Source organism: Chromobacterium sp. Panama (assembly GCF_003052555.1).
In the GTDB taxonomy this organism is placed as follows: domain Bacteria; phylum Pseudomonadota; class Gammaproteobacteria; order Burkholderiales; family Chromobacteriaceae; genus Chromobacterium.
Genome location: NZ_QARX01000001.1, coordinates 2821258 through 2930317, shown reverse-complemented (window position 1 = coordinate 2930317; position 109060 = coordinate 2821258). Strand labels below are relative to the sequence as shown.

Annotated in this window: 110 protein-coding genes and 4 tRNA genes (2 of these 114 running past the window's edge); 59 read left to right on the top strand and 55 right to left on the bottom strand. The window is 64.2% G+C overall.

Going from position 1 to position 109060, the window contains the following annotated elements:
• The 10 genes from DB032_RS23740 to DB032_RS13200 all read right to left on the bottom strand — a co-directional run.
• Positions 1 to 61 carry the start of a hypothetical protein gene (locus DB032_RS23740; RefSeq protein ID WP_146176668.1) on the bottom strand. It extends 554 nt beyond the left edge of the window, so 61 of the gene's 615 nt are visible here — the first part of the coding sequence; the start codon lies at positions 59 to 61; its stop codon lies beyond the left edge, outside the window.
• A 317-nt stretch (positions 62 to 378) separates the two neighbouring features.
• On the bottom strand, positions 379 to 1509 hold the full coding sequence (locus tag DB032_RS23735) for a hypothetical protein (RefSeq protein ID WP_146176667.1): 1131 nt from the start codon (positions 1507 to 1509) through the stop codon (positions 379 to 381).
• A 127-nt stretch (positions 1510 to 1636) separates the two neighbouring features.
• Positions 1637 to 2317 carry a hypothetical protein gene (locus DB032_RS24420; protein WP_199225889.1) on the bottom strand — a complete coding sequence of 227 codons (681 nt, stop codon included), beginning with the start codon at positions 2315 to 2317 and terminating at the stop codon, positions 1637 to 1639.
• A 41-nt stretch (positions 2318 to 2358) separates the two neighbouring features.
• On the bottom strand, positions 2359 to 3033 hold the full coding sequence (locus DB032_RS13230) for a hypothetical protein (protein ID WP_107799906.1): 675 nt from the start codon (positions 3031 to 3033) through the stop codon (positions 2359 to 2361).
• Positions 3034 to 3166: 133 nt separating this feature from the next.
• Complete coding sequence (locus DB032_RS13225; RefSeq protein ID WP_107799905.1) at positions 3167 to 4762, bottom strand: 5-guanidino-2-oxopentanoate decarboxylase; 1596 nt, start codon at positions 4760 to 4762, stop codon at positions 3167 to 3169.
• Positions 4759 to 5961: a pyridoxal phosphate-dependent aminotransferase gene (locus tag DB032_RS13220; RefSeq protein ID WP_107799904.1), complete on the bottom strand. Its 1203-nt coding sequence runs from the start codon at positions 5959 to 5961 to the stop codon at positions 4759 to 4761. The genes DB032_RS13225 and DB032_RS13220 overlap by 4 nt, the downstream gene beginning before the upstream one ends.
• A gap of 175 nt (positions 5962 to 6136) precedes the next feature.
• Positions 6137 to 6832 carry an ABC transporter permease gene (locus DB032_RS13215; protein ID WP_107799903.1) on the bottom strand — a complete coding sequence of 232 codons (696 nt, stop codon included), beginning with the start codon at positions 6830 to 6832 and terminating at the stop codon, positions 6137 to 6139.
• A gap of 13 nt (positions 6833 to 6845) precedes the next feature.
• A complete protein-coding gene (locus DB032_RS13210) occupies positions 6846 to 7559 on the bottom strand; it encodes an ABC transporter permease (RefSeq protein WP_107799902.1) in 714 nt (237 codons plus the stop codon).
• A 40-nt stretch (positions 7560 to 7599) separates the two neighbouring features.
• Positions 7600 to 8370, bottom strand: a complete 771-nt coding sequence (locus DB032_RS13205) for a transporter substrate-binding domain-containing protein (protein WP_107799901.1) — start codon at positions 8368 to 8370, stop codon at positions 7600 to 7602.
• Between the two features lie 19 nt (positions 8371 to 8389).
• Positions 8390 to 9181, bottom strand: a complete 792-nt coding sequence (locus DB032_RS13200) for an ABC transporter ATP-binding protein (RefSeq protein WP_107799900.1) — start codon at positions 9179 to 9181, stop codon at positions 8390 to 8392.
• 490 nt (positions 9182 to 9671) lie between these two features.
• Between DB032_RS13200 and DB032_RS13195 the strand changes: the two genes are divergently transcribed.
• The 3 genes from DB032_RS13195 (at position 9672) to DB032_RS13185 (ending at position 11976) form a co-directional block, all read left to right on the top strand.
• Positions 9672 to 11090, top strand: a complete 1419-nt coding sequence (locus tag DB032_RS13195; protein ID WP_107799899.1) for a sigma-54-dependent Fis family transcriptional regulator — start codon at positions 9672 to 9674, stop codon at positions 11088 to 11090.
• A gap of 283 nt (positions 11091 to 11373) precedes the next feature.
• The gene (locus tag DB032_RS13190; RefSeq protein WP_107799898.1) at positions 11374 to 11556 is read left to right on the top strand and encodes a type II toxin-antitoxin system HicA family toxin; all 183 of its coding nucleotides are present in this window, start codon (positions 11374 to 11376) and stop codon (positions 11554 to 11556) included.
• A gap of 9 nt (positions 11557 to 11565) precedes the next feature.
• Positions 11566 to 11976, top strand: a complete 411-nt coding sequence (locus DB032_RS13185) for a type II toxin-antitoxin system HicB family antitoxin (RefSeq protein ID WP_107799897.1) — start codon at positions 11566 to 11568, stop codon at positions 11974 to 11976.
• Positions 11977 to 12147: 171 nt separating this feature from the next.
• Here the strand turns inward: DB032_RS13185 and DB032_RS13180 are convergent, their stop codons facing one another.
• Positions 12148 to 13086 (bottom strand): PDR/VanB family oxidoreductase, encoded by a 939-nt coding sequence (locus DB032_RS13180; RefSeq protein ID WP_107799896.1) that lies wholly within the window; start codon positions 13084 to 13086, stop codon positions 12148 to 12150.
• A 15-nt stretch (positions 13087 to 13101) separates the two neighbouring features.
• Entirely contained in the window at positions 13102 to 14247 is a 1146-nt protein-coding gene (locus DB032_RS13175; RefSeq protein ID WP_107799895.1) for an aromatic ring-hydroxylating dioxygenase subunit alpha, read from the bottom strand.
• Between the two features lie 320 nt (positions 14248 to 14567).
• Here DB032_RS13175 and DB032_RS13170 point away from each other — a divergent pair, with 320 nt between their 5' ends.
• From DB032_RS13170 to DB032_RS13145, 6 genes are all read left to right on the top strand, one after another.
• Positions 14568 to 15509, top strand: coding sequence for a GlxA family transcriptional regulator (locus tag DB032_RS13170; protein ID WP_233246704.1), 942 nt, complete (start codon positions 14568 to 14570; stop codon positions 15507 to 15509).
• 195 nt (positions 15510 to 15704) lie between these two features.
• Positions 15705 to 17231, top strand: coding sequence for a fumarate hydratase (locus DB032_RS13165; RefSeq protein ID WP_081551201.1), 1527 nt, complete (start codon positions 15705 to 15707; stop codon positions 17229 to 17231).
• A 284-nt stretch (positions 17232 to 17515) separates the two neighbouring features.
• Complete coding sequence (locus tag DB032_RS13160; RefSeq protein WP_107799893.1) at positions 17516 to 19234, top strand: sensor histidine kinase; 1719 nt, start codon at positions 17516 to 17518, stop codon at positions 19232 to 19234.
• Positions 19231 to 19965 carry a two-component system response regulator BtsR gene (gene btsR / locus DB032_RS13155; RefSeq protein ID WP_233246703.1) on the top strand — a complete coding sequence of 245 codons (735 nt, stop codon included), beginning with the start codon at positions 19231 to 19233 and terminating at the stop codon, positions 19963 to 19965. Before DB032_RS13160 ends, btsR begins: the two co-directional genes overlap by 4 nt.
• 71 nt (positions 19966 to 20036) lie before the next feature.
• Entirely contained in the window at positions 20037 to 20813 is a 777-nt protein-coding gene (locus DB032_RS13150) for a hypothetical protein (RefSeq protein ID WP_146176666.1), read from the top strand.
• A gap of 258 nt (positions 20814 to 21071) precedes the next feature.
• Positions 21072 to 22880: a carbon starvation protein A gene (locus tag DB032_RS13145; protein ID WP_107799891.1), complete on the top strand. Its 1809-nt coding sequence runs from the start codon at positions 21072 to 21074 to the stop codon at positions 22878 to 22880.
• Between the two features lie 119 nt (positions 22881 to 22999).
• On the opposite strand, the gene DB032_RS13140 is transcribed toward DB032_RS13145, so the two are convergent.
• Complete coding sequence (locus DB032_RS13140; protein ID WP_107799890.1) at positions 23000 to 23320, bottom strand: hypothetical protein; 321 nt, start codon at positions 23318 to 23320, stop codon at positions 23000 to 23002.
• Positions 23321 to 23443: 123 nt separating this feature from the next.
• On the opposite strand from DB032_RS13140, the gene DB032_RS13135 reads away from it, so the two are divergent.
• The 9 genes from DB032_RS13135 to DB032_RS13095 all read left to right on the top strand — a co-directional run bounded on the left by DB032_RS13135 (position 23444) and on the right by DB032_RS13095 (position 29348).
• Positions 23444 to 23896 (top strand): flagellar hook-length control protein FliK, encoded by a 453-nt coding sequence (locus DB032_RS13135; RefSeq protein ID WP_233246702.1) that lies wholly within the window; start codon positions 23444 to 23446, stop codon positions 23894 to 23896.
• 17 nt (positions 23897 to 23913) lie between these two features.
• Positions 23914 to 24357 carry a flagellar basal body-associated protein FliL gene (gene fliL / locus DB032_RS13130; RefSeq protein WP_107799889.1) on the top strand — a complete coding sequence of 148 codons (444 nt, stop codon included), beginning with the start codon at positions 23914 to 23916 and terminating at the stop codon, positions 24355 to 24357.
• A 6-nt stretch (positions 24358 to 24363) separates the two neighbouring features.
• A complete protein-coding gene (locus tag DB032_RS13125; RefSeq protein WP_107799888.1) occupies positions 24364 to 25056 on the top strand; it encodes an RNA polymerase sigma factor FliA in 693 nt (230 codons plus the stop codon).
• 17 nt (positions 25057 to 25073) lie between these two features.
• The gene (gene motA, locus DB032_RS13120; protein WP_107799887.1) at positions 25074 to 25940 is read left to right on the top strand and encodes a flagellar motor stator protein MotA; all 867 of its coding nucleotides are present in this window, start codon (positions 25074 to 25076) and stop codon (positions 25938 to 25940) included.
• A 13-nt stretch (positions 25941 to 25953) separates the two neighbouring features.
• The gene (locus DB032_RS13115; RefSeq protein WP_227104202.1) at positions 25954 to 26937 is read left to right on the top strand and encodes a flagellar motor protein MotB; all 984 of its coding nucleotides are present in this window, start codon (positions 25954 to 25956) and stop codon (positions 26935 to 26937) included.
• Between the two features lie 223 nt (positions 26938 to 27160).
• Positions 27161 to 27853: a Crp/Fnr family transcriptional regulator gene (locus DB032_RS13110; protein ID WP_107799885.1), complete on the top strand. Its 693-nt coding sequence runs from the start codon at positions 27161 to 27163 to the stop codon at positions 27851 to 27853.
• A gap of 102 nt (positions 27854 to 27955) precedes the next feature.
• Positions 27956 to 28225 (top strand): flagellar biosynthesis anti-sigma factor FlgM, encoded by a 270-nt coding sequence (flgM, locus tag DB032_RS13105; RefSeq protein ID WP_048415766.1) that lies wholly within the window; start codon positions 27956 to 27958, stop codon positions 28223 to 28225.
• Positions 28226 to 28651 (top strand): flagellar export chaperone FlgN, encoded by a 426-nt coding sequence (gene flgN / locus DB032_RS13100; protein WP_107799884.1) that lies wholly within the window; start codon positions 28226 to 28228, stop codon positions 28649 to 28651.
• Positions 28632 to 29348: a glucosaminidase domain-containing protein gene (locus tag DB032_RS13095; RefSeq protein ID WP_107799883.1), complete on the top strand. Its 717-nt coding sequence runs from the start codon at positions 28632 to 28634 to the stop codon at positions 29346 to 29348. The genes flgN and DB032_RS13095 overlap by 20 nt, the downstream gene beginning before the upstream one ends.
• 507 nt (positions 29349 to 29855) lie before the next feature.
• On the opposite strand, the gene DB032_RS13090 is transcribed toward DB032_RS13095, so the two are convergent.
• From DB032_RS13090 to DB032_RS13080, 3 genes are all read right to left on the bottom strand, one after another.
• Positions 29856 to 30263, bottom strand: a complete 408-nt coding sequence (locus tag DB032_RS13090) for a VOC family protein (RefSeq protein WP_107799882.1) — start codon at positions 30261 to 30263, stop codon at positions 29856 to 29858.
• Between the two features lie 122 nt (positions 30264 to 30385).
• A complete protein-coding gene (locus DB032_RS13085; RefSeq protein WP_199225888.1) occupies positions 30386 to 31564 on the bottom strand; it encodes an MFS transporter in 1179 nt (392 codons plus the stop codon).
• Between the two features lie 15 nt (positions 31565 to 31579).
• On the bottom strand, positions 31580 to 32314 hold the full coding sequence (locus tag DB032_RS13080; RefSeq protein WP_107799881.1) for a hypothetical protein: 735 nt from the start codon (positions 32312 to 32314) through the stop codon (positions 31580 to 31582).
• A gap of 441 nt (positions 32315 to 32755) precedes the next feature.
• Here DB032_RS13080 and DB032_RS13075 point away from each other — a divergent pair, with 441 nt between their 5' ends.
• The 3 genes from DB032_RS13075 to DB032_RS13065 all read left to right on the top strand — a co-directional run bounded on the left by DB032_RS13075 (position 32756) and on the right by DB032_RS13065 (position 35306).
• On the top strand, positions 32756 to 33055 hold the full coding sequence (locus DB032_RS13075; protein WP_107799880.1) for a hypothetical protein: 300 nt from the start codon (positions 32756 to 32758) through the stop codon (positions 33053 to 33055).
• 188 nt (positions 33056 to 33243) lie between these two features.
• On the top strand, positions 33244 to 33795 hold the full coding sequence (locus DB032_RS13070) for a GNAT family N-acetyltransferase (RefSeq protein ID WP_107799879.1): 552 nt from the start codon (positions 33244 to 33246) through the stop codon (positions 33793 to 33795).
• A 185-nt stretch (positions 33796 to 33980) separates the two neighbouring features.
• Positions 33981 to 35306, top strand: a complete 1326-nt coding sequence (locus tag DB032_RS13065) for a PAS domain-containing methyl-accepting chemotaxis protein (RefSeq protein ID WP_107799878.1) — start codon at positions 33981 to 33983, stop codon at positions 35304 to 35306.
• Positions 35307 to 35529: 223 nt separating this feature from the next.
• Here DB032_RS13065 and DB032_RS13060 read toward each other — a convergent pair whose 3' ends face one another.
• On the bottom strand, positions 35530 to 36993 hold the full coding sequence (locus DB032_RS13060) for a hypothetical protein (protein WP_107799877.1): 1464 nt from the start codon (positions 36991 to 36993) through the stop codon (positions 35530 to 35532).
• Between the two features lie 295 nt (positions 36994 to 37288).
• On the opposite strand from DB032_RS13060, the gene DB032_RS13055 reads away from it, so the two are divergent.
• From DB032_RS13055 to frdD, 5 genes are read left to right on the top strand one after another with little or no spacing between them, the layout of a single operon-like run.
• Positions 37289 to 38614 (top strand): anaerobic C4-dicarboxylate transporter, encoded by a 1326-nt coding sequence (locus DB032_RS13055; RefSeq protein WP_107799876.1) that lies wholly within the window; start codon positions 37289 to 37291, stop codon positions 38612 to 38614.
• Positions 38615 to 38627: 13 nt separating this feature from the next.
• Entirely contained in the window at positions 38628 to 40412 is a 1785-nt protein-coding gene (gene frdA / locus DB032_RS13050) for a fumarate reductase (quinol) flavoprotein subunit (protein ID WP_107799875.1), read from the top strand.
• On the top strand, positions 40409 to 41155 hold the full coding sequence (locus DB032_RS13045; RefSeq protein WP_107799874.1) for a succinate dehydrogenase/fumarate reductase iron-sulfur subunit: 747 nt from the start codon (positions 40409 to 40411) through the stop codon (positions 41153 to 41155). The genes frdA and DB032_RS13045 overlap by 4 nt, the downstream gene beginning before the upstream one ends.
• Complete coding sequence (locus DB032_RS13040) at positions 41152 to 41550, top strand: fumarate reductase subunit C (protein ID WP_107799873.1); 399 nt, start codon at positions 41152 to 41154, stop codon at positions 41548 to 41550. The genes DB032_RS13045 and DB032_RS13040 overlap by 4 nt, the downstream gene beginning before the upstream one ends.
• The gene (gene frdD / locus DB032_RS13035) at positions 41547 to 41909 is read left to right on the top strand and encodes a fumarate reductase subunit FrdD (RefSeq protein ID WP_107801848.1); all 363 of its coding nucleotides are present in this window, start codon (positions 41547 to 41549) and stop codon (positions 41907 to 41909) included. Before DB032_RS13040 ends, frdD begins: the two co-directional genes overlap by 4 nt.
• An 80-nt stretch (positions 41910 to 41989) precedes the next feature.
• Here the strand turns inward: frdD and DB032_RS13030 are convergent, their stop codons facing one another.
• Entirely contained in the window at positions 41990 to 42235 is a 246-nt protein-coding gene (locus DB032_RS13030) for a hypothetical protein (RefSeq protein WP_107799872.1), read from the bottom strand.
• A gap of 131 nt (positions 42236 to 42366) precedes the next feature.
• On the bottom strand, positions 42367 to 43269 hold the full coding sequence (locus DB032_RS13025; protein ID WP_107799871.1) for a LysR family transcriptional regulator: 903 nt from the start codon (positions 43267 to 43269) through the stop codon (positions 42367 to 42369).
• Positions 43270 to 43378: 109 nt separating this feature from the next.
• On the opposite strand from DB032_RS13025, the gene DB032_RS13020 reads away from it, so the two are divergent.
• Both DB032_RS13020 and DB032_RS13015 read left to right on the top strand, forming a co-directional pair.
• Positions 43379 to 44758: an MFS transporter gene (locus DB032_RS13020; RefSeq protein WP_107799870.1), complete on the top strand. Its 1380-nt coding sequence runs from the start codon at positions 43379 to 43381 to the stop codon at positions 44756 to 44758.
• Between the two features lie 15 nt (positions 44759 to 44773).
• A complete protein-coding gene (locus DB032_RS13015; RefSeq protein WP_107799869.1) occupies positions 44774 to 45172 on the top strand; it encodes a DUF4440 domain-containing protein in 399 nt (132 codons plus the stop codon).
• Positions 45173 to 45196: 24 nt separating this feature from the next.
• Here the strand turns inward: DB032_RS13015 and DB032_RS13010 are convergent, their stop codons facing one another.
• Positions 45197 to 46039: a LysR family transcriptional regulator gene (locus tag DB032_RS13010; RefSeq protein ID WP_107801846.1), complete on the bottom strand. Its 843-nt coding sequence runs from the start codon at positions 46037 to 46039 to the stop codon at positions 45197 to 45199.
• 248 nt (positions 46040 to 46287) lie between these two features.
• Here DB032_RS13010 and gloA point away from each other — a divergent pair, with 248 nt between their 5' ends.
• Positions 46288 to 46683, top strand: coding sequence for a lactoylglutathione lyase (gloA, locus tag DB032_RS13005; RefSeq protein ID WP_107799868.1), 396 nt, complete (start codon positions 46288 to 46290; stop codon positions 46681 to 46683).
• 56 nt (positions 46684 to 46739) lie between these two features.
• On the opposite strand, the gene DB032_RS13000 is transcribed toward gloA, so the two are convergent.
• The 3 genes from DB032_RS13000 to DB032_RS12990 form a co-directional block, all read right to left on the bottom strand.
• Entirely contained in the window at positions 46740 to 48368 is a 1629-nt protein-coding gene (locus DB032_RS13000; protein WP_107799867.1) for a methyl-accepting chemotaxis protein, read from the bottom strand.
• Positions 48369 to 48604: 236 nt separating this feature from the next.
• The gene (locus DB032_RS12995) at positions 48605 to 49156 is read right to left on the bottom strand and encodes a hypothetical protein (protein WP_146176665.1); all 552 of its coding nucleotides are present in this window, start codon (positions 49154 to 49156) and stop codon (positions 48605 to 48607) included.
• Positions 49157 to 49753: 597 nt separating this feature from the next.
• Positions 49754 to 50935: an MFS transporter gene (locus tag DB032_RS12990; RefSeq protein WP_107799865.1), complete on the bottom strand. Its 1182-nt coding sequence runs from the start codon at positions 50933 to 50935 to the stop codon at positions 49754 to 49756.
• A gap of 206 nt (positions 50936 to 51141) precedes the next feature.
• Here DB032_RS12990 and DB032_RS12985 point away from each other — a divergent pair, with 206 nt between their 5' ends.
• The 3 genes from DB032_RS12985 (at position 51142) to DB032_RS23730 (ending at position 54512) form a co-directional block, all read left to right on the top strand.
• Positions 51142 to 52515 carry a PLP-dependent aminotransferase family protein gene (locus DB032_RS12985; RefSeq protein ID WP_107799864.1) on the top strand — a complete coding sequence of 458 codons (1374 nt, stop codon included), beginning with the start codon at positions 51142 to 51144 and terminating at the stop codon, positions 52513 to 52515.
• A gap of 1410 nt (positions 52516 to 53925) precedes the next feature.
• Positions 53926 to 54228, top strand: a complete 303-nt coding sequence (locus tag DB032_RS12980) for a DNA-binding transcriptional regulator (RefSeq protein WP_107799863.1) — start codon at positions 53926 to 53928, stop codon at positions 54226 to 54228.
• Between the two features lie 5 nt (positions 54229 to 54233).
• Entirely contained in the window at positions 54234 to 54512 is a 279-nt protein-coding gene (locus tag DB032_RS23730; RefSeq protein WP_146176664.1) for a hypothetical protein, read from the top strand.
• A 271-nt stretch (positions 54513 to 54783) separates the two neighbouring features.
• Here the strand turns inward: DB032_RS23730 and DB032_RS23725 are convergent, their stop codons facing one another.
• On the bottom strand, positions 54784 to 55206 hold the full coding sequence (locus tag DB032_RS23725; protein WP_146176663.1) for a hypothetical protein: 423 nt from the start codon (positions 55204 to 55206) through the stop codon (positions 54784 to 54786).
• Between the two features lie 576 nt (positions 55207 to 55782).
• Entirely contained in the window at positions 55783 to 56151 is a 369-nt protein-coding gene (locus DB032_RS12970) for a hypothetical protein (protein ID WP_107799861.1), read from the bottom strand.
• A 488-nt stretch (positions 56152 to 56639) separates the two neighbouring features.
• On the opposite strand from DB032_RS12970, the gene DB032_RS12965 reads away from it, so the two are divergent.
• Positions 56640 to 57095 (top strand): hypothetical protein, encoded by a 456-nt coding sequence (locus DB032_RS12965; RefSeq protein WP_107799860.1) that lies wholly within the window; start codon positions 56640 to 56642, stop codon positions 57093 to 57095.
• Positions 57096 to 57298: 203 nt separating this feature from the next.
• Here the strand turns inward: DB032_RS12965 and DB032_RS12960 are convergent, their stop codons facing one another.
• Positions 57299 to 57589, bottom strand: coding sequence for a putative quinol monooxygenase (locus DB032_RS12960; RefSeq protein ID WP_107799859.1), 291 nt, complete (start codon positions 57587 to 57589; stop codon positions 57299 to 57301).
• A gap of 382 nt (positions 57590 to 57971) precedes the next feature.
• Entirely contained in the window at positions 57972 to 59756 is a 1785-nt protein-coding gene (locus tag DB032_RS12955; RefSeq protein ID WP_107799858.1) for an acyl-CoA dehydrogenase C-terminal domain-containing protein, read from the bottom strand.
• Positions 59757 to 59952: 196 nt separating this feature from the next.
• Here DB032_RS12955 and DB032_RS12950 point away from each other — a divergent pair, with 196 nt between their 5' ends.
• From DB032_RS12950 to folE, 7 genes are all read left to right on the top strand, one after another.
• Complete coding sequence (locus DB032_RS12950) at positions 59953 to 60504, top strand: DUF2062 domain-containing protein (RefSeq protein ID WP_019100393.1); 552 nt, start codon at positions 59953 to 59955, stop codon at positions 60502 to 60504.
• A 9-nt stretch (positions 60505 to 60513) separates the two neighbouring features.
• Positions 60514 to 61071 (top strand): NUDIX domain-containing protein, encoded by a 558-nt coding sequence (locus DB032_RS12945; protein ID WP_048415843.1) that lies wholly within the window; start codon positions 60514 to 60516, stop codon positions 61069 to 61071.
• Complete coding sequence (locus DB032_RS12940) at positions 61058 to 61375, top strand: PilZ domain-containing protein (protein WP_081545720.1); 318 nt, start codon at positions 61058 to 61060, stop codon at positions 61373 to 61375. Before DB032_RS12945 ends, DB032_RS12940 begins: the two co-directional genes overlap by 14 nt.
• 398 nt (positions 61376 to 61773) lie before the next feature.
• Positions 61774 to 63702: a PrkA family serine protein kinase gene (locus tag DB032_RS12935; protein ID WP_081545718.1), complete on the top strand. Its 1929-nt coding sequence runs from the start codon at positions 61774 to 61776 to the stop codon at positions 63700 to 63702.
• Positions 63703 to 63852: 150 nt separating this feature from the next.
• Complete coding sequence (locus DB032_RS12930; RefSeq protein ID WP_107799857.1) at positions 63853 to 65136, top strand: YeaH/YhbH family protein; 1284 nt, start codon at positions 63853 to 63855, stop codon at positions 65134 to 65136.
• A 158-nt stretch (positions 65137 to 65294) separates the two neighbouring features.
• Complete coding sequence (locus DB032_RS12925) at positions 65295 to 66809, top strand: SpoVR family protein (RefSeq protein WP_107799856.1); 1515 nt, start codon at positions 65295 to 65297, stop codon at positions 66807 to 66809.
• A gap of 228 nt (positions 66810 to 67037) precedes the next feature.
• The gene (folE, locus tag DB032_RS12920) at positions 67038 to 67676 is read left to right on the top strand and encodes a GTP cyclohydrolase I FolE (protein WP_107799855.1); all 639 of its coding nucleotides are present in this window, start codon (positions 67038 to 67040) and stop codon (positions 67674 to 67676) included.
• A gap of 4 nt (positions 67677 to 67680) precedes the next feature.
• On the opposite strand, the gene DB032_RS12915 is transcribed toward folE, so the two are convergent.
• The 4 genes from DB032_RS12915 to DB032_RS12900 are packed head-to-tail and all read right to left on the bottom strand — an operon-like array spanning position 67681 to position 70605.
• Positions 67681 to 68460, bottom strand: coding sequence for an ATP-binding cassette domain-containing protein (locus DB032_RS12915; protein ID WP_107799854.1), 780 nt, complete (start codon positions 68458 to 68460; stop codon positions 67681 to 67683).
• The gene (locus DB032_RS12910) at positions 68453 to 69427 is read right to left on the bottom strand and encodes an iron ABC transporter permease (RefSeq protein ID WP_107799853.1); all 975 of its coding nucleotides are present in this window, start codon (positions 69425 to 69427) and stop codon (positions 68453 to 68455) included. Before DB032_RS12910 ends, DB032_RS12915 begins: the two co-directional genes overlap by 8 nt.
• Before the next feature lie 36 nt (positions 69428 to 69463).
• Positions 69464 to 70276 (bottom strand): 4-hydroxy-tetrahydrodipicolinate reductase, encoded by an 813-nt coding sequence (gene dapB, locus DB032_RS12905; protein ID WP_107799852.1) that lies wholly within the window; start codon positions 70274 to 70276, stop codon positions 69464 to 69466.
• Positions 70273 to 70605, bottom strand: a complete 333-nt coding sequence (locus DB032_RS12900; protein ID WP_233246701.1) for an outer membrane protein assembly factor BamE — start codon at positions 70603 to 70605, stop codon at positions 70273 to 70275. The genes dapB and DB032_RS12900 overlap by 4 nt, the downstream gene beginning before the upstream one ends.
• 144 nt (positions 70606 to 70749) lie before the next feature.
• Here DB032_RS12900 and fur point away from each other — a divergent pair, with 144 nt between their 5' ends.
• From fur to DB032_RS12885, 3 genes are read left to right on the top strand one after another with little or no spacing between them, the layout of a single operon-like run.
• Positions 70750 to 71175: a ferric iron uptake transcriptional regulator gene (gene fur, locus DB032_RS12895; protein WP_019101530.1), complete on the top strand. Its 426-nt coding sequence runs from the start codon at positions 70750 to 70752 to the stop codon at positions 71173 to 71175.
• Entirely contained in the window at positions 71172 to 71873 is a 702-nt protein-coding gene (gene aat / locus DB032_RS12890) for a leucyl/phenylalanyl-tRNA--protein transferase (RefSeq protein WP_107799850.1), read from the top strand. Before fur ends, aat begins: the two co-directional genes overlap by 4 nt.
• Positions 71860 to 72597, top strand: a complete 738-nt coding sequence (locus DB032_RS12885; RefSeq protein ID WP_107799849.1) for an arginyltransferase — start codon at positions 71860 to 71862, stop codon at positions 72595 to 72597. The genes aat and DB032_RS12885 overlap by 14 nt, the downstream gene beginning before the upstream one ends.
• 121 nt (positions 72598 to 72718) lie before the next feature.
• On the opposite strand, the gene DB032_RS12880 is transcribed toward DB032_RS12885, so the two are convergent.
• The 8 genes from DB032_RS12880 to DB032_RS12845 all read right to left on the bottom strand — a co-directional run bounded on the left by DB032_RS12880 (position 72719) and on the right by DB032_RS12845 (position 78777).
• A complete protein-coding gene (locus DB032_RS12880) occupies positions 72719 to 73186 on the bottom strand; it encodes a glycine zipper 2TM domain-containing protein (RefSeq protein ID WP_048415794.1) in 468 nt (155 codons plus the stop codon).
• A gap of 112 nt (positions 73187 to 73298) precedes the next feature.
• Positions 73299 to 74327: a quinone-dependent dihydroorotate dehydrogenase gene (locus DB032_RS12875; protein ID WP_107799847.1), complete on the bottom strand. Its 1029-nt coding sequence runs from the start codon at positions 74325 to 74327 to the stop codon at positions 73299 to 73301.
• Positions 74328 to 74384: 57 nt separating this feature from the next.
• Positions 74385 to 74975 carry a malonic semialdehyde reductase gene (locus DB032_RS12870; protein WP_107799846.1) on the bottom strand — a complete coding sequence of 197 codons (591 nt, stop codon included), beginning with the start codon at positions 74973 to 74975 and terminating at the stop codon, positions 74385 to 74387.
• A gap of 28 nt (positions 74976 to 75003) precedes the next feature.
• Positions 75004 to 75840: a flagellar motor protein MotD gene (gene motD / locus DB032_RS12865; protein WP_019101524.1), complete on the bottom strand. Its 837-nt coding sequence runs from the start codon at positions 75838 to 75840 to the stop codon at positions 75004 to 75006.
• Between the two features lie 19 nt (positions 75841 to 75859).
• Positions 75860 to 76801, bottom strand: coding sequence for a S49 family peptidase (locus DB032_RS12860; protein ID WP_107799845.1), 942 nt, complete (start codon positions 76799 to 76801; stop codon positions 75860 to 75862).
• A gap of 41 nt (positions 76802 to 76842) precedes the next feature.
• Entirely contained in the window at positions 76843 to 77205 is a 363-nt protein-coding gene (locus DB032_RS12855) for a Rieske 2Fe-2S domain-containing protein (protein WP_107799844.1), read from the bottom strand.
• Positions 77181 to 77840: an HAD-IA family hydrolase gene (locus DB032_RS12850; protein ID WP_107799843.1), complete on the bottom strand. Its 660-nt coding sequence runs from the start codon at positions 77838 to 77840 to the stop codon at positions 77181 to 77183. Before DB032_RS12850 ends, DB032_RS12855 begins: the two co-directional genes overlap by 25 nt.
• A 1-nt stretch (position 77841) precedes the next feature.
• Positions 77842 to 78777: an RluA family pseudouridine synthase gene (locus tag DB032_RS12845; RefSeq protein WP_107799842.1), complete on the bottom strand. Its 936-nt coding sequence runs from the start codon at positions 78775 to 78777 to the stop codon at positions 77842 to 77844.
• Between the two features lie 522 nt (positions 78778 to 79299).
• Here DB032_RS12845 and DB032_RS12840 point away from each other — a divergent pair.
• The 4 genes from DB032_RS12840 to DB032_RS12825 all read left to right on the top strand — a co-directional run bounded on the left by DB032_RS12840 (position 79300) and on the right by DB032_RS12825 (position 85716).
• Positions 79300 to 82245 (top strand): Rne/Rng family ribonuclease, encoded by a 2946-nt coding sequence (locus DB032_RS12840; protein WP_107799841.1) that lies wholly within the window; start codon positions 79300 to 79302, stop codon positions 82243 to 82245.
• Between the two features lie 95 nt (positions 82246 to 82340).
• Positions 82341 to 82416 (top strand) — tRNA-Asn (locus DB032_RS12835).
• A 253-nt stretch (positions 82417 to 82669) separates the two neighbouring features.
• Positions 82670 to 84112 carry a PAS domain S-box protein gene (locus DB032_RS12830; RefSeq protein WP_199225887.1) on the top strand — a complete coding sequence of 481 codons (1443 nt, stop codon included), beginning with the start codon at positions 82670 to 82672 and terminating at the stop codon, positions 84110 to 84112.
• Positions 84109 to 85716: a diguanylate cyclase domain-containing protein gene (locus DB032_RS12825; protein WP_107799840.1), complete on the top strand. Its 1608-nt coding sequence runs from the start codon at positions 84109 to 84111 to the stop codon at positions 85714 to 85716. The genes DB032_RS12830 and DB032_RS12825 overlap by 4 nt, the downstream gene beginning before the upstream one ends.
• A gap of 54 nt (positions 85717 to 85770) precedes the next feature.
• Here the strand turns inward: DB032_RS12825 and DB032_RS12820 are convergent.
• The 3 genes from DB032_RS12820 to DB032_RS12810 form a co-directional block, all read right to left on the bottom strand.
• Positions 85771 to 85846, bottom strand: a tRNA-Ala gene (locus DB032_RS12820).
• An 8-nt stretch (positions 85847 to 85854) separates the two neighbouring features.
• Positions 85855 to 85930: transfer RNA gene (locus tag DB032_RS12815), tRNA-Glu, on the bottom strand.
• Between the two features lie 7 nt (positions 85931 to 85937).
• Positions 85938 to 86013 (bottom strand) — tRNA-Ala (locus DB032_RS12810).
• A 417-nt stretch (positions 86014 to 86430) separates the two neighbouring features.
• Between DB032_RS12810 and DB032_RS12805 the strand changes: the two genes are divergently transcribed.
• A complete protein-coding gene (locus tag DB032_RS12805) occupies positions 86431 to 86775 on the top strand; it encodes an H-NS family nucleoid-associated regulatory protein (RefSeq protein ID WP_107799839.1) in 345 nt (114 codons plus the stop codon).
• A gap of 171 nt (positions 86776 to 86946) precedes the next feature.
• Here DB032_RS12805 and DB032_RS12800 read toward each other — a convergent pair whose 3' ends face one another.
• On the bottom strand, positions 86947 to 87711 hold the full coding sequence (locus tag DB032_RS12800; protein WP_107799838.1) for an FCD domain-containing protein: 765 nt from the start codon (positions 87709 to 87711) through the stop codon (positions 86947 to 86949).
• Positions 87712 to 87874: 163 nt separating this feature from the next.
• Here DB032_RS12800 and DB032_RS12795 point away from each other — a divergent pair, with 163 nt between their 5' ends.
• From DB032_RS12795 to DB032_RS12775, 5 genes are all read left to right on the top strand, one after another.
• Positions 87875 to 88615, top strand: coding sequence for a (Fe-S)-binding protein (locus DB032_RS12795; RefSeq protein ID WP_107799837.1), 741 nt, complete (start codon positions 87875 to 87877; stop codon positions 88613 to 88615).
• A complete protein-coding gene (locus DB032_RS12790; RefSeq protein ID WP_107799836.1) occupies positions 88612 to 89319 on the top strand; it encodes a lactate utilization protein in 708 nt (235 codons plus the stop codon). Before DB032_RS12795 ends, DB032_RS12790 begins: the two co-directional genes overlap by 4 nt.
• Positions 89316 to 90779 (top strand): LutB/LldF family L-lactate oxidation iron-sulfur protein, encoded by a 1464-nt coding sequence (locus DB032_RS12785; protein WP_107799835.1) that lies wholly within the window; start codon positions 89316 to 89318, stop codon positions 90777 to 90779. The genes DB032_RS12790 and DB032_RS12785 overlap by 4 nt, the downstream gene beginning before the upstream one ends.
• Positions 90776 to 93601 (top strand): FAD-binding and (Fe-S)-binding domain-containing protein, encoded by a 2826-nt coding sequence (locus tag DB032_RS12780; protein WP_107799834.1) that lies wholly within the window; start codon positions 90776 to 90778, stop codon positions 93599 to 93601. The genes DB032_RS12785 and DB032_RS12780 overlap by 4 nt, the downstream gene beginning before the upstream one ends.
• Before the next feature lie 162 nt (positions 93602 to 93763).
• Positions 93764 to 95392, top strand: coding sequence for a lactate permease LctP family transporter (locus tag DB032_RS12775; protein WP_107801842.1), 1629 nt, complete (start codon positions 93764 to 93766; stop codon positions 95390 to 95392).
• Positions 95393 to 95598: 206 nt separating this feature from the next.
• Here the strand turns inward: DB032_RS12775 and DB032_RS12770 are convergent, their stop codons facing one another.
• The 3 genes from DB032_RS12770 to DB032_RS12760 form a co-directional block, all read right to left on the bottom strand.
• Positions 95599 to 96066 (bottom strand): hypothetical protein, encoded by a 468-nt coding sequence (locus tag DB032_RS12770; protein ID WP_107799833.1) that lies wholly within the window; start codon positions 96064 to 96066, stop codon positions 95599 to 95601.
• Positions 96042 to 96740 (bottom strand): winged helix-turn-helix domain-containing protein, encoded by a 699-nt coding sequence (locus tag DB032_RS12765; RefSeq protein WP_158274301.1) that lies wholly within the window; start codon positions 96738 to 96740, stop codon positions 96042 to 96044. The genes DB032_RS12770 and DB032_RS12765 overlap by 25 nt, the downstream gene beginning before the upstream one ends.
• A 660-nt stretch (positions 96741 to 97400) precedes the next feature.
• A complete protein-coding gene (locus tag DB032_RS12760; RefSeq protein WP_107799831.1) occupies positions 97401 to 97625 on the bottom strand; it encodes a hypothetical protein in 225 nt (74 codons plus the stop codon).
• Between the two features lie 331 nt (positions 97626 to 97956).
• On the opposite strand from DB032_RS12760, the gene DB032_RS12755 reads away from it, so the two are divergent.
• Positions 97957 to 98223 carry a hypothetical protein gene (locus DB032_RS12755; protein ID WP_146176662.1) on the top strand — a complete coding sequence of 89 codons (267 nt, stop codon included), beginning with the start codon at positions 97957 to 97959 and terminating at the stop codon, positions 98221 to 98223.
• Positions 98224 to 98268: 45 nt separating this feature from the next.
• Positions 98269 to 98415 (top strand): hypothetical protein, encoded by a 147-nt coding sequence (locus tag DB032_RS24155; protein WP_157222177.1) that lies wholly within the window; start codon positions 98269 to 98271, stop codon positions 98413 to 98415.
• Between the two features lie 142 nt (positions 98416 to 98557).
• Here the strand turns inward: DB032_RS24155 and DB032_RS12750 are convergent, their stop codons facing one another.
• Genes DB032_RS12750 through phnG form a run of 7 tightly spaced genes read right to left on the bottom strand, consistent with a single transcriptional unit; the run spans position 98558 to position 104149 of the window.
• Positions 98558 to 99706, bottom strand: coding sequence for an alpha-D-ribose 1-methylphosphonate 5-triphosphate diphosphatase (locus tag DB032_RS12750; RefSeq protein ID WP_107799829.1), 1149 nt, complete (start codon positions 99704 to 99706; stop codon positions 98558 to 98560).
• Positions 99703 to 100410, bottom strand: coding sequence for a phosphonate C-P lyase system protein PhnL (gene phnL / locus DB032_RS12745; RefSeq protein ID WP_107799828.1), 708 nt, complete (start codon positions 100408 to 100410; stop codon positions 99703 to 99705). Before phnL ends, DB032_RS12750 begins: the two co-directional genes overlap by 4 nt.
• A 4-nt stretch (positions 100411 to 100414) precedes the next feature.
• Positions 100415 to 101188: a phosphonate C-P lyase system protein PhnK gene (gene phnK / locus DB032_RS12740; RefSeq protein ID WP_107799827.1), complete on the bottom strand. Its 774-nt coding sequence runs from the start codon at positions 101186 to 101188 to the stop codon at positions 100415 to 100417.
• On the bottom strand, positions 101185 to 102042 hold the full coding sequence (locus DB032_RS12735) for an alpha-D-ribose 1-methylphosphonate 5-phosphate C-P-lyase PhnJ (RefSeq protein WP_107799826.1): 858 nt from the start codon (positions 102040 to 102042) through the stop codon (positions 101185 to 101187). Before DB032_RS12735 ends, phnK begins: the two co-directional genes overlap by 4 nt.
• Positions 102039 to 103124, bottom strand: coding sequence for a carbon-phosphorus lyase complex subunit PhnI (locus DB032_RS12730; RefSeq protein WP_107799825.1), 1086 nt, complete (start codon positions 103122 to 103124; stop codon positions 102039 to 102041). The genes DB032_RS12735 and DB032_RS12730 overlap by 4 nt, the downstream gene beginning before the upstream one ends.
• Before the next feature lies 1 nt (position 103125).
• Positions 103126 to 103707, bottom strand: a complete 582-nt coding sequence (gene phnH, locus DB032_RS12725) for a phosphonate C-P lyase system protein PhnH (protein WP_107799824.1) — start codon at positions 103705 to 103707, stop codon at positions 103126 to 103128.
• Position 103708: 1 nt separating this feature from the next.
• Positions 103709 to 104149, bottom strand: a complete 441-nt coding sequence (gene phnG / locus DB032_RS12720) for a phosphonate C-P lyase system protein PhnG (protein ID WP_107799823.1) — start codon at positions 104147 to 104149, stop codon at positions 103709 to 103711.
• 168 nt (positions 104150 to 104317) lie between these two features.
• On the opposite strand from phnG, the gene phnF reads away from it, so the two are divergent.
• The 4 genes from phnF to DB032_RS12700 all read left to right on the top strand — a co-directional run bounded on the left by phnF (position 104318) and on the right by DB032_RS12700 (position 106919).
• Entirely contained in the window at positions 104318 to 105040 is a 723-nt protein-coding gene (gene phnF, locus DB032_RS12715; protein ID WP_107799822.1) for a phosphonate metabolism transcriptional regulator PhnF, read from the top strand.
• Entirely contained in the window at positions 105040 to 105732 is a 693-nt protein-coding gene (locus DB032_RS12710) for a DUF1045 domain-containing protein (RefSeq protein ID WP_107799821.1), read from the top strand. Before phnF ends, DB032_RS12710 begins: the two co-directional genes overlap by 1 nt.
• Positions 105722 to 106291 (top strand): phosphonate metabolism protein/1,5-bisphosphokinase (PRPP-forming) PhnN, encoded by a 570-nt coding sequence (gene phnN / locus DB032_RS12705; protein WP_107799820.1) that lies wholly within the window; start codon positions 105722 to 105724, stop codon positions 106289 to 106291. The genes DB032_RS12710 and phnN overlap by 11 nt, the downstream gene beginning before the upstream one ends.
• A 298-nt stretch (positions 106292 to 106589) precedes the next feature.
• On the top strand, positions 106590 to 106919 hold the full coding sequence (locus DB032_RS12700; protein WP_107799819.1) for a hypothetical protein: 330 nt from the start codon (positions 106590 to 106592) through the stop codon (positions 106917 to 106919).
• Between the two features lie 62 nt (positions 106920 to 106981).
• On the opposite strand, the gene DB032_RS12695 is transcribed toward DB032_RS12700, so the two are convergent.
• Complete coding sequence (locus DB032_RS12695) at positions 106982 to 108604, bottom strand: diguanylate cyclase domain-containing protein (RefSeq protein ID WP_107799818.1); 1623 nt, start codon at positions 108602 to 108604, stop codon at positions 106982 to 106984.
• A gap of 76 nt (positions 108605 to 108680) precedes the next feature.
• Positions 108681 to 109060 carry the 3' portion of a TetR/AcrR family transcriptional regulator gene (locus tag DB032_RS12690; protein ID WP_107799817.1) on the bottom strand. Its footprint extends 268 nt past the window's final position, so 380 of the gene's 648 nt are visible here — the last part of the coding sequence; the start codon falls outside the window, past its right edge; its stop codon occupies positions 108681 to 108683.

The following is a 109060-nucleotide window of genomic DNA, read 5'->3' as shown; positions in this document are numbered from 1 at the left end:
GGAGAGTAATAAGTGCGTTTGCTCTAGCTAACGTTTTTTTGAAGGTGATGATGGCTGTCATAGAAAACCTTGTAGTTAATAGTTGGACCTTGATTATGGCTTGAGCAGCTGTCAAGAAGGCATCGTAGCTTTATGTATTTACATGATTTCCAGCATGCTATGACTCGCTATATGCTTAAAAACATATAGGTGAGTTATTGCTGGTTATTTTTATATTGTGCTCAAGCTATGAAGTAGCTATTAAATGGAGTTGCTCGTGTGCTCCAGCAATAGGTTGTTATTCGACTGGTTTGTTGGGGGTAGACAATTTCTTGTCTTATGCCGAGGAATACTAAAAGCCTTGGAGGCGGAGGCTGGCTAGCAACAACGCATTGTAAGTTATGCATGCGACATGATCCGGTTCGGTAGTTGGAAAACATCACCAATAATATCTGCTTTGCGATGAGGGTATAGACGGCCCAATGCATCGGCCGCCGCTGCATCAGTGCGAAAAATATTCACAATAGGGAAGTATGCCACGTGCAATGCATCAGCAAAGTCGCTACCGGCAGGCTTGCGCGGCGTTCTGATCTGAGAGGATCTACGAATAAGTTCAGAGAGGTATCTGATGAAAGAGTCAAAGCAAGGAGTGGCGCTACTGATGCTTACTACATCTTGCTTCGGATCATAACCTTCAAGATCGATCATCAATTTTTCGACGATTGATGCGCGAAACTCCTCTTCAGACTTAGTTAATGCCTGATAAATCTCAGTAGAGAGTTCAGACTTTTGTTTGATAGTCTCTGCGATGCTGGCACGCAATGCAACTTCATTCTTGAGCGTAGTTATCGCCCCAGTGTAAGATTCATATCCGCTCCTAAGTATATCGGGAATGTCTAAACTGACACTACGATTAGATGTTAGGAACTTAGAGAACGACTCAATATCTTGAATGCTCTCCTCAATCATGAGGACCACATCCTCCCATTCAGCTTGATGTGCATTGTATTTCAGAAATACTTCGGTGTTTTTAAGAAAAGGGTACGCTTTGCGAAAATCTGCTGTTAAGACTTCCTTGCTTTTTTCTCGACGCAATGCAATATCCAATTTACGCCTCTCTGCACGGTTGCTTCGCTCTGGACGAGCTGGGGGCTGGCCGCGTATCCCAAGGTCGGGAAACCAATTAGTGGAAAGCGAGGGAACCGGGTCTCCACGCCTTTTGCAAAGCTCCGCTGTGATTTCATGTTCTAAGAGCGCTGTGAATGATGGCAAGCTGTCTTTGCTACAGAAATCAGAGATAGTGCGAATACGTTCAAGACCCTCGGCTGTTGCTTTGGCGCCCTTTGGATAAGCCTCGTAGAAGTGTACGTCACTGAAAACAAAGTGTACTTTACCCAATTTTTTTAGTTGTAATAATTGAGCCTTAAGTACGGCATACTTCGCATGGTCTTTGTGCTTGCTTGAAAAATGGGAAAAATCCTGGCTGTCAAGATAGACTTTTATCATTGGGTTTTGTTGTGTCTCTAGCATGTTTTCGTGTCTACAAGGGTATTCTAAGTATGGACTGCCCCGGTATGCCTGTTCTTGTGTTACCTGACCACTTCGGTTGAATAACTGAGCAACAGCAAGCTCCACAATAAACCCAGCATCCCCCCAATCAAACCCCCGCCGCCACCTTCTCCAAACTCGGCAAAGTATGGGTATACAACTTGGCCAAGTCCTTGGGGTTGGCGATGGTTTCAAAATGCTCCATCTTGATGGCCAGGAATTGCCCCTTGCTGCCATTGCGCACTTCGCCCACTTCCATCGCTTTCAGCGCGCTGATCCAGTACCAGTTCTGACCCATGTTTTCTTTATCGCAATAGGCGTACCACAGCGGCAGGCGGAACAGCCGCTCGAAGGTGAGCGCTTTTTTGAGTTCTTCTTCCAGGTTGAGGGTGAGTTCGCCGCACCATGGGGTGTAGTTCTTGGCGTCGATGGCGATCATGCCCAGCGAGGGCAGCAGGAGCAGGAAGTCCGGCCGCTTGGCTGCGCCTTGAAATAGCGAGGCGAAGCTGTCCTTGTTCTGGCAGATGCCCACATAGGCCAGTTTGTGTTGGTTGAACCAAGCGTTGAGCGCTTTCTCGCCTTCATGGCCTTTTTCCTCCGCCGTGTTGGGGGCGGCCTGGGCTGTGGCGGGCGGCGGATTAGGCGCGGGCGCTTGCGTTGGAACTGGGGTAGCGGCTTGGATAGGCGCTGTTGTTTGTGGTGGCGCGGGTGCGGCGTTGGGTGTTGGGGCCGTCATTGCGGATGGTTTCTGTAAAAGGGTTTTTCTGATGCTTGCGAGCGAAAAGGCCATGGCGTTTGCTCAGATTGGCTTGGTTGGGTGAGGGGAGCGCTTCATCCCGCTTGCCTCGCTTGATCCGCCTGATACGCCGCCTCACGGTCGCTGAACAGGCCCAGGCGCACCAGGCGGGCGAGGATGGCGCCGCGGCTGCGGCCCAGTTGCTTGGCGATGGCCTGGCTGTCCGGCTGGGCCGGGCTGTGCCACAGGGTTTTCAGTTGCTGGTCGTCGGCCACGCTCCAGACCGCGCCTTGCTTGCCGGCTGTGGGCGGCGCGGCGGGTTTGGTGGGCGGCTTTTCCGCGGCGGCGGGTACGTCCCAGAGTGGCGGCAGGTCCAGCGTTTGCATGCGGGCGTTGTCGGCCTGCATCGCCGCTTGCTGGTGCTCGTACAGCCCCAGGTGGACCAACCGGGAGACGATGGCCAGCGGGCTGCGGCCCAGTTTTTCCGATAGTTGGCGTACCGGTGCGGGGGAGGCTTCCCACAGCAGGGCGAGGCGGTTGTCTTCGGCGATGGTCCAGCGCTGGCCCTGGCGCGCGCCGCCGGGGGCCGCTTGCGGCTCGGGCGCGGTGGGCGGGTCCGCGGCGTGTTGTTTGGCGACGCGCTTGAGTTGCTCGTAATACAGCGCGCGCGCCTTATCCAGCGCCGGGTCCTTGGGGGTGCCCAGCGGGTCGCGCCGGCCGGCCGGGTCTAGGCCCAGGACCAGTTGTTCGACAATTTCGAGTTCTCTCATAGGGATGCCCGGAGCCGGTCTCGCATTGCTTGCGGGGCGGGTGCCGCCGTGGATAAGCCATGTTATCGCCGCGGCCGGGGTCTATGCAAATTGAGTTTGCGGCGCGCGGCCCGGGGCCGGGCCGGCGCGCGCTTTAAGCTTCAATTTCTATCAGGGTGGGATTGGCGGCGGCGGCGGCCTGTTCCAGCGCCTGGCGCAGCAGCGGCTCCGGGGTGCCAAGCGCCAGGGTTTCGGCGCGCCAGCCGTAGGCGCGGGCCAGCGCCGGGAAGTCCGGGGTGTAGAGGTCCACGCCCAGCGGTTCCATATCGGCGGCGCGCATCGCGCTTTTGATTTCGCCGTAGCCGCGGTTGTTGAGCAGCAGCACGATCAGGCGGGCACGGGTTTCCATCGCGGTGCCCATTTCCGCCAGGGTGAACTGGAAGCCGCCGTCGCCGGCCAGGCACAGCACCGGCCGGTCCGGTTCGGCCAGCGCGGCGCCGATGGCGGCGGGCAGGCCGTAGCCCAGCGCGCCGAAGCCGACGGAGGCGTTGAACCAGCTGTTGCCGCGCGGCGCGCAAAAGCCCAGGTTGCCGGCGTAGACCAGGCGGGTGGAGTCTCCCACCCAGCGCGCTTGCGGGAGGATGTCGCGCACGCGGTGCAGCCAGGCCAGGTCGGCGGCGTGTTCCGGCTCCATTTCGGCGGCGGCCAGGCGGCGGGCGGCGTCGGCGCGCTCTTCGCCCTGGCGGGCGGCGTCGGTCAGTTGCAGCGTCAGCAGTTGCAGGGTTTCTTTGGCGTCGCCCAATAGCGGCAGGTCGGCCCCGCGGCCGCGGCAGAGTTGTTCCGGGTCGATGTCGACGCGGATCAGCGCGCCGGGCAGGCGGAAGCCGCCGTCCACGTACATGTCGAAGTCGGTGGGCCCCAGTTCGCAGCCCACGGCCAGCACCACGTCGCTGGCGGCGATCAGGCGGCGCGCGGCCGGCAGCGAGGGGCTGCAGGACAGGGCCAGCGGGTGGCCGTCCGGCAGCGCGCCGCGCGCGTTGATGGTCATCAGCGCCGGCGCGTCCAGCATTTCCGCCAGCCGGCTCAGTTGCGGCGCGGCCTGGCGCGCGCCGCCACCTATCAGCAGCAGCGGCCGTTCCGCGCTGGACAGCAGGCGGGCGGCGCGGTCGATGGCGGCGGGGGCGGCCGGCCCGCGCAGCAGCCGCATCGCCGGCGCTTGCGGCGGCGGCAGGCCGTCGGCGGGCGCGGCCATCAGGTCCAGCGGGATTTCGATGTGCACCGGGCGCGGGCGGCCGCCGTCGAACACGGCGAAGGCGCGCGCCAGCACTTGCGGCAGTTCCGCCGCCGCGGTCAGGGTGTGGCTGAAGGCGGCGATCTGGCTGGCCAGCGCGTGCTGGTCCGGCAGTTCGTGCAGGTGGCCGTCGCCGGAGCCCAGCTTGCCGCGCGCGTTGACGCCGGAGATCACCAGCAGCGGGATGGAGTCGGCGTAGGCCTGGCCCATGGCGGTGGCGATATTGGTGAGGCCGGGGCCGGTGATGACGAAGCAGACGCCGGGTTTGCCGCTGACGCGGGCGTAGCCGTCTGCCATGAAGCCCAGGCTTTGTTCGTGGCGGGCGGCGATGTGGCGGATGCCGCTGCCGGCCAGGCCGCGGTAGAGCTCGATGGTGTGGACGCCGGGGATGCCGAACACGGTGTCGACGCCGTAAGCTGCCAGCCAGGCGGTGAGGTAGCTGCCCAGGGTGGCGCTCATGCGGATTCCTTTTGTCTTGGCGCGGCGGCGCGCAGTTGGCCGGCGAAGCGGGCGATGCGGCGGCAGGCTTCGGCCAGGCGTTCGTCGTCCACCACCAGGCCCAGGCGGATGAAGCCGGCGGCGGTGGGGCCGAAGGCGGCGGCGTCCAGCACGGAGACGCCGGTGGCTTCAAACAGTTTCCAGGCGAAATCCCCGGCTTCCAGGCCGCAGCCGCGCACGTCCAGCAGCAGGAACATGCCGGCTTCCGGCAGCGGGCATTGCAGGCCGTCCACGCCGCTGAGCAGGCTATGGGCCAGGTCGCGCCGCCGCCGGTACAGCGCGCGGACGGGGTCGACGAAGGCGTCGTAGTCTTGCAGCGCCAGCAGCGCGGCTTGCTGGATGAAGCCGGGGATGCCGTAGAGCATGCACAGGGCCAGCGTGCCCATGTGCTGGATCAGCGGGCGCGGGCCGGCGGCCCAGCCCAGCCGCCAGCCGGCCATGGCGTGGGATTTGGACAGGCTGCCCAGGGTCAGCGTGCGTTCCGCCATGCCGGGCAGGGCGGCGATGCTGTGGTGCGGGGCTTCGAAGCTGAGGCCGGCGTAGACTTCGTCGGCCACCACCCACAGGTCGTGGCGGCGGGCCAGCGCGGCCACCGCGGCCAGTTCGTCCGGGCGCAGCGCCGCGCCGGTGGGGTTGCAGGGGGTGGCGAGGAAGATCGCGCGGCTGCGCGGGGTGACGGCGGCTTCCAGCGCGGCCAGGTCCAGATGGAAGCCGTCCGCGGGTTTGACCGGCACCGGCACCAGCGCGGCGCCGCTGGCGCGGATGCTGGCTTCGTAGGTCAGGTACATCGGTTCCGGCACCAGCACTTCGTCGCCGGCCTGGCACAGGCAGAGCGCGGCGGAGAACAGGCCGTTTTGCGCGCCGGCCACCACGATGACGTTGTCGGCGTCCATCTCCAGGCCGGTGGCGGCGGCGTGGCGGCGGGCGATGGCGGCGCGCAGGTCGGCGCGGCCCTCCACCGGGCTGTAGTGGGTGTCGCCGTCGCGCAGCGCGGCCACGGCGCGCTCAATAATGGGGGCCGGGGTGGCGAACTCCGGATCGCCCACGCTGAGGATGATCACGTCCTCGCCGCGGGCGGCGGCTTGCAGCGCCGCCAGGTGGATGTTCCAGGCATCGACGCGTTCGCCGGCGATGCGGTCTACCAGGGGGGAAAAGCGCATGGGGGTCTCCGTAATAATGGTGTAGGACGGTGTCAGAACCTATTTACGATCTGCTGCGCTTCAGCGATACGGCGTTGAAAACCACTTCGAAATGCTTATGTACCATCCGTACATTCCGCTTTCTCAGCGGTTTTCGCCTTGTCTCGCTCTTGCTCGCTAGATCGTAAACACGTTCTCAGAAGGCGGTGCGGACCGGCAGTCTCTTTTCCAGTCTTAGGAAGACGCGTTCTATCAGCCAGGCCAGCGTGAAATAAATCAGCGCCACGGTCAGCAGCGGTTCGTAGGTGCGCAGGGTTTGCGCGCGCACCAGGTTGGCCGCGCCCAGCACGTCCATCACCGCCACGGTGGAGGCCAGCGCGGTGGATTTGAGCAGCAGCACGGTTTCGCCGGCCAGGGACGGCAGCAGGATCAGCAGCGCGCGCGGCAGCCAGATGCGCCGCGCCGTGGTCAGCCGCGACATGCCCAGCGCGCGGGCGGCCTCCAGTTCGCCCTTGGGCACGGCGGCCAGTCCACCGCGCACCACTTCGCCCACATAGCCGGCCACGCTCAGCGCCAGCGCCAGGGCCACGTACCAGAAGCCTTCGCGCAGATAAGGCCACAGCAGGCTGTCGCGCAGCGCCGGAAAGCCGGCGAACAAGCTGCCCAGGCCGTAATAGAGCACGTAGATCTGCACCAGCAGCGGGGTGCCGCGGATCAGGTTGGTGAAGGACAGGCTGAGCCAGGCGAGGAAGGGCTGGCGGGACAGCCGGGCAAAGCCCACCGCCACCGCCAGCGCGAAGCCCAGGCCGCCGGAGAGCAGCAGCAATTGCACGGTGACGGCGACGCCGCGCCAGAGCATGGGGCCGTAGTCTTGCAGCCATTGGAAGTTCATGCGGGTCTCCCGTTCACAGCGCCGGTTGCCAGCGGCGGAAGCGGCGTTCAATCAGGCTGAAGCCGGCGTTGGACAGCAGGGTCATCAATAGGTAGATGACGGCCACGGTCAGATAGAACAGCAGGTACTGGCGGGTGGAGCCGGCGGCCTGCTTGGTGGTGAACAGCAGTTCGCTGTAGCCCACCACGCTGATCAGCGCGCTGTCCTTGATCAGCACCAGCCACAGATTGGCCAGGCCGGCCAGCGCGTAGGGCATCATCTCCGGCAGGATCACGCGGCGGGCGGTCAGCCAGCGGCCGCAGCCGAAGGCGCGCGCGGCCTCAATGTGGCCGTGCGGTATCGCCTGCACCGCGCCGCGCATGATTTCCGCCGCGTAAGCCCCTTGCACGATGCCCAGCACCACGATGGCGGCGGCGAAGCCGTTCACCTCCACCTGCGGCTGGCCCAGCAGCGCCGCCAGCGCGTTGATGGCGTCGCCGCCGGCGTAGTAGAGCAGCAGGATGAGCAGCAGCTCCGGCAGCGAGCGGCACACGCTGGTATAGGCGTTGGCCAGCCGCTTGAGCAGCGGGTGGCCGCCCAGTTTGACGAGAGCGGTGGCCAGGCCGATGAGCAGGCCCAGCGCGAAAGCGCCCAGCGAGATTTCCAGCGTGACCACGGCGCCTTGCAGCAGGGCGGGGCCCCAGTCGCGGACTACGGCGTCGTAGGCTTGTTGCAGTGCATCCAGCATATAGGCTCTCCCTGGGGCGGCTCAGGCGGGCGGGTCGCTGTTACTTGGCGTCCGGCGAGATGTTGACCTTGAAGTATTTCTTCTGGATGGCGTCGAAGCTGCCGTCGGCGCGCAGTTGCAGGATGGCCTGGTCGAACTGCTGCTTGAGCGCGATGTCGGTCTTGCGCAGGCCGGCGCCGATGCCGGGGCCGAACAGCGGGTCCTTGGGCGCCAGGCCCTTGGATTCCAGCCCGGAACCGTCCTTGCCGCCAAGGAAATCGCTGGCGGCCAGCGCGTCCAGCAGCATCAGGTCCACGCGGCCGGCGACGAGGTCGGCGTTCAGTTCGTCCTGGGTGTTGTAATAACGGATGACGGAGCCGGCGCCGTAGTATTTCTTCAGGAAGTTGGCGTTGGTGGTGGCGGATTGCACGCCCAGGGTCTTGCCCTTGAGGCCGGCCGGGCTGAGGACGGCTTTCTGGCCCTTGGGGCCGACGAACTCGGAGGCGGTGTAGTAATAAGGCAGGCTGAAGGCGATGACTTTTTCCCGCTCTGGGGTGATGGACATGGAGTTGAAGATCACGTCTATCTTCTTGCTGTTGAGCGCGGGGATGATGCCGTCCCAGGACACTTCGGCGATCTGACAGTTTTGCTTGAGGCGCTGGCACAGCTTGCGCACCAGCTCCACTTCAAAGCCGCTCCATTGGCCGTTGCTCTGCTTGATGGTGAACGGCGGGTAGGGTTCGGCGGCGATGCCGATGCGCAGCGGGTTGGCGGCCGCGGCGGTACAGAACAGGACGGCGAAGGCGGCGATGAGGGCGCGGAATCGGTTCATGGGGGTTCTCCCTGGGGTGTCAGGCGTTGACAAACTGGCGGCAGCGTTCGCTGCGCGGCGCGGCGAAAACCTGTTCCGGCGGGCCGGCTTCCTCGATGCGGCCCTGATGCAGGAACAGCACTTTGCTGGACACTTCGCGGGCGAAGGCCATTTCATGGGTGACCAGCAGCATGGTGCAGCCTTCATCGGCCAGCTGGCGTATCACCCGCAGCACTTCGCCCACCCGTTCCGGGTCCAGCGCGGAGGTGGGTTCGTCGAACAGCATCACCGCCGGCCGGGTGGCCAGCGCGCGGGCAATGGCCACCCGCTGTTGCTGGCCGCCGGACAAAAAGGCCGGATAGGCCTGGCGCTTGTCCGCCATGCCCACTTTTTCCAGCAGCGCCTCGGCCAGCGCCACCGCTTCGGCGCGCGGTTGGCGCAGGACGCGCACCGGCACCTCGATCAGGTTTTCCAGCACCGTCATGTGCGGCCATAGATTGAAGTTCTGGAACACCATGCCCAGCCGCGAGCGCAGCCGGTCCACCTGGCGCGGGTCGGCCGGCGCGCGCCGGCCGCGTTTGTCGGTGCGCAGGGTGATCTCCTCGCCGGCGATCAGCACTCGGCCGTCGTCCGGGACTTCCAGCAGGTTGAGACAGCGCAGCAAGGTACTCTTGCCGGAGCCGCTGGCGCCGATCAGCGACACCACCTCGCCGGCGGAGGCGGCGAAGGAGACGCCGTCCAGCACGACTTGGCCGTCGAAGCGCTTGCGCAGGTTTTCCACCGCGACGATGGGCGAGGGGGGAGGGTGGATGGCGGGGGTGGGGTGATGCATGGGGCTCTCCTCCTTGCGGCTGTGGCAGCCTGCTGTAGTTGTGTGCCGCGCCTGTAGAGTGGCTAACAAATTCCTGATGCTGCGTTGCGCCGACTTGCCGTACTCAAGTACTGCCTGCGTCGGCGCGCCTTGCCTCAGACGTGAAACTGATTTTGTTAGCCGCTCTTAGCGCGACAGTGTAGGCGTGGCAACATCCATGCCAGCGGGTCTGTTTTTTAATTACATGAATTTAAAAGGTTTTTGCGCTTGCTCGCGGTGACAAAAACCGTCAATACTGCAACTATTCATAAAAGCGCCGAATATTCGGCACCCATGCTTGAAGCAGCTAAGAACCTGTTTACGATCTCGCGAGCTAAGGGGAGACAAGGCGTTGCGGCTGAGAAAGCGGAATGTACAGGTGGTACATGAGCATTCTGAAGCCGTACTCACCGTGTAACGCTCCACAACGCGCAGCAGATCGAAAACAGGTTCTTAAGGGGAAGGGGGAGACATGGATGCAGATCTGAGCCAAGGCATTGCGCTATTTGGCGATTTTTTCGACGCGATCGGCCTGTCGGTGGCCATCATCGACCAGGACGGGCGCTACGCCTATTACAACCAGGAGTGCTCGCAGCTGGACGAGTACACCGCGGAGCAGGCGCTGGGGGCCTATCTGCTGGAGCTGTACCCGGAGCTGGACGAGAACAGCAGCACGCTGTTGCAGGCGCTGCGGCAGGGCCGCAGCTACCGCAATCATTACCAGCGTTATCGCAATCCCAGGGGTAAGGCGGTGCATCAGGTGCACACCACGCTGCCGCTGAAGCGCGCCGACGGCCGCATCGTCGGCGCGGTGGAATTGTCCCGCGATCTGACCGTGGTCAGCCCGCTGCATCAGGCGCTGGTGGATTTGCAGCAGAACGTGGAAGAGGGGGCAGACGGCGGGCTGATGGGCATCATCACCGACGACGCGGCGATGAAGCAGCTGATCCACCAGGCCCGGCGGCTGGCGCGCGCCGATGTGCAGGTGTTGATCCACGGCGAAACCGGCACCGGCAAGGAGTTGTTCGCCCGGCTGCTGCATCAGGAGGGGCCGCGCGCCGAGCGCCCCTTCGTGGTGCTCAATTGCGCGGCATTGCCGGAGCCGCTGTTTGAAAGCACCTTGTTCGGCACCGTGCGCGGCGCCTTCACCGGGGCGGAGGACCGGCGCGGGGTGCTGGAATCCGCCCATGGCGGCACCCTGTTTCTGGACGAGATCAATTCGCTGCCGCTGTCCATCCAGGGCAAGCTGCTGCGCGCCTTGCAGGAGGGCACCTTCAGCCGGGTGGGTTCCGGCGCGGAGGTGCGCGTGGACGTGCGGGTGGTGGCGGCCAGCAACGAGTCGCCACAGCGGATGCTGGACGAGCGCAAGATCCGGCCGGACCTGCTGTACCGGCTGAACGTGGGCTGTCTGGCGGTGCCGCCGCTGCGCGAGCGGCTGCGGGACATCCCGCTGCTGGCGCAGGCTTTCTTGCGCAAGCATGGCAAGGTCACCGGCCACCGCGTGCAGCGCATCAGCCATGCGGTGATGGAGCGCATGCTGCGCTATCACTGGCCGGGCAATGTGCGCATGCTGGAGAACGTGCTGCTGCGCAGCCTGATCCTGTGCGAGGGCGGGGACGAACTGGACTTCCTGTTGTTGGAGGAAGAGGGCGAGACGGCGCAGCGGCGCGCGGAGGAACGCCGGCCGTCGGCCCCGGCCGCGCCGCCGCCGGACGGCGAGGGCACGCTGGAGCAGCGGATGGCGCGCTATGAGCGCCGGCTATTGGTGGATTGCCTGGAGGGCTGCGCCAATCTGACCGAGGCGGCGCGCCGGCTGGGCCTGCCGCGCGCCACCTTGCAGTACAAGTTGAAGAAGCACGGGATACAGCTGGCGCGCACGGTGCTGGGGTGAGCGGGGCGGGGCATGGCGTCCCTCGTAGCTGAGTCGCTGATTGGGAGCCAGAGCGCTGGGCTGTCTGCTCAATAACCCCAGGGTTATTGACTGGCCTGTTGTAGAAGCTACAATAAGCTCTGTCCGATAGTCTGCTCAAATGTCGTGCGCGCAAGGGCGCGACAAGGTGAAAACAAAAGCAGAATGTAGAAATGCCATATGAGCATTCTGAACCTGTTCTCACCGTACCGTGTTCACGAAGCGCAGCAGATCGTAAACAGACTCTAAGCGCAGGGGCGACACCGTGACCAGCAAAGAAGTCATCAGCATGATAGAGGCCGACGGTTGGTATCTGGTTGCCGCCAAGGGCAGCCATCAACAGTTCAAACACCCGATCAAGACCGGCCGGGTGACGGTGCCTCACCCCAAGAAGGACATACCGATAGGCACGCTGAACAGCATCAAGAAACAAGCGGGTCTCCAGTAAGGAACCATTATGTACTACCCGATTGCAGTTGAACCCGGTGACGACCAACATGCCTACGGCGTCATCGTGCCGGATCTGCCCGGCTGCTTCTCCGCCGGGGACACTCTGGATGAGGCCATCCGGAACGCCCGAGAAGCCATTGAGCTACATCTGGAAGGGCTGGTGGACGACCTGGACGTTATCCCTCTGGCCAGCAGCGCGCAGGCTCATGTCGGTAAACCCGAGTTTGCCGGCCATCTCTGGGCGCTGGTGGATGTGGATATCACCCGCTATCTGGGTAAAGCGACCAAGATCAATGTCACGTTGCCGGCCAACCTTCTGCACCGTATCGATGAATATGTCGCTTCCCACCCGGAATACGATAGCCGCAGCGGTTTCCTGGCCAAGACCGCGCTAGAAAAGCTGTTGTGTCGGCCGTAAAAGCGGTTAATTTTACTGTTTGAGCATGGATGTGCCGCGGAGCGCACTCAGCCTAGGCCCGCTAACAAAACCGCGCAGCGTACCTGAGTCAAGGCGCGCCGACGCAGGCAGTACAAGTCGTACGACCAGGAGGCGCAACGCAGGATCAGGGGTTTTGTTAGCGGGCCTTAGTTACAAATCCAGCACCAGCGGCCCGCTCCCCGCCGCTCGCGACACGCAGATCATGATGCGCTCCCGCCGCTCCGCCTCGTTCAGGTATTGGTCGCGGTGTTCAGCGTCGCCGGCCAGCAGCCTGGTTTCACAGCTGCCGCAATAGCCTTCCCGGCATAGACAGTCCGGCCGCAGCGAGCTCTGCCGTTCTATCGCCGCCAGGATGGATTCGTCGGCGTCCACTCGCAGCCGCAGGCCGGAGCGGGCCAGTTCCACCTCAAAGCCGGCGCTCTCGGCCGCCGTGTCGGCGCTGAAGCGCTCATAGTGCAGCCGGCCGGCCGGCAAGCGCCGCGCGCAGGCATCCGCCGTCGCCGCGATCAGCCGTTCCGGCCCGCAGACATACACCTGGCTGTCCGCCGGCGCGGCGGCGATCAGCGCGTCCAGGTCCAGCCTGCGGCCGGCCCGGCTCTCGTACAGGCGGATTCTGGCGTCGCCGCGCTCGCTTCGCTCGGCCAGCTGGGCGGCGAAGGCGGCGCCGGCGGCGTCGCGGAAGGCGTAGTGCAGCTGGTAGTTCGCGTCAGCGCCCAGCGCCGCCATATGGGCGATGAAGGGCGTGATGCCGATGCCGCCGGCGATGAACAGCCGCGGGCCGGGCACGGCGGCCAGCGGGAAACGGTTGGCCGGCGCTTGCACCCGCAGGCGGCTGCCCGGCGCCAGCGCGTGCAGATAACGCGAGCCGCCGCGCGAATCCGGCTCGTGTTTGACCGCGATGCGGTAGACCCCGCCGCCGGGGTCCAGCAAGGAGTAGGCCGCCGGCCGGCCCGGCGGCGGCATGTCCACCACGATGTGGCTGCCGGACGGGCAGGGCGGTGCCGGGCCGTCCAGCGGCCGCAGGGTGAAGGCCTTGACGCCGGCGGCCACTTCTTCGATGGCGCAGACTTCGGTGACGATGGCGGGCATGCGCGGCGCTCCGGTTCAGCCGCGGTAGGCGGCGGCCACCATCTGGTGGAAATGGGCGATGCCGTGCTCGCTGATGCCGCTGCGCTGGCTGTCCGCCATGATGCGGCCCTGGCCGCGGTAGCCGCGCGATTGCAGCCCGCGTTGCACGCTTTCCACCAGCCGCAGGTCTTCGGGGCGGAATTCGTCGCGCGCCCAGCTGACGAAGCGGCGCTGTTCCTCGCTCAAATCCTGGTTGAGGAAGAGGATTTCGTAATGCTGGACGGTGATGCCGGCGGATTCCGGAAATTCGTAAATCACCGTCATCGCCGCGTCGCCGGGCACCACGTTGAACATCACGCCGGGCCACAGCCAGTAGCCGTTGAAGGCCTGGTTGGCGGCTTCGCCGTCAAAGGCGTAGCTGCTGTCGCTGGATTGGGCTGCGCCGCGCTGCAAGGTCCAGCGGCCGTGAAGGCTGTGGGTGTAGCCGTCGGTGGTCACCGATTGCGAGAAGCTGGGGTGGGCCGGCGCGCAGTGGTAGCACTCCATGTAGTTGTCGACGATGACTTTCCAGTTGGCCGGCGTGGTGGTGACCACGCGCTCGGCCACCTTCAAGTCCGCCACTCGCGGACACACTTGCATGAAGTGCTCGCGCAGGCCGGCGTATTCGACGTCGATGTCCGGCGCGTCCGGGTCCATGTTGACGAAGACGAAGCCGCAGTATTCGGCCACTCGCAACGGGCTCAGATGGCTGCCGGCCCGGTCGAAGTCCGCCACCTGCTCGCAGTTGCGCGCGTGCGCCAGCTGGCCGTCCAGCTTGAAGGCCCAGGCGTGGTAGGGACAGGTGATCACATTCCTGGCTTGGCCGCTGCCGCTGAGCAGCTCATGGCCGCGGTGCGGGCAGACGTTGTAGAAGGCGCGCAACTCGCCGTCGCGGTCGCGCAGCAGCAGGATGTTCTCGCCTATCACCCGGCGGGTGACGTAATCGTTGGGCCGGGCCAGCTCGCTGCCGTGGCACAGGCAGAGCCAGGATTTGGCGAAGATCTGTTCTTTTTCGTACTGGAACACCTCGTCGGCGGTGTAGCAGCGCGCCGGCAGGGTGTGGGCGCGCTCGATGTCGCTGCAGAAGTCAGCGGGCAGGCGCGGCGCGGCGGGCGGGGGCTGGATGACGGCGTGCTGTTGCATGGCGGGGCTCCTTCAAAAGCCTTGAGTGGGGGACGGCTGTTGATGATTTAACGGTGTGCCGGCGGCGGCGGAGCGGATGGCCGCGACGCTTACTTTTCATTGCGCGACAATTTGCATTGGCGCGAACCGGGCGCTCGCGCTTATGCTGGGCCTTGGTACGTGTTTACGATCGCGCGAGCTAAGGCGAGACAAGGCGTTGCGGCTGAGAAAGCGGAATGTGCAAGTGGTGCATGAGCATTTCGAAGACGCCCTCACCGTGCCACGTCTCACGACGCGCAGCAGATCGTAAACAGGTTCTTAGACTGGGAGGGGAGAGCGCGGTGGACGAATACCATTTCCTGTTGTTGCCGGAGTTTTCCTTCATCGGCTTCGCCGCGCTGATGGAGCCCTTCCGCATCGCCAATCGTTTTCAGCCCGGCGCCAGCCGCTGGCGGCTCTTGTCCGTGGACGGCCAGGCGGTGGCGGCCAGCAACGGCATCGCGCTGATGGTGGACGGCGCGCTGGCGGAGGCCGGGCCGTGCACCTGTCTGTTCGTGGTCAGCAGTTTCCATCCGCTGCGGCATTACACGCCGGAGCTGGGCGCGGCGCTGCGGCGGCTGGAGCGCGGGGGCATGACCCTGGGGGCGATAGACACCGGCTGTTTCATCCTGGCCGAGGCCGGCCTGCTGCGCGGCGAGACGGTGACGCTGCACTGGGAGGCGATTCCAGCCTTCCGGGAACGCTATCCGCAGGTGACCGCCAGCCAGGAGCTGTTCCTGACCGAGCGGCGGCCCACCTCCGCCGGCGCGGCGGCCGGGCTGGACCTGGCGCTGGCCTTGCTGGCGCGCCGTCACGGCCGCGAGCTGGCGCTGGCGGTGTCCGAGCAATTGGTGCAGGGGCAGATGCGCAGCCCGTCCGAGCACCAGCGCCTGCAAGTGGCCAGCCGTTATCAGGTGCACAACAAGAAGCTGGCGCAGGCGATACGGCTAATGGAGGAGCAACTGGAAGAGCCGTGGCCGCCGGAGGAGCTGGCCGCGCGTTGCGGCGCCACCCGCCGCCAGCTGGAACGCTTGTTCCGCGCGCATCTCAAGGCCTCGCCGGCGGAGTTCTACCGCGCGCTGAGGCTGGATCGCGCCCGCTGGCTGCTGCGCCAGACCGAGCTGAGCGTGGTGGAAATCAGCGTGGTCTGCGGCTTTGAGTCACCGTCTTATTTTTCCCGCGCCTATCGCAAGCGTTTCGACCGCAGTCCAAGGGAGGATCGCGAGGATCGCAGCGGCGCTTGAGAAGCTGTTTTCAGCGGTTTTCGCCTTGTCTCGCTCTTGCCCGCGAGGCTTTGGACCGGTCCGGAGCGGGGGGGCATTGGCTGGCCGCGGACGGTTTTATCGGGTACTGTTGAGAGTTTGGATTGGCGCGGGCGGCGCGCCTCCATAAAATAACAGGGCAAACCCCAAATAGCCCTACGCTGGAGAAACCCGAAAATGGCCATCATCCGTCAGGAAGACTTCGTGCAAAGCATTGCCGACGCCTTCCAGTTCATCAGCTATTACCATCCCAAAGACTATATCGACGCGCTGTACCAGGCGTATCTGAAGGAAGAGAGCCCGGCGGCCAAGGACGCCATGGCCCAGATCCTGATCAACAGCCGCATGTGCGCGGAAGGCAAGCGCCCGATCTGTCAGGATACCGGCATCGCCGTGGTGTTCCTGAAAGTGGGCATGAAGGTGCAGTGGGACGCCGAGCTGTCGGTGCAGGAGATGGTGAACGAAGGCGTGCGTCGCGCTTACCTGAACCCGGACAACAAGCTGCGCGCCTCGGTGCTGCTGGATCCGGCCGGCAAGCGCCAGAACAGCAAGGACAATACCCCGGCGGTGGTGCATTTCGAGATCGTCGAAGGCGACGGCGTGGAAGTGACCTGTGCGGCCAAGGGCGGCGGCTCGGAGAACAAATCCAAGTTCTACGCGCTGAATCCGTCCGACTCCATCGTGGACTGGGTGCTGAAGACCCTGCCCACCATGGGCGCCGGCTGGTGTCCGCCGGGCATTCTCGGCATCGGCATCGGCGGCACGCCGGAAAAGGCGATGCTGCTGGCCAAGGAAAGCCTGATGAGCCATGTGGACATCCAGGACTTGAAGGCCAAGGCCGACAGCGGCGCGGAACTGAGCCGCGTGGAGCAACTGCGCCTGGAACTGTTTGAAAAGGTCAACGCGCTGGGCATCGGCGCCCAGGGCCTGGGCGGCCTGACCACGGTCTTGGACGTGAAGATTCTGGATTACCCCACCCACGCGGCCAGCCTGCCGGTGGCGATGATCCCCAACTGCGCGGCCACCCGCCACGTGCACTTCCACCTGGACGGCAGCGGCCCGGCTTCGCTGGAAGCGCCGCGCCTGGAAGACTGGCCGGACATCACTTACGACAACTCCAACGGCAAGCGCGTCAACCTGGACGCCATCACCCCGGAAGAGGTGCAAAGCTGGCAGCCGGGCGATGTGCTGCTGCTCAACGGCAAGATCCTCACCGGCCGCGACGCCGCGCACAAGCGCATGGTGGACATGCTGAACAAGGGCGAGAAGCTGCCGGTGGACTTCACCAACCGCTTCATTTACTACGTGGGCCCGGTGGATCCGGTGCGCGACGAAGTGGTGGGCCCGGCCGGCCCCACCACCGCCACCCGCATGGACAAGTTCACCCGCCAGATGCTGGAGCAGACCGGCCTTCTGGGCATGATAGGCAAGGCCGAGCGCGGTCCCACCGCGATCGAGGCGATCAAGGACAACAAGGCGGTCTATCTGATGGCCGTAGGCGGTTCCGCCTATCTGGTGTCCAAGGCGATCAAGGCGTCCAAGGTAGTGGCCTTCGAAGACCTGGGCATGGAAGCCATTTACGAGTTCGAGGTCAAGGACATGCCGGTGACGGTGGCGGTGGATTCCTGTGGTTCCAGCGTGCACAACACCGGCCCGGCCGAGTGGCGCGTGAAGATTGGCAAGATTCCGGTCATCCCCGTCTGAGAACCTGCCTACGATCTGCTGCGCATCGTGGAGCGTTACACGGTGAGTACGACTTCGAAATGCTCATGTACCGTGTGTACACTCCGCTTTCTCAGCCGCAACGCCTTGTCTCGCCTTAGCTCGCGAGATCGTAAACACGTTCTGAGTCCGCATGAAAGAAACGGTCGCCTCCGGCGGCCGTTTTTGTTTGCGCCGGCGGCGCCTGAAAACGGTTTGATCCAGACCAAGGTCGGGCGGTGAGCCGTCGCCTATGCTCGGCGGCACACCCTTATTGTGCTGCCCGCATGTTGACCGAGTTCTCATTGATCCTGACCTTGTTGCAGCAGATGTGCGTTTACCTGGTGATCGCCTATCTCTTGTCCAAGACGCCGCTGTTCATCCCGCTGACCCAGGTCACCATCCGCCTGCCGCACAAGCTGGTGTGCTATCTGGTGTTCTCGGTGTTCTGCGTGATGGGCACTTATTTTGGCTTGCACATCGACGATTCCATCGCCAACACCCGCGCCACCGGCGCGGTGCTGGGCGGCATGTTGGGCGGGCCGTGGGTGGGGCTGGCGGTGGGTTTCACCGGCGGCCTGCATCGTTATTCGCTGGGCGGCGTCACCGCTGGCGCCTGCATGGCGTCCACCATGGCCGAAGGCCTGCTGGGCGGGCTGGTGCACCGTTATTTCGTGCGGCGCGGCCAGCTGGGGCGGGTGTTCGACCCGCTGGCGGTGGCCGCGGTGGCCTTGCTGGCGGAGTGCATGCAGATGTTGATCCTGCTGGCGGCGGTCAAGCCCTTCGCCGCCGCCTGGCATCTGGTGCGCAGTATCGCCTTGCCGATGATGATCGCCAACACCCTGGGCGCGGCCATGTTCATGCGCATCCTGCTGGACCGGCGCGCGCTGGCGGAGAAGTATTCCTCCGCCTTCTCCTCCAAGGCGCTGCAGATCGCCGCCCGCGCCGAGGGCGTGCTGCGCCACGGCTTTGACCGCGACAACTGCATGACCATGGCGCGCATCCTGTACGAGGAACTGGGCGTGGGCGCGGTGGCGCTGACCGACCGCGAGCGGCTGCTGGCCTTCATCGGCGCCGGCGCCGACCACCATCTGGCGGGCACGCCCATCACCTCGCCGCTGACCCAGCGCGCCATCGCCGCCAACCAAGTGGTGTACGCCGACGGCAACGAGACGCCTTACCGTTGCTCCATCAGCCCGGCTTGCAAGCTGGGCTCCTCGCTGGTGATCCCCTTGCGCGGCGAGGACGAACGGGTGATCGGCACCATCAAGCTGTACGAGACGCGCAACAAGCTGTTTTCCGGGATCAACCTGACCCTGGGCGAGGGCATTGCCCGGCTGCTGTCCAACCAGATCCTGCAAGGCAAGTACGAGCAGCAGAAACAGCTGCTGGCCCAGACCGAGATCAAGCTGCTGCACGCCCAGGTCAATCCGCATTTCCTGTTCAACGCGCTCAATACCCTGTCCGCGGTGATACGCCGCAACCCGGAGCACGCGCGCCAGCTGGTGCAATACCTGTCCACCTTTTTCCGCAAGAACCTGAAGCGCTCCAGCGAGATGGCCACCCTGGGCGACGAGATCGACCACGTCAGCGCCTATCTGCGTATCGAGGAGGCGCGCTTCGCCGGCCGGCTGCAAGTGGAGATAGCCGCGCCGGAGGCGGCGCGCCGCGCCGAACTGCCGGCGTTTTCCCTGCAACCGCTGGTGGAAAACGCGATCAAGCACGGCACCTCCCAGCTGCTGGAGCCGGGGCGCATCCGCATCTCCGCCCGCTGCGACGCGCAAGGCCTGCGGGTGACGGTGGAGGACAACGCCGGCCTCTACCACAAGCCGGAACAGAGCGACGGCCTGGGCATGTCCCTGGTGGACCGCCGCATCCGCGCCCGTTACGGCGAGGCCTACGGGGTGGCGGTGGATTGCGCCCCTGAGCTTTACACCCGGGTCAGCCTGCTGCTGCCCTGTCGTTGCCCGCAGGCGGACGCGCGCCGCGCCGGAGCGGCGACATGAGCGCGGCCGGCCTGCCCAGCGCGCTGCTGGTGGACGACGAACTGCTGGCGCGCGACGAATTGCGCCAGCTATTGCAGGCCGCCGGCGGACTGGACATCGTCGGCGAGTGCGGCAACGCGGTGGAGGCCATCGCCTTCATCCATCGCCGCAAGCCGGACGTGGTGTTCCTGGACATCCAGATGCCGCGCATCAGCGGCCTGGAAATGCTGGCGATGTTGGACCCGGAGGCCATGCCGCAAGTGGTGTTCGTCACCGCTTACGACGCCTACGCGCTGCAGGCCTTTGAAGAACACGCCTGCGACTATCTGCTGAAGCCGGTGGACCCGGCGCGCTTGGCCAAGACCCTGGCGCGGCTGCGCCAGCGCGCCGCGTCGCCGCCGGCGGCGGTATGCGCCTTGGGGCCGCTCAGCCTGATTCCCTGCCAGGGCGTCAACCGCATCGTGCTGTGCCGCTTGGAGGAGGTGGCCTATGTCTGCTCCCGGCTCAGCGGCGTTTACGTGGTGGACGCCGCCGGCGTGGAGCGCTTCACCGAGCTGACGCTGCGCACGCTGGAAGAGCGCAGCGATCTGTTCCGCTGCCATCGGCAATACCTGGTGCGCTTGTCGGCGATCCGGGAAATCCTGTTCGGCGACAACGGCGTCGCCACCATCCATACGCTGGACGGCCACAGCCTGCCGGTCAGCCGCCGCTATCTGAAGCCCCTGAAGGACGCGCTGGGCATCGCGAGCTAGCGGCCGCCCGTCCAAATGCGCCGCGCATCCTCCTCCGCTGTGCTAAACCTCAGTCCAGGGGGAGACATTCGATGACAAAACAAATGCTGCTGTGCGCGGCCTGGGCGCTGGGCTGCGCGCCCGGCCTGCTTCATGCCTGCAACGGCACGGCAACCCAGGACAGCTCGCCGGACATCAACCGGCCGGATCTGCACGGCATCGCCGTGTTTCTGCCGCAATTGCTGGAGAACAACCAGAACAGCCCGTTCGCCGAACTGCTGCAAGTGGTGGCCAGACATTACAAGGAAGGCAAGATCAGTTTCAGCATAGAGCCGGTCAAGCGCGTCTATCTGGACGCCAGCGACAAGAACGCGGACTTCCGCTTTCCCATCATGAAGGTGAGGGAGGGCGCGGACGACGCCACGCCCTATCAATTCACCAAGGAGATGCTGGGCAAGGTCACCTTCGTGCTTTACACCCACAAGACCAAGCCGCTGGACAAGGAGGACGTGCTGCGCATGGCCAATCTGGCCAAATACAATATCGAGGCGCCGCCGGTGAACTGGGGCTTTCCCAGCAAGAGCGTGGTCAATCTGGAGCTATCGCTGAAAAAGCTGAATCTGGGCCGGGTGGACGGGGTGCTGTGGGCGCAGGAGGAGGCGGATTATCTGGTGCGCAAGTTCAAGCTGAACAATATCCGCCGCGCCCGTTTCGACGACTACCCGGACGTGCTCTTCCTCAATTGCAACCGCCGCGGCGATTTCGTCCATCAGGCGCTGAACCGGGCCATCCGCGCCGCGCGCGCCAGCGGCGAACTGCAAAAAGCCTACGCCAAGGTGCATAAGCCCTATCAGGACTGGCAGCCCTGATAAGCTGTTCAAAGTCTGCTGCGCGTCGGCGATACGGCGTTAAAACCGGCTTCGAAATGCTCATGTACCACGCGTACATTCCGTTTACTCAGCCGGTTTCGCCTTGTTCCGCTCAAGATCGTCAGCACATTCCGGGAACCGCTCGCCCCGCTCTGGCCGCCGCTGGCGACGCCATGCGGCCGCTGAGCCGCTTTCCGCCCCACGAAGACCGCGCCCGCGCGTAAGTTCCGGGTGAGACTATCACCGGAGCTGACAAAAATGGATCACGCATTGACCTTCGTGATCGCCACCCTTTGCATACTTGCCATCTGCTACCGCCTGTACGGGGTGTTCTTCACACGCAGGGTATTGGGTGTCGATGATAGCGCCGTGACCCCGGCGCATGAATTAAAGGACGGCAAGGACTATGTGCCCACTAGCAAGTGGGTGGCGTTTGGCGGCCACTTCGCCGCCATCGCGGCGGCCGGTCCGCTGGTGGGGCCGGTGCTGGCCGCCCAGTACGGCTATCTGCCCAGCATGCTGTGGCTGTTGATAGGCTGTGTGATCGGCGGCGCGGTGCACGACACCGTGGTGCTGTTCGCCTCGATGAAGCATCACGGCAAATCGCTGTCGGAAGTGGCCAAGACCGAGCTGGGCCCCTGGGCCGGCTGGTGCACCGGCCTGGCCATGCTGTTCATCATCACCATCACCATGGCCGGCTTGTCCATGGTGGTGGTGCATGCGCTGGAGCGCAATCCCTGGGGCGCGTTCGCGGTGAGCATGACCATTCCCATCGCCATCGCCGTCGGCCTGTGGGAGCGCGTCACCGGCAGCATGAAGAACGCCAGCTATGTCGGTGTCGCCGCCATCATGGCCTGCGTGTTCGCCGGCCCCTACATCCAGGGCACCGCGCTGGGCGAGCTGCTGACGCTGAAGGCGTCCACCGTGTCCCTGCTGCTGCCCGTCTACGCCTTCTTCGCCACCGCGCTGCCGGTGTGGATGTTGCTGACCCCGCGCGCCTGTCTGTCCAGCTTCATGAAGATAGGCGTGTTCGGTCTGCTGGTGGTGGGCGTGGTGTTCATCAACCCGCAAATCCAGTTCCCGGCCGTCACCCAGTTCATCCACGGCGGCGGCCCGGTGCTGGCCGGCCCGGTATGGCCGTTCATCTCCATCACCATCGCCTGCGGCGCCATTTCCGGCTTCCATGCCTTCATCGGCTCCGGCACCACGCCCAAGCAGATAGACCGCTGGAGCGACATCCTGCCGGTGGGTTTCGGCGCGATGCTGGCCGAATGCGTGGTGGGGGTGATGGCCTTGATCGCCGCCACCGCCTTGCATCCGGCGGATTACTTCGCCATCAACTCCGCGCCGGACACCTTCGCCAAGCTGGGCATGCAGGTGGTGAACCTGCCGCAGCTGTCCCAGGAAATCGGCCTGGACCTGTACGGCCGCACCGGCGGCGCGGTGACGCTGGCGGTGGGCATGGCGGACATCTTCACCCGCATTCCCTGGTTCCATAATCTGGCGTCCTATTTCTTCCAGTTCATGGTGATGTTCGAAGCGGTGTTCATCCTCACCGCCATTGATTCCGGCACCCGCGTCGCCCGTTATCTGATCCAGGACTTCGTCGGCGACGCCTGGGCGCCGCTCAAGCGCACCGACTGGATGCCCGGCGCCATCGGCGCTTCGGTGGTGGCCTGCCTGCTGTGGGGCTATCTGCTGAACTCCGGCGACATCAATTCCGTGTGGGCCTTGTTTGGCGTGTCCAATCAGCTGATGGCATCCATCGGCCTGATCATCGGCGCCACCATCATCCTGCGGCTGTCGCACAATCGCGCCTACATGATGACCTGCCTGCTGCCGCTGGCTTATCTCTACGTCACCGTCAATTACGCCGGTTACTGGATGATCAAGCACGTTTACCTGAACCCGGCGGCCAAGGGCTACAACCTGTTCAACGCCGCCATCTCCATCGCCATGCTGGCGCTGGGCCTGGTGATCCTGCTCTCCGCCTGCCGCAAGTGGATGGAGCTGCTGGCGCGGCCAGCGCCGGATGCGAGCCGGGAACTGGCCGCTGCCAAGGCTTGAGCTGAACAAAACAATGGGGTAAGACTTGGCCCGCTGGGAACAGCGGGCTTTTTTTGCTTGTTCAATGCAGGAAGCGCAGCGGCAGGCCTTGCTTGCTCAGGGCTTGATGATATCCACGCTTAAGTTTGGAGAGGTGGTTGTGGCGGCAGTTGGTAGCGCACCAGCTCCCATTCCACCTCGGTGGCGCGGTAGACCTTCCATTCCTTGCTCAGCCATTGCTGCCACCATGGCAGCGGGAAGGCGACGTCGAGCAAGGGCAGCGGCTGGCCGGCGGTGCAGTAGCGGGTGGGATGGGTGCTGCCCCACGCGCCGGCGCAGCCCGGGATGGACTCGGCCGCGCTTGTCGCCAGCGCCGCGACGCCGCGCCGGAGCGCCGAGGCGGCGCTGCCGGCGGACGCGCTGTCCGCCGCGCTCAACACCCTGGCGCCGTTGCCGGCCAAGCCGGCCGCGGCCGGCGAGGCTCAGGCCGGCCGCGAAACGCCAGCGCCGGCGCAAGCCGCCGCGCCCTTATTGGCCGCCATCGCGCCGCAGCCGCAGGACAAGGCCGGCGCGCCGCTGCCGGAATGGGCGCGCCGCTGCCGGAATGGGCGCCGATCAAGCTGCCCGCGGAACAAGCAGCCAAATGGGGCGACAAGCTCAGCGCCGCGCTGGGCGAGCGCCTGCAAGTGCAAAGCAGCCACGGCATGGACCGCGCGCTGATCCGGCTGGACCCGCCCTCGCTGGGCTCGCTGGAAATCTCCATCCGCCATGAAGCCGGCGCGCTGCAAGTGCAGTTGACCGCCTCGCACGGCGAAGTGGTGCGCCAGTTGCAAGCCATCGGCGACGCGCTGCGCCAGGACCTGTCCAACCGCCAATACACCCAGGTGGCGGTGGAGGTGCGCGAAGGCGCGCCGGGGCAGGGCGGCCAGCAGCGTCAGGAACGCCAGGGGCAACAGCAGCCGCAACGCGTGCCGGGACGGGCGCTGGCGGAAGCGGGGCAGGGTGATGGACAAGGCTTCTGGCTGGGCCAGGGCTGAGCAGCGGAAGCACAAGAATGAATCGAAACATCGTAGTGATTTTGATCGTGGCCATCGTGACGGCGCTGGCCGCAGGCGGCGGCGCCTGGTGGTGGCTGAGTTCGCGCGCGCCGCAGGCCGCGGAAGCGCCCAAGCCGGCGGCGGCGCTGGACGCGCGCTTCGTCAGCATGGACAAGGTGATCGTGATGCTGCGCGGCGGGGAATCCGCCACCCGCTTCATGGCGGTGGACCTGGTGTTCCGCAGCAATGAAAAGCAGGAGGCCGAGGTCAAGTCCCAGCTGCCCTTCCTGAAGAGCATCGCCGTGCGCGCGCTGTCGGAGCTGCCGGCGGACAAGGCGCTGACGATGAGCATAGACGACTACCAGCGTTTGCTGGCCAAGGCCTATGCCGGCGGTTTTCTGCGCGAGCGACGCGACGCGCCGTTCAGCGAGGTGATGGTCAGCAAATTGATCATCGAGTAAGCCGCCATGTACGCCAGTTACGCCGAAGCCCCGGCCAGCGCCGGCGGCGAAGCCGAGGCGCTGCGTCAGTACGCCCATCTGGTCAAGCGGGTGGCGCGCCAGCTGTCGTCTCAGGCCGGCGGCGTGTTCGACCGCGAAGACATGGAGCAGGTGGGGCTGATGGCCTTGCTGGAAAGCCTGCGCCGCTACGGCGAGCCGGACGACAAGTTCGCCGGCTTCGCCATTTTGCGCATTCGCGGTGCCATCCTGGACGAATTGCGCCGGCTGGACTGGCGGCCGCGCTCGGTGCGCCAGGAAGCCCACCGCGTGCGCGACGGCCTGCGCCTGCTCAGCCGCAAGCTGGGGCGCGAACCCAGCGAAGCCGAGGCGATGCAGCTGCTGGGCCTCAGCGCCGAGGCCTATCAGGAGGCGCTGCTGGCCGACAACGCGGAAGCGCTGTCCAGCTTCGACGAACTGATGGCCCAGGGCCTGGAGCCGGCGGCGGAAGACAATCCGGAACAGCGGCTGGCGCTGAAAAGCGCCTTGACCGTGGCCTTGCAGGCGCTGAACCCGCGCGAACAGCAAGTGATCCAGCTGTATTACGAATTTGAACTGAGTCTCAAGGAGATCGCGGCAGTGCTGGCGCTGACCGAAGCGCGCGTCTGCCAGATCAACAAGAGCGCTCTCAAAAAAATGCAGGCCTGCCTACAAGCGGCCTGAGCCCGAGGAAAGAAAACATGCAGCAATTATTCGGCATTCTGATCGTGCTGGTTTGTGTCTTTGGCGGCTTCATGCTGCATGGCGGCATCCTGTCCGTGATCTGGCAGCCGGTGGAGCTGCTGATCATCTGCGGCGCCGCCGTCGGCGCCATCGTGCTGGGCAACCCGCAGCACGTGCTGACGGAAATGGGCGGCCAGATCAAGCGCGTCGGCATGCGCAAGAAGTACGACGCGGAATTTCAGCGCCAGCTGCTGCTGCTGATGTACGAACTGCTGATCACCGCCAGCCAGGGCCTGAAGGCGCTGGACGAACACGTGGAGGCCCCGCGTCAGAGCGCCTTGTTCAACCGCTACCCGCTGGTGCTGGAAGAACCCAAGCTGCTGGCCTTCATCGTCGACAACTTCCGCCTGATGGCCATGGGCAAGATCAGCGCCCATGAACTGGAGGGCGTGCTGGACCAGGAGTTGGACGCTATTCACGAAGAATTGAACCAGCCGTCCAAATCGCTGCACAAAATCGCCGAGGCGATGCCGGGCTTCGGCATCCTGGCCGCGGTGCTGGGCATCGTGATGGCGATGAACAGCGTCAGCCAGGGCGCCACCGCCGGCGAGATCAGCGAGAAAGTGGCCGCCGCCATGGTGGGCACCTTCATCGGCATCTTCTTCTGCTACGGCGTGCTTGACCCGCTGTCCAATATGATGCACCAGCTGGTCAAGCAGGAGCTGTCCAACTACGAATCGGTGAAAGTGGTGTTGACCACCCATGTGTCCGGCAAGCCGCCGCTGCTGGCCATCGACGCCGGCCGCCGCCTGGTGCAGCTGAACACCAAGCCCAGCTTCTCCCAGCTGGAAACCTGGATCAACGCGCTGGAAGGCGTGAACTGAGCGGATGGCCGGCATGGCGAATAAACCCAATCGCGAGCATGAAGCCGCGGTGATCAAGAAGGTGTCGCGCCGTCAGGATTCCGAAGGACACGGCGGCGCGTGGAAAGTGGCGTTCGCCGACTTCGTGCTGGCGCTGATGTGCTTGTTCCTGGTGCTATGGGTGCTGGCCGCGCGCGACCAGGAAAACCTGCAGCAATTGCTGACCGCCGGCGGCGGCAGCCCGCTGAAGGCCGGCGGCTCGCGCAGCATCGAGCATACCGGCACCCCGCCGGGCAGCCTGATCCCGCGCGATCCGATTCCGGGTCAGCCCACCACCACCACCAAGGCCGACTCCCTGCTGCAGGAGAGCAACAAGGTGGCCAAGAAAACCTTCGACGGACAGGGCCAGCGCAGCCTGGACAGCGTGGCGGATCTGGAAAAGCTGGCCGGCCTGCTGGCCAAGATGAGCCGCGACGCCGGTCTGGCCAGCAATCTGCAGACCGTGGTCACGCCTTACGGCTTGCGGGTGATGCTGCACGACACCGACAACCAGGGCATGTTCGAGCGCGGCAGCGCCATCGTCGAGCCGCGCTTCAAGCGGCTATTGCACGATATGGGCGAGATGTTCGGCCATATCGACAATCAATTGCTGATTGTCGGACACACGGACGCCGCGCAATACCGGACCGCCGGCTTCGGTTCGTTTTCGAACTGGGGCCTGTCCAGCAACCGCGCGATGGCGGCGCGGCTGCATCTGCTGGAAGGCGGCATGAACGCCGCCGGCATTTTGCAAGTGGTGGGCATGGCGGACCGGGCGCCGCTGGACGCCGAGCACCCGCTGGCCGCCTACAACCGCCGCATCGAGCTCTTGGTGATGACCAGCAAGCAGGCGCAGGCGGTGGTGGCCATGTTCGGACCGCCGGGACAGAGCGGCAATCGCGAGACCAGTGTTGTAAGTTCGCCACTACAGAAATCCGATCTGGATAGCGCGCTGCAAGATGGCCTAACTCCCCGCTGAACTTTTATTTTTTTGGGTTCAAAACAAAAGCCTGATTCGTTTCAGGCTTTTTTTATGTGTGTTTTTTCACACTTTTGTTAACCGCTAATATTATAATCCGCACCTGATTAATAAAAATCCGAGCGAAAGACTCGGATGATGTTGACAAAAAAAGACGCCAAAAGGCGGCAAACATCTGCGGGAAAGTCGATTCAATCGCAAGACTATCGGGGACGACGTGGTCATGAATGAAAACCACAATATCAAAGCCTTGTTAAGAGGCACACATCTGTTCGGACATCTGGACAACGACAAACTGGACAAAGCGCTGGAACTGGCCGAAAGCCGCCGCCTGAACAAGGGCGAGGTGCTGTACAACGAGGGCGATAGCGCCAACGAGGTCTATCTGCTGGCCAGCGGTTGCATGCAAGTCTTTGTTTCGGATGGACTCAGCAAGAAATACATTCTGCAAATCTGCGCTTCCGGGGAGCTGATCGGCATGGTCGGCTTCATCGACAGCGGCGAGCGCAGCTCCAATTGCGCGGCGGACGAGGACAGCCACCTGCTGGTGTTCAGCCGCGACAGCCTGATGCAGTTGTTCGATACCGAAGACGGCCTGCCGCACAGCCCGGAGGCCCGCACCCGCATCATGTGCCATCTGGTGCAAGTGGTGCGCCGCATGTCCACCAAGGCCAAGAACCTGGCGCTGATGGATGTGTACGGCCGCGTGCGCATCCTGATCAATCAAATGCTGGAAGAGCAGGACGGCGAGGAAATGGTGCTGAAAAAGCAGCTGACCCAGCAGGAAATCGCCGACCAGATCGGCTCCTCCCGCGAGATGGTGGCGCGCATCCTGAAGGAGCTGGTGTTCGGCCGCTATATCCGTCTGGAAAACCGGCGCATTGTCGTTCTGAAAATGTTACCGGTAAATTTTTAAGTTTTTTCTCAGACTGTCGCCTTGAAAGGGTAAGGGCGGGCCGCAGGGCCCGCTCCGAGCGGCCGCGCCGCTCGCACAGCCTAACCAGACGGATTCCAAACTATGCAAATCAATTCGACCTCGTCGCAACGCCGCGAACTGGCGGTCGGCGGCCAGAGCGCCGCCGCGGAAACGCCGGCCCGCGCGCCCGCCGCCGTCGCCGCGCCCGCCGCGAGCCAGGACATGGCGCCGGCGGTGGCGGAACTGCGCGCGCTGCCGGACATCGACATGAAGCGGGTGGAAGAAGTGCGCGCCGCCTTGGCGCGCGGCGAAGTGCGCTTCGACGCCGCCCGCCTGGCCGATCTGGTGGAGCAATACCACCGGAGCCGCTGAATGAATCGCGAGCAAGCCTTCAAACAACTGCTGGCCACCGTGCAGCAGGATCTGCAAGGCTACGGCCGCTTGGAGCAACTGCTGGAACAGCAGTTCGCCGCCGCGCTGGCGCATCAGGCCGACGAGCTGCGGCAGCTGGGGGCCGACATCGTCGCCCAATGCGACGCCTTGCAGGCCAGCCGCGACCAGCGCCTGCAACTGGCCGGCCAATTGCTGGGCCGCGGCCGCGCCGCCTCGATGGACGCGGTGCTCAAGCTTTTGCCCGCCGCCGCGGAACAAGCCTGCCGCCAGCGCTGGAACGCGCTGGTGGAGCAGATCCGTTTGTGCCAGACCCTGAACCTGCGCAACGGCCAGCTGCTGCAACAGCAGCAGGACCTGATGAACCGCGTGCTGAATGGAGACAGCGATGTTTACTGTGCGCAATGACATCGGCGCCGGGCCGGACTTCGGCGCCGACGCCATCGCCTTGCCGTTGATCGGCCAGGCCGGCGGGGACGGCGAGCGTTTCGCCGACCAATGGAGCGGTCAGCTGCGCAGCGAAGTGCGCGACTTCATCGAAAACGGCTCGGAGAGCTGGTCCAGCCTGTCGCCGGAAGGCGCTTGGGCGCGTCAGCGCGTCCAGGACGCCACCCTGGGCGGCAGCATGCCCTACGGCGCGGACCAGCAGGCCTTTCTCGACAGCATCGCGCCCTACGCGCAACAGGCCGCCGCCAAACTGGGCGTGGCGCCGGAACTGGTGGCCGCTCACGCGGCGCTGGAGTCCGGCTGGGGCCAGCGTCCGCTGACCCGCGCCGACGGCGGCAGCAACCACAATCTGTTCGGCATCAAGGCCGGCAAGGGCTGGCAGGGCGAAGTCAGCCGCGCCTTGACCACCGAGCATGTGGACGGCCGCGACGTGAAGCGGACGGAAAGCTTCCGCGCCTACTCCGGCCTGCAAGACGCCTTCGCCGATTACGCGCAGCTGCTGGCCGGCAATCCGCGTTATCGCGGCGCGCTGGGCGTGGGCGGCAACGCCCAGGCCTTTGCTCAGGCGCTGGCGCAGGGTGGCTACGCCACCGATCCGGGCTATGCGGACAAGCTGCAAAAGGTGGCGGCGGGCATTCAGGCTCGCAGACAGCCTTGAACGCGGACTCACGCGACACAAGCCCTGAAGGCGCTGTCCGCTTCAGGGGTTTTTTATATCCGCCGCGCGCGGCCGCCGGCGTGGCGAATAAGCGTCATTGACGATATTTAATACCAATTCAATGCCAGTTTGAATTTCGGCATTTACTCCAAACGGTTGTTTGAATTAACGCGATTAGGGCGGGCGGATTAAACCCCCTATTATCGAAGCGGTTTAGACTAGAGTATTTATGTCTAAATAAAAAAATCAAAACCAGTAATATTTAAAACCGCCAGACCCAGTTTGCCGGAGCGGCCTGTGAACCGGTGCTTAGCGCCGAAAGACGCCGCTCACGGCGGGCGCGGCGACGCCGGATTCAACAGCGGTTTGGGGTCTTGGAGCCCAGGCCTTGCGGCCGCGGAGGCGGCTCAGGGGACTGAAGCGGCGCTCGCCGCGCCGTCAGGAAGCGCGGCAGGCATTGAACAGGTTCTATGGTATCGCTGCAGCGCAGCAGATCGTAAACAGCTTCTAAGGGGAGGGCGGGCCTTTCAGCTCCACGACATTGCCCTCCGGGTCCTGCAAGTACAAGGAGGGGCCGTCGCCCTCGGCGCCGTAGCGCTGGGCGGTTTCCCCGGCGCTAAGGCCGTGGCTTGCGAGGTGGGCGCGTATCGCCTCCTCGTCGAAAGGCTCGACGCGGAAACAGAAGTGATCCAGATTGCGGCCTTCCGCGGCCGGCGCGCGGCCGCCGGCCCGGCCCAGCGGCCCGTCCACCGGCACCAGGTCCAGCAGCGAATGCCCGGCGCGCAACTGCAACAGCCCCAAGTCCTCGCGCCGGCGCTCCACCGTGCAGCCCAGCACCTCGCGGTAAAAGCGCTCCATCTTGGCCAGGTCGCTGACCCGCAGCACGATATGGTCGATCTCCCGAATGGCAATCATGACGTTTCCTTAGTTGCATGGCATTTTGTTTTGTATTTGTCATGATGCGTCCGGCGCGCGGATTTGCAAGCCGATGCCGGAATTGTATTTCTTAATGCCAACGATAGCCTTCGAACAGCTTCTTAGGCCTGTTGGGCGTCCGCCGGCCGCAAGCCCGGTCCGAAGGGCAGCAGCAAGAGCGCGCCGGCCAGGGTCAACAGCCCGGCCGCGGCGCAGAACCAGGCCACCGGTCTTGGCTCGCTGCTCAGGCCCAGCAACAGGGCGGCGGAAAAAATGCCCAGGTTCAGCAAGCTGGCGTGATAGGAATTGAGGGTGCCGCGATAGCGTTCGGACAGGGTGCTCAAGCGGGCGTGGTGCAAGGGCCCGGCGCAGCCGTAGCCGAAGGCCCACAGACAGCCGGCCAGCGCCAGTTGCCACAGCGCGCTCAGGGGCAGCAGGAAGGCCAGGATGCCCAGCGCCGCCGCCAGCGCCGCGGCCGGCAGGGCGGCCTCGCCCAGCCGCCTTTGCAACGGCGGACCGCAGAGATTGCCCGCGATGACCACCAGGCCCAAGCCGCCGGCCAGCAGGCCGCCGCCGGTGGAGCTGAGCGCCAGCTTGCGCGCGGCCACTTCGGCCACCACCGCGCCGAAGCCGGCGACCCAACCCAGCCACAGATAGCTGACGCATAGCCGGCGCCGCGCGCCGGGCGTGCGCCAGGCGCCGGCCAGGGTGGCCAGGAAGCCGCCACCCGCCGTCAGGCGGCCGCCGTCGGCGCGGAACCAGCGCCGCACCGCGGCCCAGGCCAGCAGGCCGGCCGCCGCCAGCGCGTAATAACTGGCCTGCCAGCCGGCGGTGTCCGCCAGCCGTCCGGCCAGCGCCGGCGTCAGCACGAAGGCCAGCATCAGCCCGATGAAGACCTGGCCCAGCCTTTGGCCCAGCTGGGCGCGCGGGGCCAGGTCCGCCACCAGCGCCAGCGCATTGGGCTGGATCACCGCCGCGCACAGCCCGCTCAGCGCGGACAGCGCGACGGCCGCGTTCAGGCCGGGGGCGGAGGGCAGCAGCGCGCAGCACAGGGCGAAGCCGAGCAGGCCCAGCTGCAAGGGCGGCCTGCGGCCAAAGCGGTCGGACAGCGGGCCGGCCAGCAGCGCGAACACGCCGTAGCACAGGCCGTAAGCGGCGGGCAGATAGGCGATGGCGCTGGAGGGCACGCCGAAATGGCGGCCCATCATGGCCATCATCGGGCCGGCCGCCACTTCGGCCGATCCGATGATGAACATGCAGCAGAACAGGGCGGCCAGCTGGCGGCGGCTTATGCCGCCCATGCGCGGCCGGAAGAATCAGAAGAAATGGATCTCAAGCCGGATATCCTCGATATGTTGCCAATCTATGCCGTCCCGGCGGTAGGCGTCCGGATCGTAGACGCCGTCATCGTAAGCGTCGTCGGGGTCTATGGACAAGCCGGCGCAGATGTAGCGGCGCAGATAGTCGTGGTCACTGGGCACGATGGCTGCCTTGCCGCCGCGCGACACGTCGAGGATGTAGTTGATGTCGCCCACCTGATAGCGCTGAATCAGCGCCGCCGCCTGGCCGAAGCCGATGTCGGCCAGCAGATCGGCGGCAAAGCGGTTGGCGCCCACCTCGAAGGACACCCGGTCCTTGCGTTTCTGCTCCGTCATCGGCGGCGGCTGATCCAGGCCGCTGCCCTGGCCGGCGGTTTCGTAATAGTGCAGCGCCGTCTGCACCCCGCGCAGGTCGTAAATATAGTCATAACGCTCGATGTTCTTGCGCCTGGCCGCGCAGATGAAAAAATAATGCCCCAGGCTGTGCAGAATCATGAAGGCGCGGGAAGCTGGCGACACCCCGCGCGCAAAGCGGATGTCGCGTCCCTTGATGATGGTCTTGATATTGAAGGGATGCGCGTCGGTTTCGGAATACTCCAATTGATACAGCTGCCGCAGCTTGGCTTGCAACTGCTGCAGGTCCCGGGCGGACATCATGGCCAGCACTTTTTCGATCTGAGCGTCGATGTCTTCGACAACCGGGCTGTCCAATACGGCTTGGTCTAGGCTCATGGCGAGACTCCTTCCAAGTTAGGGTCAATCAAAGAGCGAGCCGGACCGCCGCTCGGCCCGTGGGCGCGGCGGCTTGTTGATATGGAGCGGGCATGAAGGCGGATGGCCGCCGCGGCGGCTGTCTTGAAACAGGCGACGGAATGCTTCTGCGGCGGCGGAGCGCTTATCCTTCCGTATTATGGCCAAGCCCGGCGGAGAAGGCGCCGGCCTAAAGACTAGCTTTCACGCCAGGAGAGCGAGGCAAGGCGAAGACAGCTGAGAACGCGGAATGCACAAGGGTATATGAGCGTTTCGAGGGGGTTTTCAACGCGGTATCGCTGACGCGCAGTAGGCTTTAGAACGGGTTCTAAGTGTTTTCCGGTTTTGCCGGCCCTTGGCCGCGGCGCTATATCGCTAAATAGCAGGCGGCCTGCCCGCCGGTTCAACGGGAAAGGATGGAAGATGAAGGTTTCTGAATTCTTGCAGGATGGTTTCGGCAGCTTTTCAGCCACGCGGCTGGCTTTCCTGTTGTGGGCGCTGGGCGTGCTGCTGGTCTGGGCCTACACCTCGATCCAGAAAGGCTCGCCGTCCTTGCCGATAGACAATTCGGTGATCGTGGTGCTGGGCATTCTGATGACCGGCAAAGTGACGCAAAGCTTCAGCCCCGGCGATAGCCCGCAAATCCAGGCCGCCAACGCGCAGGCCCAGGCCCCCCAGCCTGCGCCCGCCGCGCCGGCCGGCAGCCCGGCCTTGACCGCCTGATCCGCTTCTTCAGCCGTTTGCGCCTTATCCCGCTCTTGTTCGCGAGACCTTGAGCGGGCCTAGATAGGCTTTCTATTGGCGAGCTATCTTCTAGAATGGAGTGCGGTCTCCCGCTGTACACAATAAAGCGCGGCCGGGTCCACTCGCTTGCAAGCGCGGGGGCCGGCCGCCTCATTCTGGTGCTCGTGATGAATGTGATAACCCCGCCGTCTATCGATCTGCAGGGTTTCAGCCTGCGTCCCATGGAAATGCTGGATATTCCGGACTGGTACGACTATCTGCGCCTGCCCGAGGTGGCGCAGCATCTGCGCTGGGAGCTGCAATCGGCGGCGGATCTGGCGCCGCTGGTGCAGGCCTATCGCTCCGACGAGCCGGGCGCGCCGTTGCGGCTGGCCATTGTGGACGACGAATCGGGGAATCTGGCCGGTTCGGTTGGTTTCGACGCCGTCTGGCCGGAGGATCGCAAGGCGGAGATCGATTTCGACCTGGCGCCGGCCTATTGGGGGCGCGGTCTGGGGCAGGCCGCCTGCAAGGCGGTCACGGTCTGGGCCTTTGTCGGTTGCGGCTTGTACCGGGTACAGGCGGTGGCGCGCGACGGCAACCGGCGCGCCGAGCAATTGCTGCGCGGCAGCGGTTTTCAATACGAGGGTTTGCTGCGCGGCTATCGCCAGGTGCGCGGCGAGCCGGGCAATTTCAAGATGTTCTCGCGGCTGGTCACCGATCCGGACGCTGAAGCTTGAGCGGCGCGCGAGCGCCCTGGTCACGCCGCCGCAAGGCGGCTTGTTTTTGCGCGGCCCGGCATTTTGGCCACCGGGGGGCGGTAGGTGTTTTTACGGTTTGACATTGGCATGACCGGCTTTGTAAATAAAGAGTGGAAGAGGAGCGCTGACGGCAAGGACGATGACTCGAGCGGAAAGGTTGCTGCATGTTCAATATGGCGTTGAAACGCAAATTGCGGGATACGGTGGCGGAGCTGCATAAACAGCAGGGCGTGTTGCAGGCGATAGACCGCTCGATGGCGGTGATCGAGTTTTCGCCGGACGGCGTGGTGCGTTCCGCCAATGCCAATTTCGAAGAAGTGATGGGCTACCGCGCCAGCGAGGTGATAGGTCAGCATCACCGGCTGTTTTGTCCGGCCGACTACGTGAGTAGCGCCGAGTACGCCACCTTCTGGAGCCGGCTGAAGCAGGGGCATTTCGTCAGCGACCGCTTCAAGCGAGTGACCAAGGACGGCGAGATCGTGTGGCTGGAGGCCAGTTACAATCCGGTGCGCGACGAAGCCGGCCAGGTGACGGCGGTGGTCAAGTTCGCGCTGGACGTGACCAAGTCGGTGCAAGCCGAGCTGGAGGCCCGCAACACCATGAAGGCGGTCAGCCGCTCCATGGCGGTGATCGAATTCTCCATCGATGGCATCGTGCTGCGCGCCAACGGCAACTTCCTGAGCACGGTGGGCTACACCGAGCAGGAAATCATCGGCCAGCATCACCGGATCTTCTGTTCTCCCGATTATGTGCACAGCCCGGCCTACGCCGAGTTGTGGCAGCGGCTGAACCAGGGCACCTTCATCGCCGGCAAGTTCGAGCGCCGCGACAAGCAGGGCCGGCCAATCTGGCTGGAGGCCAGCTACAACCCCATCGTCAACGACGAGGGCGAGGTCTATAAAGTGATCAAGTTCGCGCTGGACATCACCGAGGAAGAAGAAGCGGCGCAGCACGACCTGCATCTGGTGAAGGAGGCGCACCGCTTGTCCGCCGCGTCCGACGCGGCCTCGTCGGACGGCCTGGCGGTGATCAAGGACACCATAGGCGAGATGAGCCTGATCGCGGACAGCGCCGAGCGCTCGGTCAAGATCATCGAGGATCTGGACTCCAAAACCCTGCGCATCACCTCCATTGTCAACACCATTCACGAGATCGCCGATCAGACCAATCTCTTGGCGCTGAACGCGGCGATCGAGGCGGCGCGGGCCGGCGAACAGGGCCGCGGCTTCGCGGTGGTGGCGGACGAGGTGCGCAAGCTGGCCGAGCGCACCAACGCCTCCACCAAGGAAGTGGCCGGCATGATAGACGACATCCGCAACGGCACCTCGTCCGCCAGCGAGAGCATCCATGAGATGCAGGTCAAGGCGCGAATGGGCGAGGAGCACGCCGGCGTGGCCAGCACCTCCATCGACCAGATCCGCAGCAGCACCGCCCAGCTGAGCGAGGTGGTTAGCCATTTTTCGGCGGTGCAGGCGCAGAAAACGCCTTAAGAACCTATTCAATGCCTGCTGCGCGTCGTCGATGCGGCGTTGAAAACGGCTTCAAAGCGCTCATGTACTACGTGTACATTCCGCTTTCTCAGCTGTTTTCGCCTTGCCTCGTCTTAGCTCGCGAGACTTTGAACAGCTTCTAAAAACCTGCTCGAAACCGCGCGCCGTATCCTGCGCCCATCCCCCGTCCGGAGGATGGGCGCTCGTCTTCAGGCCATGCCGCTTATTCCGCGCCGTCCGCGATGGACCACAGGAAGTCGGTTTGCAGATTGCCCTTGAACATGGGCGCATTGCGCGGGATGTAGAAATTGGTGGCGTAGCCTATCGGCTTGACCGTGCTGTCCATCTTCACCGAGGCGCCGGAGTGGCAGGTCATGCAATTGCTCTGTATGCCCAGGGTGCCCTTGAAGGTGGTCTTGGTCTTGGGGTTGTAAATGCCCACGTTCACCGGCGGCGGGGGCTGGAAGACGCTGTTGCCGAAGCTGGCCTCCAAGTAGGGGTTGTACACCGTGACCGGCGAGCCGACGCTCTTGCCGCCGTTCACCGGCTGGTTGGGCGCCACCATCTGGTAGCCGATGGACATCGCGTAATGCGCCGCCGGCCAGGGCAGTTGCGCCGGACGCGCCTGGGCCACGGCGACGGAGCTGGGCAGCGGCGGCTTGGCCGGGGCCGGCGTCCAGAAGAAGGTTTGCCAGGTCCATTCCGTCATCTCGCGCGAGGTGACGTGCATCGCCATCAGGATCAGGGTGTCGCCGGGCTCCACCGGCTGTTTCAACTGGTTTTGCGCCAGGCTGGAAAACAGGGCGGCGTTGGCGGCGGTGATCGGGATGCGGATGAAGTCGCCCAGGCCGAAGGTATTGGCGGCGCTGGGGCTGCTACAGGAAGCATCCGCGCTCTGAGCCGCGGAGCGGCCCGGGTTCTTGGCGTCGATGTAGACGCAGCCGGGCCAGGCCTCCTCCGGAAAGCCGCCGCTTTGCATCGCCGGCGTCGGCTTGGGCGTGCCGGGCCAGGCCGGCATCACATACAAGGAGGTGCCCGGAATCATATTGGCCTTGTTGACCAGCTTGTATACCGGCTTGATGGTGACGGCGGTGCTTGGGAAGGCCGGAATCGACGTGTTGCCGGCCTGGTAGAGCTTGTTCAGCGCCGCCTTGGAAAACAGCTGGTTCTTGCTGGCGAAGGCGGCGGCGCTCGGGTCGTAGCCCACCATTTCAAACGAGGAGGTGTCGCGCACGCCGCGGGCGGATTGGTCCTGGCTTTGGCTCAGCGCCGCCAGCCGCGCCTGCAGCTTTTCCATGAAGCCGGGAATGCGCATGAACTGGCGCGGCACGCGCAGCCGCATCTGGCGCGGAGCCGCCGCCAAGGCCGACGTCGCGTTGGCGGCCGCGTCCGCGGGCAGGGCGGCCACCTCGTTCGGCGTCAGCCAGGTCAGATAGACCGGCGCGTTGGCGAGCCCGTATTCGGTCTGGCCGCTGGGCATGGTCAGCGCGGCCCACATGCCCCAGCCGTGGCGGTGGATATTGCGGGCATGGGCGGCGCTGGGCTGATTGATCCACTGCATCAGCGTGGATTCCGGTTCCGGGAACTGGTAGCCGGGGATGCCGGGATTGGGCAGCGGCACCGGCTGCGCGGCGGCGTAGCCTGTCAGCAGCAGGCCGGCGAGCAGGGACAATTCATGGCGTTTCATCACGAGATCTCCAAACGGGGTCTTCAACTGGGCGGGGAGGCCGCGGGCCTCTGCCCTGAGGTTGGCGTCAATTGGGCATGCGCAAGCCGCATGCTGCCCAGTTATAGCCATACGGAATATCATGGTTAGCCGTTATTAAGGTCAGTGGAGCAGGCTGGAGGGCTTGAAAATAGTTGGTTTTCAATGCCAATGGTCTGTTTTGAAATCGTTGTGATCCGGACTTGATCAAGGTCTATTAGCCGATGCTGTTAATCCCCTATAACAGCGAAAAACAATGGCTAATAGGGACAAGATCATGTGGGTTTTCTGGATACAATTCGCGCTGCTGCTGACGGCGATACTGATGGGCATACGCCGCGGCGGCGTGGCCCTGGGCATGATAGGCGGGCTGGGCGTGGCGGTGCTGTGCTTCGTGTTCCGCGTGGCGCCGGCGGAGCCGCCCATCACAGTGATGCTGATCATTCTGGCGGTGGTCACCGCCTCGGCCACGCTGCAAGTGGCCGGCGGCCTGGACTTCCTGGTGCAGCAGGCGGAGCGGCTGATGCGCCGCCATCCGCAGCAAATCACCTTCCTGGCGCCGCTGTCCACCTTCCTGCTCACCATGTGCGTGGGCACCGGCCATGCGGTGTATTCGCTGCTGCCGGTGATCGCCGATGTCTCTCTGAAAACCCGCATCCGCCCGGAACGGCCGATGGCCATGGCCAGCGTGGCCTCGCAAATGGGCATCACCGCCAGCCCGGCGGCGGCGGCGGTGACCTCGCTGCTGGCGATGACCGCCCACAGCGGCCAGCCGCTGACCCTGTGGCAAATCCTGATGGTGACCGCGCCGTCCGGCCTGCTGGGCGTGCTGGCCGCCGCCTGCTGGAGCCTGCGCCGCGGCGTGGAACTGGACCGCGATCCGGAATTCCTGGCCCGGATGCAAGACCCGGACTTCCGCGCCTCGGTGGAAAAATCCGTCACCACCCTGGACAAGACCCTGCCGGCGGCGGCGCGGCAATCGGTGGCGCTGTTCTTCTCCGGCATCCTCGTCATCGTGCTGCTGGCCTTGTTTCCGCAATGGCTGCCGGTCAGCCAGGGCAAGCCGGTGCCGATGACCACGGTGGTGCAGTTCGTGATGCTGGCCTTCGGCGCCTTCATCCTGTTCCGTTCCAACGCCAAGGCCGCGGTGATCGCCCGTTCCGAGGTGTTCACCGCCGGCATGATCGCCGTGGTGTCCATCTTCGGCATCGCCTGGATGAGCGACACCTTCGTCAAGGCCAACGAGCCGCTGCTGGTGGCCAATATCAAGGCCATGGTGGCCTACGCGCCGTGGACCTTCGCGCTGGCGATGTTCGCCGTGTCCGCCTTCGTCAAGAGCCAGGCCGCCACGCTCACCATCATGGTGCCCTTCGGCCTGGCGCTGGGCCTGAGCCCGCATCAGCTGCTGGCCATCATGCCCTCCTGCTACGCCTATTTCTTCTTCGCCTTTTATCCCAGCGACCTGGCGGCCATCAATATGGACCGCAGCGGCACCACCCGCATCGGCAAATACCTGCTCAACCACAGCTTCATGATGCCGGGGCTGATAGGGGTGGGGGTGTCCACGCTGGCGGCGTACGGATTGACGCATTTGTACTTCTAAGTGAGGAAAGCTTGTGGAAACTTACCAAGCAGACATCGTGATCGTGGGAGCGGGGGGCGCGGGCTTGCGCGCCGCCATCGCCGCCGCCCAGGCGGACCCGGCCTTGCGCATCGCGCTGGTGTCCAAGGTCTACCCGATGCGCAGCCACACCGTGGCGGCCGAGGGCGGCTCCGCCGGGGTCAAGCAGGCGCACGACAGCTTCGATGCCCATTTCAACGACACCGTGTCCGGCGGCGACTGGCTGTGCGAGCAGGACGTGGTGGAATACTTCGTTAGCCAGTGCCCGGAGGAAATGGTGCAGCTGGAACGCTGGGGCTGCCCGTGGAGCCGCAAGGAGGACGGCAGCGTCAATGTGCGCGCCTTTGGCGGCATGAAGATTGAACGCACCTGGTTCGCCGCCGACAAGACCGGCTTCCACATGCTGCATACCCTGTTCCAGACCTCGATCCGCTTCCCGTCCATTCGCCGTTTCGACGAATACTTCTGCGCGGATCTGATCGTGGAAGACGGCGAGGCGCGCGGCGTGCTGGCGATAGAAATCGCCAGCGGCGACAGCTTGTTGATTGAGGCCGGCGCGGTGGTGATGGCCACCGGCGGCGCCGGCCGCGTGTTCCGCGAAAACACCAACGGCGGCATCGTCACCGGCGACGGCATGGCCCTGGCTTACCGCCACGGCGTGCCGTTGCGCGATATGGAGTTCGTCCAATACCACCCCACCTGCATGCCCGGCACCGGCCTGTTGTTCACCGAGGCCTGCCGCGGCGAAGGCGGCCTGCTGGTCAACAAGGACGGCTACCGCTATCTGCAGGATTACGGCCTGGGCCCGGCCGAGGACAAGCCGCGCAATAAATTCATGGAACTGGGCCCGCGCGACCGGCTGAGCCAGGCCTTCTGGTACGAGCAGCAGCAGGGCCGCACCGTGGAAGGCCCGTGGGGCTCCGCGGTGTACCTGGACCTGCGCCATCTGGGCCACGCCAAGCTGCGCGAACGGCTGCCGCAAATCTGCGAGCTGGCCGAGGAGTTCCTGGGCATAGACCCGGCCAAGGCGCCGATTCCGGTGCGGCCGGCGGTGCACTACACCATGGGCGGCATCCTGGTGGACGGCCGCTGCGCCGCGCCCATGCCCGGCCTGTTTGCCGCCGGCGAATGCTCCAGCGTCGGCATCCACGGCGCCAACCGCCTGGGCTCCAACTCGCTGGCGGAACTGTCGGTGTTCGGCAAAGTGGCCGGCGAAGAAGCCGCCCGCTGCGCGCGATCGCGCCGTCCGGCGCGGCGCGAGGCGCTGCAACAGCAGGCCGAGGCCGCCGAGGCGCGCTTGCATGCGCTGCGCGCGCGCGAAGGCGGCGAACGCATCGCCGAACTGCGCCGCGAAATGGCGGAAACCATGGAGGCCGGCTGCGGCATCTACCGCTTGGAAGCCTCAATGCGCGCCACCTGCGACAAGCTGGCGGAACTGAAGCAGCGCTTTCGCAATGTGCACGTGGAAGACAAATCCAGCGTCTGGAACAGCGACTGGCTGCTGGCCATCGAGCTGGGCTACCAGCTGGACGTGGCCGAGGCGATGGCGCATTCCGCGCTGCAACGCCGCGAATCGCGCGGCGCTCATCAGCGGCTGGACGGCTGCGAGCAGCGCGACGACGCCAACTTCCTCAAACACAGCCTCGCCGTCTACCAGGGCGCGGACGCGCCGCGCATAGATTACGGCGCGGTGAAGATCACTAAATCGCAGCCGGCGGTGCGCGCCTACGGCGCGGCCGGACTGGCGGCGGAAGCCGCGGCCAAGGAGGGCAAGGCATGAGCGAACAGACCAAGACCATAGCCGTGATGCGCTACCGTCCGGAGCAGGACAGCGAGCCGTGGCTGCAAAGCTTTGAAGTGCCGTACCGCGACGACATGTCGGTGCTGCAGGCGCTGCAATACATCCGCGATTATCTGGACGGCGGCCTGGCTTTCCGCTGGTCCTGTCGCCAGGCGATTTGCGGCAGCTGCGGCATGATGGTGGACGGGGTGCCCAAGCTGGCCTGCAAGACCTTCCTGCGCGATTACCCCGGCGTGGTGCGCATCGAGGCGCTGAATCACTTCCCGATAGAACGCGATCTGGTGGTGGTGCTGGACGACTTCATCGCCAAGCTGGAAAGTATCCAGCCCTATATCGTGCCCAAGGAAGACAAGCCCTTGTCCGAGGGCGAAACCCTGCAAACCCCGGCGCAGATGGACTGGTACGCCCAGTTCAGCAGCTGCATCAACTGCCTGCTGTGCTACGCCGCCTGCCCGCAGTACGGCCTGGACGACACGTTCCTGGGGCCCGGCGCCATCGCGCTGCTGCACCGCTACAATATGGACACGCGCGACAGCGCGGCCGAAGAGCGGATGGAGCTGCTGGCCGCGCAGGAAGGCGTGTTCAACTGCACCGCGGTGGGCTACTGCTCCGAGGTCTGCCCCAAAATGGTGGACCCGGCCAATGCGGTCAACCTCAACAAGACGGCGGTGGCCAGGGATTACTTCCTGCGCTTCGCCCGGCCCAAGGGGACGTGCAAATGAGCAAGCGCAAACCGTATGTCCGGCCAATGGAAGGCTGGTGGCGCAAGAACCCTTACTTCATCGAGTACATGGTGCACGAAGGCACGGCGCTCTTCGTCGCCGGCTACGCGCTGACCCTGCTGTGCGGGCTGTGGCGGCTGAGCCAGGGGGAGGCGGCCTGGAACGGCTTCATCTCCGCCTTGCAAAGCGCGCCGGCCTTGCTGCTGCACGCGGCGGCGCTGGCCATGATCGCCTACCACAGCTACACCTGGTTCAAGATCATGCCGCGCACATTGCCGCCGCTGACGCTGGCCGGGCGGCGGGTGTCCGCGCTGGCCATCACCGCCGGCGGCCTGGCCGCCGCCGCGGTGTGCAGCGCCGCGCTCTTGATGCTGGTATGGGGGATGACGGCATGAAACCGGAACTGAAACGCTCTCACGCGCCCATCTTTTGGGGCTTGTTCGGCGCGGGCGGCATGCTGGCCGCCTTGTTCGGCCCCATGCTGGTGTTCATCACCGGCATCGCCGCGCCGCTGGGCTGGCTGCCGGACGGCGCCGCCGATTACGCCACGCTGCAGGCGCTGGCGCAAAGCCTGATCGGCAAGGCGCTGCTATTCGGCCTGATCGCCCTGCTGCTGTGGCACGCGGCGCACCGCATTTACCACAGCCTGCACGATGTCGGCATCCGCGGCGGGCCGCTGGCCAAGGCCTGCACCTATGGGGTGGCGGCGCTGGGCACGCTGGCGGCGGGGTTGTTGCTGGCGGTGGGCTTCTGAACGGCTTGTGGCCGGGAGTGACACGATAGGCTAGGACGGCGCTTTGCGGCGCCGTCCTTTCTTTGCCCGTAGCAGGCGGATCAGCGCCCCATGCTCACCACCCACAAAAGGGGAAGCAGCAGAAACAATAGGGTGAAGCCGAACTGGGCTCCGGCCGTGTGCCGGCGCAGCTTCCAGAACACCAAGCAAGTCAGCGCCAGCCAGCCTACGATGCCAAACAGCGCCAGATTGACCATGAAGGCGCCCATGCTGCCCATATCGGCCAGACAGCATTCGGAAAAGAGCAAGAGGGCGGGCAGGAGCGAGGCGGCGCGGAGATAGGACATTTGAGTGGATTATTGTGGGTGAATCGCACATTTTGCATCAAGACTGCGGCTTTGCCCACCGTTCAGCGCAGGCCTGCGTGGACGCGGCGCCCGCGCCGCTGGCAATGACCGGGACAATCGCGGGCGGCCCGCTAGCTCGCCGTCTCGCGCTCGCGCAAAAAATCGATGAAGGCCCGCACCTTGGCCGGCACATGGCGGGTGCGCGGGTAGAGCGCGTGGATGCCTTGCTGCGGGAAGCCGTGATCGGGCAGCAGCCGGCAAAGCCGGCCGGCTTGCAGATCAGCCTTGACCAGCCAGTCCGGCAGCAGGGCCACGCCTAGGCCGGCCAGCGCGTAGGCGCGCAGAATGGACGCGCTGTCCGAACTCAGCCGCGGCTGGCCATGCTGGCGCCAGGCTTCTTGGCCGCCGTCCGGCGTGTCCACCAGCCAGGGCTGGGCGTGCTTGAGCCGGCTGTGTCCCAGCCAGGGCAGCCGGCTCAGCGCGGCCAGGTCGCGGACGTCTTCGTCCGGCCGCTGCGCCAGCAGGGCCGGCGCCGCCACCGGGAAAATATCGAACTGGGCCAGCGGCACCGCGTGCAGATCGGTTTCCGGCAGGCGGCCCAGGCGGATGGCGACGTCGAAGCGTTCGGCGATCAGATCGGCGTGCAGCGAGGAGGTGGACAACTGCAGTTGCAGCGCCGGGTGGCGCAGGGCGAAGCGCTCGATCGCCGGGGCTATCCTGGCCAGGCCGTATTCCAGCGTGGCGGTGACGCGCAGCGCGCCGCTGAGCTCGCCGTGTTCGGCGCGGGCGTCGTCTATCGCCAGCCGCGCCTGCTCCAGCATGTCGGCGCAGCGCTGGTAAAAACGCGCGCCGGCGTCCGTCAGCGCCAGGCTGCGGGTATTGCGGATCAAGAGCGCGACGCCGATTTCCTGCTCCAGGCGCTTGATGTTGAAGCTGACCACGGCGCGGGTCTGCCCCAGCGCGGCGGCGGCGGCGGTGAAGGAGCCGGCGTCCGCCACGGCCTTGAAGGTTTCAAAACGATCCAGACTGACCACGGCATCGCCTGTTATTGTCAAAAATATTTTGACAGTTTAGCCGGCGGCGGCCGCTATTTCCAGCGCCTCCCCCTGTCTATACTCGGCCGCTTTACCGTGGAGAGCGCCGATGTCGCTTCGTTCGAAACTGACCCTGGTGTACCTGCTCGGCTTTGCGCTGGACCTGATCAATATGTTCATCGCCAGCGTCGCCTATCCGGACATCGGCCGCGGCCTGGGCGCGTCGCTGGCGCAGCTGGCCTGGGTGGGCAACGCCTATATGCTGGGCCTGACCCTGGTGATCCCGCTCAGCGCGTGGCTGGCCGGCGCTTACGGCGAGCGGCGGGTGCTGCTGGGATCGCTGGCGCTGTTTCTCGCCGGGGCCGCGCTGGCGGGCGCGGCCCCGTCCATCGAAGCCCTGATAGGCTGGCGCGCGCTGCAGGGCCTGGGCGGCGGCCTGCTGATCCCGGTGGGCCAGGCCATGGTTTACCGGCATTATCCGCCGACGCTCCGCGCCCGGCTCACCGCCCTGATCATGGGCGTGGCGCTGATCGTGCCGGCGCTGTCGCCGGCGCTGGGCGGGCTGATCGTGGACGCCTTGTCCTGGCGTTGGGTCTTGCTGGCCAGCGTGCCGCTGGCCCTGCTGACGTTGTGGCTGGCGGCGCGCTGGCTGCCGGAAGACCGGACCCCGGCGCGGCGCGGCGCGCTGGACCTGTCCGGCCTGGCCTTGCTGGCCGCCGGCATGGCTTCGCTGCTGCTGGGCTTGACCTGGCTGGGCGAAAGCGGCCATCTGGCGTGGGGGCTCGCCGCGCTGTTATTGGCCGCCGCCGCGCTGGCCGGCTACGTGCGGGCGGCCGCCGGCAAGGCCGAGCCGGCGCTGAAGCTGACGCTGTTGCGCGGGCGCCTGCTGCGCACCGCCATGCTGGTGTATCTGTTCGTCCCCGGCGTGTTCATGGGCGTCAGCCTGGCGGCCATGCTCTATCTGCAAGAGGTGCTCAAGCTGAGCGCCGCCGCCGCCGGCGGCCTGATGCTGCCCTGGGCGCTGGCCTCCGCGCTGGCGATCAGCCTGACCCGCGGCCGCTTCAACCATGGCGGCCCCAAGCCCCTGCTGCTGCTGGGCATGCTGTTCCAGAGCGCCGGCATCGTTGCGCTGGCCCTGGGCGCCAGCGCGCCGGGGCCGCTGATCGCCGCTTACGCCCTGATGGGCTTCGGCGGCAGCCTGTGCAGCAGCGCGGCGCAGAGCGCTGCTTTTCTGGATGTCGCGGAACCGGAACTGCGGCAGGCCAGCGCGCTGTGGAACATCAACCGCCAGTTCAGTTTCGGCCTGGGCGTGGCCGTGATCAGCCTGCTGCTGAACGCGCTGACTCATTACAGCGGCGCGCTAGCGGCCACCGCCCAGGTCTACCAAGCCTGTTTCTTCATCGCCGCCGGCCTGACCCTGGCGCCGGCGGTTTTCGTGCTGCGCATCCACACCCCGACGGTGCTGGCCCTGCTGCGGCCCAGCCACTAACAGAGAGAAAGTCCGATGACCAAGCCCAATCCCTATTTCGACGAAGTGATCTCCGCGCATATCGCCATCCGGCAATGGTTCGCCGGCCCGGCGGACGCCGCCGCGCTGGAGGCCCTGATGGCGCGCTTCTCGCCGCGCTTCACCATGGTGGCGCCCAGCGGCGCGCAGCTGGATCTGGACGGGCTGCGGCAGCTGTTCGCCCGGACCGGCGGCGGCAAGCCGGGTTTGGAGATCGCCGTGGATCAACTGGCCTTGCTGGATGAACACGCCGTCGGCGCGACGGTGGCTTATCGCGAAGCGCAATACCTGGGCGGCCGGCCGAGCAGCCTGCGGCTGGCCACCGTGGTGTTTGAGCGCGACGCGGCCGGCGCGCTGCGCTGGCGGCATTTGCAGGAAACCTTCTGCCTTGAGTGAGTTCGCGCAGCGCGGCGCCGGCTTTCAGTCCGCGGCGACGGACTGAACAAAACCGTCAACCAATGCGGAGTCCTGCTGCTTGCGCCAGATGAAGTGGATGTCGCTGATCGCCAAATCCGGCAGCGCGAAGCCGCGGTAGCCGTCTTGCGGCCGGCACAGGCTTTCCGGCACACAGGAAAAGCCCGCGCCGGCGGCGACGCAGGCGAAGATGGCCGGATAGGATTCGATCTCCAGCACCGCGCGCGGCCGCACGCCGGAGGCTTGCAGCCATTGATCCACCAGCCGGCGGTAATGGCAGGCCGCGCCGAAGGTGTACAGCTCCAGCCCGGCCAAGGCTTCCGCCGTCGCCGCGGCGGTGTCCGGCGGCGCGATCAGCGTCAGCTTCTCCCGGAAAGCCAGCCGGCTGGTCAGCAGCGGATGCTCCACCGGTCCGTCGCTGAGAATCAGGTCCAGCTCACCGTCCTGCAGCTGGCGCTCCAGTTCCAGCGAATGGCCGGCGCGCAGATGCAGCTCCACCTCGGCGTGCTGGCGGCGGTAGCGGGCGATGCGGGCGGGCAGATGGGTGGCCAGAGCGCCGTCCAGCGCCCCCACTCTCAGCAAGCCGCGCGCGGGCGCGCCGTCGAACAGGCCGCGCACCTCCTCGGCCTGTTGCAGCAGGCCGCGGGCGTGGCGGTAGAGCAGATGGCCTTCCGGCGTGGTCAGCAGGCGACGGTTTTCGCGGCTGAACAGCTTGACGCCCAGTTCCGCCTCCAATTCCTGCAAGCGGGCGGTGAGATTGGACGGCACCCGGTGCAATTGCTCGGCGGCGGCGGCGATGCTGCCTTGCTCCACCACCGCGCAGAAGAAATTCAGTTGCGAGAGTTTCATGTTTCGCTTTTTGTGATTGATCATTACATTATAAGTCGCTTTTTATGGGTGATGGGCGCGGCTAAGATGACCGCGATCTAAGAAGCTGTTCAAAGTCTGCTGCGCTTCAGCGATACGGCGTTGAAACCCGCTTTGGAATGCTCATGCACCACCGGTACATTCCGCTTTCTCAGCCGCTTTCGCCTTGTCTCGTTCAGGCTCGCGAGACATTGAACAGGCTCTTCATCTCAACCATCAGGAAAAAGCGCATGAGAATTCTGCACACCATGTTGCGCGTGGCCGATCTGGACGCCGCGCTGGCCTTCTACACCCGGGCGCTGGGCATGCGCCTGCTGCGCCGCAACGACTTCCCGGACGGCCGCTTCACCCTGGCCTTTGTCGGCTATCGAGACGAAACCGAGGCCGCCGCCATCGAGCTCACTCATAACTGGGATCAGGGCGATTACCAGCTGGGCAACGGCTATGGCCATGTGGCGATAGAAGTGGACGACGCCGCCGCCGTCTGCGAGCAGGCGCGCGCGCTGGGCTACACCGTGGCGCGCGAAGCGGGGCCGATGAAGCACGGCCGCACCGTGATCGCCTTTTTGCAGGACCCGGACGGCTACAAGGTGGAATTGATCCAGAAGGGCACCCAGTACGACTGAGCGCGGGGAAGGGCGGGCCCGCGCTTGCCGGACCCGCCTCGTTGGAAACCCGTTTTTTAGAGACGGAAGCGCGCGGTCACGCCCTGCAGGTTCTGCGCCAGCGCATTGAGCTGGCTGGAGGTGGTGGCCAGTTCTTCCACCGTGGCGCTGTTTTCCTCCGCCATCTGCGACACCCGTTCCATGCTCTGCGCCAGGTTCAGGCTGGCGGTGCGCTGCTCGCTCAGCGCGCTGGTGATGTTGCCGATGGATTGCACGATGGAGTGGGTGCTGCCCTCGATCTCCTGCATGGAGTCGGTGGCCTGGCCGGCGCCGTCGGACACCGTGCCCACGCTGGTCAGGCTCTGCTCCATGCTGCCCACCACCCGGTTGGCGCTGCCCTGGATGGAACCGATCATCTGAGTGATTTCCTGAGCGGAACTGGCGGTGCGTTCCGCCAGCTTGCGCACCTCGTCCGCCACCACGGCGAAGCCGCGGCCCATCTCGCCGGCGCGCGCCGCCTCAATCGCCGCGTTCAAGGCCAGCAGGTTGGTCTGGTCCGCCACGTCGCGGATCACCGTGACGATATTGCCTATCTTCTGCACTTCCTGGGTCAGGCCCTTCATCTGGTCCGAAGTGGCCGCCACCGAAGACGACACCGATTCGATATTGCCCACCGACGCCTTCACCGCATGGCCGCCGCGGCTGGCCAGATCGCCGGCCATCGCCGCCTGGCGGGAAGCCTCGTTGGAGTTGTCCGCCACGTGGTTGATGCTGACCGTCAGCTCCTCGATGGTGGCGGCGGCCTCCGAGGTGGCCTCGGACTGGCGCTGAGCGCCGTGGGCCACCTGTTCGGACATGCTGGCCAGCTCATGGGCGGAGTCCGACACCTCGTTGGCGTTTTTCTGGATGCTGGCCACCACCTCGCGCAGGCCCTGGCGCATCTCCTGAATATCCTTGGCCATGGCGATGGCCTCGTCGCGCGCCTCCGGAATCGGCTCATCGTGGCCGGACAAATCGCCCTGCTTGATATTGCGCACCAGCTGCGCGGATTTCTTCAGCGGCACCGTCACCAGATTGGCGATGAACATCGCAATCGCCACCGCGGCGATCAAGGCGATCACCGCCACGGTGATCAACACCGTCACCGCCTCGCTCTGCGCGGCCTTGCTGCCCTCGATAGACTTTTGCATCAAGTCTTCCTGAAAGTCAGACATCTCTTTCAGCGCCTTTAAAAACGCATTGTTGGCCGGCGCAAAAGTCTTCATCAGAAAGGTTTTGGCTTCCTCGTTCTTGTTGGCGCGCGCCAAGGCGTACAAGGGCTCGAACTGACCGCCCAGATTGGCGCTGGCCGCCTTGAGCTTGTCGAACAGCTCCTTCCCTTTGGGCGTGGACAACAGCTTTTCCATCTGATCCATATTGACGGCGTTGGCGGCGCGGAACTCCTCCACCTTCTTGATATGGGTCTCGGTCTCCTCCGGCGTCTGCACAATGATGGCGTTGCGGATGGAGCGGCCCACGTCCAGCGTGGTGACGCTGATCTTGTTGGCCAACACGATCTTGGGATAACGGTCCTCGGTCACATCGCGGATCTTGTCCCCAATGGTGTTCAACTTCATCATCGCCACCGCCACGATGATGGCGATCAGAATGATCAGCAGGCCAAAGCCGGCCAACAGTTTTTGCTTGACGGTCAACTGGTGCAGCATGGAGCGCTCCCCCGGACAGATATTGTGCCTATAGTGCCGCGACGCGCCCTGCCAGAGCCGCGGCCTCTTGATGAAACATAGTTGCCGGATTGGGCTAGATCAAATCATGCTTATCGCGCTTATCAATTTTTTGCTGGGGAAGAATGGGGAAGGCTGTAGTGGGCGAGTGGGTAGTGACGATATGTCATATGAATGGTTCTGGCGGAGGTTTTTAGACTACCCCCGCCGTTGAGAAATTAGCGGTTTTTTATCAAGTAAATAGGCTGAAAAATAAGACTAATGAAAGTCAAATGCGCAATGAAATAGAACATCATTACATGACATGACGCCAAGATTGAATAAAGTATCGGGTTGGTGGCGGCTATTCTAATGATATACCTGCCAGACTCAAGGTTGGAACCGTCAAAATAAGTAATGTACACCATGAAGGCAAGCATTCCGCCGATGGCGAATAGCGAAAGAGTCACTCGTTTCCAACTGAAATGGCTTAAATCCAAGTTGCTGAAAGCAAAATCCCGGCGAAATAGAAAAATAATTGCGATAAAATAAATTGGGATACTGAGACGAATGTACGAGAAAGTCACGGCAGCCGTGTTTTTCAGCGTCTCAGATTGCATGCCGCCAGAACCCATTAAATGCTTGAGAGACAAGAAATTGAAGATTGGCGCTAGGGATGAATCCCCCATTAGCTGAGATGCGATTCCGATAAGCAGAATGGGCGTTATACTGGCAGATATGAAAAAGTAAAGCAAAGGAGGTTTTTTTAATGTGTTTTCTATGGTTGGCATGATAGTTTTTATTGTGTGGTTTAAAAGAAGTCCTCCTGAAATAGGGGACTACAGGATGTTTGATTTGTTTGAGTGGATTTCATTGTTCAATTCCTGAGTGTTTATTAAGTTTTGATGATTGGGCTGCTTTTGGGCGGAGGGCCAGGTTTCGTCAGAAGGAAGACCTGCCCTTCTTGAGGGAATTAAAGTCATTGGTGCCCCCTGTGACACAACGCATGCTAGCACCATCTTACAAGTGGGTAAATGAGGGTGTTTTCAAAAGAGTTGTTGTCTGAAGGTTATATTGTTGATTTTGCCCATTCTTTCAGGGGTGAAGAAGGCGGCGGCTACAAGATACGCAACAATAAGAGCATCAGTGCCAGTTATTGATAAAGCAAAAGCGCCTAATGCCAACTGATACGCAAAGGTATGCAAATGCCTGTGGCAGGGGAGTGTTTATTTCAGCCGTTATTCGTGGGCTGACGCTATTTGCAATGCCTTGCCTGCAAAGCCAAACCCTTTGGACATTCTTCGCATGCTATCGCCAATGTCTTTATGGTCAATAGCATGCTGGAAGCGCGGGACTTTGAACCCGTTCTTAGGCCTTGTCACCCGCGGCTAATCGCGCCGGCCGGCCGTCGCCATGGCGGGGAGCGCGGCGTTTGCCGCCGCGCTCCGCCCAATCGCCCGGGCAACCAGGGCCGCGCCGGCGGCCAGCGCCAGGCCGAACAGCAGCAGGGCGGCGGGCGCGCCCAGGCGGTCCAGCAGCAGGCCGGTAAAAATCACCGGCAGGCTGAAGCCGATATAGGCCAATAGAAAGAAACCGGCGCTGGCGCGCGGCTTTTCCGCGCCGGCCAGCGCGTTCACCGCGGACAAACCGCCCAGATAAGTGAAGCCGTAGCAAGAGCTGCTCGCGCCCAGCGCGCCGAGCAACACCGCTGTCAGCGAACCCTGGGTCGCGCCCCAAGCCAGCAGCGCGTAGCTGGGCGGCAGCACCAGCATGCCCAGGCGCACCGCGCGGCCCGGCGGCATCGCGCGGGCCAGCGGCTGGAACAGCAGGCCGCAACTGATCACGGTGAAGGTGGAAAACCCGGACCAGCGCGCCAGCCCGTGCGCAGCCAGCACCGAGGGCAGCAGCGCGATCACCAGCCCCACCGCCGCCCAGGCCAGCAGAATGGCCGAGCCGAAGGGCAAGCTGCCGGCGGGGAAATAGGGCGGGCGCAGCATCGCCGTATGGCGGCCGCGGGGGGCCGGGTCCGGCAAGCCCGCCACCGCCAGCAGCGCCGCGCCGGCCAGCACCAGATGCATCCAGAAGCTGGCCGGCGTCAGCGTGCTCTGCCACAGCAGGCACACACTGGTCAGCGCCGCGCCCAGGCCAAAGCCCAGCGAGGTGCTGGCCGTCACCCACAAAGTGGCGCGGCGGCCGTCCGGCTCCGCCATCAATTCCCCCATATAAGCGACGCCGGCGGCGGAAGCCAGCGCGGTGCCGCAGCCCAGCAGAAAGCGCGCCACGGCCAAGGCCTCCAGCCGTGGCCACAAGGCCATGACGGCGGTGGCCAGCATCGCCAGCGTCAGCGCCGCCAGGATCAAAGGCTTGCGTCCCAGCCGGTCCGGCAGGCCGCCCAGCGCCAGCAGCACCGGCAACACCCCCAGCACATAGGCGGAAAACGCGGTGGCGGTGGCCGCCGCTCCTTGGCCGGCCAGCTGCGCGTAAGCGGTATAGAGCGGCGCTTGCAGATTCACCGCGCAAGTGATCAGACACAGGCCAAAGGCCAGCCGGGCAGGGTGGCGCGTGTTCATGCCGCCTCCGGGAATAAAAGAGACACGGCGGGACAAACAGTGTGGGCGGACAGTGGGACGGTCATAAGGTGAGGCCTGGCTAGGATAAAGGGTGCGGCGGGCCGCGCGACACGCCACTATCCGGCCGCTCCATGACGGCAACAAGTGACAGCGGCGGCCATTTGCGCTTAACTGTTTGCTCATTATCAGCAAACAGTGAGCCCGCCATGCGGCTAGAACTTGACCGCGCCAGCCGGCAGCCGCTGGCGCAGCAAATCGCCGATCAACTGCGCGCCTGGATTCGGCGCAGCCGTGTCCGCCCCGGCACCCGGCTGCCCTCCATCCGCCAACTGGCCAAGGAGCAGCAGCTCAGCCAGTCCTGCGTGATCGACGCCTACGACAGGCTGGTGGCGTTGGGCCTGCTGGAATCGCGCCACGGCGCCGGCTTCTTCGTGGCCGCGCCGCCGGGCCGCGAAGAAAGCGAATGGCGGGAAACCATGGAACCGGCCTGGGGCCAGTTCAGCGACAGCGGCGAACAGCTGAAACTGGGCTGCGGCTGGGTGCCGGACAGCTGGCGGGACCAGGAAGAACTGGGCTACGCCATCCGCCACATCACCCGCTGCCAGCCGGCGGACCTGTTCGACTACAGCACCCCGCTGGGCCTGCCGGCCTTGCGCCGGCAACTGCAACAGCGGCTGCGCCAGATCGACATCCATGTGGAGCAGGAGCAAATCCTCACCACCAACGGCGGCAGCCACGCGCTGGACCTGCTGGCGCGCGCACTGCTCAAGCCCGGCGACACCGTGCTGGTGGAAAGCCCCGGCTACTACAATCTGTTCAACCTGCTGAAATTCCACGGCATAGACATGCTGGCGGTGCCGCGCGCCGGCAACGGGCCGGACCTGGCGGCGCTGGAAGCCATCCTGGCCCGGCAGCGGCCCAAATGCCTGTTCATCAACAGCCTGTTCCATAACCCCACCGGCACCTGCCTGACGCCGGCGGTGGCGCACCGCCTGCTGCAACTGGCGGAGGCCCATGACTTCCTGATTGTGGAAGACGACATCTACGCGGATTTCCAGAACCACCCCGGCGTGCGCCTGGCGGCGCTGGATTCGCTGCGGCGGGTGATCTACGTGTCCAGCTTCTCCAAAACCCTCAGCTGCTCGCTGCGCGTCGGCTATGTGCTGGCCCAGCCGGAACTGATCCGCCAACTGGCCAATATCAAGATGTACACCGGCATCGGCACCCAGCGCTTTGCGGAATGCGTGGCGGCCCAGCTCTTGTCCAGCGGCGCTTACCGCAAGCTGACGCAAAGGCTGCGGCTGCGGCTGAACCGGCAAATGGCCGCCACGCTGCAAACGCTGGAGGCCAATGGCTGGCAAGTGTTTGCCGAGCCGCAGGGCGGCATGTTCGTCTGGGCGCGCACCGGCCGCCACAGCTTCGAGGACATGCAGGCGGAAGCCGCCAAGCGCGGAATCCTGCTGTCGCCGGGCAGCGGCTTCATGCCCGGCGGCGAGGACAATGACTGGCTGCGGATCAATGTCGCTTATGCCGGCGATGCGCGGGCGTTGGGGTTTTTTGAGGGGCTGGGAGGTTTATAGCCTGAATGATGATTTGGAGGGAGGGTTCTGCTTCTCGGCCTTAGCAGCTTTTCAGTGATCCGAATGGCAATGACTGCTTTATACAAAATTCCGGACTCACTCCGAACTCTTATAGGTGTCTTGGGTATCCCCAGCGAGACTGACCTGGGGCATGCAAGGGTCAGTCGCGCCTTCAACGCCTGACATCGTGGCGAAATATGCCGATGGTGTTGTTCGCCAAAGCCAGAGTTATAATGCTGACAAATGGCGCTATAGAAAAATCTTGGGGAGAGAGATGGGCAATGCTTGCATCGTGTGCTGCCTGGCTGCGGGCTCGGGCGAGCGTGTCTTTATCAGCGGCGCTCGGTGGGCGGAGAATCAACAAGAAAATCTACTGCGCCAAGCATGACAGCGGTTATTCCAGCTTGGTCACGGAATTGGTCTGCCAAGCGGGTCTCTTCAATGCCATGTTGGTGTAGTCCACGACCACATCCAAGGATGTCAAAGAAAATACCGCGTATCATGCTGAGTTACACACAGACAAACCAAATCTACGCCTGCACAGGTGTATTTTTTTCACGTTAGGGCATATGACTAGGTACCGCTCACAGCGCATAGCTTCTCTCATTGCCTTGGCAACGTTTCTCGTTGCCGTAGGTCTCGCTGTATGGTTCAGGTCGGCAAATCCTTACGGGGTTTGGCTCTACACGCCGAAAAATTGGTGTAGTTGGCATCCCACAAACTCATTTACTCTGGCTTATGGCGTGACGACATCGCTAGCCACTGTCATTCTTGGGTTGCTCACATTCGTTTTCTGGGCCGCATCGCGCCTTTCAAGGTCGCCAGCCGCAGCAGCAGCCTTACGAGAGAAAGCCTCTGTCGCAGCTTGGTCAGTGTTATTTGTCGCAGTTCTTAGCATGGTTACACCTATTACCGAATCCTGGCTTCCAAATGCCCAGGACCCAAGGTGTGCGGCCCATGTGCCTTAACAGTACGGTCAAGGTCGCTATGGCCTCCGTTTGATGCGCCACAATCGGCGAACGCCTTACTGGTCTGTCCCGCTCGCCTGTGTGCCTACGAGGCGTCATAAGAGCTTGTTCCTGATTTTTTTTGGGGGGGAATTTGCGCGGCCAAATTCCCTGCAAGCCTGGCCTACGGCTTCCCGCCGGTTCCCGTCAGGCCCGAGGTGCGGCTGAACTCTCTACGTGCGAATCGTTGATTCGCTCAGTGTTAGTTTGCTAACGTCAAATCGCTCAAACAAAGCAGCCGCTTAAAACGAGCGAAGCGAAGTTTCTGCGTAGCTAAAACCTCGGGCCTGCCACCCGACGGCAGGCTTGAAGGGACCTAGGGCGCATCGGATACGCGGTTTCCTGTGTAGCTATGCAAGGTTTCAAAGCACTAAAACTCCCAGATCGATCAAGGAGACTATCAATGCCGACTGAAAAAGAACTGGCCGCTCGGGACGCCCTGCGCGATCTGGGAGCGGAACTGCTGGAGTCCGTGCGTCAGATGAAGGCGGACCAGGCCACCCGGCGCACCCAGGTTACGCCCACGCTGGCCGCACAAGCACGTTCGCAGATGGGCATGTCCCAGACGGAGTTCGCGGAGTTGCTAGATGTCAGTAAGCGCACACTGCAGGAATGGGAGCAAGGCCGGCGCATGCCCACCGGCGCGGTGCAAACCTTGCTGCGGGTGGCTGTACAGCACCCGGAAGCGTTGCGGGAGCTGAAATAAGCTTAATGATCAAACGACCTCTTTTTATGACATTCCTCGCCATTCTGGCTGGCTGCTCTGATCCAATGGTGGAGGCTATCGCAAGCCGTGACACCTTCGCTTACGCGGCTGTAAACGATGCAAGAGACAAGCCGGCCTTCACGATTCAAGCCGGTACATCCTGCCTGGTTGGTAAGACCTTATTCGGCAAAGTTGATGCATACACAGAGGTGGTGTGTGGTGACAAAAAAGGATGGGTGTTGGAGTCAGAAAATATGAAGTCCTCAAAGTCAGTTGGTGGCTAGGCCGACAATGTCTTCTTGCTTTGCTTTGAGAAAGCACTTCGAATAGGGGACGTTGCTACCTTCTTAGCCTAAGTGGGCAATTATGCTGCTGACCGTGATCGGCCAGCTCCTGTCGTTCATGGGCGTAGCAAAGAGGAAAGATGAATGACCGCCGTAATTCAGTTTGCTGACATTTAAGTTTGACGAGAGGGGTCGCTGTAGCGGAGAAGGGAGCCCACAAGTGTAGTTTGTGGATGGCCCCTGTCGGCGGAATAGTTAGGTGTTGGACCTATCACTCATCTACCCATATCTCAATAACAATTTCGGAGTGCGTTCCGCGAGAGGTGGAGGGGCTCTTCAAAGGGTCTCGGACGAGTACAATCTTTATGCGTTTTCCAACGATATACTTTTTGACACCTTTCTTTGTGTCAGCCACGGTGTCGTACGTGTAGTGATCACCATTATCTAGGTGCGCATTAAATACTGGTGATTCGTTATGCATCCCCACGCGGCCTAGCAAGGTTATGACTCCCTCTAGTTCTGTTTTCTGAAGCCTGCCAGCCTCAATGCTTTGCCACCATTCATCAGATCCAAAAAGGCCAAAGGTTCCTTTAAGGCCAAACGGGCGTGAAAGATCGAGAGTGAGTGCTTGAGCAGTCGCAACCTGTCCGGAGTCTGAGGCAAGTTCATTCTTTAGTGAGTAGACGAGTTGCATGTGTCTGAGGACACCTTAACGTAGAGCTAACTGGCGCTGCCCAGCTTTGTTGTGCAGCGTCTGGTGGACGGCAGGATTAGACTCAAATCCCTCTTGCTGCAATGACGTTTTCACCTTGGTCCATGACCTCGATTTTCAGGCTATCTGTGATTTTCACGTTTGCGGAGAAGCCAAAGCAAACGCGATTCAGAAACTTTAATACGTAGTCCGATGTTGTTGAATTCTGATTCAAAACGACCTCGATGATATCAGATTTCGCGGCAACCTTCTTTGCTCCCTCTTGAAGCCCAGTCGGTGACACAAGGATTCCCCCTGACGCCCCAACGTCTTGAATGTTCCATGCCAAAGCCGCCGTGATTGCTTGACTGATACCAGCCTTTGTATGGCGTTTGCACTCAACGACGATGAAGTGACTTCTGTCAGTTGCAAACCCCTTGGCATCTATTTCCCATTTGGTTCCGCTGTCGCCAGCTACCAGTTGCTTTCCCTCAAATCGGCCGAGCCCGAAATGCTCAGCGAACCGATTGGCTTTGCTTAGCTGTATAGTACAGCATCCATCAACCAGGGTCTGTAAGGTTAGGTGTCATTATCTTTCCCCGATAACTCCGGGAAAGGTAACTGAATCGGTGAAAGCAGAAATGAAACCCCATCTTCAATCTGCTTAACGTGCCAGATGGCAATGCCTGTTGGCTGTATGTTTAGACTCAATGGAAAGACAAACGACGGCAACCATAAAAGCTGAATAGTACCATTACCCTCCCAGCCGCACTCGACGAAACGCTCTTTTGCTATTGCTTCGTAGTCTGCCGCTCTCAATCCAACAAGTGACTGAGGGCTTTGCAGGAACAGAAGGTTATCGATCCACTCAAAGCTGTATACAAAGAAAGACCGAAGTGCTTCGGGCTCGTAGGTGATGACTTCATTGGCGGAAATTGAGTAGGCCACTACCTATGATCCCCAACAGTTATTCAGATGCAAAAATGTTTGGGAGATTGAGAATAATATGGACACGTCGGAACTATCTCTAAGTTTTTGAATGATAGCGAGACTATCCGAAACCAGTCTCCTTATCAATCAAAAATCATAAGGGAAGAGCTAACGTCCGCTATGCGATATTTCCCTGTCGGCTCACTTTTAGCCAGTAAGGGGCAAGCAGGTATGCTTGTGGAGTCCACTGCTCGAAAAGTAGTTGCTATCCCATCTGGCACGCAGAGAGCGATACAAAATTCATAAGTCTCAAAACGGCTGCAGTGGCTTGACCCCCCATCTCCCTCTAAGCAACAATCCCTCCGTGCCGTTTCATCCCGGCACTGGGCCGTGAGAACCCATCGACTGCAGGCGAGGTGCTGTTTTCAGCACGTTTTCCAAACTTGCGTTGCGTCTGCCTGATCGGCAGCCGCTGGTTTTCACGCACTTCTAGCAAGAGGTTGCCCATGTCTGATTTCTCTAAACCCCGCCGTTCCTGCTACCGTTTCCCCTCCAGCGAAGCCAAAGACCTCCGTCTGCCCTTTGTCCGCCGCGTGCCGGGCCGCACTTATCCGCATTACTGGCAGCCGGCGGAGCCCCAGGATTATTTCGAGGCTTGCGCGATTGGCCGCCAGTACGCGGCGCACATGGCGCAGTTGTTGAAGACCAACCGCCAGCACGCGGCGCGCGGGCTGTTGTTCCGCATTGCCAGCGATATGGATTTTGCCGACAAGAGTTACCGCATCGGCCTGTGCAAGGGCTTCTTCAATTATCTGGAGATGCTGCTGAATCTGGCGGTGGAGCGGGTGGATCTGGCGCAGCATGTGGAGGCGGTGCAGCAGCTATATCTGTGCCTGGAGCAGTTGGCGCAGGCGCAAACGCAGAAGCGTTACCGCAAGCGCGGCCGGGGTCGCCAGCGCTGAGCGCGTTGGTCATGAAAAAACGGCCCTTCGGGGCCGTTTGGTTTTGTGCTGTGTGTATTAGAGCCTGTTCAAAATCTCGCGCGCAAGAGCGAGACAAGGCGGAAACCGCTGAGACAGCGGAATGTACAAGTGGCACATGAGCATTTTGAGCTTGTACTCACCGTGCAAGACTTCACGACGCGCAGCAGATCGTAAACAGATTCTTAGCGCGCGAGTTCGGAGTAATGGTGCTCATCATACTGTCCGTCCAGATAGTCGTTGACGCGGTCGTTGAAGGCGATCCAGTGCGGTGTTTTCTGGTGTTCGGCCAGACGCTCCTTGCTGTCCCACAGTTCGATCAGCGCGTAGCGCAGCGGCTCGCCGGCTTGCTGCCAAAGCTGGTAGTAGTTGCAGCCGGTTTCCTTATTGGATTCCCGCACCATGGTGTTGAGCAGGGTGAGGAAGTCTTGTTGGCTTTCGGCTTTGACGTTGAAGAATACGTTCAGGGTAATCATGAGAGGGCCTCTGGTATTGGGTGAATGAATGCGAATGTTCCGCTGCCGTCGGCGCGGTGTATCCATGGAGGCCATTCTACGAAGCCCTGTTATTCGTTAAAAGTGAAATATAATTAGCTTTGTATTCGTTTTTTATGAATCAATGTCGTGATGGTTCAAGGCCAGGCTGGGTGAGGGGCGGACGGCGGCAAAAGAAAAACGGCCCCGGGGGGCCGTTTTGTCATGATGCCTTGCTGGTGTAGAGCCTGTTTACGATCTCGCGAGCTAAGGCGAGACAAGGCGAAAACAGCTGAGGAAGCGGAATGTACTCGTGGTACATGAGCATTTCGAAGCTGTTTTTAACGCAGTATCGGCGACGCGCAGCAGATCGTAAGCAGGTTCTTCAGAACGCGAAGTGCTCGTCCTGCAACTCCATCAACGGCTTGGCGCCGGCCTTGAGCTTGGCCAGCAGGCTGTGCACTTCCGGGAACAGCTTAGCCATATAGAAGCGGCCGGTCAGGATCTTGGCCTGGTAGAAGCCGTCTTCACCGCCGCCCAGCTTGGAATGAGCCACTTCCGCCATTTGCGCCCACAGCCAGGCGTAGCTGAGGTGGCCGATCAGGCGCAGGTAGTCGGTGGCGGCCGCGCCGGCTTCGTCGCGGTTCTGCATGCCGGCCATACCGATGCCCATGGTCACTTCGCCCACGTCTTTCAACAGCTTGGCCAGCGGGGCCACGTAGTCGGCCAGTTTGTCGTTGCCTTCATTGGCCTGGCAGAACTTGTGGATTTGCTTGGTGAACTTGCGCAGCTTCTGGCCCTGGTCCATCAGCACTTTGCGGCCCAAGAGGTCGATGGCCTGGATGCCGTTGGTGCCTTCGTAGATCTGGGAGATGCGGCAGTCGCGCACCAGTTGTTCCATGCCCCATTCGCGGATGTAGCCATGGCCGCCGAATACTTGCATGCCCAGGTTGGCGGCTTCGTAGCCGTTGTCGGTCATGAAGGCCTTGGCCACCGGGGTGAGCAGGGCCACGAGGTCGGCGGCGTCCTGGCGGGCGTCGGCGTCCGGGTGTTTGTCTTCAATGTCCAGTTGCAGCGCCAGCAGGCTGGTCAGCGCGCGGCCGGCCTCGGTGTAGGCTTTCTGGGTCAATAGCATGCGGCGCACGTCCGGGTGGACGATGATGGGGTCCGCCGGCTTGTCCGGGCATTTGTCGCCGGAGAGCGAGCGCATTTGCAGGCGTTCGCGCGCATAGGCCAGCGCGCCCTGGAAGGAGGCTTCGCCTATGCCCAGGCCTTGCATGCCGCAGCCCAGGCGGGCGGCGTTCATCATGGTGAACATGCAGGACAGGCCTTTGTTGACTTCGCCAATCAAATAGCCCTTGGCGCCGTCCAGGTTGATCACCGCGGTGGCGTTGGCCTTGATGCCCATCTTGTGTTCCAGGCTGCCGCAGGCCACGGGGTTGCGGCTGCCGTCGTCATGGAATTTGGGCACGATGAACAGGGAGATGCCTTTCACGTCCTTGGGCGAGTCCGGCAGGCGGGCCAGCACCAGGTGGATGATGTTGTCGGACATATCATGTTCACCGGCGGAGATGAAAATCTTGGTGCCGGTAATGCTGTAGCTGCCGTCGCCGTTGGGTTCGGCGCGGGTTTTGAGCAGGCCCAGGTCGGTGCCGCAGTGCGGTTCGGTCAGGCACATGGTGCCGGTCCAGCTGCCGTCCACCAGTTTGGGCAGGTAGGCCGCTTTTTGCGCTTCGGTTCCGTGGGCATGAATGGCAGAATACGCGCCGTGGGACAGGCCGGGGTACATGGACCAGGCCACGTTGCTGGAGCACTGCATTTCCATGATGGGGAAGCTCAGCGCCTTGGGCATGCCCTGGCCGCCGTAGGCCGGGTCGCAGTCCAGCGCCGGGAAGCCCAGTTCACAGTATTGCTGGTAGGCTTCCTTGAAGCCGGGCGGGGTGGTGACGGATTTGGTGGTGCTGTCGTAGTGACAGCCTTCTTCGTCGCCCTGGCGGTTCAGCGGCGCCAGTTCGCTTTCACAGAACTGGGCGGCGGCCTCCAGATAAGAGCGGAAAATGTCCTGGGTGGCTTCTTCGTAGCCGGGCAGGGTGGGGATGATGTCCTGTACCTTGATCAGCTCGTGGAGCACGAAATCGAAATCCCGCAGCGGGGCTTGGTATGCAGGCATGGGTCTCTCCTGTTGGTTTGCGCGGCCTGGACGATCCGGCCCAGGTCTGTCGTGTTTGGGTTCGCCCTGCGCTTGGGCGAATAATTCAAACGCTTGTTTAAATTATCGACGTGGCTTTGACAAGCTTTTCGCGTTTTACCCGTCGCCGAGTGTGGTTTAACGGCAACGCGCGCGCACAAGGATCAAAACATTCCAGATGACTTGGTTTAGACGCAAGGTACGCAAATGGGTTGCCTATCGGCACCATTGGTTTCAGAAGCCGGGCCTGCGCCGGCTGGCGCCCTATCTGGACCGGCCGGCGTATTGGTCGCTGAACCGCCGCAAGGTGGCGATGGGGGTGGGGGTGGGTTTGTTCGCCGGCCTGATGCCCGGCCCCACGCAAAAGGTGACGGCGGTGGCGCTGGCTTTGCTGATGCGGGTGAATCTGCCGGTGGCGGTGTTGTTCACGCTGTACACTAACCCTTTGACCGTATTGCCGCTGTACTTTCTGGCTTATGCTTATGGCAAGCTTTTACTGGGCAATCCGGCTGCGGGTACAATGACGCCGCCGCCCAATTGGGACCGGATGAGCTTGCCGGATTGGTGGCACGCCTGCCTGAATTGGCTGGCGGAGCTGGGCTGGCCCTTGCTGGTGGGATTGCCGGCGCTGGGCCTGACCTTTGCCGTGATCGGCTATGCGTTGACGCGGCTGCTGTGGCGCTGGGCGGTGATCAGCGCCTGGAAAAGCAGGCATTGCAGAACACTTTAAGGGGTGATTGTGGATCTGGTTGAAAAGCAGTTGTCGTCGGAGCTGGTGTATCAGGGCGGTTTTCTCAAGGTTCATAAAGACGAGGTGGCGCTGCCGGACGGCGCGGCGTCCACGCGCGAATACATTCTGCACCCCGGCGCGGTGGCGGTGCTGGCGCTGACGCCGGACGGCAAGCTGGTGCTGGAGCGCCAGTACCGTTACCCGGCCGGCCGCGAGTTCGTGGAGATTCCCGCCGGCAAGATAGACCCGGACGAGGACCCGGCGGCCACCGCCAGGCGGGAGTTGTTGGAGGAAACCGGCTACGCGGCGGAGCGCTGGACGTATCTGGGCACCGCTTATCCCTGCATTGGCTATTCCAACGAGCGCATCAGTTATTACCTGGCGGAAGGGCTGAGCCAGCAGGGCAGCCGGCTGGACGAGGGCGAATTCCTGGAGGTGCTGACGGTGCCGGTGGCCCAGGCGATGGAGATGACGCTGAGCGGGGCGATCTGCGACAGCAAGTCCATCGTGGGCCTGCACTGGCTGGCGGCGCATCAGGCCGGGAGGATGCCGGGTGTCGCCGTTTGATCCTTACCGGGATCGACGGCGCGGGCGCCGCATCAGCATGGGCTGCAAGGCTCGCATCCGTTCTTTGATCAGCGGCGAAACCCATTACGGCGAGTGTGTGGATCTGTCGGTGGACGGCATGGCCTTGCGCTCGTCCTTTGTGCCGCAGTTTGGCGAGCGTCTGTCCGTGATCGTGCTGGCCCCGGGCGTGGGCGGCATGCCGGGCAAGCCCTTGGAGGCGGTGGTGGAGGTGAAGCGCTGCAATGAGGTGCAGCGCGGCCGCATCTATGAAATCGGCGTGCGCATTGTGCAGCGCAAAGGCTGAGCGCCGCAGTCCGCGCGGGCGCGGCGCATTCTTTATATTCCCTTCTCTTTTTCCGCCGCGCTGCGCGGCGTGAATGTTTCAATCGCCGCGATGGAAACGTTTGATTCTCAAAGCGTTTTTTTAGGGCCGATTTCCGTTTACTCCCGCTTACACGCCGCTCGTCTTCCGTTACAAAAAAAAGCTGGCGGAATTCACCATCCATTTCAAATACTTGTATTGAATCTGGCTCACGATCTCATATTTTGTGTGCAGGCGCGGTTTTGCCCTGCCAGGCTGTGCGTTATGCTATACCCAGAAAAAGAAAGCCGGAAACAATGTGAATACTCTAATTCAGCAAGGGGAGCAGCGGATGCCGCGTGCATATCGTTTGCGCCTCTGCTACCTGCCAGGAGAGAGCCATGCACCCGGATATCTTCAGTCACTACGCTGCTCGTTACGACAAGACTCGTGAGGAGGAGTACACCATCCAGGAGTACCTGGAGCTCTGCAAGAAAGACCCCGGCGCTTACGCCACCGCCGCAGAGCGCATGCTGGCCGCCATAGGCGAGCCGGAGCTGGTGGACACTCGGCACGATTCGCGTCTGTCCCGCATCTTTTCCAACAAAGTCATCAAGGTCTATCCCGCGTTCCGTGATTTTTACGGCACCGAGGAGGTGATCGAACAGGTGGTGTCCTACTTCCGCCACGCCGCGCAAGGCCTGGAAGAGAAGAAGCAGATCCTCTATTTGCTGGGTCCGGTGGGCGGCGGCAAATCGTCCATTGCCGAGAAGCTGAAAGAGCTGATGGAGCTGGTGCCGTTCTATTGCCTGAAAGGCAGCCCGGTCAACGAGTCTCCGCTGGCGCTGTTCAATTACGACGAGGACGGGGCGCTGCTGGAAGAGGAATACGGCATTCCGCGCCGTTATCTGAAGAGCATCCCCAGCCCGTGGGCGGTGAAGCGGCTGCATGAGTTCAACGGCGACATCGGCCAGTTCCGCGTGGTCAAACGCTATCCGTCCGTACTCAAGCAGATCGCGGTGGCCAAGACCGAGCCGGGCGACGAGAACAATCAGGATATTTCGTCGCTGGTGGGCAAGGTGGATATCCGCAAGCTGGAGAAATACGCGCAGGACGACCCGGACGCTTACAGCTACTCCGGCGGCTTGTGCCTGGCCAACCAGGGCTTGCTGGAATTCGTGGAGATGTTCAAGGCGCCGATCAAGGTCTTGCACCCGCTGCTGACGGCCACTCAGGAAGGCAACTTCAAGGGCACCGAGGGCTTTGGCGCGATTCCGTTTGAAGGCGTGATTCTGGCCCACTCCAACGAATCCGAGTGGAAGCAGTTCCGCAACAACAAGAACAACGAGGCTTTCCTGGATCGGATCTACATCGTCAAGGTGCCGTATTGCCTGCGCGTGTCCGACGAGATCAAGATCTACGACAAGCTGATCCGCAACTCTTCGCTGGGCCGCGCGCCGTGCGCGCCGGGCACGCTGAAGATGATGTCGCAGTTCGCGGTGCTGTCGCGGCTGAAAGAGCCGGAAAACTCCAGCCTGTTCAGCAAGATGCAGGTCTACGACGGAGACAATCTGAAGGATACGGATCCCAAGGCCAAATCCATCCAGGAATACCGCGATTACGCGGGGGTGGACGAGGGCATGAGCGGCTTGTCCACGCGCTTCGCCTACAAGATTCTGTCCAAGGTGTTCAACTTCGATCACAGCGAAGTGGCGGCCAACCCGGTGCACTTGCTGTACGTGATCGAGCAGCAGGTTGAGCGCGAGCAGTTCCCGGCGGAAATCGAGCAGAAGTATCTGACCTTCCTGAAGGAGTACCTGGCGCCCAAGTACGTGGAGTTCATCGGCAAGGAGATTCAAACCGCTTATCTGGAAAGCTACTCCGAATACGGCCAGAACATCTTCGACCGCTACGTCAGCTTCGCGGACTTCTGGATTCAGGATCAGGAGTACCGCGATCAGGACACCGGCGAGATCTTCGACCGAACCTCCTTGAACGCGGAGCTGGAGAAGATAGAGAAGCCGGCCGGGATTTCCAACCCCAAAGACTTCCGCAACGAGATCGTCAACTTCGTGCTGCGGGCGCGGGCCAACAACGGCGGCAAGAATCCCACCTGGACCAGCTACGAGAAGCTGCGCACGGTCATAGAGAAGAAGATGTTCTCCAACACCGAGGAGCTGCTGCCGGTGATCTCCTTCAACGCCAAGGCCAGCGCCGAGGATGCGAAGAAGCACGAGGACTTCGTCAACCGCATGGTGGAAAAAGGCTACACCGCCAAGCAAGTGCGTCTGTTGTGCGAATGGTATCTGCGAGTGCGCAAGTCCTCGTAAGCCGTCGCTGATCCGGCGCCGCCTGGGGCGGCGCTGGAAATCGCCCGCGCGGCCGCTGTCGCCGCCGGGTGGTGAAGAATATAACAACAGCAAGCCAGGCGATGGCCGCCCGCGGGCGGCCGCCGCCGGCACAGGCAAAGCGAGGTGCTTATGTCCCACATCATCGATCGGCGCCTCAACGGCAAGAACAAGTCCGCGGTCAACCGCGAACGGTTTCTGCGCCGTTTCAAGGCCCAAATCAAGGAGGCCGTCGCCAAGGCGGTCAAGGGGCGCAGCATTACCGATATCGAGAGCGGGGAGAAGGTCTCGATTCCGGTAAAGGATATTTCCGAACCCGTGTTTCATCACGGCAAGGGCGGCATGACGGAAAACGTGCACCCAGGCAATGAGGAGTTCGTCAAGGGCGACCGCCTGCCGCGGCCGCAGGGCGGCGGGGGCGGAGGCGGCAGCAAGGCCAGCCAGGACGGCGAGGGCGAGGACGATTTCGTGTTCCAGCTGTCGCGCGAAGAGTTCATGAACGTGTTCTTCGACGACCTGGCCCTGCCCAATCTGATCAAGACCCAGCTGATGGGCATTGAGGAGATGAAGACGGTGCGCGCCGGTTACACCAACGACGGCACGCCGGCCAACATCAATATCGTGCGTTCGCTGCGCGGCGCGCTGGCGCGGCGGGTGGCGATGGCCGCGCCCACCATGGCCACGCTGGGCGACGCGGAGGAGGAACTCGACACCCTGATGGAGGATGACGAGGACAACACCTCGGAAATCCGCGAAAAACGGCAAAGCATTCACCGGCTGCGCGAACGCATCGCCAGCATTCCGTGGATAGACCCGTTCGACCTGCGCTACAACAACCGGGTTAAGCAGCCCAAGCCCACCAGTCAGGCGGTGATGTTCTGCATCATGGACGTGTCCGGCTCCATGGACGAGCAGAAAAAGGACATGGCCAAGCGTTTCTTCATCCTGCTGTACCTGTTCCTGCAGCGCAATTACGAGAAGATCGAGGTGGTGTTCATCCGCCATCACACCAGTGCGGTGGAGGTGAGCGAGGAGGATTTCTTCCACTCGCGCGAATCCGGCGGCACCGTGGTGTCCTCGGCGCTCAATCTGATGGCGGAGATCGTCAAGAAACGCTACGCCGGCAGCGAATGGAATATCTACGCCGCCCAGGCGTCCGACGGCGACAACTGGGACAGCGATTCCGCCAACTGCGGCCGCATCATGGAGGAGGACCTGCTGCCTTACTGCCAGTACTTCGCCTACATCGAGATCACCGAAGGAGAGCCGCAAAACCTCTGGTACGAATACTTGAAGGTGCAGGAACGCAACCGCCAGTTCGCCATGCAGAAAATTCGTTCGGCTTCCGACATCTACCCGGTCTTCCGGGAACTGTTCAAGCGCCAGCCGGCCAATGGCCGCGCCGCCACCGCCTGAGAACGTGTTTATGATCTCGCGAGACAAGGCGGAAACGAGCGAAAAAGCGGAATGTACACGTGGTACATGAGCATTTTGAGCTTGGTTTCGACGCCGTATCGCCGACGCGCAGCAGATCGTAAACAGGTTCTGAGCGGTCTTGCCAAGGGGGGAGCAACATGACACCGATTTCTACCGGGTCCGAATGGACCTTCGACCTGGTCGACGAGTACGACCGGCAGATACGCACCATCGCGGTGGATGAATTCAAGCTGGATGTCTATCCCAACCAGCTGGAAGTCATCACCGCCGAGCAGATGATGGACGCCTACGCCTCGGTGGGCATGCCGGTCAACTACCATCACTGGAGCTACGGCAAGCATTTCGTCGCCACCGAAAAGAGCTATAAGCGCGGCCAGATGGGGCTGGCCTATGAGATTGTGATCAACTCCAACCCCTGCATCGCCTATCTGATGGAGGAAAACTCCATGACGATGCAGGCGCTGGTGATCGCCCACGCCGCTTACGGCCACAACAGCTTCTTCAAGGGCAACTACCTGTTCCGCGCCTGGACCGACGCCTCGGCCATCATCGACTATCTGGTGTTCGCCAAGAGCTACATCACCAAGTGCGAGGAGCGCTATGGCATAGACGCGGTGGAAGACTTGCTGGACAGTTGCCACGCGCTGATGAATTACGGCGTGGACCGCTACAAGCGGCCGCAGAAGCTGTCGCTGGCCAAGGAGCAGGCGCGCCAGGAAGAGCGCGAGCAATACCTGCAAACCCAGGTCAACGACCTGTGGCGCACCATTCCCAAGCGCGACAAGGACGGCAGCGACAAGGCGCCGCCGCGTTTTCCGCCGGAGCCGCAGGAAAACCTGCTGTACTTCATCGAGAAATCCGCGCCGCTGCTGGAGCCTTGGCAGCGCGAGGTGGTGCGCATCGTGCGCAAGGTGGCGCAGTATTTCTACCCGCAGCGGCAGACCCAGGTGATGAACGAGGGCTGGGCCACGTTCTGGCACTACACCATCCTCAACCGTCTGTACGACAAGGGCATGGTCACCGACGGCTTCATGATGGAGTTTTTGCAGAGCCACACCAATGTGGTGTACCAGCCGCCGGTGACGGCGCGTTGGTACAACGGCATCAACCCGTACGCGCTGGGCTTCTCCATGTATCAGGACATCAAGCGCATTTGCGAAGCCCCCACCGACGAGGACCGCGCCTGGTTCCCGGACCTGGCCGGCACGCCGTGGCGGGAGTCCCTGGAGTTCGCGATGAAGAACTTCAAGGACGAGAGCTTTATCTCGCAGTATCTGTCGCCCAAGCTGATTCGCGATTTCCGTCTGTTCTCCATCCGCGACGACGACCACGACGACAAGCTGGAGGTGTCCGCCATCCACGACGATATGGGCTACCGCGATATCCGCGGCAAGCTGGCGGAGCAGTACAACCTGGGTTCGCGCGAGCCCAATATCCAGGTGTGGTCGGTCAATGTGCGCGGCGACCGCAGCCTGGTGCTGCGCCACACCATGCACAACCGGCGGCCGCTGGACGACAACAGCGCCAACGAGGTGCTCAAGCACGTGTGCCGGCTGTGGGGCTTCGACGTGAGGCTGGAAAGCGTGGACGGCAATGGCGACGTCAAGCAGAGCTACGAGATGAAATCCAACCTGGATGGGGCGCGCGTGTAGCCGCGGCGGCCTGTGATATAGTCGAAAACCCGGGGCCGGCGGTCGTCGCCCCCGGGTTTTTCATGCCGCCGGCGGATGCAACTTTCCCTCCGGGCCGCTCTCGAATTCCTATTTCGATTGCGCGTCGCCGCCGCAAAGCCTGTTTCGCTTCACGCGAGGCGGCCCCGGCCGCGCTCTGCCTCGCCGGCGCGCGGCGGACTTTGAACCAGCGCTCACAAGGGAGACGATATGGACCACCAGCATTGCGATCATCCAGCGCCGGAGCGCGCGCCCAAGGTGGGCGTGGAACGCTTGCGGCCCTTCGACAAGGAGGCGTTTGAGCGCGCGGTGACCGATTTGCTGACCGCCTGCGGCTTTCAGCCGCAAGGCGATCCGCATCTGGGCAGGACCGCGGAACGTGTCGGCGCGTTTTGGCGCGACCGCTTGCTGGACGGCTACGCCGCCGATCCGAGCGAGGTGCTGGGCTGCGGTTTTGAAGACGATTCCCGCGAGATGGTCATCATCAGCAATATCTCCATCCACAGCCTGTGTCCGCACCATCTGGTGCCCTTCGAAGGCATCGCCCACGTCGCCTACATTCCGGGCGGACGGCTGCACGGCTTCGGCCGCATCGCGCGGCTGATCGACGTGATCTCGCACCGCTTGAATTACCAGGAATGGATTTGCCAGGAAGTGGCGGACGCCTTGGTGCGGCACGGCATGGCCAAGGGCGCGGCCTGTGTGATCCAGGCCAAGCAGATGTGTTTGCAACTGGGGGAAAACCGGCGCGGCGCGGAGGCGGTGATCACTCAGGGCTTCGCCGGAGAAGTGGGCGAGGCGGACCGCGCGCGTTTCCTCAGCGAGTGCAAGCAGGCCTCGCACCGCTGAGCGTTTACTCTTGGTGCGGGTGGGGCAAGGGCACGAAAGCCCGCAAGGCGTGCTCCCGGCTGCTCAGCTCCGCCAGCCGCACGCCGTAAACCGCTTCCAGCGTTTCCCGCCGCATGATTTCGGGCGTGGGCCCGAAGCCGGCGGCGCGTCCTTCGTTCAGCAGCAGCACATTGTCGGCGTGGCGCAGCGCCAGGTTCAGATCGTGCACCACGGCCAGCGCGCCGATGTTCAGCTCGCGGCAGATGCGGGCCACCTGCGCCAGCAGCGCGTCGGCCATGGCGAAGTCCAGCGCGGCGGTGGGTTCGTCCAGCAATAGATAGCGTTCCGCGTCCGCCGAGGCCAGCAACTGGCACAGTGCGCGCGCCAGGTGGACGCGTTGCTGTTCGCCGCCGGACAGCGTGCGCGCCTGGCGTCGCGCCAGCTCCGCGGTGCAGGTGAGTTCCATCGCCTGGCGGCAGGCCGCGCCGGCGTCGCCCAGCAGATAGGCGCCGGACTGGATCAGCTCCATCGTGCTCCAGCCGGCCGGCGTCAGCGGATTTTGCTCCACCACCGCGCGCTGGCGCGCCAGTTGCGCGGCGGATTGGCCGCGCAGCGGCCGCCCGGCCATCCACGCCTCGCCGGCGCTGGGCGCGTGCAGACCGGCCAGCATGCCCAGCAAGCTGCTTTTGCCGGCCCCGTTGGGGCCTAGCACGATATTGAGTTCGCCCGGCGCCACGCGCAGGGACACTGCCTCCACCAAGAGGCGGCCCTGGCGGGAAAGGCTGAGGGCGCGGGCTTCAAGCATGGGCGTCCTTTTCCGCGCTTTGCCGCAGCAGCCACAGGAAAAAGGGCGCGCCTATCAGGCTGGTGATCACGCCCACCGGCAGTTCGCTGGGCGCCAGCAGGCTGCGCGCCAGCCAGTCCGAGGCGATGGCCAGCAGCGCGCCCAGCATGGGCGCGATCCACAGCAGCCGGCGCGCGTTGCCGCCCACCAGTTGGCGCGCCAGGTGCGGGCCCATCAGGCCGATGAAACCGATCATGCCGCAGGCGGACACCACCAGGCCGGCGGCCAGGGCCGCCAGGATCACCACCTGCCATTCGCGGCGACGCACTTCAAAGCCCAGGTGAAAGGCGGCGGTTTCGCCCAATTGCAGCGCGTTGAGAAAGCGCCACTGCCGGTGCAGCGCCAGCCAGACCAGCGGCGCGGCCGCGCACAGCAAGACGGTTTGCGGCCAGTCCACGCTGGCGAAGCTGCCCATCAGCCAGAAAATCACCACGCGCAAGGAGCCGTCGGGCAGGGTGGTGATCAGCAGGGTCAGCAGGCTGCCCAGCAAGGAACTGATGGCGAGACCGCTGAGGATCAGCCGGCTGCCGCCTTGTTGGGTCTGGCCCAGCAGGCGGATCAGCAATAAGGAGAACAGGCCGCCGGCGAAGGCGGACGCGGACACCGCGTAGAGGCCGGCGCCCAGGCTCAGCGCGGCGGCGGCGGCCAGCGCCGCGCCGCTGTTGATGCCGATCAGGCCGGGTTCGGCCAGCGGGTTGCGGAAACGCGCCTGCACCGCCGCGCCGGCGCTGGCCAGCAAGGCGCCGGCGCTGGCGCTGGCCAGCAGGCGCGGCAGCCGCAGCTGCCACAGCAATTGCCATTCCAGTTCCGGCAAGGGCTGGCCGGCCAGCAAACGGGACGCGTCCATGCCGCTGCCGTGCAGCAGCGAGGCGAGAGAGAGGAGAATCAGGCCGGCCGCGAGGGCCAGGGTCAGCGGGAAGAGGCGCATGGAAAGGGGGGCGGGGAGGAGGCTCCCCGCCGGCGCTTAGCGCAGGCCCAGCACGTCCTGCATATCGAACAGGCCGCGCGGTTTGCCGGCCAGCCAGCGCGCGGCGCGCACCGCGCCGTTGGCGAAGGTGGCGCGGCTGGAGGCCTTGTGGCTGATTTCCACGCGTTCGCCGATGGCGGCGAACAAGGCGGTGTGGTCGCCGACCACGTCGCCGCCGCGCACGGTGGCGAAGCCTATGGTGTGCGGATCGCGCTCGCCGGTCACGCCTTCGCGGCCGTAAACCGCGCATTCTTTCAAGTCGCGGCCCAGCGCGTCGGCGATGACTTCGCCCATGCGCAGCGCGGTGCCGGACGGCGCGTCCACTTTATGACGGTGGTGGGCTTCGATGATTTCGATGTCGTAGCCGTCGTCCAGTACTCGCGCCGCCATGTCCAGCAGCTTGAAGGTGAGGTTGACGCCAACGCTGAAATTGGAGGCGAACACGATGCCGATCCGGTCGCCGGCGGCGCGGATCGCCGCCTTGCCGGCCTCGTCGAAGCCGGTGGTGCCGATGATCATCTGCACGCCGCGCTCGGCGCAGGCGGCCAGGTGTTCCAGCGTGCCTTCCGGGCGGGTGAAGTCGATGACGGCGTCGGCGCCTTCCAGCGCCTGGAGGAAGTCGCCGCCTATCTTGACGCCGGTGTGCTTGCCGATGAACAGGCCGGCGTCCTGGCCGATGAATTCCGAGCCGGGGCGGTCCACCGCTGCGTGCAGCGCCACGCCGGGCGCGGCCAGCGCCGCTTCAATCAGGGTCTTGCCCATGCGGCCGCCGGCGCCGACCACCACCAGTTTCAGCGGGGAGGCGCTCATGGCTTGGCTTCCTGGGCCGGCGCGGAGGCGGTCAGCGGCGGGCGTTCGGCCGGCTGCGCCTGGCCTTCCACGCGCTCCAGCACGTCGCCGTTGAAGTGGACGGTCAACAGGCGGTTGCTGTTTTTATCCAGCTTGCCCTGCTTGATGTCGCTATAGGTGTAATCCCAGCGATTGGCGTGAAACGCGTCGGCCAGTAGCGGAGAACCCAACAGGAAACGCACTTGCGAGCGCGTCATGCCCGGTTTAAGTTTGGCGACGGCATCCTCTGTGACATAATTGCCCTGCTGGATTTCCATCTTGTGCGGGCTGAGCCAGTTCAGAGGGTTCATTGAGCTGCAGCCGGAGAGGGCAAGGACGGCGACAAAAATCAGGGCGCGCATGATACTCCGTGACCTAAAAGTTATGAGGCGGTAATTAGGCAAAGCCGTGAAAAGGCTTTATCATGATCTGAAATCGACCCACTTTATATCACGATGAGCAAAGCCAGTCACCTTAAAGATATCGGCCTCAAGGCCACCGGCCCGCGTTTGAAAATCCTCGATCTGTTCGAGGAGGAGCACGCTGGTCACATGTCGGCGGAAGATGTCTACCGCAAGCTGCTCGCGGAAAATATCGACATCGGCCTTGCCACCATTTACCGCGTGCTGACGCAGTTCGAGCAGGCGGGCATTCTGGTGCGCCACCATTTCGAAACCGGCAAAGCGGTGTACGAGCTGAACCAGGGCGGTCATCACGATCACATGGTGTGCGTCAGCTGCGGCAAGGTGGTCGAGTTCTTCGATCCGGAGATCGAGGCTTTGCAAGACCGCATCGCCGAGCAGCATGGCTTCCGCATCGTCGATCACGCGCTGTACATGTACGGCGAGTGCCCGGACTGCCTTAACGCCAAGAAGGCATGATTCCCTGGCTCGGTCCTGAGCCGGTCTTCCCTCCGGTGCGGCTGGCTCTGCGCGAACCCAACGGTTTGCTGGCCGCCGGAGGCGATTTGTCCCCGCAGCGCATCCTGGCTGCTTACTCCCAAGGCATTTTCCCCTGGTTTTCCGAAGGCGAGCCCATTCTGTGGTGGTCGCCGGCGCCGCGCATGGTGCTGAGTCCGGACGAGCTCAAAGTCAGCCGTTCCATGGACAAGCTGCTGCGCAATCAACATTACGAAATCCGCGTGGACACTGCGTTTCGCGAAGTGATGTCGGCCTGCTCCGAACCAAGGGCGCAGCAGCAGGGCACCTGGATCGTGCCGGAGATGGTGGACGCCTATTGCCGTCTGTACCGGCTGGGCTACGCGCATTCTTTCGAGACCTGGATGGACGGCGAACTGGTCGGCGGCCTGTACGGCATCGGCCTGGGCTTGATGTTCTACGGCGAATCCATGTTTTCCCGGCGCAGCAACGCGTCCAAGCTGGCCTTCATCCACATGGTGCGCCATTTGCGGACGCAGGGGGTGACGATGATAGATTGTCAGATGCACACCCGCCATTTGCAGAGCTTGGGCGCCAAGTTGGTTTCGCGTCAGACATTTCTTGCTACTCTGAAAGAGAATGCCCGACGGGCGCAGCCCGCCGCGATGTGGAACTACCGGTATACCAATGAGCCATCGTGATCCCGGCCCGACAGTGGCCATCCATTTCTACGCCACCGCGCCCTATCCCTGCAGTTACCTGGCCGGGCGTCAGGCGCGTTCGCAGGTGGCGATCCCGGCGGAGGCGATCGATGGCGAGGTTTACAGCCAGTTGGTGAAGCTGGGCTTCCGCCGCAGCGGCCTGTATACCTATCGGCCGTATTGCGACAGTTGCCAGGCTTGCGTGCCGGTGCGGATTCCGGTGGAGCGTTTCGCGCCCAGCCGCACTCAGCGCAAGGTGGCGCGTCGGCTGGAGGCGATGCAGGTGCGCCTGCTGCCGCTGGAGTTCGACGCCGAACACTATGCGCTGTATCGCTGGTATCAGCAGTCGCGGCACGCCGGCGGCGGCATGTCGGACGACGATCCGCAGCAGTATTCGGAGTTCATCCTGAAAAGCGGGGTGGACAGCATGCTGGCGGAGTTTCGCCTGGACGGCGAATTGAAGATGGTCAGCCTGATCGACCGCCTGGCCGACGGCCTGTCCGCGGTATACACCTTTTACGATCCGGAAGACGCCAAATCCAGCCTGGGCGTGTTCAATGTGTTGTGGCAGGCGGAGCTGACGCGGCGGCTGGGGCTGCCGCACCTGTATCTGGGCTATTGGATACGCGAATGCCAGAAGATGTCCTACAAGGCGATGTATCAGCCCCTGCAGGCCTTGATGGACGGGCGATGGGTGGAGTTGTCCAGGCCGCGGGACGAGTGAGCGGCACCCAATGAAAAAGCCGGCGCGAGCGCCGGCTTTTTCATTGCTGACGCGGTCCGCGTCAGAGCCTGTTCAAGGCCTGCGAGTCGAAGACGTGCGACGGCGGGCCTTGAGCGGATGCTTAGAACGGCACTACGCGGTCGTTGCCGCCGCCGGTCAGCACGCGCACGCGCTGGTTGGCGGAGAACGGAATGTCGGCTTCCTGCACGATGGAGATCATGCGGCCGGAACCATCCAGCTTGACGGTGATTTCCAGCGCGTTCTTGCTCAGGCCGCGTTGAGCGGCCTGGGCGCCGAAGCCGCCGGCCAGCGCGCCTACGATGCCGCCGGCGATCTGGCCCTTGCCGCCGCCGATATTGCTGCCGGCCAGGCCGCCCAGCGCGGCGCCGCCCAGAGTCAGCAGCTCATTATTGCTGCCTTCCATTTTCACGTTCTGCACCGACACCACGGTGCCCAGCTGCACGGTCTGCGCCTGGCGCATCTGGCCTTTGGAGTAGACGGCGGCGGAGTCGGAGGTGGCGCAGCCGGTGAGCACGCCGGCGCTCAGCAGCGCGACGGCGGAAAGACGAATCAGTTGTTTTGCGTTCATATGAGTGAGTCCCATGTTATATAAGCGAGCCGGTTTGCCCCGGGATGGTCGCCGCAGGCCTGTCGCCGGGCTTCCTGAGGGAGGGCCCGTGCGCGGCCGCGCGTGCTGTTGTTCAGGGTTTGGCGCGCGCTGCGATCGCATTCGCGCATTCGGCCACCAGCGCCGGGCCTCGGTAGATCAGGCCGCTGTAGACTTGCACCAGGCTGGCGCCGGCGTCCAGTTTTTCCACGGCGTCCCGCCCGGACAGGATGCCGCCAACTCCTATGATAGGCAGAGCGCCGTCAAGTTCCTTGGCTAATTTGCGAATAACTGTTGTGGAACGGTCTTTGACCGGCGCGCCGGACAGGCCGCCGGCCTGCTCCGCCAACGGGTGGCCGGCCACCGCCTCGCGAGAGAGCGTGGTGTTGGTGGCGATGACGCCGTCGATGCGGTGTTCGGTCAGCAGGCGGGCGATGGCGACGATCTGATCGTCGTCCAGATCCGGCGCGATCTTCAGCGCCAGCGGCACGTGGCGGCCGTGCTTGTCGGCCAGCGCCTGCTGGCGCTGCTTCAATTGCGCCAACAGGCGGCCCAGTTCGTCGCCCTCCTGCAACTGGCGCAGGTTCTTGGTGTTGGGCGAGGAAATGTTGACGGCGACATAGCTGGCGTAGGCGTAGACCTTGTCCAGGCAGGCCAGGTAGTCGTCGGCGGCGTTTTCTATCGGGGTGGCGGCGTTCTTGCCGATATTGATGCCGAGCACGCCCTGGAATTTGCAGCGGCGCACATTGTCCAGCAGGGTGTCCACGCCCAGATTGTTGAAGCCCATGCGGTTGATGATGGCCTGGTGCTCCGGCAGACGGAACAGCCGCGGCTTGGGATTGCCCGGCTGGGGCCGCGGGGTGACGGTGCCGATTTCGATGAAGCCGAAACCCAGCGCGGCCAAGGCGTCGATATGCGCTCCATTCTTGTCCAGCCCGGCGGCGAGTCCCACCGCGTTGGGGAAGGTCAGGCCCATGGCTTGCACCGGCTTGCGCGCGGAGCTGTGGCAGGTCAGCGTGCTCAGGCGCAGCTTGTGCGCCTGGTCCAGCATGGCCAGCGTCTGTTCGTGGGCGGTCTCTGCGTCAAAGCGGAACAGCAGCGGGCGCAGAAGCGAATAGAGCATCTTGTTTCTCCAGGCAGCAAAATGCCCGGCATTATAACCGGGCATCGGGCGGGGGGATTAAAGAATCTGGCAGGCGTCGTCAAACTCGAAGCGCGGCGAGCGCGGGTAGAGCTTGTCCGCGGCGCCGTAGCCCAGGTTGACCAGGAAGTTGGATTTGAAGCGGCCGTCCGGGAAGAAGGCCTGGTCCACCGCGGCGTTGTCGAAGCCGGACATCGGACCGCAGTCCAGCCCCAGCGAGCGCGCGGCCAGCAACAGGTAGCCGCCTTGCAGGCTGCTGTTGCGCGAGGCGGTGGCCTGGATCGCCGCGTCGTTGCCTTCGAACCAGCTTCTGGCGTCGGCGTGCGGGTAGAGCTTGGGCAGGTGCTCGTAGAAACGCATGTCCTGAGCCACGATCACGCAGATCGGCGCGGCCATGGTTTTTTCGACGTTGCCTTCGGCCAGGCAGGGCTTGAGCTTGGCCTTGGCGGCGTCGCTTTGCACGAAGATGAAGCGCGCCGGCGAGCAGTTGGCGCTGGTGGGCGCCATTTTCAGCAGGTCGAACAGCTGGTGCAGCGTTTCGGCGGTGACCGGGCGGTCCTGCCAGTGGCTGTGGGTGCGGGCGTTGAGGAACAGCTGTTCCAGCGCGGAATGATGAATCGGGGTGCTCATATCGTGCTCCTCTTGAGAAACAGGGGTGTTAGCGGCCATTGGCCATGGATGCGTCTTGCGGCGACAGCACTTCGGCGTCGCTCAGCCCGCTCGCCAGCACGGTGATGGCGACGCGGCGGTTGCTGGCGCGGCCGTCGGCGGTGGCGTTGTCGCCCACCGGCAGGTTGGCGCCTCGGCCCACCGCCACCAGCCGTTCCGGCTTGATGCCGTTTTCCTGGAACAGGCGCACCACGCTGCCGGCGCGCGAGGCGGACAGTTCCCAGTTGGACGGGAAGTAGGAATTGCGGATGGGCACGGTGTCGGTGAAGCCTTCCACTCGGATCGGATTGTCCACCTTGGCCAGCTGCAGCGCCATATTGGCCATCAGCTGGCGCGACTGTTCGTTGGGCTGCGCCTGTCCGGTGGGGAAGAGCGCGGTGTCGCGGATGTCGATGGTGACGCCCTTGCTGCTGTGGGTGATGGTGACCTGGCCGCTCTTGACCAGCGGGTCCATCACTTTGGCCAGATCCTGGGTCAGGTTGGCGAGCCGGGTTTTTTCGTCGCCCTGGGCGGAGCCGGTGTTGGCTTTTTTCTCGGCCTGGTGTTCCCCCTTGACCGCCTTGGCGATGGGCTTGGTCTCCGGGATTTCTATCATGGTGTTGGCCCCGCCGCTGGGCGGGGTGGTGTTTACGCTGATGGTGGAGCCGGAGCGGAAGGCGTCCACGATGGCGGAGGAGAGCACGCGGTACTTGCCCTCGTTGACCGAGGAGATCGCGTACATCACCACGAAGAAGGCGAACAGCAGGGTGATGAAGTCGGCGTAGGAAACCAGCCAACGTTCATGGTTCTCGTGTTCTTCTTCCTGTCGTTTTCTTCTGCGCGCCATGGTGTGCCTTGCCGGTTGGTCAGAACAGCTTGGTGTCGAACAGACTCTTCACGCCGCCGGCGAACTCCACGCCGATCTTGCGCGCCACGCGGCTGGACAGATCGTCTTGCTGAGTATAGTCGACGGTTTTCTCCGCCTTGATCACGTCGCGCGCCACCGAGCGCACCGTGCCCAGGCCGTCGGCCAGGCCCAGCGGGATGCTCTTGTCGCCCAGCCACACCATGCCGGAGAACAGTTGCGGGTCCTTGGCCAGGCGCTGGCCGCGGCCAGCCTGGACCGCCGCGATGAATTGCTGGTGGATGTCGTCCAGCAATTGCTGGCGGATGGCTTCTTGCTTGGGGTTGACCGGGGAGAAGGGGTCGCCCATCGCCTTGTTTTCGCCGGAGGTGCGCAGGCGGCGGTCCACGCCCAGTTTTTCCATGGCGCCGGTGAAGCCGAAGCCGTCGGACAATACGCCGATGGAGCCGATGATGCTGGCCTTGTCGACGAAGATCTTGTCGGCGGCGGAGGCGATGTAATAGCAGCCGGACGCGCAGACCTCGCTGACCACCACGTAAACCGGCACCGACGGGTGCAGCTTCTTCTGGCGGCGGATTTCGTCATAGGCCATGCCGGACAGCGCCGGGCTGCCGCCCGGGCTGTTGGCGTCGATGATGATGCCCTTGGTGCTCTTGTCGCCGTAGGCGTCGGTCAGGGCCTGGCTCAGCTTGTTGGCGGTGTCGCTCTGGCTGTCGATCACGCCTTCCAGCGTGATGACGGCGGTGTGCCCGGAGCCGACGATGCCGGCGGTGGCCTTGTCCTCGTTGCGCATGAACAGGCTGAACAGGATGAAACCGATGATGATCAGCCAGATCATGCGGAAGAAAATTTTCCACTGGCGGGCGCGGCGTTGTTCCACCAACGCGGCGCTGGCCAGTTTTTCCAGCAATTGGCGTTCCCAATGGTTGGAGGTGTCGCTCATGTGTGGGTGCTCCCTGAATAATTCCAGGAGTCTAGCAAAGTTCACGACGGCATGACATTGATGCAGATATTGCCGTCCTGTTCGAAGACGGGCACGGCGATCAGCCGCTGGCCGCGGCAGGGCCCGGAGACGCAATAGCCGGTGTGCGCTTCGTAGCAGGCGCCGTGCATGCTGCACACCAGATAATGGCCGCTGAGGTCGAAGACTTCGCCGTCGCGCAAATCCAGTTCCACCGGGATGTGGCGGCAGGCGTTGACGTAGGCGTAGACCTTGCCGCGGTAGCGCACGGCGAAGGCGGGCAGCGGCGGAGCGCCGTCCGCCTGTGCGATCTCGAAGCGCCAGGCGCGGCCGCTGTCCTGCAGCTCGGCCGCGGCGCAGATTATCCGAGTTTCGGCAGCAGCCATGTCTGCAGCTCGGGGTAGGAATGGAACAAGGCCAGCGGTCCGCAGCTTTCCAGGTGCTCGCTGTCGTGGGCGCCGAAGCCGACGCCTACGCCGTGGCAGCCGGCGTTGCCGGCCATCAGCAGGTCGTGGCTGGTGTCGCCTATCATCAGCGTGCGGCGCGGGTCCGCGCCCAGCATCTCGGTCAGCGACAACAGCATGTCCGGATGAGGCTTGGAATGGCATTCGTCCACGGTGCGGGTGGCGTGGAACAGCGGGCCGAGCCCGGTCTGCTCCAGCAAGCGGTTGAGGCCGGCGCGGCTGTTGCCGGTGGCCACCGCCAGGAAAACGCCGCTGGCGGCGATGGCGTTCAGGCAGTCCACGGCGCCGTCGAACAGGGTCACCTGATGCTGGTTGGCGTGGTAATGATGGCGGAAGGCTTCGGTCAGCCGCGGCAGTTGCTCCGGGGCGGCGGCCGGACAGGCCTGTTGCAGCGCCTCGGCCAGGCGCAGGCCGATGACGTGGCTGGCCTGCTCGCGGCTGGGGACGGGCAGGGACAGGTCGGCGCAAGCCTGCTGGATGGACTGGCTGATGTGAGCGGTGGAGTCCATCAGGGTGCCGTCCCAGTCAAAAACGACCAGATCGAAGCGAGTGTTCATCTCAAGACCTCAGGCTTTTCAGGAAGCGCTCCAGCTCCGGCGGCAGCGGCGCTTCCAGTTTCAGCGGCTCGCCGGTCAGCGGATGGGGCAGGGACAGGCTGCGCGCGTGCAGGAACATGCGTTTCAGGCCGCGTTTGGCCAGTTCCTTGTTCAGCGCGAAGTCGCCGTATTTCTCGTCGCCGGCGATCGCGCAGCCGTTGGCCTGCATGTGCACGCGGATCTGGTGGGTGCGGCCGGTGCGCAGGTGGGCTTCCACCAGCGTGAACTCGGCAAAACGTTCCTTGACCGCGAAATTGGTGTGCGCGTACTGGCCGTTTTCGGCGTCGCTGACTTTCACGCGGCGCTCGCCGTCCGGGGTGTGGAACTTGAACAGCGGCAGTTTGACCTGGCGCGCGTCGTCCGGCCACTGGCCTAGGCCCAGCGCCAGATAGCGCTTGTCCGGCACATTGGCGCGCATCATGTCGTGCAGCTTGGTCAGCGCCGAGCGCTTCTTGGCCAGCATCAGGAGGCCGGAGGTTTCACGGTCCAGCCGGTGCACCAGCTCAAGATAGCGCCAGTCCGGATGCGCCTGGCGCAGTTGTTCGATCACGCCGAAGGACACGCCGCTGCCGCCGTGCACCGCCACGCCGGCCGGTTTGTCTATCACCAGCAGCGCGTTGTCTTCGTACACCACCGGGAAGGTGGCGGCCGGAACGTTCTTTTCTGCGCGCTCGGCCACGCGTATGGGCGGAATGCGCAGCTCGTCGCCCGCCTGCACGCGGTAGGCGGCGTCGATGCGGCCCTTGTTCACCCTCACCTCGCCGGAGCGCAGGATGCGGTAGATGTGGCTCTTGGGCACGCCCTTGAGCAAACGCACCAGGTAGTTGTCGATGCGTTGGCCGGCGTCGCCGTCGTCCACTTGGACGAAGGAGACGGAATCTTTGCGAATGTCTGTCATATTGCTTATACTTCTGGCGCTGTCCCAAGGTGTGTTGCACCAAGATGACGGCGAAATGTCAAGCCAAGGTCACGGCATGTTGCGTGGCGCTGCTGCAAGAGGTTGGAGACGGCCGGCAGGGATTTACAGACCCTGACCTGATGCCGCTCGCGACGTTTGCAGCCAAGGTTAACTCGCTCACCGAAAAGCAGCGATGGTAATGCATTTGTACGCATAACGCACTCACGAGTATTCCATTTCCTGATGCTAAGCCAGTCAGGAAATTTTGCAGCGAAGTTTGACCCGGCATGCTAGCCCCCCTGCACTGTATGTCCTGCCCTTTGAGGCAGGCCGGCGATCCCGGAGCGCCAATTGCGCACATGAGTCAGGTCTGCGTGTGATCGATTTTCAGGAAGTAGGCTTGTCAAAACTGTTTTTTTCGATCTTTACATCGACACTTCTTTCGGAAAGCGCCCATCAATAGTCACTGGGCCGTCAAATACTGGCTGCATCCCTTGCGTGAGTGCCGCGCAAGGAATGTAAATGAAACGCATGTTGTTCAACGCAACGCAAGCTGAAGAGCTGCGCGTTGCTATCGTCGACGGACAAAAGCTCGTCGACCTCGATATCGAGACTGTAGGCAAGGAGCAGCGCAAGGGGAATATCTATAAGGGTGTGATTACCCGTATCGAGCCCTCCCTTGAGGCTTGTTTTGTCGATTACGGCACCGAACGCCACGGCTTCCTGCCGTTCAAAGAGGTGTCCCGTTCCTATTTCCAGGGCTATGACGGCGGTCGTCCGCGCATTCAGGATGTGCTGCGCGAAGGCATGGAAGTCATCGTGCAGGTGGAGAAGGACGAGCGCGGCAACAAAGGCGCCGCGCTGACCACCTATATCAGCCTGGCCGGTCGTTATCTGGTGCTGATGCCCAACAACCCGCGCGGCGGCGGCGTATCGCGCCGCATCGAGGGTGAGGAGCGTCAGGAGCTGAAGGACCTCTTGTCTCAGCTGGAAGTGCCGCACGGCATGAGCCTGATCGCCCGTACCGCCGGCATCGGCCGCAATCTGGAAGAACTGCAGTGGGATCTGGGTTACCTGATGCAGCTGTGGCGCGCGATTGAAGGCGCGGCCGGCGCTCAGAACGCGCCGTTCCTGATTCTGCAGGAAGGCAGCCTGGTGATCCGCGCGATCCGCGATTACTTCCATCCGGACATCGGCGAAGTGCTGATCGACACCGAGGAAATCTACGATCAGGCCCGTCAGTTCATGAGCCATGTGATGCCCAACATGCTGTCGCGTGTGAAGCTGTACAAGGATCATGTGCCGCTGTTCTCCCGTTTCCAGATCGAACACCAGATCGAAACCGCCTTCGCGCGCAGCGTGCAGCTGCCGTCCGGCGGCGCCATCGTGATCGACCACACCGAAGCGCTGGTGTCCATCGACGTCAACTCCGCGCGCGCCACCAAGGGCGCCGACATCGAAGACACCGCGGTCAAGACCAATCTGGAGGCGGCCGAGGAAATTGCCCGCCAACTGCGCTTGCGCGACCTGGGCGGCCTGGTGGTGATCGACTTCATCGACATGGAAAGCGCCAAGAACCAGCGCGACGTGGAAAACCGCCTGCGCGACGTGCTCAAGCACGACCGCGCTCGCGTCCAAATGGGCAAGCTGTCCCGTTTCGGCCTGCTGGAATTGTCGCGTCAGCGTCTGCAGCCCAGCCTGGGCGAGACCAGTCATGAGACCTGCCCGCGCTGTCACGGCATCGGTTTCATCCGCGGCACCGAGTCCTCCGCGCTGCACATCCTGCGCATCATTCAGGAAGAGGCGATGAAGGAAAACACCGGCGCGGTTCACGCGCAGGTGCCGGTGGACGTGGCCACCTTCCTGCTCAACGAAAAGCGTTCCGAGATCCATTCGATCGAAGAGCGTCTGGACGTGGACGTGGTGCTGATCCCGAACATCCATCTGGAAACCCCGCATTACAAGATCGTGCGCGTGCGCCACGACGACCTGGCCGAAGCCGGCGAAGCGCCGAGCTACAAGCGAGTGGAAGTGCAGGAAGAAGACGTGATCACCAACTTCGGCCATGAAAAGCCGAAGCTGGAGCGTCAGGAAGCCGCGGTCAAGGGCATTACGCCTCAGCAGCCGGCGCCGACGGTGGCGGCCAAGGCGGCCGAGCCGGAGCCGGGTCTGTTCGGCAAGCTGGGCGCTTGGGTCAAGAGCCTGTTCGCCGAGCCGGAGCAAGCGGCTCAGCCGGCCGAGAAGAAAAAGCCGGCGGCCCAGTCTCAGCAACGCGGCAACCGCCAGCGCAACGGCGACCGCCGTCCGGGCGGTCAGGCGCGTCGCGAACACGAGCAGCGTCGTCAAGGTTCCGATGAGAAACCGCGTCGTCCGGAGCGCGCCGAACGCGGTGAGCGCCAGGACGGCGAGCGTCAGGAACGCCAGGAGCGTCCGGAGCGCAAAGAGCAGCCGCAACGCGAGGAGCGTCAGGAGCGCGGCGAGCAGCCGCGCAACGGCCGCCGCCGCGAGCGCGACAACGGCCGCGAGACTCGCGAAGGCCGCGAACCGCGCGAGCTGAAGGACGCGCAGCGTCAACAGCCGGCGCGCGAGGAAGCGCCGCAGGAGCGTCCGGAAAAGCTGGAGAAGCAGGAGCGTCCGCAGCAAGAGCCGCGTCGTCGTCAGGCGCCGCAGGCGGAAGAGCAGGCTTTGGAGCTGAGCAAGCCGGTTGTCGACGAGGCTCGCGCCGAAGGCGACGCCGAGCAGCAGGAGCGCAATGAGCGTCGTCGTCGTCGCAGCCGTCGCGACCGTCGTCGCGATGATCCGGCCGCAGCGCCGCAGGAAGAGGGTCTTGCCCTGCCGGCGGCGGAAGCGGCGCCGATCGCAGCCGCGGCCGTTGTCGGCGCGGTAGCGGTGGAAGCCGTCGTCGAGGCGGTGGCCGAGGCGCCGGCTGAAGCGCCGGCGGCAGCGGCTGAGCAGCGTGAGGAAGCGGCGGCGGTTGAATCCGCGGCGGTTGAAGCGGTCCAGCCGGCGCGGGAAGCGTTCGAGCCTGTTGCGGCGGTTGAGCCGGAACAGCCGGCTGTTGACGCGGCTCCGGCGATTGAGCTGGCCCCGGTCGTGGAAGCGGCTCCGGTGCTTGAGGCGGCTCCGGCGGTTGAAGTGGTTTCGGTGCTGGAGGCTGTCGAGGCGTTTGTCGCGGCGGAACCCGCGCCTGCGCCGGAAGTTGCCGCTGCGCAGAGCGAGCCGGAACAGGCCGATCCGGTCGAGCCGGCAGTCGAGGCGCCGGCCGTGGTCGAGACCCGCGCCGTTGCCGCGGCGGAGCCGGCAAGCCTGGGCGGCTTGGTCATGGTGTCCACCAAGTCGGTAGTCGAGGCGCCCGCGGCGCAGGAGCCGGTATTGCCGGCGGGGCCGCGTCGTCGCGACGTGACTCGTCAGGCTCAGCAAGGCGCCGCTCCGGCTGACCTGGTGCAGGTGGAAACCCGCAATCCTTGAACGTAGTCTGAGGCCCGGAGCGCTGCTATTTAGCGCTCCGGGTGTTGACGCCGCTCAGGGGTTTGGTTAATATACCCCTCTCTCGCAAGAGATGTTCCCTGATAGCTCAGTTGGTAGAGCGACGGACTGTTAATCCGCAGGTCGCAGGTTCGAGCCCTGCTCGGGGAGCCAGAATTCAAAAGGCCACGCATCGCGTGGCCTTTTTGCGTTTCCGCGCGTTCGTCGCGGTTTTCCGTCGAGTTCTCGGCGCCCTGGCGCGCCTGTCCCAATTGATTGCGCTAAGCAATTTTAACAGTTTGCTTCCCATTCCATACGTCATATAACACAAGCTGGTGACAACTTGACCGCCTCGTTTGCGCGCGCTTGAGCGCGGCCGTTTCCGGCTGCGCGGCGCGGTGAGCTGGGGGCGGCGTGAGGAGGCCGGGTGGCTGGATCCCTGAAGGGCGAAAGCAGCGCCTTGGATTGCGCCGAACAGGTGTTGTCCGATGTGCTGGAGGCGGTTCCGGTGGGACTGGCGCTGATTGACGGCCAGATGCGTTATCGATTGCTCAACCAACGTCTGGCGGAGGCCAACGGCCTGCCGCATTCGGCCCATCTGGGGCGCGGCGTGGCGGAAACGCTGCCGCAGATCGGCGAATATCTGGAATCGCTGATGCGGCAGGTGATGGAGAGCGGCGAGCCGGTGCTGGATGTTTGCGTCAATTCCAAGGTGGGTGCCGGCGGCAAGGGCGCGCTCAGGGAGTGGCAGATCAGCTATCTGCCGTATTGCGCCTCGGCGGACGAGGTGGTGGGGGTGTTGGCGGTGGTCAGGGACGTGGCGGCGGAGCGGCGGGCCGAGCGTCTGCGCGGCGAGGGCGAGGCCCGCTTGCGCATGGTGGTGGATTCTGCGCTGGACGGCTTGGTGATGATAGACCAGAGCGGGCGCATCCGGATGGCGAATCATCGGGCGGAGGTGATGTTCGATTATCTGGGCGTCGGCATGGAGGGTCTGATGATTTCCGGCCTGGTGCCGGAGCGCTTCCGCGACGGCCATGGGCGGCTGATCGAAAATTATATGCGCCGCCCGGAGGCGCGGGAGATGGCTCGCCAGCAGGAAATCTTCGGGGTGCGGCGCGACGGCGGCGAGTTCCCGGCCGAAATCGGCCTGACGCCGGTGCGCGACGGCGGGGAGTTGCAAGTGCTGGCCACCATTACCGACATCAGCGCGCGCAAGGCGGCGCAGGCCAGTCTGGAGCTGGCCTTGAAGGAAAAGACCGCCTTGCTCAACGAGGTGCACCACCGGGTCAAAAACAATCTGCAAGTCATTTCCAGTCTGCTCAATCTGCAAACGCGCTCGGCGCCGCCGGAGGCGGTGGCGGTGCTGACCGAGTGTCAGAATCATGTGCGCGCGATGGCGCTGATCCATCAGCTCTTGTACGAGCACGGCGACTTTTCCCGGATTCACGTGGGGGTTTACCTGGAGCGGCTGACTCAGTTGCTCAGCGGCAGCGTGTCGGACGTCGGGGTGCGCTTGCGCTGCCGCGGCATGGGCGCCGCGGTGTATCTGGGCATGCAGCGGGCGATTCCCTGCGGCTTGCTGGTGAACGAGTTGGTGACCAATGCGCTCAAGCATGCGTTTCCCGATCGGCGCGGCACGGTGGAGGTGGCGCTGGAGCGGGAGGACGGCGGGCGTTGCCGGATTCTGGTGTCGGACGACGGCGTCGGCATTCCGGAGTCGGTGAAGCTGGGCGAGGTCAGTTCCTTGGGGTTTCGCCTGATTCCCACCCTGGTGGGTCAGTTGAAGGGGGAGGCTCGCTTGCTGCGGCCTGAGGCGGGCGGGGCCTGCGTGGAGATCGCGTTCAGCGATGAGCCGGAGAGCGCGGAATGAATATGGACAACGGTTTGTTGATCGTGGAAGACGAAGGGGTGGTGGCGCTGGACTTGCAGACCAGTCTGGAGTCTTTGGGTTACCGGGTTCTCGGCGTCTGCGCCAATGCGGACGACGCGGTGCGACGGGCGGGGGCGGATCGGCCGGATCTGGTGTTGATGGACATTCATCTGGACGGCGAGGTGCCGGGCACCGAGGCGGCGCGCGTGATACGCGAGCGTTTCCAGATCCCGTCCATCTTTCTGACCGCCTACGCCGAGGACGATATGCTGCGCAACGCGGAAGGCAGCGCGCCCTACGGCTATCTGCTCAAGCCGTATCAGTTGCGGGAGCTGAACGCCTCGGTGCGCATGGGGCTGGCGCGGCGCAGGGCGGAGGTGGAGGAACAGCGTCAGCGCCGTCGCTTGCGCATGGCGGTGGAGGCGGCCCGGCTGGGGGTGTGGGAATGGGGCGGCCGGCGCGGCGAGATGGCGTGGGAGCAGGAGTTTCTGGACGCGTTCCCGTTCGCCGTCGCCGAGGACGGGTTGCCCGGTTTGCTAGGCATGGCCGAGGCCGACGCCGCCGAGTTGACGCGGATCTTGGAGTCCGAGCGGGTCTTGCAGAAAACAGTGAAGCTGGACGCGGAGGGCGCGGAGCGCTGGCTTGAGCTGTGCGGGCGCAATTTCGCCGCGCAGGGCGAGCCGGCGCGTTGGGTGGGGGTGGCGCGAGACGTGACCGACGCGCATTTGAGCGAGGCCAGCCTGCGGCAAGCCAGCGTGGTGTTTCAGGCCAGCGCGGAGGGGATTCTGGTATTGGATCATCGGCGTTGCATCGTGTCGGCGAACGAATCCTTTTACCGATTGACGGGCTTGAGCGCGGAAGAGTCGTTGGGCAGCGATCCGGACGATTGCCTGCATGTGGAGCCGCATGGCGAGAGTTTTTACCGCCGGCTGGAGGGGGAGCGGCATTTCTGGCAGGGCGAGGTGGTGTGTCGCCGCCGGGGTGAAACCTTTCCTTGCTGGCAGCATGCGTCGGTGGTGCGGGACGGGGAGGGGGCGGTCAGTCATTACGTGCTGGCCATCTCCGATATTTCGGCGATCCGCGCGGCGGAAGCGCATATTCATTTCCTGGCCTACCATGATCAACTGACCGGTTTGGGCAATCGCCATTTTCTGCAGGTGGAACTGGATAAGGAGATTGCCAGGGCCAAGCGCCGCAATGAGCGCATCGCGCTCTTGTTCATCGATCTGGACGGCTTCAAGGCGGTGAACGACGGCTGGGGGCACGAGGCGGGCGACGCGCTGCTGGTGGCGATGGCCGAGCGTCTGCGTCAGCATGTGCGCGGCGAGGATTTGGTGGTGCGCCTGGGCGGGGACGAGTTTCTGGTGGTGGCGCCGGGCTTGGATCGCGGAGAGTCCTGCAGCGTGATGGTGGGTCGGCTCTTGACGGTGTTGGCGCAGCCGGTGGCTTTGGGGGGCGATGAGTGCGCGGTGTCGGCCAGTATCGGGGTGGCGTTCTTTCCGGAAAACGGCGGCGATCTGGGTGGTCTGCTGCATGCGGCCGACCGGGCGATGTACCAGGCCAAGAGGGCGGGTAAGAACGAATTCAGGATGGCGGCGGAATAAAATCCGCGCGGGAAAGAATAAAAGCCGAAATCGCGAGATTTCGGCTTTTATATTTGGTGGAGATAAGCGGGATCGAACCGCTGACCTCTTGCATGCCATGCAAGCGCTCTCCCAGCTGAGCTATACCCCCGGTATTGCTGGCGTCCCCACGGGGATTCGAACCCCGGTTACCGCCGTGAAAGGGCGATGTCCTAGGCCTCTAGACGATGGGGACTGAATTGTGGTGGAGATAAGCGGGATCGAACCGCTGACCTCTTGCATGCCATGCAAGCGCTCTCCCAGCTGAGCTATACCCCCACGGAGTGTTTCGTCCTTCCCGGCTTTCGCCCGGTCGGTCTCGACAGGAAGCGAACTATACCTAGGCTTTTCAGGCCGCGCAAGGCTTTTCTCAAAATATTTCCCTTGGCGGGCGCAGGGTGAGAAAGAGGGTTTAAGGGGCGGCGGCGGCGGCTTTTGACGCCGCTGGACGCAAAGCCGTGATTTTCTGGGAAAAATCAGTTTATTCCTATTCCAAGCCATTGGGGTGGCGGGGATAGAATATCCGCGGAAAAACAATTCACGTCCGGCATTAGCGCAAAGAGTTAATGCCGGACAAGGTTAAAGCCTGGCTCAAATCGACGGCTAACGATGGATGGCATAGACATGAGAATGCCGGGCGCGGATTGGCCGGGGTGGGAAGGGAAGCGACAGTCCGGCAAAGCTTAGGAGGCGTGCATGAATAAAAAACAGTTGATCAACGAGGACTTGCTGGACTCCTCCTCGGACCAGGCTTTGAAAGAAGCCGCGGTTTTCCTGCTGAACACTCTGACGGACCGCGTTCAGTTGCGTCAGCAGAAAGGGATAGAAGAAATTGAGCGGCTGGCCATGGCTTACGGCCTGATTCTGCCCAAGCTCTACGCCAAAAACGGCGTGACGCCCAAATATCAGAATCCGGCGATGCCGCACCAGACCTGGTCCGGCCGCGGCAGGCCGCCGGTGTGGCTGGTGGAGGCGGAGGCCAGGGGAGAGGACCGCGAGCGCTTTGTGATCAAGAGTCAGAAGAGATTGGGGCAGGTCTAGCAGCATTCACCATCTGCCGCGCCTCGTGAAACCTGGCATGGCGAGCACCGCTTCGAAATGCTCATGCGCCGCGAGCGCGTTCCGCTTCTTCCGCTGTTTTCACTTTGTCTCGCGCTGGCCCGCGAGACCTTGAATGGATGCTGGCACCGCGGCGGCCGGCTCAGGCGCGTTTCAAGGGTCCTGATGTTCCAGGCGCATGCGCGCCCGCGCATCGCGCTCCGCTTGCCGCTGCCTGCTTTGCAGCGTGGTGGCGACAAAGTCCAGATGTTGTTCCACCGCTTGCTGCGCGGCGTCCGGCAGCTTGTCGCGGATAGCTTCCCAGATGGCCAGATGCTGCGCGCGCAGCGCGTCCGCCACTTCTCCCACCGCGAACAAATCGGCGATATTGTCCTTGACGTGCCGATGCAGCATGGCCAGCAGGCTGCCGCTCAGATGGGCGAACAAGACATTGTGCGAGGCCTCGGCCACCGCCTGGTGAAAGCGCACGTCGGCCTGCGCCTGTTGGGCCAGATCTCCGCCGTCGTAGGCGTTCTGCAATTGATTTACGCAATGCTCCAGACGCTGTAGGTCGGCCGGCGTGGCGCGGTTGGCCGCGCTGCGCGCCGCCGCGCCTTCCAGCACCCGCCTGAATTCCAATAAGTCACCGTGCAAGTCCTGATGCTGGTTCAGCAGCTTCTCCCAGGGGTCGGAGAACGCGGTCTCCAGCCGGTCCGTCACCCAGGTGCCGCCGCCCTGGCGGCTGCTGAGCAGGCCACGCGACGCCAGTTGCTGAATCGCCTCGCGCAGCGAGGGCCGGGACACGCCGAACTCCTCGGCCAGCTGCCGTTCCGGCGGCAGGCGGTCTCCCGGTTTGAGCACGCCGTCCAGAATGCGCTTTTCCAGTTGTTCGACGATGACGTCGGAAAGTTTGGGGATGTTCAGTTTGGGATAGGCCATGGCGCCGGGCTTGTCGGTTCGGAAAAATTGGTCAGACCAGAGTGAGTGCAGCTTACCACAGCCGGTGCGGGAATCCGCGTCGTCATATTGACGGACTCAAGCAATCACTCTAGAGTTGTTTTAATAAAAATAATTGGTCTTACCAATTTACAAAGGAAACCGGATGAAGCCTGCCAACGTGTATCTGTTCGGCACCTGTCTGCTGGACCTGTTTTTGCCGCAGGCCGGCGTGGACGCCATCGCCTTGCTGGAAGGCTTGGGCTTGCGAGTGCACTTTCCACAGCAACAGAGCTGCTGCGGCCAGCCGGCCTATACCAGCGGCCATCCGGCGGAAGCGCTGGCGGTGGCGCGGGCGCAGCTGGACTGCTTCGCCGAGGACTGGCCCATCGTGGTGCCGTCCGGTTCCTGCGGCGGCATGATCAAGCATCACTGGCCCAAGCTGTTCGCCGGCCAGCCGGACGAGGCGCGCGCCTGCGCGGCGGCCGCGCGGGTGGTGGAGTTCAGCGATTTTCTGCTCAACCATCTGGACTGGCGGCCGCAAGATCAGGGCCCCAAGGTGAAGGTGGCGGTGCACACCTCCTGTTCCGCCCGCCGTGAAATGAATGTGCATCTGTCCTCTTGGGCCTTGCTGGAGCGGCTGGCCAATGTGGAACGGGTGGTGCACGACCATGAATCCGAGTGCTGCGGTTTCGGCGGCACTTTTTCGATCAAGCATCCTGACATCGCCGGGGCGATGGTGACGGACAAGGCCGCCGCGCTGCGGGACAGCGGCGCGGTGGAGTTCATCACCGCGGACGGCGGCTGTCTGCTCAATATCAACGGCAAGCTGGCCAAGGAGGGCGGGGCGTTTCGGGGCCGGCATCTGGCCAGCTTTCTGCTGGAGCGCGTGGGAGGCAAGGCATGAGCGCCCGCGACGCCATTCTGGCCAAGCTGCGCGCCGCGCCGCGCGAGGAGCTGCCGCGGCCGGAGCTGGACGCGCATTTCCGGCGCTTCGCGCCGCCGCAGCACAGCCTGGACGCCTTGCGCGGCTGGGCGCGGGCGATGCGGGCGGTGAAGACCGAGGTGCTATGGGTGCGCGCCGACGACTGGCACACGCGGCTGGCGGTGTGGATCGCGCAGCGGCGGCCGGCCTCCTTGCTGCTGTCCGACACCGCGCACGGCCGCCGCGCCGAGGCGGTGCTGCAAGGCTTGCCGACGCCGCCGGCGCTGCGTTTCTTCGACCGCGCCGTCGACGACTGGAAGGCCGAGCTGTTCGAGATCGAGGCCGCGTTCACCGCGGCGCGCTGCGGCATCGCCGCCACCGGCACCCTGGTGCTGTGGCCGGACGCGCAGGAGCCGCGCACCATGAGCCTGGTGCCGCCGCTGCACATCGTCCTGTTCGACACCGCCACGCTCTATCCGGACTTCTACAGCGCGATGCGTTGCGAAAACTGGCAGGACGGCATGCCTACCAACGCCTTGCTGATTTCCGGCCCGTCCAAGACCGCCGACATCCAGCTGACGCTGGCCTACGGCGCGCACGGCCCGCGTGAACTGCTGGTGCTGGCGCAGCTGCCCGAGCACATCGATCCGGCGCAGCTGGAGCAGGCGGAGGAGGCCCGACCATGAGCGAGCACAAGATCGAGCTTTATCCCTCGCGCCAATTCAAGCAGCAAGCGCGCGCGGCATTGGCCGACGGCGAACTGCGCCACAGCCTGCGCGGGGCGATGGATTTTCTGATGGCCAAGCGTTTGTCGGCCTTCGACGATCCGGCGGAACTGGACGCCTTGCGCGCGCTGGGAGAAGCCATCCGCCAGCGTTGCCTGTCGCGGCTGCCGGACTTGCTGGAGCAGTTGGAGGCGCGGCTGAGCGCCAACGGCGTGCAAGTGCATTGGGCCGAGACCGCGGACGAGGCCAATCGCATCATCCATGGTCTGGTGGCGGCGCGCGCTGGCCGGCTGATGGTCAAGGGCAAGTCCATGGTCAGCGAGGAAATCGAACTCAACCATTATCTGGAAGCGCGCGGCGTCGCCGCGGTGGAAAGCGATATGGGCGAGTACATCGTGCAGCTGGCCGGCGAAAAGCCCACCCACATCATCATGCCGGCGATACACAAGACCAAGGCCGACATCGCGCGGCTATTCCACGACAAGTTGCCGGGCACGCCCTACACCGAGGACGTGGACGAGTTGATACAGATAGGCCGCGGCGCGCTGCGCCGGCTCTATCTGGACGCCGACGTCGGCCTGTCCGGCGTCAACTTCGCGGTGGCGGAAACCGGCACGCTGTGCCTGGTGGAGAACGAGGGTAACGGCCGCATGTGCACCACGGTGCCGGACCTGCATATCGCCATCACCGGCATAGAGAAAGTGGTGGAGAAGCTGGCCGACGTGCCGCCCTTGTACAGCCTGCTGACCCGCTCCGCCATCGGCCAGCCCATCACCACCTATTTCAATATGATCAGCGGCCCGCGCCGCGCCGGCGAAAAAGACGGCCCGCGCGAGGTGCACCTGGTGCTGCTGGACAACGGCCGCAGCCAGGCCTACGCCGACGCGCAATTGCGCAAGACCCTGCAATGCATACGCTGCGGCGCCTGCATGAACCATTGCCCGGTCTACGCCCGCATCGGCGGCCACGCTTACGGCACCACCTATCCGGGGCCGATCGGCGAGATCATCTCGCCGCATCTGCTGGGCCTGGAAAACACCCGCGATCTGCCCACCGCCTCCAGCCTGTGCGGCGCTTGCGGCGAGGTCTGCCCGGTGAAGATCCCCATCCCCGAGATGCTGATGCGGCTGCGCGAGGAAAGCCAACGTCCGGCCGGGGAGGCGGTCAGCCATCCGCTGCGCGGCCAGGGCGCGGCGGCCAGCGCGGCGGAGCGGCTGGCCTGGAAGGGCTGGCGCCAGGTCCACGCCTCGCCGCGGCTGTACCGCTGGTTTGGCTGGGGCGCCACCCGGCTGCGCAAGCTCGCGCTTGGCGGCCAGTTGGGCTGGACCCAGAACCACGCGCCGTTGACGCCGGCGCCCAAGACCCTGCACGAGCTGGTGCGCGAACGCGAAGCGCGCCGCGCCGCCGGGGAGCGGCCATGAGCATGAGCCCGGCGCATCAGGCTTTCCATCAGGATTTGCTGGCGGCGATGCCGGCGGCGCGCATTTACACCGACCCGCTGTCCACATTGGCTTACGGCACCGACGCCAGCTTTTACCGGCTGCGGCCGCAAATCGTCGCCCGCGTCGACAGCGAGGCGGAAGTGGCGGCCATCCTGGCGCTGGCGCGCCGCCACCGAGTGGCGCTGACCTTCCGCGCCGCCGGCACCAGCTTGTCCGGCCAGGCGGTCAGCGATTCGGTGCTGGTCTTGCTGGGCGATGGCTTCAACCATGGCCAGGTCTTGGACGACGGTGCGCGCGTCCGGCTGGGGCCGGCGATGATAGGCAGCCACGCCAACGCCCTGCTGGCGCCTTACGGCCGCAAGATCGGCCCGGACCCGGCGTCGATCAATAGCGCCAAGATCGGCGGCATCGCCGCCAACAACTCCAGCGGCATGTGCTGCGGCACCCGCGACAACAGCTATCACACGCTGGCGGCGATGCGCCTGCTGCTGCTGGACGGCGCCGCGCTGGACACCGGCGACGCCGCCAGCGTGGCGGCTTTCCGCCAGTCCCACGCCGCGCTGCTGGCCGGCTTGTCCGGCCTGGCGGCCGAATTGCGTGCCGACGCGGCGCTGGCCGAGCGGGTGCGCCGCAAATACCGGCTGAAGAACACCACGGGCTACGGCATCAACGCCTTGCTGGATTTCGACGACCCGGTGGACATGCTCAGCCATGTGTTGATCGGTTCCGAGGGCACGCTGGGCTTCATCAGCGAAATCACCTTCCACAGCGTGATCGAGCATCCGCACAAGGCCTCGGCCTTGCTGCTGTTCGACGCGCTGGAGCCGTGCTGCCGCGCGGTGTCGGCGCTGAGCGCGGCCGCAAACGCCCACGGCGTGGCGGCGGTGGAGCTGATAGACAGCCGCAGCCTGCGCGCCTTGCACGGCAAGCCGGGGCTGCCGGATTTCCTGGCGCGGCCGTTCGGTCCGGAGGAGGCCTGTTTGCTGATCGAGGGGCGCGCCGGTTCCGAGGCGGAGCTGGAGCGCCATTGCGCGGCGATAGACCAACTGCTGGCCGGTTTCGCGCCGCGCCTGTCCAGCGGCTTCAGCCGCGAGGCCGCGGTCTGCGACAGCTATTGGGCCTTGCGCAAGGGCCTGTTTCCAGCGGTGGGCGCAGTGCGGCCGCTGGGCAGCACCGTGGTGATCGAGGACGTGGCTTTCCCAATTCCGCAGCTGGCCGACGGCGTGGCCAGGCTGACGGCCTTGTTCGACCGCCACGGCTATGACGAGGCCTTGTTGTTCGGCCATGCGCTGGACGGCAATCTGCATTTCGTGTTCGCGCCCAGCTTCGACAGCGAGCGGGAGGTGGCGCGTTACGACGCCTTCATGCAGGACGTCAGCGCGCTGGTGGCCGGCGAATACGACGGCTCGCTGAAGGCCGAGCACGGCACCGGCCGCAATGTCGCGCCCTTTGTGCGCCAGGAGTGGGGCGACGCCGCCTGGAACATCATGCGCCGCATCAAGGCCTTGTTCGACCCGGACGGCCTGCTCAATCCCGGCGTGATCATCACCGACAACGAGCGGCTGCACCTGGAAAACCTCAAGCCCTTGCCGGCGGCCGATCCCATCGTCGACCGCTGCATCGAATGCGGCTTTTGCGAGGCGGCCTGTCCGTCGCACGGGCTGACGCTGAGCCCGCGCCAGCGCATCGTCGCCTGGCGCCGCATCCAGCAACTGAGCCGCGACGGCGGCGCTGCGGAAGAGCTGGCCGCGCTGCGCGCCGATTTCCGCTACCGCGCCATCGATACCTGCGCCGCCACCGGCATGTGCGCGACGCGCTGTCCGGTGGGCATCAATACCGGCGAATTGATGAAGCGCTTGCAAGGCCCGTCGCCGCGGCCGCGCGCCGCGCGCTTCGCCGCCCGCCACATCGGCGCCGCCGCGTCCGCCGTCCGCGCCGGCCTGGCGCTGGCGCATCTATTCGGGCCGGAGCGGCTGCACCGCATCAGCCTGCGGCTGCGCCGCCGCCACAAGGTGATTCCCTTGCTGCCCGCGCATCTGCCGCGGCCGGCCGGCCGTCTGCCCGCCGCCGGCGGCGACGGCGAGCCGGTGGTGCTCTTCCTCAGCTGCGTCAACCGCGCGCTGGCCGCGGACGCCGACGGCGGCAACGCCGCCGCGCCCACGCTGGCCTTGCTGCGCCGCGCCGGTTTCAGCCCTCGCTATCCGGCTGGCCAGGATGGCCTGTGCTGCGGCCAGCCCTTCGCCTCGGCCAATGCGGCGGAGGCGCTGGACATCAGTCAGAACGCGCTGAACCTGGCCTTGCTGGCCGCCAGCGAAGACGGCCGCCATCCGGTTTACCTGGACAACGGGCCGTGCGCGGCGCGCATTCTGTCCGCCCAGCGCCAAGGCCGGCTGGACGCGCGCTTGCGTCTGTTCGACGCGGCCCGTTTCCTGGACGCCTTCGTCGCGCCGCGGCTGGCGGTGACGCGCAAGCTGGCGCAACTGGCGCTGCACATCCCCTGCAGCGCCGCCGAGATGGGCGCGGCGGACGCGCTCAAGCGGCTGGCCGGCCGCTGCGCCGAGCGGCTGACGGTGCCGGACATCGCCTGCTGCGGCTTCGCCGGCGACAAGGGCTTCACCGTGCCGGAACTGAACGCGCACAGCTTGCGACGGCTGCCGCCGGCCTTGCCCCAGGGCTGCCGCCACGGCGTGTCGATGAGCCGAACTTGCCAGATCGGCCTGAGCGAGCACGCCGGCTTTGAATACCGCAGCATCGAAGCACTGCTGGATTTTTGCACCACCCCTGGAAGCGGCCCGCTATGAAGGCCGCATCGTTGGCGCCGCCGTCCGGGAGGATGGCTGGCTCCGAGTTGAAACGCCCGTAAACATCCTTCCCTGAACGCATTCCGTCCACACGGCCGCGGCTGGTCCGCCGCCGCGCGGATGTTTGTGCGCGCAAGAAGAAGGAGAGACTACAGAGGAGACATCATGATCTGGACCCAAAACTACTTTCCGTCCGGCGGCATGGCGCTGTCGGCGCTGCTGGCGGCCTTGCCGATTATTTTCTTTTTCCTGGCGCTGGCGGTGTTCCGGCTCAAGGGCCATGTCGCCGGCAGCCTGACCGTGCTGCTGGCGCTGCTGGTGGCCACGTTGTTCTACGGCATGCCGGCGGACATGGCGCTGGCTGCCGCCGGTTTCGGCTTCGCCTACGGCCTGTGGCCCATCGCCTGGATCATCATCGCCGCGGTGTTTCTGTACAAGATCACCGTCAAGACCGGTCAATTCGACATCATCCGCGCCTCGGTGTTGTCGGTGACCGAGGATCAGCGCCTGCAGATGCTGCTGGTGGGCTTCTCCTTCGGCGCCTTCCTGGAGGGCGCCGCCGGCTTCGGCGCGCCGGTGGCCATCACCGCCGCGCTGCTGGTGGGCCTGGGCTTCAATCCGCTGTACGCGGCCGGCCTGTGCCTGATCGCCAATACCGCGCCGGTGGCTTTCGGCGCCATGGGCATTCCCATCATCGTCGCCGGTCAGGTCACCGGGCTGGACCCCTTCGCCATCGGCGCCAAGGCCGGCCACCAACTGCCGTTTCTGTCGGTGCTGGTGCCGTTCTGGCTGGTGATGATGATGGACGGCCTCAAGGGCGTGCGTCAGACCTGGCCGGCGGTGCTGGTGGCCGGCGGCTCCTTCGCCGTTACCCAGTATTTCACTTCCAACTACATCGGGCCGGAGCTGCCGGACATCACTTCGGCCCTGGTCAGCCTGGTGTGTCTGACGCTGTTCCTGAAAGTGTGGCAGCCGCGCGAGATCTTCACCTTCGCCGGCCGGCGCGCGCCCAGCCCGCGCCAGCCATCCGGCTTCGGCCTGGGCCGGATCGCCCGCGCCTGGGGGCCGTTCCTGATCCTGACCGCGCTGGTGACGCTGTGGAGCCTGAAACCGTTCAAGGCCTTGTTCGCCAAGGGCGGCGCGCTGGAGCACTGGGTGCTGAAGTTTCATGTGCCCTACCTGGACAATCTGGTGATCAAGACCGCGCCCATCGTGGCCGCGGACAAACCCTACGAGGCCTTGTACAAGCTGGACTTGCTGTCCGCCGTGGGCACCGCCATTTTCGTCGCGGCCTTGCTGTCCATCGCGCTGCTGCGCTTCCGTCCGGCGCAGGCCGCCGCCGCCTTCGGCGAGACCCTGCTGGAACTGAAGCGGCCCATCCTGTCCATCGGCATGGTGCTGGCCTTCGCCTTCGTCGCCAATTATTCCGGCATGTCCAGCACGCTGGCCTTGTGCCTGGCCAATACCGGCAAGGCCTTTCCCTTTTTCTCGCCCTTCCTGGGCTGGCTGGGGGTGTTCCTGACCGGTTCCGACACCTCGTCCAATGCCTTGTTCTCGGCCTTGCAGGCGTCCACCGCGCATCAGTTGGGCGTGTCGGACATTCTACTGGTGGCGGCCAACACCACCGGCGGCGTGACCGGCAAGATGATTTCGCCGCAGTCCATCGCCGTGGCCTGCGCGGCGGTGGGCCTGGTGGGCAAGGAGGCGGACCTGTTCCGCTTCACCCTCAAGCACAGCCTGATCTTTTGCAGCCTGGTGGGGGTGATGACTTACGCGATGGCGTATTTCTGAGAACCTGTTCAATGTCTGCTGCGCTTCAGCGATACGGCGTTAAAAACAAGCTCAAAATGCTCATGTACCACGTGTACATTCCGCTTTTTCGCTCGTTTTCGCCTTGTCTCGCTCTTGCTCGCGAGACTTTGAACAGGCTCGGAGATCGTAAACAGGTTCTGAGAGCCCGGCTCAAGGCCCGGCGGCGTGGACGCGCCGGGCCGGACTCACAGGATTTCCTGGTTTTCGCAGAAGAAGCTGATCGAGTCGAAATTGACCTGGGTGACATGGTTGGTGACCGGCACCATATTGATCAGGTGGCGGGTGCCGATGTCGAAGATATGGTATTCGCTGGCCAGGCTGCCGTACTCGGACGGCGACTTGGTCTTTTTAACGATGGTGACCGCGTTGGCCTCGCCGTTCCAGCCGTAGCTGGTGTTGAACTGCAGCAGGCGGTTGATGTAGTCGCCGGTGGGCGAATGCAGGAAGAAGTGGATGGTCTCGTTCTTCATGTCCAGATCGATGAAGCCGCTGGTGATCGCCGTCTCGCCGCTATTGCGCGGAAATTTGAGCTCGGAGATGCGGGCGGTGCAGATGGTGCGGCTGTCCATGATGTAGTTGTGGCCGGCATAGCCCAGATAGAGCGCGATCAGAAACAGTCCGAGAGCGATCAGAACACGATTTTGTTTTTGCAATTGAGATCGCTCCCGTATTTCTTGTCGCACAGATAACTCGCCGTGCATTTGCCGCTCTTGATGTAGAAGGCGTCGCCGCCGCTTTCCGGCAGCTTGGGCGCGTCGCGGTAGACATTGCCCACCACGAACAGGCTGCGCGCGCCGTCGCGCATTTTATGAATGTTCATTTGCGGAATCCACCAAGAGGCGTGCCAGCCCAAGAGCAGGCCCGCGGCCGTGACGGCCAGCAGGGCCAGCGCCTGGCGGCGATCGACGCGGGCCGGCAGCCGCCAGCGCGCCATGCGCCGCTTGGGCGCCGGCGCGGCTCCGGCCGCGGACGGGAGGCTTTCCGGCGCGGGCAGGGCGCCGTCGGCGTCCTCCCGCGGCTCCAGCGTGGCGAAGGCGCCGACGAATTGGCAGCCGCGCCTCGGAATGGTCTTGATGATCTTGGGATCCAGCCCGCTTTTCTCAAGCTGTGCGCGCAGATCGAATACCAGCTTGTGGTAGCTGGAGTCGGTGACGATGGTTTTCCCCCATACGTTTTCAATCAGCTCGTTTTTTTCGAACAGTCCGGAGAGCAAGAGCTTGAGCAGCAGCGCTTCATTGTATTTCAGGATGATCTTGTCTTGATCCCCGGGCAGCAGGCTGCCTTCGTCAGGGTCGAAGACGACTTTGTCTTCAATATGGAATCTCATTTTTATAATCTTTCTTCCCACGCCGCGGCCGGTATTGGAAATGCCTTGCGGCATTTGATATTACGGCCAGGACGGGTTCGGCGATATTTTAAATTACCCCATAGGTAATTTGCTCTAAATCGATTATAGGTAGCAATACCCAACTGCCAAGCTGGCCTTGCCAAGTGATGTTGCGGGGGAGCCGAAAGGTAAGCGGAAATGACAAGAGCGCCGGGCGCGCTCTTGATTTGACGTCAAATATTTTCCAACAGAATCCGCTTCTTTTCAAGAGGATGGCCGCGTTCGCCGCGCGGACCGCATGCGCGAGCGGACGGCGAAGTCCGCTGGAACTCAGGCCTGTAGGGCATTGCCGCCGGGATGGCGGCGTCGGGGAATCCGGCGTATTCGGCGTGGCCGGCCCGCAACGAAAACCATGGATTTGGCGAAAGGCCGGAGCGGCCGGCGATGACTACGGAATTGTAGCGACGCGATTACAGCGCGCCGGCGCCGGAACGGTGCCGAAACGCCCGCCGAGGCGAGCCCGGCGCGAAGCGCGCATGAAAAACCGGGATAAGGGAGCCGCCAATAAGATGGCCTGTCGCTTGCTATTGAGGACTGAGTGGAATTGACGGCTCTGGCAAATGGCTGCGGCCGCTTGTTAAAACCAGCGGCGCTTTTGGCTTAATGCGTGGATTTAAGCTGTGTGATTTCTTGTTGCGCTCGCAGCAGCTCCTGCTCTATCGCATTAATTCTTTTATCTCTGCTGTTAAGTTCGTTTAACAATTGCTCGCTCAGCAATTGCGCCTGATCCAGACATAGGATCAGCGCGGAGAGTTTGGCGCTGTTGGCGAGTTGCTCCATTAAAGGATTGCCGGCGTTGGCGTGGTCTTTGTTTTTATATTGCATGCTGAATGATGTGTGTTGTTATTCAATACATTTAGGCAGTCGAAAGCGGATTTCGCGCCCACGGAACAGAGCGGAGATCATAGCATGCAGTTTGGATGAGCGGGGGCGCAAGCCTTGAGAATTAAGCTTTTTGCCAGGGGTGGTAAGGAATGATAATGATTGCTGCGGCCGTTGTTGGCCCTGTTCGGGCCGATATCGGACCTGGGGCGGCGGCCAAAACGATAATCATTTCTAATGGCTGATAATAAATTGTACTGGTTTGGATAAAGACATTTAGTATCAATAGGGTTAAGCTGGCCGCTGATGTTTTTTGGAGGCAGTGGCCGTGTTAATGGCGGGAAATGAAAAAGTATTGGAAGGCTTGGCCCAAGAGCGGGAGATGATTTGGCGGCAGGATTTGGAGAGTTTGACGGTTTATATCGAAAACCTGATTAGAAAAACCTCCGCCATGGGCGCGGTGGTGCCTGGACTCTATCGCGCTTTGAGAATATGCAGCGTCGCCCTGAAAGGCGGCGGCGTGGGCGGCAAGGTATATCTGACGCGCAAGGAGCGTTTGGATATTTATTGGGCGGTGAAGTCGGAAGCGTTTTCCATTTGATTATTGGTCAGTAGTGGCGTTTATTTTTGGATTGGGAAATCAATTGTGTCGCTGATCGGTTTTGTATGTTGTCGCGTATTTAGCATCGCTTTGTTCTGGTGCGGGATGAAGGCGCTGGGCATAGGCGTTTTGATGCTGCTCTTGCATATTGGCAAGGAGAAGGCTTTGAATGCGCCCTTGCGGCGCGAGTGAGCGCCTGCGCCTGGTTTGTGGCAGCAAAGTCAGGCGCGGGCTTCTCCTCGCCCCGCCGGAGCGGGCGAAATGGGGATTGTCGGATGGAAATGAAATGGGGCCGCGTTGCGATAACGCGGCCCTTTTGGCGTGGACGCCGTTTTCAGAATACGCGCAGGCCGGCGCTCCACACTTGGCGCACCAGCGGAATGCCGTCCCGCTCGCGCGCCTGGACCAGGTCCGCGCGCTGGCCGACGGCGATGGCGCCGCGGTCCGCCAATCCCACCGCCCGGGCCGGGTTGCGCGTGACGGTGGCGACGGCGCGGCTTGGGTCCCAGCCCGGCTGGCGGCCCAGCAGGTAGGCGGCGTGCAAGAGGCTGGCCGGCACGTAGTCCGAGGACAGGATGTCCAGCAGGCCGTGGCCGGCCAGTTCCAGGGCGGCGACATTGCCGGAGTGGGAGCCGCCGCGCACGATGTTGGGCGCGCCCATCACCGTCATCAGCCCCTGTTCGCGCGCGCCGCGCGCGGCGGTCAGGGTGGTGGGGAATTCGGACATGGCCACGCCGTCGCGCACCGCCTCGTCGATATGGCTGAGCTCGGTGTCGTCGTGGCTGGCCAGGGCGATGCCGCGCGCGCGCGCCAGTTCCACCACCGCCTGGCGGTGGCTTTCGGCGTAGCGGTCTTGCTTGAGCTTGCGTTGCTCCACCGCGGCGAGGAAGGTGTCGTCGTTCCAGCTGACATTTTTCTTGGCGTAGTACTTTTTGTACTGCGCCAGGTCGCGGTATTGGCGCTGGCCGGGGGTGTGGTCCATCAGCGACACCAGACGCACCGCCGGATGGCCGATCAAGGGGGACAGCGCGTCCAGCAGCGTGGGATAGGCCAGTTCGCAACGCAGGTGGAACAGGTGCTCGGCGCGGAACACGCGGCGGCGCATGCCGGCGTCTATCGCCTCGAAGGCGCTTTGCAGGGTGTCCAGCCGCACGCTGTCGCCTTCCAGATCGCCCACCGACAGCGCGTCCAGCACGGTGGTGATGCCGGCGGCCACGCATTGCGCGTCGTGGGTGACCACGGCCGGCAGCGTCGGCCACAGCACGCCGTTGCGCGGCATCAGGTGTTTTTCCAGATTGTCGGTGTGCACTTCCACCAGGCCGGGCAGCAGGTCGTCGCCGTCCAGATCTTCGCTGTGGGGCGGGGGGGCGCTCAGTGCTTGGGCATGGACGGCGGCGATCACGCCGTTGTCTATTTCCAGCGCGCCGCGTTCGACGACGCCGTCGGCCAGGATCAGCCGGGCATTGTTCAATATCCGTTTCATGCTAGGTGTTCCGGTTTGTTTGCCAGCGGGACTTCAAACACGCGGTCGGCGACGGCGTCGCGGGTGGGTTCGTCGTGGAAGATGCCCACTAGCGCCGCGCCGCGCGCAAGCGCTTCGCGCATCAGTTCAATCACCACCGCGCGGTTGGCGGCGTCCAGCGAGGCGGTGGGCTCGTCCAGCAGCAGGATGGGCCGCGGCGCGATCATGCCGCGCGCGATATTGACCCGCTGCTGTTCGCCGCCGGAAAAAGTGGCCGGCGGCAGCCGCCACAGCCGTTCCGGTATGTTCAGCCGCGCGAGCAAAGCGCCGGCCTCGCGCCGCGCCGCGTTGGCGTCCACGCCCCATTCGCGCAGCGGCTCGGCGACGATGTCCAGCGCCGGCACCCGCGGGATGGCGCGCAGGAACTGGCTGACGTAGCCCAGGGTGTGGCGGCGGGCGTCTGCGATCTCGTGCGGCAAGGCGGCGGCCATGTCCAGCCAGGCGTCGCGGTGGCGGATGCGTATGCTGCCGCGCTCCACCAGGTAATTGGCGTACAGCGCCTTGAGCAGCGTGCTCTTGCCGGCGCCGGAAGGGCCGGCCAGCGCCACGCATTCGCCGGCGGCGGCCTGCAGGGAGACCTCGTCGAGCACCGGCAGCGTCAGGCCGCCTTGTTGGTGCAGGGTGAAAGTCTTGCTCACTTGCCTTGCGTCTATCAATAGCTTCATGGCTTCAGGCCTGCAGGATGGAGGATACCAGCAGCTGGGTGTACGGATGCTGCGGATCGTCCAGGATTTGATCGGTGAGGCCGGCTTCCACCACGCGGCCGCCTTGCATCACCAGCGTGCGTTGCGCCAGCAGACGGGCCACGGCCAGGTCGTGGGTGACCATGATGACGGCGATGCCGCTGTCGCGCACCAGTCTTCGGGTCAGGTCCAGGAAGCGGGCCTGCACCGAGACGTCCTGGCCGCCGGTGGGTTCGTCCATGAAGACCAGCCGCGGATGGGTGGCCAGGCTGCGGGCGATCTGCAGCCGCTGCTGCATGCCGCCGGAGAAGGCGCTGGGCGGATCGTCCAGCCGCGAGCGGCCGATTTCCACCCGTTCCAGCCAGTCGCCGGCGGTCTGGCGCAGCCGGCCGTAATGGCGCTGGCCCAGCGCCATCAGCCGCTCGCCGATATTGGCGCCGGCGGAGACGTTCATGCGCAGGCCGTCGCGGGCGTGCTGGGACACGAAGCCCCATTCGCTGCGCGCCAGCCGGCGGCGCTCGGATTCGGCGATGGCGGTGAGTTCGTGCTCGCGGCCGTCGCGTTCGCGAAAGCGCGCGTTGCCGGCGTCGGCGGCCAGCTTGCCGGCCAGCGCGGCCAGCAGCGTGGATTTGCCGGAGCCGGATTCGCCGACCACGCACAGCACTTCGCCGGCGTGGAGATCGAAATCGACGCCGAAGCAGCCGTTGCCGTTGCCGTAGTCCTTGCCGAGGCCGCGGACGCTGAGTAGGGGCGGGTTCATTGCGGGCTTTCCTGTGTGTCGCGGCGCTGCCGGCAGTGGTCGCTGTCGGAGCAGACGTATTGGCGCGCGCCGGCGTCGTCGGTGATGATTTCGTCCAGATAGCTGTCGCCGGCGCCGCACAGCGCGCAGGCCTGTTCCCAGCGCTGCACCTGGAACGGATGGTCGTCGAAGGCCAGGCTTTCCACCCGGGTGTGCGGCGGGATCGCGTACAGCCTTTTTTCGCGGCCGGCGCCGAACAGCAGCAGCGCCGGACTCAGGTGCAGCTTGGGGTTGTCGAATTTGGGGATGGGCGAGGGCGAAGCCAGGTAGCGGCCGTTGACCAGCACCGGGTAGTCGTAGCTGGCGGCGATGTGGCCGTAGCGGGCGATGTCCTCGTACAGCTTGACGTGCATCAGGCCGTAATCCTGGTGGGCGTGCAGCTTGCGGGTTTCCTGCTCGCTGGCCTCCAGCGTGCGCAACGGTTCCGGTTCCGGCACCTGGAACACCAGCACCTGGCCGGCGCGCAGCGGGGTTTCCGGGATGCGGTGCCGGGTCTGGATCAGGCTGGCTTCGGCGCTGCGGGTGGTGGTGGCCACGCCGGCGACGCGGGCGAAGAAGCGGCGGATATTGACCGCGTTGGTGGTGTCGTCCGCGCCCTGGTCTATGACCTTGAGCACGTCGTCGCGGCCGATCACGCTGGCCGTCACCTGGATGCCGCCGGTGCCCCAGCCGTAGGGCAGCGGCATTTCGCGGCCGCCGAAGGGCACTTGATAGCCGGGCACGGCCACGGCCTTGAGCAGGGCGCGGCGCAGCATGCGCTTGGTGTTTTCGTCGAGGAAGCCGAAGTTGTACGCCCATGGCGCGGCGGTGCTCATGCTTGTGTCTCCTTGGCGGCGTGTTCGCGGCGCAGCTGGCGTATCAGCGACAGCTCGGCCTGGAAGTCGACGTAGTGCGGCAGCTTGAGATGCTGGACGAAGCCGGAGGCTTCGACGTTGTCGCTGTGGCACAGCGCGAATTCCGGCTGCTGCGCCGGCGCGTGCGCCGTTTCGCCCAGCTCGGCGGCGCGCAGGCTGCGGTCCACCAGGGCCATCGCCATCGCCTTGCGTTCGGCCTCGCCGAAGCTCAGGCCGTAGCCGCGGGTGAACTGCGGCGGCGCGCTGCGGCTGCCGGCGAACTGGTTGATCATCTGGCATTCGGTCAGGGTGATTTCGCCGATGTCGACGTCGAAGCCCAGTTCTTCCGGGCAAACCACGACGCTGACTTCGCCCATGCGGATTTCGCCGGCGAAGGGGTGGCTTTCGGCGTAGCCGCGCTGGGTGGAGTAGGCCAGGCCCAGCAGCCAGCCCTCGTCGCCGCGCGCCAGGTTTTGCAGCCGGGCGGCGCGGCCGGCCGGGAACAGCAGCGGCTCGCGGGTCAGGTCGGCCGGTTCCGGATCGCCCGGCGGCGGCGTTTCCGGCTCGATCAGCCCTTCCTGGGCCAGGGTGTCCAGCACGCAGGGCAGCCGTTCCGGCAGCGGCGCGTCCGCCAGCGTCGGCAGCGGCGGCTCGCCGGCCTGGGCCAGGCCGAAGTCCAGCAGCCGCTGGGTGTAGTCAGCGGTGGGGCCCAGCACCTGGCCGCCGGGCACGTCCTTGAAGGTGCCGGACACGCGGCGGCGCACCCGCATCGCCGCGGTGTCCAGCGGCCGGCTGGCGGCGAAGCGCGGCAGGGTGGTGCGGAAGGCGCGCAGCAGGAAGGCCGCCTCCACGCAGTCGCCGGCCGCCTGTTTCAGCGCCAGCGCCGCCAGCTCCTCGTCGTATAGCGAACCTTCCTGCATCGTCCTGGCCAGCGCCAGCCGCAATTGGCCGCGGATCTGGGCGAGGCTCAGTTCCGGCGTCGCCGCGTCGCCGCGGCGCTTGGCGGCCAGCAAGTCCCAGGAGCGGGCGATGGCGGTTTCTCCGCCTTTGACGGCTACGTACATCTCAACCCTCCTTGACGCGGGTGCTGCGCGGCAGGCCGGCCACGCGCTCGCCGCAGATCAGAAAAATGTCCACGCCCAGCGGAAAACGGGCGTGATTGTCCCGCCATTGCCGCCAGAAACCGTCCGGCGCGCCGTTCACGCCGAAACGGCGCGGCGCGGCGAAGCCCGGGCCGTCGGCTTCCACCTGTTCGGCGTTGAAGCCGGCGGTTTCCAGCAGCACGGTGGCGGAGCGGTCCGGGTATTCGGGCTCGCCGGCCTTGAGCGCGGCCAGCGGCGGCGGCGGCGCGCCCAGCGGCAGCACCACGAAGTCGGCCTGTTCCAGCGCGGCGGCCAGGCGCAGGCCGGTGTGGAAGCGCAGGCTGGCCAGGGTGTCCGCCGGCAGCGGCGGCAGCCAGACGCTGACGTCCTGGTCCAGCAGGGCATAGAGCAGGGCGGCGGTGGCCGGCATCAGGCCGGGCAGCTCGGCCGGCAGCGCCGGCAGCGTTTGCGGCAGCAGGGGTTCGGCCAGCGCGGCCAGCGCGGCGCGGAAGCAGCGCTGACTGTCGTGAACCGGGTCGGAGAAGGCGGCGCGCATTTCATTCATCTCATTCCCCCCTGACCAGGGTGAAGAATTCCACCTTGCTGGCGGCGGCTTCGCGCGCCGCCTGTTCGCGGCGCGCGGCGCGTTCGGCGCGCAAGGGCGTTATCCATTGCGCGAGCAAACCGTCCCGTCGCGCCGGGTCTTGCAGCAGCGCGTCGGCCTGGGCGATCAATTCGGCGTGTTCGCCGTTGCTGCCCAGCGCCCAGCCGTGGCCCAGGCGGCCGTTGATCCGGCAACTGGCGCGGCTGACGCTGGCTTCGCCCAGATTGAAGCGGGCGCCGCCGCCGCCGGCGCGGCCCTGCAGCATGACAAGGCCGGTTTCGGCGCGGCGCAGCCATTCCACTTGCGGCGCCGGCGGCAATTGCGGGCCCAGCAGCCGGCGCAGCCGCGGCGGCGGGGTGTGGGCCAGCACGCTGAGCCAGTCTTGTCGGGTCGAGGTTTCCATATCGGGTATTCCCCTGTGCGGTTTCAACAAAAATTCATATAAACGTATAGACGTATCCATGATAATGGCCGGCGATAAGGCGCAAACAGCATGCGGCGATGAAGGTTTTGTGACGATTGGGTGGCGGGGCTAGACCTTGGCCGCCATGGGAACGAGAGGGCGTGAACGATGATTGAACGCGGTTCCGGGGTCGCCGTCTGGCGGCAGATAGAAAACAGCCTGGCGGAGGAGATCGCCAGCGGCGCGATCCGCGCCGGCGAGCAATTGGCCACCGAGCTGCAACTGGCCCAGCGCTTTCGCGTCAACCGCCACACCATACGGCGCGCGGTGGCCACGCTGGTGGAGCGCGGCCTGCTGCGGGTGGAGCAGGGGCGCGGCACCTTCGTCCAGAACAATGCGATTGACTACGCGATCAGCAAGCGCACCCGTTTTTCCCAGAACATGGCCAGCCAGAACCTGAACTCGGACATCGACGTCTTGGCCAGCGACACGGTGCCGGCCAATGCCGAACTGGCCGATTTGCTGCAAGTGGCGGTGGGCGAGCCGCTGCTGCGGATCAAGACCCTGAGCCGGGTGGCGTTGCGGGTGGTGGACTGGGCGATCTTGTTCTTTCCGGCGGCGCGCTTTCCCGGCCTGCCGGAGATTTACCGGCGAGAGCGCTCGGTGACGCGCGCGCTGGCGCATTTCGGCGTAGACGATTACACCCGGCGCTTCACCCGCGTCAGCGCGCGGCTGCCGGACAGCGAGACGGTGGACTATCTGGGGCTGCCCAAGAACCGGCCGGTGCTGCATGTGAAGTCCTTGAACGTGGACCCGCAGGGGCGGCCGGTGCAATACGGGATCACCTGTTTCAACGGCGATCTGGTGCAACTGGTGATGGAGGAGGCCTGATGCGTTACGCGCTGTATTACGCGCCGCGGCCGGACAGCGCCTTCTGGCGCGCCGGCAGCGGCTGGCTGGGCCAGGACGCGCACAGCGGCCTGCAAGTGTTGCCGCCGCACGCGCCGGGCCTGGACGCCGAAGTCTGGGCGGAGCTGACCGCGGCGCCGGCCCGTTACGGATGGCACGCCACGCTGAAAGCGCCGTTCGCCTTGCGCGCCGGCGCGGACGAGGCGGCGCTGCTGGCGCGGACCGCGGCCTTGGCTCGCCGTTTCCAGCCCTTCGAGCTGGCGCTGGAGGTGGCCTGGCTGGCGGATTTTCTGGCGCTGCGGCCGCCGGCGCCGCCGCCGGATCTGGTGGAACTGGCCGCCGCCTGCGTGGTGGAGCTGGAGCCCTTGGCCGATCGCGAATCGCCGCGGAAAACGCGCGCCGGGCTGGACCCGCGCCAGGAGCAGCTAAGCTTGCGCTGGGGCTATCCCTATGTATTCGAACACTACCGCTTTCACCTGACGCTGAGCGGCCGGCTGAGGCTGGACAGCGCGACGGGGCGGGCGCTGGAACAGGCGGCGCGCCGGCATTTCGCCGCCTTCTCCCGCGCGCGGGTGGACGGCGTGGCGGTGTTTGTCGAGCCGGCGGCGGGCGAGGTTTTCCGCTACCTCGCGCATTGCGGCTTTGACGGACAGGTGGCGCGCTATGAAGCCTGAGCCCGGCGCGCTGTGGTATGTAATCGGCCCGTCCGGCGCCGGCAAGGACAGCCTGCTGGCTTATGCGCGGGCGCGGCTGCCGGCCTCCGGCCGGCTGGTGTTCGCCCACCGCTACATCACCCGGCCGGCCGACGCCGGCGGCGAGAACCACGTGGCCTTGAGCCGGGAGGAGTTTGAACAGCGCGAGCGCAGCGGCTGCTTCGCCCTGAGCTGGCGGCGGCATGGTCTGGCCTATGGCCTGGGCATGGAAGTGGCGCTGTGGCTGGAACAGGGGCTGGACGTGGTGGTCAACGGCTCGCGCTCGGCGCTGCCGCTGGCGGCGCGGCGTTTTCCCGGCCTGCGGCCGGTGTGGGTCGTCGCCAGCCCGGCGGCGCTGGCGGCGCGGCTGGCCGGCCGCGGCCGGGAATCGGCCGAGCGCGTCGCCCAGCGGCTGGAGGAGGCCGCCGCGCTGACGCCGCCACCGGACGCGGCGGTGCTGCGCAACGACGGCGAACTGGCCGAGGCCGGCGAGCGGCTGCTGCGGCTGCTGACGCGGGGCAGGGACGCGGACTGTCCTTAATGCCTGGAAAACCGCGCCGGCGAAGCCGCCGCCGCTTGCTATAACCGGGGCAGTTCGCCGGCCGCGTGGCGGCGAGCCGCGCGCCGTCTCCGGCTGGCGGGACGCCGGAGAACGTGTTTACGATTTCGCGAGCTAAGGCGAGACAAGGCGAAAGCCGCTGAGAAAGCGGAATGTACAGGTGGTACATGAGCATTTCGAAGTGGTTTTCAACGCTGTATCGCCGACGCGCAGCAGATCGTAAACAGGTTCTGAGCGGTGCGCATGCAATGGTCGTCCCGCCGTTGGCAGGAGAATGGATATGGCTTTGCAATCGAGAAACTGGCATGCCTGGCTGAACGTGATGCCGGGTCACCCCAAGAGCTTGCATGTGGCAGGCGACGTGGTGGTGGCCAACCCCGGCGTGGAGGCGCTGCTGTGCATGCGCGAGCCGCAAGGCATCAACCCGGCCATCCTGATGCTGGACTTGCACCTGGTGCAAAAGCCCGGCATGTGGCCGCAGGTGTTGGCGGTGGCGCACGCCCACTACGACAGGGTGCTGCCGCCGGGCGCGCCCAAGTACACGGCGGTGGAAGTGCTGCACAATAACGAGCGGGTGGCTTATATCGAGCCCATCCCCGAAATCGTATAGACAGCGGCAGTCACGGCGGCCTGGCAGGGCCGCCGGACGGCTTGCGGGATCGTAAACGGGTTTTACAGCGTGACGCTTTCGCAGCCGCTGCGGCCGGACTTCTTGGCCCGGTACATCGCCTGGTCCGCCGCCTGCAGCAGGCTGTCCGCGCTGCTGTCGCCGTTGCCCAGCGCGATGCCGACGGAAATGCCCAGCTGGCGTTGTTCGCCGCCGATGTCGAAAGGCGTTTGCATCGTCTCTATGCATTTGGCCGCCACGATGCGGGCCGCTTCCTCCGCGTCCTCGCCCAGATCGCCGATCAACAGCACGAACTCGTCGCCGCCGATGCGCGCCAGGGTGTCGGTCTGGCGCACGATGCCGCCCAGGCGCTGCGCCGCCTGCCACAACACTTTGTCGCCGGCCTTGTGGCCGTAGCCGTCGTTGATCTGCTTGAAGCCGTCCAGATCCAGAAACAACAAGCCCAGCCGGCTTGCATTGCGCTGCGCGCGCGCCAGCGCCATGGTCAGGCGGTCGGCCAGCAAGGCGCGGTTGGGCAGGCCGGTCAGGGTGTCGTGATGGGCCATGCGCGCCAGTTCCGCCTGATGCTGGTCCAGCTTGCTCAGCAGCCGGTTGAAGGCGGCCAGCAGATAGCCCACCTCGTCGTTGCGCTTGACCGGCAGCGGTTCCAGCGGCAGTTCGCCGCGGGTCATGCGGTCCGCGTGGCTGGCGGCGCGGAACAGCGGGCGGAACAGCAGATACAGGCCCGCGCCCGCGGCCAGGGCGAACACCAGCACGGCGATCACCGCGTTTTTCAGCAAAAAGGCTTGCGCCCGTCCCACGGTGGCGAAGGCCTCGCTGCTGGGCAGGCGCGCCACCACGAACCAGCCGGTGCTGGGCACCGAGGCGATGGCGGAGACTTCCTCGCGCCCCTGGGCGTTGACCGTGATGCCCACGCCGCGAAACCCCGTCATCGCCCGGTCGTGCAAGGGATTGATCCCCGCCGGCGGCGTGGGTTTGAGCACCATGTCCGGCTGGGAGGAGGCGACGAAGATCTTGTCCTGCGGCGAGATCAGCAAAAAGCCGCTATTGGGCCCGCCGATGTGGGAGGCCAGCAGCAAGTCCATGAAGCCCGGCGCGGCCAGCGCGGTAATGCCGGCCAGCGCGCCTTGCGGGCGGCCGTCGCGCCAGGGCAGCGCCGCCGCCATCGGCAGCACCGGTTTTTTGCTGATGCGGCCGATGAGCGGGCGGCCGATGACGACGCGGTCCAGATTGGGCGGGCTGGACAGGGCGACGCGGATATAGTCCCGGTCGGAATAGTCCCGGCCCACGCGGCCGGGCATGGACGGATAGTCGGCGATGGCGCGCCCGTCCGGCGTCACCACGTACAGGCCTTGCGAGAACGGGCATTGGAAGTCGCAATGCAGGCGCAGCCAGGCTTGCAGTTCCGCCGGGCGTTGCAGCAGCTCCTGGGGCAGGCTGGCGGCCAGCCGCTGAAGCAGGGCCTGGCGCTGCTGGATCTTGAAGTCCACGTCGCGGGCGACGTAGCTGGCCAGCGCCATCTGCTGGTTCTGCACCACCTTGCTCAAATCCTCGCGCAGAAACTGGCTGAGCGCGTAGTAGCGCGCCACCGCGCCGGCCACCACGATGCCCAGCGCCAGCAGCAGCAAGCGGGTAACGATGCTATCAAGGACGCGGCGCAGGCTCATGGTCGCAAATAAGGTTGTCTTCAAGACAGTTTAGTCAAGGTTTCGGGCCTTGTATGCCCGGGCCCGGCGGGGCGGCTCAGCGCGGCAGCAGGCCGGCGCAACACAGCGCCACCGCGGCGCAGATGCGCTCGCCGGGGTCGTGCTCCGGCAGCGGCGGCGTCAGGCCCAGCGCCATCCGGCGCAGCGGCTCCGCTATCGTCATCGCCAGCAGCAGTTCGGCGGTTTGCGCCGGCTGCGGGCAGCGGATCAAGCCCTGTTCCGCCTGGCGTTCCAGCCAGCCGGCCAAGAGCGCGGCGCAGCGCTGCACGCCGTGCTCGGCGTACTGCGCCAGCGCCTGTTCCCGGCCGGGAAAGTCCCCTATCAGCAGGCGGAACAATCCCACCGCCTCGCGCGTGAGCACCTTGGCCGCCACGGTGTTCAGCAGCGCTTCCAAGGCCTGCGGCAGCGCGGCGGCCT

What these genes read in the sequence shown, in the direction of transcription:
- DB032_RS12780 (WP_107799834.1), top strand. Translation starts at nt 90,776, where the DNA reads ATGAGCATGAGCCCGGCGCATCAGGCTTTCCATCAGGATTTGCTGGCG.
- DB032_RS13185 (WP_107799897.1), top strand. Translation starts at nt 11,566, where the DNA reads ATGTACTACCCGATTGCAGTTGAACCCGGTGACGACCAACATGCCTAC.
- DB032_RS13175 (WP_107799895.1), bottom strand. Translation starts at nt 14,247, where the DNA reads ATGCAACAGCACGCCGTCATCCAGCCCCCGCCCGCCGCGCCGCGCCTG.
- phnL (WP_107799828.1), bottom strand. Translation starts at nt 100,410, where the DNA reads ATGAAGCTATTGATAGACGCAAGGCAAGTGAGCAAGACTTTCACCCTG.
- DB032_RS13215 (WP_107799903.1), bottom strand. Translation starts at nt 6,832, where the DNA reads ATGAACTTCCAATGGCTGCAAGACTACGGCCCCATGCTCTGGCGCGGC.
- DB032_RS24420 (WP_199225889.1), bottom strand. Translation starts at nt 2,317, where the DNA reads ATGGCCTTTTCGCTCGCAAGCATCAGAAAAACCCTTTTACAGAAACCA.
- fliL (WP_107799889.1), top strand. Translation starts at nt 23,914, where the DNA reads ATGAATCGAAACATCGTAGTGATTTTGATCGTGGCCATCGTGACGGCG.
- DB032_RS12885 (WP_107799849.1), top strand. Translation starts at nt 71,860, where the DNA reads ATGAGCCATCGTGATCCCGGCCCGACAGTGGCCATCCATTTCTACGCC.
- DB032_RS12710 (WP_107799821.1), top strand. Translation starts at nt 105,040, where the DNA reads ATGCGTTACGCGCTGTATTACGCGCCGCGGCCGGACAGCGCCTTCTGG.
- DB032_RS12860 (WP_107799845.1), bottom strand. Translation starts at nt 76,801, where the DNA reads ATGAGCGACACCTCCAACCATTGGGAACGCCAATTGCTGGAAAAACTG.
- DB032_RS12805 (WP_107799839.1), top strand. Translation starts at nt 86,431, where the DNA reads ATGAATAAAAAACAGTTGATCAACGAGGACTTGCTGGACTCCTCCTCG.
- DB032_RS12800 (WP_107799838.1), bottom strand. Translation starts at nt 87,711, where the DNA reads ATGGCCTATCCCAAACTGAACATCCCCAAACTTTCCGACGTCATCGTC.
- DB032_RS12985 (WP_107799864.1), top strand. Translation starts at nt 51,142, where the DNA reads ATGCGGCTAGAACTTGACCGCGCCAGCCGGCAGCCGCTGGCGCAGCAA.
- flgN (WP_107799884.1), top strand. Translation starts at nt 28,226, where the DNA reads ATGAATCGCGAGCAAGCCTTCAAACAACTGCTGGCCACCGTGCAGCAG.
- DB032_RS12850 (WP_107799843.1), bottom strand. Translation starts at nt 77,840, where the DNA reads ATGAACACTCGCTTCGATCTGGTCGTTTTTGACTGGGACGGCACCCTG.
- DB032_RS13165 (WP_081551201.1), top strand. Translation starts at nt 15,705, where the DNA reads ATGGCCATCATCCGTCAGGAAGACTTCGTGCAAAGCATTGCCGACGCC.
- DB032_RS12925 (WP_107799856.1), top strand. Translation starts at nt 65,295, where the DNA reads ATGACACCGATTTCTACCGGGTCCGAATGGACCTTCGACCTGGTCGAC.
- DB032_RS13070 (WP_107799879.1), top strand. Translation starts at nt 33,244, where the DNA reads ATGAATGTGATAACCCCGCCGTCTATCGATCTGCAGGGTTTCAGCCTG.
- DB032_RS13110 (WP_107799885.1), top strand. Translation starts at nt 27,161, where the DNA reads ATGAATGAAAACCACAATATCAAAGCCTTGTTAAGAGGCACACATCTG.
- phnK (WP_107799827.1), bottom strand. Translation starts at nt 101,188, where the DNA reads ATGAACCCGCCCCTACTCAGCGTCCGCGGCCTCGGCAAGGACTACGGC.
- DB032_RS13180 (WP_107799896.1), bottom strand. Translation starts at nt 13,086, where the DNA reads ATGCCCGCCATCGTCACCGAAGTCTGCGCCATCGAAGAAGTGGCCGCC.
- gloA (WP_107799868.1), top strand. Translation starts at nt 46,288, where the DNA reads ATGAGAATTCTGCACACCATGTTGCGCGTGGCCGATCTGGACGCCGCG.
- DB032_RS13020 (WP_107799870.1), top strand. Translation starts at nt 43,379, where the DNA reads ATGTCGCTTCGTTCGAAACTGACCCTGGTGTACCTGCTCGGCTTTGCG.
- DB032_RS12950 (WP_019100393.1), top strand. Translation starts at nt 59,953, where the DNA reads ATGACTTGGTTTAGACGCAAGGTACGCAAATGGGTTGCCTATCGGCAC.
- DB032_RS12825 (WP_107799840.1), top strand. Translation starts at nt 84,109, where the DNA reads ATGAATATGGACAACGGTTTGTTGATCGTGGAAGACGAAGGGGTGGTG.
- DB032_RS12915 (WP_107799854.1), bottom strand. Translation starts at nt 68,460, where the DNA reads ATGCTTGAAGCCCGCGCCCTCAGCCTTTCCCGCCAGGGCCGCCTCTTG.
- DB032_RS13150 (WP_146176666.1), top strand. Translation starts at nt 20,037, where the DNA reads ATGACAAAACAAATGCTGCTGTGCGCGGCCTGGGCGCTGGGCTGCGCG.
- DB032_RS13030 (WP_107799872.1), bottom strand. Translation starts at nt 42,235, where the DNA reads ATGTCCTATCTCCGCGCCGCCTCGCTCCTGCCCGCCCTCTTGCTCTTT.
- DB032_RS12980 (WP_107799863.1), top strand. Translation starts at nt 53,926, where the DNA reads ATGCCGACTGAAAAAGAACTGGCCGCTCGGGACGCCCTGCGCGATCTG.
- DB032_RS12935 (WP_081545718.1), top strand. Translation starts at nt 61,774, where the DNA reads ATGCACCCGGATATCTTCAGTCACTACGCTGCTCGTTACGACAAGACT.
- DB032_RS12990 (WP_107799865.1), bottom strand. Translation starts at nt 50,935, where the DNA reads ATGAACACGCGCCACCCTGCCCGGCTGGCCTTTGGCCTGTGTCTGATC.
- DB032_RS12750 (WP_107799829.1), bottom strand. Translation starts at nt 99,706, where the DNA reads ATGAAACGGATATTGAACAATGCCCGGCTGATCCTGGCCGACGGCGTC.
- DB032_RS13160 (WP_107799893.1), top strand. Translation starts at nt 17,516, where the DNA reads ATGTTGACCGAGTTCTCATTGATCCTGACCTTGTTGCAGCAGATGTGC.
- DB032_RS13220 (WP_107799904.1), bottom strand. Translation starts at nt 5,961, where the DNA reads ATGCGCTTTTCCCCCCTGGTAGACCGCATCGCCGGCGAACGCGTCGAT.
- DB032_RS13040 (WP_107799873.1), top strand. Translation starts at nt 41,152, where the DNA reads ATGAGCAAGCGCAAACCGTATGTCCGGCCAATGGAAGGCTGGTGGCGC.
- DB032_RS13210 (WP_107799902.1), bottom strand. Translation starts at nt 7,559, where the DNA reads ATGCTGGATGCACTGCAACAAGCCTACGACGCCGTAGTCCGCGACTGG.
- phnN (WP_107799820.1), top strand. Translation starts at nt 105,722, where the DNA reads ATGAAGCCTGAGCCCGGCGCGCTGTGGTATGTAATCGGCCCGTCCGGC.
- DB032_RS12845 (WP_107799842.1), bottom strand. Translation starts at nt 78,777, where the DNA reads ATGACAGACATTCGCAAAGATTCCGTCTCCTTCGTCCAAGTGGACGAC.
- DB032_RS13045 (WP_107799874.1), top strand. Translation starts at nt 40,409, where the DNA reads ATGAGCGAACAGACCAAGACCATAGCCGTGATGCGCTACCGTCCGGAG.
- DB032_RS12870 (WP_107799846.1), bottom strand. Translation starts at nt 74,975, where the DNA reads ATGAGCACCCCGATTCATCATTCCGCGCTGGAACAGCTGTTCCTCAAC.
- phnG (WP_107799823.1), bottom strand. Translation starts at nt 104,149, where the DNA reads ATGGAAACCTCGACCCGACAAGACTGGCTCAGCGTGCTGGCCCACACC.
- DB032_RS12695 (WP_107799818.1), bottom strand. Translation starts at nt 108,604, where the DNA reads ATGAGCCTGCGCCGCGTCCTTGATAGCATCGTTACCCGCTTGCTGCTG.
- btsR (WP_233246703.1), top strand. Translation starts at nt 19,231, where the DNA reads ATGAGCGCGGCCGGCCTGCCCAGCGCGCTGCTGGTGGACGACGAACTG.
- flgM (WP_048415766.1), top strand. Translation starts at nt 27,956, where the DNA reads ATGCAAATCAATTCGACCTCGTCGCAACGCCGCGAACTGGCGGTCGGC.
- DB032_RS13060 (WP_107799877.1), bottom strand. Translation starts at nt 36,993, where the DNA reads ATGAAACGCCATGAATTGTCCCTGCTCGCCGGCCTGCTGCTGACAGGC.
- DB032_RS13115 (WP_227104202.1), top strand. Translation starts at nt 25,954, where the DNA reads ATGGCGAATAAACCCAATCGCGAGCATGAAGCCGCGGTGATCAAGAAG.
- DB032_RS23730 (WP_146176664.1), top strand. Translation starts at nt 54,234, where the DNA reads ATGATCAAACGACCTCTTTTTATGACATTCCTCGCCATTCTGGCTGGC.
- DB032_RS13000 (WP_107799867.1), bottom strand. Translation starts at nt 48,368, where the DNA reads ATGCTGCACCAGTTGACCGTCAAGCAAAAACTGTTGGCCGGCTTTGGC.
- DB032_RS13230 (WP_107799906.1), bottom strand. Translation starts at nt 3,033, where the DNA reads ATGAGAGAACTCGAAATTGTCGAACAACTGGTCCTGGGCCTAGACCCG.
- DB032_RS23725 (WP_146176663.1), bottom strand. Translation starts at nt 55,206, where the DNA reads ATGCAACTCGTCTACTCACTAAAGAATGAACTTGCCTCAGACTCCGGA.
- phnH (WP_107799824.1), bottom strand. Translation starts at nt 103,707, where the DNA reads ATGAATGAAATGCGCGCCGCCTTCTCCGACCCGGTTCACGACAGTCAG.
- DB032_RS13075 (WP_107799880.1), top strand. Translation starts at nt 32,756, where the DNA reads ATGAAGGTTTCTGAATTCTTGCAGGATGGTTTCGGCAGCTTTTCAGCC.
- DB032_RS12785 (WP_107799835.1), top strand. Translation starts at nt 89,316, where the DNA reads ATGAGCGAGCACAAGATCGAGCTTTATCCCTCGCGCCAATTCAAGCAG.
- DB032_RS13205 (WP_107799901.1), bottom strand. Translation starts at nt 8,370, where the DNA reads ATGAACCGATTCCGCGCCCTCATCGCCGCCTTCGCCGTCCTGTTCTGT.
- DB032_RS13080 (WP_107799881.1), bottom strand. Translation starts at nt 32,314, where the DNA reads ATGAGCCTAGACCAAGCCGTATTGGACAGCCCGGTTGTCGAAGACATC.
- DB032_RS12765 (WP_158274301.1), bottom strand. Translation starts at nt 96,740, where the DNA reads ATGAGATTCCATATTGAAGACAAAGTCGTCTTCGACCCTGACGAAGGC.
- dapB (WP_107799852.1), bottom strand. Translation starts at nt 70,276, where the DNA reads ATGAGCGCCTCCCCGCTGAAACTGGTGGTGGTCGGCGCCGGCGGCCGC.
- DB032_RS13010 (WP_107801846.1), bottom strand. Translation starts at nt 46,039, where the DNA reads ATGAAACTCTCGCAACTGAATTTCTTCTGCGCGGTGGTGGAGCAAGGC.
- aat (WP_107799850.1), top strand. Translation starts at nt 71,172, where the DNA reads ATGATTCCCTGGCTCGGTCCTGAGCCGGTCTTCCCTCCGGTGCGGCTG.
- DB032_RS12930 (WP_107799857.1), top strand. Translation starts at nt 63,853, where the DNA reads ATGTCCCACATCATCGATCGGCGCCTCAACGGCAAGAACAAGTCCGCG.
- DB032_RS13095 (WP_107799883.1), top strand. Translation starts at nt 28,632, where the DNA reads ATGTTTACTGTGCGCAATGACATCGGCGCCGGGCCGGACTTCGGCGCC.
- DB032_RS12965 (WP_107799860.1), top strand. Translation starts at nt 56,640, where the DNA reads ATGTCTGATTTCTCTAAACCCCGCCGTTCCTGCTACCGTTTCCCCTCC.
- DB032_RS13015 (WP_107799869.1), top strand. Translation starts at nt 44,774, where the DNA reads ATGACCAAGCCCAATCCCTATTTCGACGAAGTGATCTCCGCGCATATC.
- DB032_RS12875 (WP_107799847.1), bottom strand. Translation starts at nt 74,327, where the DNA reads ATGCTCTATTCGCTTCTGCGCCCGCTGCTGTTCCGCTTTGACGCAGAG.
- motA (WP_107799887.1), top strand. Translation starts at nt 25,074, where the DNA reads ATGCAGCAATTATTCGGCATTCTGATCGTGCTGGTTTGTGTCTTTGGC.
- DB032_RS12840 (WP_107799841.1), top strand. Translation starts at nt 79,300, where the DNA reads ATGAAACGCATGTTGTTCAACGCAACGCAAGCTGAAGAGCTGCGCGTT.
- DB032_RS13135 (WP_233246702.1), top strand. Translation starts at nt 23,444, where the DNA reads ATGGGCGCGCCGCTGCCGGAATGGGCGCCGATCAAGCTGCCCGCGGAA.
- DB032_RS12700 (WP_107799819.1), top strand. Translation starts at nt 106,590, where the DNA reads ATGGCTTTGCAATCGAGAAACTGGCATGCCTGGCTGAACGTGATGCCG.
- folE (WP_107799855.1), top strand. Translation starts at nt 67,038, where the DNA reads ATGGACCACCAGCATTGCGATCATCCAGCGCCGGAGCGCGCGCCCAAG.
- DB032_RS12795 (WP_107799837.1), top strand. Translation starts at nt 87,875, where the DNA reads ATGAAGCCTGCCAACGTGTATCTGTTCGGCACCTGTCTGCTGGACCTG.
- phnF (WP_107799822.1), top strand. Translation starts at nt 104,318, where the DNA reads ATGATTGAACGCGGTTCCGGGGTCGCCGTCTGGCGGCAGATAGAAAAC.
- DB032_RS12760 (WP_107799831.1), bottom strand. Translation starts at nt 97,625, where the DNA reads ATGCAATATAAAAACAAAGACCACGCCAACGCCGGCAATCCTTTAATG.
- motD (WP_019101524.1), bottom strand. Translation starts at nt 75,840, where the DNA reads ATGGCGCGCAGAAGAAAACGACAGGAAGAAGAACACGAGAACCATGAA.
- DB032_RS12960 (WP_107799859.1), bottom strand. Translation starts at nt 57,589, where the DNA reads ATGATTACCCTGAACGTATTCTTCAACGTCAAAGCCGAAAGCCAACAA.
- DB032_RS12955 (WP_107799858.1), bottom strand. Translation starts at nt 59,756, where the DNA reads ATGCCTGCATACCAAGCCCCGCTGCGGGATTTCGATTTCGTGCTCCAC.
- DB032_RS12730 (WP_107799825.1), bottom strand. Translation starts at nt 103,124, where the DNA reads ATGTACGTAGCCGTCAAAGGCGGAGAAACCGCCATCGCCCGCTCCTGG.
- DB032_RS13065 (WP_107799878.1), top strand. Translation starts at nt 33,981, where the DNA reads ATGTTCAATATGGCGTTGAAACGCAAATTGCGGGATACGGTGGCGGAG.
- DB032_RS12900 (WP_233246701.1), bottom strand. Translation starts at nt 70,605, where the DNA reads ATGAACCCTCTGAACTGGCTCAGCCCGCACAAGATGGAAATCCAGCAG.
- DB032_RS13195 (WP_107799899.1), top strand. Translation starts at nt 9,672, where the DNA reads ATGGATGCAGATCTGAGCCAAGGCATTGCGCTATTTGGCGATTTTTTC.
- DB032_RS12880 (WP_048415794.1), bottom strand. Translation starts at nt 73,186, where the DNA reads ATGAACGCAAAACAACTGATTCGTCTTTCCGCCGTCGCGCTGCTGAGC.
- DB032_RS12755 (WP_146176662.1), top strand. Translation starts at nt 97,957, where the DNA reads ATGGCGGGAAATGAAAAAGTATTGGAAGGCTTGGCCCAAGAGCGGGAG.
- DB032_RS12910 (WP_107799853.1), bottom strand. Translation starts at nt 69,427, where the DNA reads ATGCGCCTCTTCCCGCTGACCCTGGCCCTCGCGGCCGGCCTGATTCTC.
- DB032_RS13145 (WP_107799891.1), top strand. Translation starts at nt 21,072, where the DNA reads ATGGATCACGCATTGACCTTCGTGATCGCCACCCTTTGCATACTTGCC.
- DB032_RS23735 (WP_146176667.1), bottom strand. Translation starts at nt 1,509, where the DNA reads ATGCTAGAGACACAACAAAACCCAATGATAAAAGTCTATCTTGACAGC.
- DB032_RS12790 (WP_107799836.1), top strand. Translation starts at nt 88,612, where the DNA reads ATGAGCGCCCGCGACGCCATTCTGGCCAAGCTGCGCGCCGCGCCGCGC.
- fur (WP_019101530.1), top strand. Translation starts at nt 70,750, where the DNA reads ATGAGCAAAGCCAGTCACCTTAAAGATATCGGCCTCAAGGCCACCGGC.
- DB032_RS13090 (WP_107799882.1), bottom strand. Translation starts at nt 30,263, where the DNA reads ATGATTGCCATTCGGGAGATCGACCATATCGTGCTGCGGGTCAGCGAC.
- DB032_RS13085 (WP_199225888.1), bottom strand. Translation starts at nt 31,564, where the DNA reads ATGGGCGGCATAAGCCGCCGCCAGCTGGCCGCCCTGTTCTGCTGCATG.
- DB032_RS13125 (WP_107799888.1), top strand. Translation starts at nt 24,364, where the DNA reads ATGTACGCCAGTTACGCCGAAGCCCCGGCCAGCGCCGGCGGCGAAGCC.
- DB032_RS13055 (WP_107799876.1), top strand. Translation starts at nt 37,289, where the DNA reads ATGTGGGTTTTCTGGATACAATTCGCGCTGCTGCTGACGGCGATACTG.
- DB032_RS12855 (WP_107799844.1), bottom strand. Translation starts at nt 77,205, where the DNA reads ATGGCTGCTGCCGAAACTCGGATAATCTGCGCCGCGGCCGAGCTGCAG.
- DB032_RS13225 (WP_107799905.1), bottom strand. Translation starts at nt 4,762, where the DNA reads ATGAGCGCCACCCTGGGCAGCTACCTCACCGCCTGGCTGGCAGCTTAC.
- frdD (WP_107801848.1), top strand. Translation starts at nt 41,547, where the DNA reads ATGAAACCGGAACTGAAACGCTCTCACGCGCCCATCTTTTGGGGCTTG.
- DB032_RS13200 (WP_107799900.1), bottom strand. Translation starts at nt 9,181, where the DNA reads ATGCATCACCCCACCCCCGCCATCCACCCTCCCCCCTCGCCCATCGTC.
- DB032_RS12995 (WP_146176665.1), bottom strand. Translation starts at nt 49,156, where the DNA reads ATGCCAACCATAGAAAACACATTAAAAAAACCTCCTTTGCTTTACTTT.
- DB032_RS12735 (WP_107799826.1), bottom strand. Translation starts at nt 102,042, where the DNA reads ATGAGCACCGCCGCGCCATGGGCGTACAACTTCGGCTTCCTCGACGAA.